The 115,343-nt window shown below is 34.0% G+C and carries 110 protein-coding genes and 2 tRNA genes (1 of these 112 running past the window's edge); 59 read left to right on the forward strand and 53 right to left on the reverse strand.

Going from position 1 to position 115,343, the window contains the following annotated elements; translation table 11 throughout:
- Positions 1-66: 66 nt before the first annotated feature.
- The 5 genes from AC23MC_RS06080 to AC23MC_RS06100 form a co-directional block, all read right to left on the reverse strand.
- Positions 67-366: a hypothetical protein gene (locus AC23MC_RS06080; protein ID WP_487567635.1), complete on the reverse strand. Its 300-nt coding sequence runs from the start codon at positions 364-366 to the stop codon at positions 67-69.
- A gap of 79 nt (positions 367-445) precedes the next feature.
- Positions 446-3,616, reverse strand: a complete 3,171-nt coding sequence (locus AC23MC_RS06085) for an efflux RND transporter permease subunit (RefSeq protein WP_487567634.1) — start codon at positions 3,614-3,616, stop codon at positions 446-448.
- A gap of 25 nt (positions 3,617-3,641) precedes the next feature.
- Positions 3,642-4,703, reverse strand: coding sequence for an efflux RND transporter periplasmic adaptor subunit (locus AC23MC_RS06090; protein ID WP_487567633.1), 1,062 nt, complete (start codon positions 4,701-4,703; stop codon positions 3,642-3,644).
- A 10-nt stretch (positions 4,704-4,713) separates the two neighbouring features.
- A complete protein-coding gene (locus tag AC23MC_RS06095) occupies positions 4,714-6,048 on the reverse strand; it encodes a TolC family protein (protein ID WP_487567632.1) in 1,335 nt (444 codons plus the stop codon).
- Between the two features lie 10 nt (positions 6,049-6,058).
- The gene (locus AC23MC_RS06100) at positions 6,059-6,655 is read right to left on the reverse strand and encodes a TetR/AcrR family transcriptional regulator (protein WP_487567631.1); all 597 of its coding nucleotides are present in this window, start codon (positions 6,653-6,655) and stop codon (positions 6,059-6,061) included.
- Positions 6,656-6,831: 176 nt separating this feature from the next.
- On the opposite strand from AC23MC_RS06100, the gene AC23MC_RS06105 reads away from it, so the two are divergent.
- Positions 6,832-7,806, forward strand: a complete 975-nt coding sequence (locus AC23MC_RS06105) for a polyprenyl synthetase family protein (protein WP_487567630.1) — start codon at positions 6,832-6,834, stop codon at positions 7,804-7,806.
- Positions 7,807-8,188: 382 nt separating this feature from the next.
- On the forward strand, positions 8,189-8,539 hold the full coding sequence (locus tag AC23MC_RS06110; protein WP_487567636.1) for a hypothetical protein: 351 nt from the start codon (positions 8,189-8,191) through the stop codon (positions 8,537-8,539).
- 2 nt (positions 8,540-8,541) lie between these two features.
- On the opposite strand, the gene AC23MC_RS06115 is transcribed toward AC23MC_RS06110, so the two are convergent.
- From AC23MC_RS06115 to AC23MC_RS06130, 4 genes are all read right to left on the reverse strand, one after another.
- Complete coding sequence (locus AC23MC_RS06115) at positions 8,542-11,166, reverse strand: hypothetical protein (protein WP_487567629.1); 2,625 nt, start codon at positions 11,164-11,166, stop codon at positions 8,542-8,544.
- Positions 11,167-11,892 (reverse strand): GLPGLI family protein, encoded by a 726-nt coding sequence (locus tag AC23MC_RS06120; protein ID WP_487567628.1) that lies wholly within the window; start codon positions 11,890-11,892, stop codon positions 11,167-11,169.
- 56 nt (positions 11,893-11,948) lie between these two features.
- Positions 11,949-12,212, reverse strand: a complete 264-nt coding sequence (locus tag AC23MC_RS06125) for a hypothetical protein (protein ID WP_487567627.1) — start codon at positions 12,210-12,212, stop codon at positions 11,949-11,951.
- A 272-nt stretch (positions 12,213-12,484) separates the two neighbouring features.
- Positions 12,485-13,030 carry a hypothetical protein gene (locus tag AC23MC_RS06130; RefSeq protein WP_487567626.1) on the reverse strand — a complete coding sequence of 182 codons (546 nt, stop codon included), beginning with the start codon at positions 13,028-13,030 and terminating at the stop codon, positions 12,485-12,487.
- Positions 13,031-13,148: 118 nt separating this feature from the next.
- Here AC23MC_RS06130 and AC23MC_RS06135 point away from each other — a divergent pair, with 118 nt between their 5' ends.
- Together AC23MC_RS06135 and odhB are read left to right on the forward strand one after the other, a co-directional pair.
- The gene (locus AC23MC_RS06135) at positions 13,149-15,920 is read left to right on the forward strand and encodes a 2-oxoglutarate dehydrogenase E1 component (RefSeq protein ID WP_487567625.1); all 2,772 of its coding nucleotides are present in this window, start codon (positions 13,149-13,151) and stop codon (positions 15,918-15,920) included.
- 200 nt (positions 15,921-16,120) lie between these two features.
- The gene (gene odhB / locus AC23MC_RS06140) at positions 16,121-17,344 is read left to right on the forward strand and encodes a 2-oxoglutarate dehydrogenase complex dihydrolipoyllysine-residue succinyltransferase (protein ID WP_487567624.1); all 1,224 of its coding nucleotides are present in this window, start codon (positions 16,121-16,123) and stop codon (positions 17,342-17,344) included.
- A gap of 77 nt (positions 17,345-17,421) precedes the next feature.
- On the opposite strand, the gene AC23MC_RS06145 is transcribed toward odhB, so the two are convergent.
- The 3 genes from AC23MC_RS06145 to AC23MC_RS06155 all read right to left on the reverse strand — a co-directional run bounded on the left by AC23MC_RS06145 (position 17,422) and on the right by AC23MC_RS06155 (position 19,521).
- Positions 17,422-17,883, reverse strand: a complete 462-nt coding sequence (locus tag AC23MC_RS06145; RefSeq protein WP_487567623.1) for a hypothetical protein — start codon at positions 17,881-17,883, stop codon at positions 17,422-17,424.
- 172 nt (positions 17,884-18,055) lie between these two features.
- Positions 18,056-19,003, reverse strand: a complete 948-nt coding sequence (locus tag AC23MC_RS06150) for a proline and serine-rich protein 1 family protein (RefSeq protein ID WP_487567622.1) — start codon at positions 19,001-19,003, stop codon at positions 18,056-18,058.
- A gap of 80 nt (positions 19,004-19,083) precedes the next feature.
- Positions 19,084-19,521, reverse strand: a complete 438-nt coding sequence (locus AC23MC_RS06155; protein ID WP_487567621.1) for a retropepsin-like aspartic protease — start codon at positions 19,519-19,521, stop codon at positions 19,084-19,086.
- A gap of 87 nt (positions 19,522-19,608) precedes the next feature.
- Between AC23MC_RS06155 and AC23MC_RS06160 the strand changes: the two genes are divergently transcribed.
- The 9 genes from AC23MC_RS06160 (at position 19,609) to AC23MC_RS06200 (ending at position 25,949) form a co-directional block, all read left to right on the forward strand.
- Positions 19,609-20,376, forward strand: a complete 768-nt coding sequence (locus AC23MC_RS06160; protein WP_487567620.1) for a TatD family hydrolase — start codon at positions 19,609-19,611, stop codon at positions 20,374-20,376.
- Positions 20,377-20,438: 62 nt separating this feature from the next.
- The gene (locus AC23MC_RS06165) at positions 20,439-21,575 is read left to right on the forward strand and encodes a 1-acyl-sn-glycerol-3-phosphate acyltransferase (protein WP_487567619.1); all 1,137 of its coding nucleotides are present in this window, start codon (positions 20,439-20,441) and stop codon (positions 21,573-21,575) included.
- Complete coding sequence (locus tag AC23MC_RS06170) at positions 21,565-22,593, forward strand: asparaginase (protein WP_487567618.1); 1,029 nt, start codon at positions 21,565-21,567, stop codon at positions 22,591-22,593. The genes AC23MC_RS06165 and AC23MC_RS06170 overlap by 11 nt, the downstream gene beginning before the upstream one ends.
- A 75-nt stretch (positions 22,594-22,668) precedes the next feature.
- Positions 22,669-22,759: transfer RNA gene (locus AC23MC_RS06175), tRNA-Ser, on the forward strand.
- A gap of 79 nt (positions 22,760-22,838) precedes the next feature.
- Positions 22,839-23,651: a MotA/TolQ/ExbB proton channel family protein gene (locus tag AC23MC_RS06180; protein WP_487567617.1), complete on the forward strand. Its 813-nt coding sequence runs from the start codon at positions 22,839-22,841 to the stop codon at positions 23,649-23,651.
- Between the two features lie 18 nt (positions 23,652-23,669).
- A complete protein-coding gene (locus AC23MC_RS06185) occupies positions 23,670-24,089 on the forward strand; it encodes a hypothetical protein (RefSeq protein ID WP_487567616.1) in 420 nt (139 codons plus the stop codon).
- Positions 24,090-24,092: 3 nt separating this feature from the next.
- Positions 24,093-24,701: an ExbD/TolR family protein gene (locus AC23MC_RS06190; protein WP_487567615.1), complete on the forward strand. Its 609-nt coding sequence runs from the start codon at positions 24,093-24,095 to the stop codon at positions 24,699-24,701.
- 11 nt (positions 24,702-24,712) lie between these two features.
- A complete protein-coding gene (locus AC23MC_RS06195; RefSeq protein WP_487567614.1) occupies positions 24,713-25,186 on the forward strand; it encodes an ExbD/TolR family protein in 474 nt (157 codons plus the stop codon).
- 76 nt (positions 25,187-25,262) lie between these two features.
- Positions 25,263-25,949, forward strand: a complete 687-nt coding sequence (locus AC23MC_RS06200; protein ID WP_487567613.1) for a porin family protein — start codon at positions 25,263-25,265, stop codon at positions 25,947-25,949.
- Here the strand turns inward: AC23MC_RS06200 and AC23MC_RS06205 are convergent.
- The 9 genes from AC23MC_RS06205 to AC23MC_RS06245 all read right to left on the reverse strand — a co-directional run bounded on the left by AC23MC_RS06205 (position 25,944) and on the right by AC23MC_RS06245 (position 37,377).
- Positions 25,944-26,549 carry a hypothetical protein gene (locus AC23MC_RS06205; protein ID WP_487567612.1) on the reverse strand — a complete coding sequence of 202 codons (606 nt, stop codon included), beginning with the start codon at positions 26,547-26,549 and terminating at the stop codon, positions 25,944-25,946. The two genes, AC23MC_RS06200 and AC23MC_RS06205, sit on opposite strands and share 6 nt — an antisense overlap.
- 4 nt (positions 26,550-26,553) lie before the next feature.
- Positions 26,554-28,017: an RNA polymerase factor sigma-54 gene (gene rpoN, locus AC23MC_RS06210; RefSeq protein ID WP_487567611.1), complete on the reverse strand. Its 1,464-nt coding sequence runs from the start codon at positions 28,015-28,017 to the stop codon at positions 26,554-26,556.
- Positions 28,018-28,122: 105 nt separating this feature from the next.
- The gene (locus AC23MC_RS06215; protein WP_487567610.1) at positions 28,123-28,545 is read right to left on the reverse strand and encodes a GxxExxY protein; all 423 of its coding nucleotides are present in this window, start codon (positions 28,543-28,545) and stop codon (positions 28,123-28,125) included.
- Positions 28,546-28,636: 91 nt separating this feature from the next.
- Positions 28,637-30,085 (reverse strand): asparagine--tRNA ligase, encoded by a 1,449-nt coding sequence (asnS, locus tag AC23MC_RS06220; protein ID WP_487567609.1) that lies wholly within the window; start codon positions 30,083-30,085, stop codon positions 28,637-28,639.
- Between the two features lie 48 nt (positions 30,086-30,133).
- Positions 30,134-32,545, reverse strand: coding sequence for an efflux RND transporter permease subunit (locus tag AC23MC_RS06225; RefSeq protein ID WP_487567608.1), 2,412 nt, complete (start codon positions 32,543-32,545; stop codon positions 30,134-30,136).
- Positions 32,546-32,644: 99 nt separating this feature from the next.
- Positions 32,645-35,125 carry a DUF5686 family protein gene (locus AC23MC_RS06230; protein ID WP_487567607.1) on the reverse strand — a complete coding sequence of 827 codons (2,481 nt, stop codon included), beginning with the start codon at positions 35,123-35,125 and terminating at the stop codon, positions 32,645-32,647.
- 72 nt (positions 35,126-35,197) lie between these two features.
- Positions 35,198-35,761: a ribosome recycling factor gene (frr, locus tag AC23MC_RS06235; RefSeq protein ID WP_291091731.1), complete on the reverse strand. Its 564-nt coding sequence runs from the start codon at positions 35,759-35,761 to the stop codon at positions 35,198-35,200.
- Between the two features lie 47 nt (positions 35,762-35,808).
- Positions 35,809-36,516, reverse strand: coding sequence for a UMP kinase (gene pyrH, locus AC23MC_RS06240; protein WP_291091733.1), 708 nt, complete (start codon positions 36,514-36,516; stop codon positions 35,809-35,811).
- A 66-nt stretch (positions 36,517-36,582) separates the two neighbouring features.
- Positions 36,583-37,377, reverse strand: a complete 795-nt coding sequence (locus AC23MC_RS06245; protein WP_487567606.1) for a patatin-like phospholipase family protein — start codon at positions 37,375-37,377, stop codon at positions 36,583-36,585.
- Between the two features lie 96 nt (positions 37,378-37,473).
- On the opposite strand from AC23MC_RS06245, the gene AC23MC_RS06250 reads away from it, so the two are divergent.
- Positions 37,474-38,088, forward strand: a complete 615-nt coding sequence (locus tag AC23MC_RS06250) for a thioredoxin family protein (protein WP_487567605.1) — start codon at positions 37,474-37,476, stop codon at positions 38,086-38,088.
- On the opposite strand, the gene AC23MC_RS06255 is transcribed toward AC23MC_RS06250, so the two are convergent.
- The 7 genes from AC23MC_RS06255 to AC23MC_RS06285 all read right to left on the reverse strand — a co-directional run bounded on the left by AC23MC_RS06255 (position 38,080) and on the right by AC23MC_RS06285 (position 41,934).
- The gene (locus tag AC23MC_RS06255; RefSeq protein WP_487567604.1) at positions 38,080-38,703 is read right to left on the reverse strand and encodes a YiiX/YebB-like N1pC/P60 family cysteine hydrolase; all 624 of its coding nucleotides are present in this window, start codon (positions 38,701-38,703) and stop codon (positions 38,080-38,082) included. The two genes, AC23MC_RS06250 and AC23MC_RS06255, sit on opposite strands and share 9 nt — an antisense overlap.
- The gene (locus AC23MC_RS06260) at positions 38,700-39,032 is read right to left on the reverse strand and encodes a type II toxin-antitoxin system RelE/ParE family toxin (RefSeq protein ID WP_487567603.1); all 333 of its coding nucleotides are present in this window, start codon (positions 39,030-39,032) and stop codon (positions 38,700-38,702) included. Before AC23MC_RS06260 ends, AC23MC_RS06255 begins: the two co-directional genes overlap by 4 nt.
- Positions 39,008-39,172, reverse strand: coding sequence for a hypothetical protein (locus AC23MC_RS06265; protein WP_248432489.1), 165 nt, complete (start codon positions 39,170-39,172; stop codon positions 39,008-39,010). The genes AC23MC_RS06260 and AC23MC_RS06265 overlap by 25 nt, the downstream gene beginning before the upstream one ends.
- 44 nt (positions 39,173-39,216) lie before the next feature.
- Positions 39,217-39,912, reverse strand: a complete 696-nt coding sequence (gene truB / locus AC23MC_RS06270; RefSeq protein WP_487567602.1) for a tRNA pseudouridine(55) synthase TruB — start codon at positions 39,910-39,912, stop codon at positions 39,217-39,219.
- 2 nt (positions 39,913-39,914) lie between these two features.
- Positions 39,915-40,700 (reverse strand): undecaprenyl-diphosphate phosphatase, encoded by a 786-nt coding sequence (locus AC23MC_RS06275; RefSeq protein ID WP_487567601.1) that lies wholly within the window; start codon positions 40,698-40,700, stop codon positions 39,915-39,917.
- Positions 40,701-40,796: 96 nt separating this feature from the next.
- On the reverse strand, positions 40,797-41,042 hold the full coding sequence (locus AC23MC_RS06280; protein WP_487567600.1) for a DUF3098 domain-containing protein: 246 nt from the start codon (positions 41,040-41,042) through the stop codon (positions 40,797-40,799).
- Positions 41,043-41,058: 16 nt separating this feature from the next.
- Positions 41,059-41,934 carry a cell division protein FtsX gene (locus AC23MC_RS06285; protein WP_487567599.1) on the reverse strand — a complete coding sequence of 292 codons (876 nt, stop codon included), beginning with the start codon at positions 41,932-41,934 and terminating at the stop codon, positions 41,059-41,061.
- Between the two features lie 157 nt (positions 41,935-42,091).
- Here AC23MC_RS06285 and AC23MC_RS06290 point away from each other — a divergent pair, with 157 nt between their 5' ends.
- From AC23MC_RS06290 to AC23MC_RS06305, 4 genes are all read left to right on the forward strand, one after another.
- Positions 42,092-45,061 carry a leucine--tRNA ligase gene (locus tag AC23MC_RS06290; RefSeq protein ID WP_487567598.1) on the forward strand — a complete coding sequence of 990 codons (2,970 nt, stop codon included), beginning with the start codon at positions 42,092-42,094 and terminating at the stop codon, positions 45,059-45,061.
- Between the two features lie 143 nt (positions 45,062-45,204).
- Entirely contained in the window at positions 45,205-45,846 is a 642-nt protein-coding gene (locus tag AC23MC_RS06295; RefSeq protein ID WP_487567597.1) for a hypothetical protein, read from the forward strand.
- Positions 45,847-45,956: 110 nt separating this feature from the next.
- Positions 45,957-46,640: a hypothetical protein gene (locus AC23MC_RS06300; RefSeq protein ID WP_487567596.1), complete on the forward strand. Its 684-nt coding sequence runs from the start codon at positions 45,957-45,959 to the stop codon at positions 46,638-46,640.
- A gap of 92 nt (positions 46,641-46,732) precedes the next feature.
- Complete coding sequence (locus AC23MC_RS06305) at positions 46,733-47,428, forward strand: zinc metallopeptidase (RefSeq protein WP_487567595.1); 696 nt, start codon at positions 46,733-46,735, stop codon at positions 47,426-47,428.
- Positions 47,429-47,826: 398 nt separating this feature from the next.
- Here AC23MC_RS06305 and AC23MC_RS06310 read toward each other — a convergent pair whose 3' ends face one another.
- On the reverse strand, positions 47,827-48,297 hold the full coding sequence (locus AC23MC_RS06310; RefSeq protein ID WP_248432505.1) for an Lrp/AsnC family transcriptional regulator: 471 nt from the start codon (positions 48,295-48,297) through the stop codon (positions 47,827-47,829).
- Between the two features lie 176 nt (positions 48,298-48,473).
- On the opposite strand from AC23MC_RS06310, the gene AC23MC_RS06315 reads away from it, so the two are divergent.
- Positions 48,474-49,079, forward strand: coding sequence for a tRNA (guanine-N1)-methyltransferase (locus AC23MC_RS06315; protein WP_487567594.1), 606 nt, complete (start codon positions 48,474-48,476; stop codon positions 49,077-49,079).
- Here the strand turns inward: AC23MC_RS06315 and AC23MC_RS06320 are convergent, their stop codons facing one another.
- Entirely contained in the window at positions 49,080-50,450 is a 1,371-nt protein-coding gene (locus AC23MC_RS06320) for a saccharopine dehydrogenase family protein (RefSeq protein WP_487567593.1), read from the reverse strand.
- Positions 50,451-50,570: 120 nt separating this feature from the next.
- On the opposite strand from AC23MC_RS06320, the gene AC23MC_RS06325 reads away from it, so the two are divergent.
- A complete protein-coding gene (locus AC23MC_RS06325) occupies positions 50,571-50,957 on the forward strand; it encodes a DUF423 domain-containing protein (protein WP_487567592.1) in 387 nt (128 codons plus the stop codon).
- 78 nt (positions 50,958-51,035) lie between these two features.
- Complete coding sequence (gene pckA / locus AC23MC_RS06330) at positions 51,036-52,661, forward strand: phosphoenolpyruvate carboxykinase (ATP) (protein ID WP_487567591.1); 1,626 nt, start codon at positions 51,036-51,038, stop codon at positions 52,659-52,661.
- 53 nt (positions 52,662-52,714) lie between these two features.
- Here the strand turns inward: pckA and AC23MC_RS06335 are convergent, their stop codons facing one another.
- On the reverse strand, positions 52,715-53,071 hold the full coding sequence (locus tag AC23MC_RS06335) for a hypothetical protein (protein WP_487567590.1): 357 nt from the start codon (positions 53,069-53,071) through the stop codon (positions 52,715-52,717).
- A 178-nt stretch (positions 53,072-53,249) separates the two neighbouring features.
- Between AC23MC_RS06335 and AC23MC_RS06340 the strand changes: the two genes are divergently transcribed.
- Positions 53,250-53,552 carry a helix-turn-helix domain-containing protein gene (locus AC23MC_RS06340; RefSeq protein WP_487567589.1) on the forward strand — a complete coding sequence of 101 codons (303 nt, stop codon included), beginning with the start codon at positions 53,250-53,252 and terminating at the stop codon, positions 53,550-53,552.
- A gap of 64 nt (positions 53,553-53,616) precedes the next feature.
- Here AC23MC_RS06340 and AC23MC_RS06345 read toward each other — a convergent pair whose 3' ends face one another.
- Positions 53,617-54,366 carry a uroporphyrinogen-III synthase gene (locus AC23MC_RS06345; RefSeq protein ID WP_487567588.1) on the reverse strand — a complete coding sequence of 250 codons (750 nt, stop codon included), beginning with the start codon at positions 54,364-54,366 and terminating at the stop codon, positions 53,617-53,619.
- Positions 54,367-54,385: 19 nt separating this feature from the next.
- Positions 54,386-55,048: a DUF4271 domain-containing protein gene (locus AC23MC_RS06350; RefSeq protein WP_487567587.1), complete on the reverse strand. Its 663-nt coding sequence runs from the start codon at positions 55,046-55,048 to the stop codon at positions 54,386-54,388.
- Between the two features lie 108 nt (positions 55,049-55,156).
- Between AC23MC_RS06350 and AC23MC_RS06355 the strand changes: the two genes are divergently transcribed.
- Genes AC23MC_RS06355 through AC23MC_RS06365 form a run of 3 tightly spaced genes read left to right on the forward strand, consistent with a single transcriptional unit; the run spans position 55,157 to position 57,694 of the window.
- Positions 55,157-55,882: a polyprenol monophosphomannose synthase gene (locus tag AC23MC_RS06355; protein WP_487567586.1), complete on the forward strand. Its 726-nt coding sequence runs from the start codon at positions 55,157-55,159 to the stop codon at positions 55,880-55,882.
- Positions 55,883-55,893: 11 nt separating this feature from the next.
- Positions 55,894-57,231: a dihydroorotase gene (locus AC23MC_RS06360; RefSeq protein ID WP_487567585.1), complete on the forward strand. Its 1,338-nt coding sequence runs from the start codon at positions 55,894-55,896 to the stop codon at positions 57,229-57,231.
- A gap of 4 nt (positions 57,232-57,235) precedes the next feature.
- Positions 57,236-57,694: a DUF4296 domain-containing protein gene (locus tag AC23MC_RS06365; protein WP_487567584.1), complete on the forward strand. Its 459-nt coding sequence runs from the start codon at positions 57,236-57,238 to the stop codon at positions 57,692-57,694.
- Here the strand turns inward: AC23MC_RS06365 and AC23MC_RS06370 are convergent.
- The gene (locus tag AC23MC_RS06370) at positions 57,672-58,670 is read right to left on the reverse strand and encodes an NAD-dependent epimerase/dehydratase family protein (protein ID WP_487567583.1); all 999 of its coding nucleotides are present in this window, start codon (positions 58,668-58,670) and stop codon (positions 57,672-57,674) included. The genes AC23MC_RS06365 and AC23MC_RS06370 overlap by 23 nt on opposite strands.
- 162 nt (positions 58,671-58,832) lie before the next feature.
- Here AC23MC_RS06370 and tyrS point away from each other — a divergent pair, with 162 nt between their 5' ends.
- Complete coding sequence (gene tyrS, locus AC23MC_RS06375; protein WP_487567582.1) at positions 58,833-60,140, forward strand: tyrosine--tRNA ligase; 1,308 nt, start codon at positions 58,833-58,835, stop codon at positions 60,138-60,140.
- A gap of 31 nt (positions 60,141-60,171) precedes the next feature.
- Here the strand turns inward: tyrS and AC23MC_RS06380 are convergent, their stop codons facing one another.
- From AC23MC_RS06380 to AC23MC_RS06400, 5 genes are all read right to left on the reverse strand, one after another.
- Positions 60,172-61,152: a LuxE/PaaK family acyltransferase gene (locus tag AC23MC_RS06380; RefSeq protein ID WP_487567581.1), complete on the reverse strand. Its 981-nt coding sequence runs from the start codon at positions 61,150-61,152 to the stop codon at positions 60,172-60,174.
- Positions 61,153-61,221: 69 nt separating this feature from the next.
- The gene (locus AC23MC_RS06385; protein ID WP_487567580.1) at positions 61,222-62,076 is read right to left on the reverse strand and encodes a T9SS type A sorting domain-containing protein; all 855 of its coding nucleotides are present in this window, start codon (positions 62,074-62,076) and stop codon (positions 61,222-61,224) included.
- Positions 62,077-62,186: 110 nt separating this feature from the next.
- Positions 62,187-62,528 carry a T9SS type A sorting domain-containing protein gene (locus AC23MC_RS06390; protein WP_487567579.1) on the reverse strand — a complete coding sequence of 114 codons (342 nt, stop codon included), beginning with the start codon at positions 62,526-62,528 and terminating at the stop codon, positions 62,187-62,189.
- A 107-nt stretch (positions 62,529-62,635) separates the two neighbouring features.
- On the reverse strand, positions 62,636-63,763 hold the full coding sequence (locus tag AC23MC_RS06395) for a hypothetical protein (protein ID WP_396149551.1): 1,128 nt from the start codon (positions 63,761-63,763) through the stop codon (positions 62,636-62,638).
- Between the two features lie 168 nt (positions 63,764-63,931).
- Positions 63,932-66,718, reverse strand: a complete 2,787-nt coding sequence (locus AC23MC_RS06400; protein WP_487567578.1) for a TonB-dependent receptor — start codon at positions 66,716-66,718, stop codon at positions 63,932-63,934.
- A 180-nt stretch (positions 66,719-66,898) separates the two neighbouring features.
- Here AC23MC_RS06400 and AC23MC_RS06405 point away from each other — a divergent pair, with 180 nt between their 5' ends.
- Positions 66,899-67,582, forward strand: a complete 684-nt coding sequence (locus tag AC23MC_RS06405; protein ID WP_487567577.1) for a response regulator transcription factor — start codon at positions 66,899-66,901, stop codon at positions 67,580-67,582.
- Positions 67,583-67,651: 69 nt separating this feature from the next.
- A complete protein-coding gene (locus AC23MC_RS06410; RefSeq protein WP_487567576.1) occupies positions 67,652-68,695 on the forward strand; it encodes a sensor histidine kinase in 1,044 nt (347 codons plus the stop codon).
- On the opposite strand, the gene AC23MC_RS06415 is transcribed toward AC23MC_RS06410, so the two are convergent.
- Complete coding sequence (locus AC23MC_RS06415) at positions 68,669-69,733, reverse strand: glycosyltransferase (protein ID WP_487567575.1); 1,065 nt, start codon at positions 69,731-69,733, stop codon at positions 68,669-68,671. The two genes, AC23MC_RS06410 and AC23MC_RS06415, sit on opposite strands and share 27 nt — an antisense overlap.
- An 86-nt stretch (positions 69,734-69,819) precedes the next feature.
- On the opposite strand from AC23MC_RS06415, the gene trmB reads away from it, so the two are divergent.
- The 3 genes from trmB to AC23MC_RS06430 are packed head-to-tail and all read left to right on the forward strand — an operon-like array spanning position 69,820 to position 71,503.
- Positions 69,820-70,494 carry a tRNA (guanosine(46)-N7)-methyltransferase TrmB gene (gene trmB, locus AC23MC_RS06420; protein ID WP_487567574.1) on the forward strand — a complete coding sequence of 225 codons (675 nt, stop codon included), beginning with the start codon at positions 69,820-69,822 and terminating at the stop codon, positions 70,492-70,494.
- A gap of 38 nt (positions 70,495-70,532) precedes the next feature.
- Positions 70,533-71,165, forward strand: coding sequence for a LysE family transporter (locus tag AC23MC_RS06425; protein ID WP_487567573.1), 633 nt, complete (start codon positions 70,533-70,535; stop codon positions 71,163-71,165).
- 11 nt (positions 71,166-71,176) lie between these two features.
- Complete coding sequence (locus AC23MC_RS06430) at positions 71,177-71,503, forward strand: MGMT family protein (RefSeq protein ID WP_487567572.1); 327 nt, start codon at positions 71,177-71,179, stop codon at positions 71,501-71,503.
- A gap of 3 nt (positions 71,504-71,506) precedes the next feature.
- Here the strand turns inward: AC23MC_RS06430 and AC23MC_RS06435 are convergent, their stop codons facing one another.
- The 4 genes from AC23MC_RS06435 to AC23MC_RS06450 all read right to left on the reverse strand — a co-directional run bounded on the left by AC23MC_RS06435 (position 71,507) and on the right by AC23MC_RS06450 (position 75,347).
- Positions 71,507-71,893: a helix-turn-helix domain-containing protein gene (locus AC23MC_RS06435; RefSeq protein WP_487567571.1), complete on the reverse strand. Its 387-nt coding sequence runs from the start codon at positions 71,891-71,893 to the stop codon at positions 71,507-71,509.
- Positions 71,894-72,183: 290 nt separating this feature from the next.
- The gene (locus AC23MC_RS06440; RefSeq protein ID WP_487567570.1) at positions 72,184-73,392 is read right to left on the reverse strand and encodes a sensor histidine kinase; all 1,209 of its coding nucleotides are present in this window, start codon (positions 73,390-73,392) and stop codon (positions 72,184-72,186) included.
- 132 nt (positions 73,393-73,524) lie between these two features.
- Positions 73,525-74,877: a sigma-54-dependent transcriptional regulator gene (locus tag AC23MC_RS06445; protein WP_487567569.1), complete on the reverse strand. Its 1,353-nt coding sequence runs from the start codon at positions 74,875-74,877 to the stop codon at positions 73,525-73,527.
- Positions 74,878-74,888: 11 nt separating this feature from the next.
- Positions 74,889-75,347 (reverse strand): GNAT family N-acetyltransferase, encoded by a 459-nt coding sequence (locus AC23MC_RS06450; protein ID WP_487567568.1) that lies wholly within the window; start codon positions 75,345-75,347, stop codon positions 74,889-74,891.
- Between the two features lie 141 nt (positions 75,348-75,488).
- On the opposite strand from AC23MC_RS06450, the gene AC23MC_RS06455 reads away from it, so the two are divergent.
- From AC23MC_RS06455 to AC23MC_RS06505, 11 genes are all read left to right on the forward strand, one after another.
- Positions 75,489-76,733, forward strand: coding sequence for an efflux RND transporter periplasmic adaptor subunit (locus AC23MC_RS06455; protein WP_487567567.1), 1,245 nt, complete (start codon positions 75,489-75,491; stop codon positions 76,731-76,733).
- Positions 76,734-76,755: 22 nt separating this feature from the next.
- Complete coding sequence (locus AC23MC_RS06460) at positions 76,756-77,460, forward strand: ABC transporter ATP-binding protein (protein WP_487567566.1); 705 nt, start codon at positions 76,756-76,758, stop codon at positions 77,458-77,460.
- Between the two features lie 11 nt (positions 77,461-77,471).
- Complete coding sequence (locus tag AC23MC_RS06465) at positions 77,472-79,901, forward strand: ABC transporter permease (protein ID WP_487567565.1); 2,430 nt, start codon at positions 77,472-77,474, stop codon at positions 79,899-79,901.
- Positions 79,902-79,956: 55 nt separating this feature from the next.
- Positions 79,957-81,195: a TolC family protein gene (locus tag AC23MC_RS06470; RefSeq protein ID WP_487567564.1), complete on the forward strand. Its 1,239-nt coding sequence runs from the start codon at positions 79,957-79,959 to the stop codon at positions 81,193-81,195.
- A 120-nt stretch (positions 81,196-81,315) separates the two neighbouring features.
- The gene (locus tag AC23MC_RS06475; protein ID WP_248432567.1) at positions 81,316-81,561 is read left to right on the forward strand and encodes a type II toxin-antitoxin system ParD family antitoxin; all 246 of its coding nucleotides are present in this window, start codon (positions 81,316-81,318) and stop codon (positions 81,559-81,561) included.
- A complete protein-coding gene (locus AC23MC_RS06480) occupies positions 81,561-81,860 on the forward strand; it encodes a type II toxin-antitoxin system RelE/ParE family toxin (RefSeq protein ID WP_487567563.1) in 300 nt (99 codons plus the stop codon). The genes AC23MC_RS06475 and AC23MC_RS06480 overlap by 1 nt, the downstream gene beginning before the upstream one ends.
- Positions 81,861-82,113: 253 nt before the next feature.
- Positions 82,114-83,259 carry an Mrp/NBP35 family ATP-binding protein gene (locus AC23MC_RS06485; protein WP_487567562.1) on the forward strand — a complete coding sequence of 382 codons (1,146 nt, stop codon included), beginning with the start codon at positions 82,114-82,116 and terminating at the stop codon, positions 83,257-83,259.
- Positions 83,259-83,498: a NifU family protein gene (locus AC23MC_RS06490; RefSeq protein WP_248432573.1), complete on the forward strand. Its 240-nt coding sequence runs from the start codon at positions 83,259-83,261 to the stop codon at positions 83,496-83,498. The genes AC23MC_RS06485 and AC23MC_RS06490 overlap by 1 nt, the downstream gene beginning before the upstream one ends.
- A gap of 228 nt (positions 83,499-83,726) precedes the next feature.
- Positions 83,727-84,785, forward strand: a complete 1,059-nt coding sequence (locus tag AC23MC_RS06495; RefSeq protein ID WP_487567561.1) for an NAD(P)/FAD-dependent oxidoreductase — start codon at positions 83,727-83,729, stop codon at positions 84,783-84,785.
- Positions 84,786-84,858: 73 nt separating this feature from the next.
- Positions 84,859-85,191 carry a 2Fe-2S iron-sulfur cluster-binding family protein gene (locus AC23MC_RS06500; protein ID WP_487567560.1) on the forward strand — a complete coding sequence of 111 codons (333 nt, stop codon included), beginning with the start codon at positions 84,859-84,861 and terminating at the stop codon, positions 85,189-85,191.
- Positions 85,192-85,263: 72 nt separating this feature from the next.
- A complete protein-coding gene (locus tag AC23MC_RS06505; RefSeq protein ID WP_487567559.1) occupies positions 85,264-85,719 on the forward strand; it encodes a VOC family protein in 456 nt (151 codons plus the stop codon).
- Positions 85,720-85,827: 108 nt separating this feature from the next.
- Here AC23MC_RS06505 and AC23MC_RS06510 read toward each other — a convergent pair whose 3' ends face one another.
- The 4 genes from AC23MC_RS06510 to AC23MC_RS06525 all read right to left on the reverse strand — a co-directional run bounded on the left by AC23MC_RS06510 (position 85,828) and on the right by AC23MC_RS06525 (position 89,559).
- Positions 85,828-86,541, reverse strand: coding sequence for an SGNH/GDSL hydrolase family protein (locus AC23MC_RS06510; RefSeq protein ID WP_487567558.1), 714 nt, complete (start codon positions 86,539-86,541; stop codon positions 85,828-85,830).
- A complete protein-coding gene (locus AC23MC_RS06515) occupies positions 86,538-87,446 on the reverse strand; it encodes a metallophosphoesterase (RefSeq protein ID WP_487567557.1) in 909 nt (302 codons plus the stop codon). The genes AC23MC_RS06510 and AC23MC_RS06515 overlap by 4 nt, the downstream gene beginning before the upstream one ends.
- Before the next feature lie 37 nt (positions 87,447-87,483).
- The gene (locus tag AC23MC_RS06520; protein ID WP_487567556.1) at positions 87,484-88,266 is read right to left on the reverse strand and encodes a DUF3050 domain-containing protein; all 783 of its coding nucleotides are present in this window, start codon (positions 88,264-88,266) and stop codon (positions 87,484-87,486) included.
- A 114-nt stretch (positions 88,267-88,380) separates the two neighbouring features.
- Positions 88,381-89,559, reverse strand: coding sequence for an acyl-CoA dehydrogenase family protein (locus AC23MC_RS06525; protein WP_248432593.1), 1,179 nt, complete (start codon positions 89,557-89,559; stop codon positions 88,381-88,383).
- A 311-nt stretch (positions 89,560-89,870) separates the two neighbouring features.
- Here AC23MC_RS06525 and AC23MC_RS06530 point away from each other — a divergent pair, with 311 nt between their 5' ends.
- The 4 genes from AC23MC_RS06530 (at position 89,871) to AC23MC_RS06545 (ending at position 99,315) form a co-directional block, all read left to right on the forward strand.
- Positions 89,871-95,816, forward strand: coding sequence for a hypothetical protein (locus AC23MC_RS06530; RefSeq protein WP_487570635.1), 5,946 nt, complete (start codon positions 89,871-89,873; stop codon positions 95,814-95,816).
- Between the two features lie 10 nt (positions 95,817-95,826).
- Positions 95,827-97,080: a hypothetical protein gene (locus AC23MC_RS06535; protein ID WP_487567554.1), complete on the forward strand. Its 1,254-nt coding sequence runs from the start codon at positions 95,827-95,829 to the stop codon at positions 97,078-97,080.
- 51 nt (positions 97,081-97,131) lie between these two features.
- Positions 97,132-98,382 (forward strand): T9SS type B sorting domain-containing protein, encoded by a 1,251-nt coding sequence (locus tag AC23MC_RS06540; RefSeq protein WP_487567553.1) that lies wholly within the window; start codon positions 97,132-97,134, stop codon positions 98,380-98,382.
- Between the two features lie 135 nt (positions 98,383-98,517).
- Complete coding sequence (locus AC23MC_RS06545) at positions 98,518-99,315, forward strand: tetratricopeptide repeat protein (RefSeq protein ID WP_487567552.1); 798 nt, start codon at positions 98,518-98,520, stop codon at positions 99,313-99,315.
- On the opposite strand, the gene AC23MC_RS06550 is transcribed toward AC23MC_RS06545, so the two are convergent.
- From AC23MC_RS06550 to AC23MC_RS06560, 3 genes are all read right to left on the reverse strand, one after another.
- Positions 99,316-99,978, reverse strand: coding sequence for a tRNA1(Val) (adenine(37)-N6)-methyltransferase (locus AC23MC_RS06550; RefSeq protein WP_487567551.1), 663 nt, complete (start codon positions 99,976-99,978; stop codon positions 99,316-99,318). It abuts the gene before it with no gap.
- Between the two features lie 117 nt (positions 99,979-100,095).
- The gene (gene rimM, locus AC23MC_RS06555; RefSeq protein ID WP_487567550.1) at positions 100,096-100,620 is read right to left on the reverse strand and encodes a ribosome maturation factor RimM; all 525 of its coding nucleotides are present in this window, start codon (positions 100,618-100,620) and stop codon (positions 100,096-100,098) included.
- A 12-nt stretch (positions 100,621-100,632) separates the two neighbouring features.
- A complete protein-coding gene (locus AC23MC_RS06560; RefSeq protein WP_487567549.1) occupies positions 100,633-101,199 on the reverse strand; it encodes a 30S ribosomal protein S16 in 567 nt (188 codons plus the stop codon).
- 205 nt (positions 101,200-101,404) lie between these two features.
- Between AC23MC_RS06560 and AC23MC_RS06565 the strand changes: the two genes are divergently transcribed.
- From AC23MC_RS06565 to AC23MC_RS06595, 7 genes are all read left to right on the forward strand, one after another.
- Positions 101,405-101,902: a DUF6252 domain-containing protein gene (locus AC23MC_RS06565; protein WP_487567548.1), complete on the forward strand. Its 498-nt coding sequence runs from the start codon at positions 101,405-101,407 to the stop codon at positions 101,900-101,902.
- A 148-nt stretch (positions 101,903-102,050) separates the two neighbouring features.
- Complete coding sequence (gene rbp, locus AC23MC_RS06570) at positions 102,051-102,425, forward strand: RNA-binding regulator (protein WP_487567547.1); 375 nt, start codon at positions 102,051-102,053, stop codon at positions 102,423-102,425.
- A 177-nt stretch (positions 102,426-102,602) separates the two neighbouring features.
- Positions 102,603-107,117, forward strand: coding sequence for a DNA polymerase III subunit alpha (gene dnaE / locus AC23MC_RS06575; protein WP_487567546.1), 4,515 nt, complete (start codon positions 102,603-102,605; stop codon positions 107,115-107,117).
- Positions 107,118-107,238: 121 nt separating this feature from the next.
- Positions 107,239-107,556 (forward strand): thioredoxin, encoded by a 318-nt coding sequence (trxA, locus tag AC23MC_RS06580; RefSeq protein WP_112085032.1) that lies wholly within the window; start codon positions 107,239-107,241, stop codon positions 107,554-107,556.
- A 108-nt stretch (positions 107,557-107,664) separates the two neighbouring features.
- Positions 107,665-108,591: a DUF58 domain-containing protein gene (locus tag AC23MC_RS06585; RefSeq protein WP_487567545.1), complete on the forward strand. Its 927-nt coding sequence runs from the start codon at positions 107,665-107,667 to the stop codon at positions 108,589-108,591.
- An 87-nt stretch (positions 108,592-108,678) separates the two neighbouring features.
- Positions 108,679-108,752, forward strand: a tRNA-Asp gene (locus AC23MC_RS06590).
- A 275-nt stretch (positions 108,753-109,027) separates the two neighbouring features.
- Positions 109,028-109,600 (forward strand): pseudouridine synthase, encoded by a 573-nt coding sequence (locus AC23MC_RS06595; RefSeq protein WP_487567544.1) that lies wholly within the window; start codon positions 109,028-109,030, stop codon positions 109,598-109,600.
- Between the two features lie 64 nt (positions 109,601-109,664).
- Here AC23MC_RS06595 and AC23MC_RS06600 read toward each other — a convergent pair whose 3' ends face one another.
- The gene (locus AC23MC_RS06600; protein WP_487567543.1) at positions 109,665-110,141 is read right to left on the reverse strand and encodes a TspO/MBR family protein; all 477 of its coding nucleotides are present in this window, start codon (positions 110,139-110,141) and stop codon (positions 109,665-109,667) included.
- 86 nt (positions 110,142-110,227) lie between these two features.
- Here AC23MC_RS06600 and AC23MC_RS06605 point away from each other — a divergent pair, with 86 nt between their 5' ends.
- The 6 genes from AC23MC_RS06605 (at position 110,228) to AC23MC_RS06630 (ending at position 114,953) form a co-directional block, all read left to right on the forward strand.
- Entirely contained in the window at positions 110,228-111,310 is a 1,083-nt protein-coding gene (locus AC23MC_RS06605) for a diphosphomevalonate decarboxylase (protein WP_487567542.1), read from the forward strand.
- Positions 111,311-111,340: 30 nt separating this feature from the next.
- Positions 111,341-111,463, forward strand: a complete 123-nt coding sequence (locus AC23MC_RS06610) for a hypothetical protein (RefSeq protein ID WP_487567541.1) — start codon at positions 111,341-111,343, stop codon at positions 111,461-111,463.
- Positions 111,464-111,679: 216 nt separating this feature from the next.
- Complete coding sequence (locus tag AC23MC_RS06615; protein WP_291091897.1) at positions 111,680-112,618, forward strand: mevalonate kinase family protein; 939 nt, start codon at positions 111,680-111,682, stop codon at positions 112,616-112,618.
- A gap of 80 nt (positions 112,619-112,698) precedes the next feature.
- Positions 112,699-113,619, forward strand: coding sequence for a geranylgeranylglycerol-phosphate geranylgeranyltransferase (locus tag AC23MC_RS06620; protein WP_487567540.1), 921 nt, complete (start codon positions 112,699-112,701; stop codon positions 113,617-113,619).
- A 66-nt stretch (positions 113,620-113,685) separates the two neighbouring features.
- Complete coding sequence (locus AC23MC_RS06625; protein WP_487567539.1) at positions 113,686-114,591, forward strand: pseudouridine synthase; 906 nt, start codon at positions 113,686-113,688, stop codon at positions 114,589-114,591.
- Positions 114,591-114,953: a nuclear transport factor 2 family protein gene (locus AC23MC_RS06630; RefSeq protein WP_487567538.1), complete on the forward strand. Its 363-nt coding sequence runs from the start codon at positions 114,591-114,593 to the stop codon at positions 114,951-114,953. Before AC23MC_RS06625 ends, AC23MC_RS06630 begins: the two co-directional genes overlap by 1 nt.
- A 73-nt stretch (positions 114,954-115,026) precedes the next feature.
- Here the strand turns inward: AC23MC_RS06630 and AC23MC_RS06635 are convergent, their stop codons facing one another.
- Positions 115,027-115,343 carry the final stretch of a M3 family metallopeptidase gene (locus AC23MC_RS06635; RefSeq protein ID WP_487567537.1) on the reverse strand. 1,810 nt of this gene lie beyond the right edge of the window, so the window shows 317 of its 2,127 coding nt (coding positions 1,811-2,127); the start codon falls outside the window, past its right edge; it ends in the stop codon at positions 115,027-115,029.

Below are 115,343 nucleotides of genomic sequence, written 5' to 3' on the forward strand. Positions count from 1 at the left end.
CATCTCTAAAAAACAACTTCGTGGACACTAAACAATTGATCCTTTTTCAGTAATTTTATATCGAACTCACGTTAAATTAGAATATCCGGTTAAATTGGGCTTGTAGCTTTCTGCTAAATACTCATCTTGAGTAACTAAATCATTGAAATCAGAAATGGGTTCATCAATCACAATTGTATAAAATTCACTAAATAGATTTTGATATTGCAACGAAGCATCTTCATGCAGATTATCTGCTTTGGAAAGTGTTTTGGGCAATTCTATTTTATATTGATCTTTAATTTTGATGGATTGGGTTTCTTCTTTGACACAACTTAGTACCAAAAAGGAGGTTAAAAAAAAGCAACTGATTCTGAATGTTTTCATGTAAAATATTTTGTGCAAGATAAAAAAAACCACGCTTTCACGTGGTGTAATCGGGTTAATTTGTTTGTGGAATTATGTTTTATATATGTTTTGAGGTAAAACCGTCTTCGCTCACTTCTGCGGGAATATATTCAGCGGTCATTTCTACCTCATAATTTACTTCTTCTTTATTTTTATTGAAACGAACAATAATACTGTCAAAAATGCTGTAAACAACCGGAACAATAACAAGCGTAAGGAACAAAGACGAAATTAATCCTCCGATGATTACCCAGGCCAGTCCGTTATTCATTTCAGCCGCTGCACCTGAAGCAAGAGCAATGGGTACCATACCGAATACCATGGCAATGGTAGTCATCAAAATAGGACGCAGACGGGCGTGGTTTGCCTGAACCAGTGCATCGTGTGTACTTTCGCCTGCCTCTTTCCGGTGATTTGCAAAATCGACTAATAAAATCGCATTTTTACACACCAAACCAATAAGCATAATGATTCCCAAAATGGTAAATACGTTTAATGAATTATTGGTTAAGGCCAGAGCCACCAAGGCTCCGATAAAGGAAAGCGGAATGGAAAACAGTACTACAAAAGGCGTTACAAAACTGTTATAAAGAGCTACCATTACCAGGTAAACCAATATAATCGCAGCCAATAACGCATAACCTAATGTTCCGAAACCTTCCGTTTGATTTTCCATATCACCGCCCCAGATGTAATTCACACCCGCCGGGCGATCCATTTTAGAAAAAACTGCTTCCCATTCTGCTGCAACCGTACCGGACGGACGTCCGACAGTTTGTGCTTCAACGTTAACAGAAGGTGTTTTATCCCTGCGTTCTAACAAACTGGGACCCGAACTTTGCGTAACGGTTGCAAATTGCGACAATTTGATTTGCTGACCCGCATTATTTACAAAAATCAGTTCGCTTACGTCGTTAAAGTCAGAACGGTCAAACTCATTATACCGGATGTTAATATCATATTCGTATTCTCCCGCTCTGAATTTACCATCCGTATTTCCGCTGAATGCCGTTTGCATGGTCATCCCGACAGTGCTTAAATCCAAACCTAAAGCAGCCATTTTATCACGGTCTACCTGAACATTAATTTCAGGGTTTCCATCTTCCGAAGTTAATTTTACTTCCGTTGCTCCACTGATTTTCCGGAGTTCCGCTGCCGCTTTTTCAGCAAAATCCATCGCGTCTTTTTGCGAAGAACCTGTTACCGTTAACATTAACGGTGCCTGATCCGCTCCGAATAAACCAACAGGAACCGTTTTTACTTTTGCATCCACCAGCTCTTTTTCAAGCTCACGTTTGATTTTGGCAGCATATACAAAAGTGTTGTCCTCACGTTCCGATTTGTCGTTCAGCGTTACTTTAATTTCCGATTTATAAACCGTGGTTTGCGAACCTCCAAAACCGTCACTGGTTTGTCCAACGGTAGTAATCAAACCGATAACCTCTTTTTTACTGCTCAAAAAGTTTTCTGCTTTTTGGGCCATAAAGTTAGATTGTTCGATAGAGGCATCTTTTGGCAATTCTATCTGAACCATAAATTCGCCTTTATCAATTTTGGCAAAAAATTCACCCCCGATATATCCGCCTCCAACTAAACCGAAAGAAGCAAAAAACAAAACCAATACAATTAACAGTGTCGTTTTCTTAAATTTCAACGACCACTCTAAAATTCCGGTTACCCAGTGTGTAAATTTATCCAAACCGGCTTCAAAAGAAAGAATAACCCTTCCGAAAAAAGTTCTTTTAGTAATGTGTTCCAGTTTTCCGTAGCGTGAAAACAACCATGGGACAATCGTAAAAGAAGCTAACAGCGATAACAGCGTTGCGATAACAACCGTCATACAAAACTGGGTAATAATATTGGAAACCAATCCCGTACTCATCGCAATCGGTAAAAATACCACGATGATTACCAGTGTAATGGCCGTTACCGTAAACCCGATTTCAGAAGCTCCGTCATAAGCCGCCCGCACTTTGTTTTTGCCCATCTCCATGTGCCTGTGGATGTTTTCCAGAACAACAATCGCATCATCCACCAGAATACCTACAACAAGGGACAGTCCTAACAAACTCATCAGATTAAGCGTATAGCCCAACAGGCTTATTCCGATAAAAGTGGCAATCAGCGACACCGGAATCGAAACCATCACAATCAGGGCGTTTCTGAAACTGTGCAGAAAGAACAGCATCACAAAGGCTACCAGCAAAATCGCAATAAATAAATCCTTCATTACCGCATTGGCCGCAACAAGGGTAAATTCCGTGGTGTCATCTGCAATATTCAGCTTTACACCATCGGCTTTATAATCCGCTTCAATCTGAACAACGGCTTTTTGAATTGCTTCACTTACTGCTACCGCATTCGCATCCGATTGTTTAATAACTTGTAACAGGATAGCACTTTTTTGATTGATTCGGGCAATTTTTTCCACTTCTTTTTGCGAATCCTGAACATCCGCAACATCTCCTAAACGGATTTGAATGCCATTTTTTGATGAAATAACTAAATTTCGCAGTTCTTCTACATTTTTATACTTTCCTGAGAGACGAATCAAAGTACTGTTTTCTCTCGTTTTTACGTTCCCGGTAGGGAAATCTAAATTCGAAGCCAGGATCATTTGCTGAACCTGTGGAACTGAAATCTGGTAACCCTGCAGTTTTTTGGCATCCAGGCTTACCTGGATTTCACGTTCTTCACCACCTACTAAATTTACCTGGGCAACTCCGTTTACACGGGATAATATAGGCTGGATTTTTTTGTCCAGCAAATCATAGAAAAGAATTTCGTCCATATCAGACGTTGCTCCGATAGTAATAATGGGTAAATCACTTATCGAGAATTTGCTGAGCGAAGGAGGATCAACATCGTCCGGCAAATCCTTTAAAACCGCATTGATTTTTCGTTGGGCATCATTCAGCGAATAATCGGCATTAGCATCAGCGGTCAGCGTAATCATTACCAACGACAAGCTTTCGAATGATTTTGATTCCACTTTTTTCACGTTTTCCAAAGAGGCAATCGCATCTTCTATTTTTTTGGTAACCGTATTTTCAACTTCCGAAGGAGAGGCACCGGGATAAATTGTAGAAACCGTTACTACGTTGATTTCAAATTTTGGAACCAGCTCATAACCCAGTTGCGTATAACTGAAGATACCTCCCAACGTAAGGATGATAAACAATACAGCTATGATGGTGGGTCTTTTTATGGATATTTCTGCTATTTTCATGTTTCAGAATTACGTTAACTGTTATTTATTTTATGATCGATACATTAGCACCGTCTGTCAGGTTTATCTGGCCGCCTGTAACCACCGTATCGCCTTCGTTCAATCCGTCTAAAACTTCTACCTTATCGCCGAAAATTCTTGCCGAAACAATTTTTGTGAGTTTCGCAACATTGTTTTTAACAACAAACACTTCATTGTTGCTGACACTCCCTACAAAAGCCGTTCTCGGAACAACTTTTAAAGGTATTTTTTGTTTTTCGTCAGCTTCAAAATGAGCCGTCCCGTACATTCCTGCTTTCAAATCGTTGTCCCCACTATTCGTGATTTCAATCTCCACCGGAAAGTTCAACGAAGCGTCTGCCACCGGAGCAATGAAAGTAATTTTTCCCGAAAATTCCTTATCCGGATAAACACTTGCTTTTACTTTTACGGCAGAGCCTGTTTTTAATGAAGCAATTTGATTTTCACTGACTGTAACTTTCAGTTTTAATTTAGAAACATTAACTAAATCAAACAACTGGGTTCCCGAAGAAACCACAGAACCCGGTTCGATATATTTTTTGTTTACAATTCCGTTTATGGTCGCTCTGATTGTCGCATCGCCAAAACTGATGTTGGCCTGGTCTAATCTTGCTTTCGCATTTGCTAAATTCAACTTGGCCTGATCTAATTGCTGCTGCGTTACCCCTCCCGTTTTAAAAGCATTTTCAAAACGCTGACTATCAGTTAATGCCGTTTGATACGCTGCTTTGGCACTTTGCACATCAACCGAAAGTTTATCTCCTTTAATGATAGCTAATGTTTGCCCGATTTTCACAACACTGCCTTCTCTTACCAAAACCTGTGTAACCCTTCCTGAATTTTCAGCCGAAAAGTTAAGTTCCTGATAAGGGGAAAAATTTCCGTTTGCAACAAAATCAGTCGAAACAATTTCGCTTTTTACGGTTGCTGTCTTTACTGCAACAGAAGTATTTTTCTGCCCTACAATTGCAGTTTCCGCTTCATTCTTTTCCTTGTTGTTGTTGAGTATAAAGCCAAATAATGCCAGAACTGCAACGACTATTCCTATGTATAATACTTTTTTCATTTTATGTTGATTAATTAATTAGTGTTTTTAATTCTCCTTTTGATTTGATTAACTGAATTTCTGCTAATTTATATTCTAACAATGCATTATTGTAATTGTTTTGGGACTCTACCAAAGAATTTTCAGCATCCAAAAGGTCTGTGAGTGTTGCTAGCCCGTTAACATAATTATTTTGTGTATTGTCCAGCACTTCCTGGGCTAACGTTACGTTTTGTCTTTGATTTTCGATTGTAATCAGACTGTTTTCAATTTGTGTTTTCGCATTTTTATAGGCCAGATCCAAAGACAATTTTGTGTCTGCCAAATCTGCTTCTGCCTCACGTACATCAATATCCGCCTGACGTACTTTGGCACGAGTTCCAAAACCTGTAAAAATCGGGATGTTCAAATTTAAACCAATAGAAGAGAAATCGGACCAATATACTTTATCAGATGGTCTTGCTCCCCATGGCATCTGTGGTCCCTGACCGATATAGTTATAGCCTGCTGTAAGCGACAGCGTTGGATAATAAAGTGATTTCATGGCTTGCTTGTTCAGCTCCAGCAAACTTTTTTGAGACTCTAACAGCTTGTATTCAGAGCGTAGAGCAGTATTCGCAGATTCTTCCAACTGAAGTGGGGTTACTTCCACTTCCGAATCAGGTATCGTAATTTTTTCATCCATGGGCATACCCATATAGAATTTTAAAGCATTTTCCTGAACCTCAACAGCGTTCAACAACTGTTGACGCGTAGTGGTAATGTTATTCAGTGTAACGGTAATCCTGTCCAAATCAATCTTTTTGGCCAAACCGTTATCAAACAGATTTTTAATAATCTCTTTAACTTTAGTGGTGTTTTTCAGATTGTTTTCTATAACCGTTAGTTTTTGACGTTGCAGATACACCTGATAATAAGCATTTGCCACTCGTTCTATCACTTGCTCGTCTGTTAAATCCTTGTTGATTTTGTAAAACTCCCGGGTGGTTTTGGCAGCCTTTAACCCTGTGAATACCTGTTGATTAAAGATGTTTTGCGTTAGCGAAACACCTGCAACAGAAGTCCATTTTTGACCAAATTCAGCCTGAATAGTCGTTCCGGGTTGTCCAAACGAAGCTCCATCTATAACCGTTTGCTGTATAATAGGATTATAGGTTAGATTCCCGTTAGCCGAAATTTGCGGCAATGCCTGTGAACGGACTTCCTGAATCTGATACTCGGAATTTTCAACCGCCAGATTTGCCTTAATTGCTTCCGACTTGTTTTGTAACGCATAGTTGATCGCGTCTTTTAACGAAAGTATTTTTACTTCCTGTGCATTTACTGATAAAGTAAAGGCTATTAACATAAAAATTGTTTTTTTCATTGATTGATGATTATATATTGGGATTAGATAATTGTTTTTCAAGTTCTTCAACGCCTTTGGAAGTTGATAAAGCTCTCGTATGATATTCTAATGCTTTTAGTTCCAAAGCGGAGGCCTCCTTTTCAAGAATGGTGGATTCATTGATTTGAAAAATCAGCAGATAATAAAATTTTGAATACAGTTCAATATCCACTTCCGGACGATACAAACCCTGTACAATCCCTTTTTCAATGTTTGTTCTGAACCAGATCTTGCATTCGTCAACCTGACTCGAATATACCTTATCGTAAATCTCCGGGTAATGTTTCTTCAGTTGATACACCGGCGAAGTTTCCGAGGATTTAAACAGTTCCTTAAACGTTCGTCTTATTTCAAAATTTTCTTCAATTGCATTGTGATTTTGTTGAAATATTTCCGACATTGTGTGATGAATATCATTGTGAACCTTTTCAACCGTTTCTTCAATCAAAACCTCTTTGTTGCAAAAAAACTTGTAAATGGTCTTCTTCGAAATCGCCATTTCATTGGCAATATCATCCATGGTAATGCTTTTAAATCCTAACTTTAAAAACAATTCTGTTGCTTTTTCTATAATCTTCGTTTTCATTTATTCAAGTTCTGTTTTCGTTGGCAAATGTAAATAGGAAACTTTTAACACCAAAATAGTTTCCAAAGTATTTACAATTATTTAACATTTGTTTTGGATGTAATTATTCGTCAGGTTTCTGCATTCGGTTTTTTTTGGTTTTCTTTGTATTCCATTAAACTAAAAATTTTTCATCAATGCATTCTATTGCGGTTTATCAAGAACATTTTCTTGCTCATTTAGAAAATCAAAAAATTTTAAAAGAACCTAAAAATCTTTATGAACCAATAGATTATATTTTACGTTTGGGAGGAAAAAGAATGCGTCCGGTTTTGACCTTACTTTCAACCGAAATTTTTGATGTTGATTTTAAAAAAGCACTTTCTGCGGCAACGGCTGTGGAGGTTTTTCATAATTTTTCGTTAGTTCACGATGATATTATGGACGATGCTCCATTACGAAGAGGAAAAGAAACCGTCCACGAAAAATGGAATCTGAATACCGGAATTTTATCAGGAGATGCAATGTTGATTTTAGCTTATCAATATTTTGAAAGTTATGAACCAACAATTTTTAGAGCTTTGGCGAAATTATTCAGCAAAACAGCTTTGGAAGTATGCGAAGGTCAGCAATACGATGTTGATTTTGAAACCAGAGACGATGTTTCCATTTCCGAATATTTAAAAATGATTGAATTTAAAACCGCTGTTTTGGTTGGGGCTGCGATGAAAATGGGAGCAATTATTGCCGAAACATCAGAAGAAAATGCCAATTTAATTTATGATTTCGGATTAAATTTAGGCATCGCCTTTCAATTGCAGGATGATTATTTAGATTGTTTTGGAAATCCGGAGACTTTTGGAAAACAAGTGGGTGGTGATATTATCGAAAATAAAAAAACGTATCTTTACTTAAAAGCGATGGAATTTGCTAAAGCTGAAGAGCGAGAGCAATTGTTGCATTTATATTCCATTCAACCCAATGATAATTCCGAAAAAATTGAATCAGTAAAAGAATTTTTTAACCATACCGGAGCAGCAAAAGCAACTCAAAAAGCGATAGAAGAGTTTACTATGAAAGCCTTTGAAACCTTAACCAAAATGCAAATTGGCGAAGATAAAAAAATGGTTTTGAGAGCGTTTGGCGAGAAGCTGATGAAGAGGGATGTTTAAGTTGCGGGTTTGAAAGTTGCGGGTTTCGGGTTATAAGTTTCAGGTTCTTTGTCATTCCGCAAGATGACGAAGTCGAAATAGGAATCTCCTGCGAAGCAGGCAGTTTTTTAGTTTGGAGTTAATAGTAAGGAGTTGTAGTAAAAGAAAAAAATAAACAGAAAAAATCCATTCAAATCCATTTTCGCTTGCGAACAAAAAAATCAGCGAACATCCATTCAATCCAACGAATCCGTGTTCCATTAAAATTAAGTAAGGAGTTGTCATAAAATAAAAAGTAAACAGAATAAAATCCATCCAAATCCATTTTCGCTTGCGAACAAAACAATCAGCGTAAATCCATTTAATCCAACCAATCGGTGTTCCATTAAAATAAAAAATGAAAATGTATCCCATCCCAACATCAACCGACCATCTTCTAACCGAAGCAGAAAAAGAAAATCTTTACCTCAAACTTATTGAGCAACTCAACAAAGATTTCAATTTTGCCAACGAACCGGTTGATTTTCCGTTGAGCACTTCGCCAAACGAATTAAAAATTCAATTGCACGAAAAAGTATATCGACTTATTCAATACAAATTTGCCGAATATTTGAATTTGCTTTATATCATTGATGTTTCCGAAGAAGAAGTCAAAAAACTTAATGGAGATGACATTGCCGAACTCGCTGAACAAATAGCTTTTTTAATTTTAAAAAGAGAATGGCAGAAGGTTTGGTTTAGAAATAAACTTTAAAATTAGAATGAAAAATATAGTTTTAACATAACATATCTTTCTATCAAATTGTGAGAACTAGTTGAACTTGAAAAATCTGAAATGCTCCTCGTTTCGAATGTTTTGTTATTGGTTAAATTTTTTGCAATCAAACTTAATCCATATTTTTTGTTCAAAGGAGAATAATTGATTTCAGACTCCAAAAACAAATAATTACTATTTTGATTTAAGTCTGGTGAGATGATATTAGCAATGCTATTTATCTTTATTTCTTTTGTGGGTTTATAAATTATTTTTGTTTGATTAGTTAGGCTTTGAAATATTGTTTTATTGTTTTCAACTTCAAAAGAGTTGTTCAAATAAAAAATGTTGTTTTCAAATGATATTTTAGATTTATATCCAACCCGGGCAGTTAAGTTTAAAAATAATGTGTTTCCTTTAATATCCCTAATTTCTGAATTATTTACTACATTTTTATTAAATGATAATGAATAATTTCCGTTAAGTCTAAATGTAGTTCTTAAGGGGTGATAATACATTTCACCAGAAATATTTAAATTATAATCTTTTGTACTTAATGCAGATAAAAAGGAATTATTAATTGTAATATTTTGATTTATTATAGTATTAGAGAAATAATTATTAGGTCTAAAATCATAATTTAAGTTGATTGATAATTGTTTAAAATTATAAAAATCATTATAATTATATCCTAAATTATAAGAATGAGTTTTTAGAAATTCCAAGGATAACTCGTTGTTAGAAAAACTTCTGTAATTGGTTTGAACGATACCTGAAAACAATTGATCTTCTTCTGGCAAAACAGCATTATATGAGTAAGATGATAGAAATGAACTTTTTCTGTTTAACTTATAATTAAACATTAGTAAAGGTGCCAAAACTAATTCATTCTCGCTGTTTGATTTCAAATTTACATAATCTTCTAATGTTGTAGATGTGTAAAAGGTGTTTACACCAAATTTTAAAGCATATTTTTTTCTGTTATAGACCAAAACAGGCTTAATAGAAAATAAGTTTACAGAAAAAGCATTGTCATTTTTGTAAAAATCACCTAAACTATTTCCTTCTTCATTTTTTAATAAAGAAAACAGTTTAGAGTTGGTTGATAAATATTCTGCATTAATTACGAGTTTAAGACTGTCTTTTTTTGAATAAAGAGAAGACTTAAGTCTCAATAATTGATCATCAAATCGACTCTCTTGATTTGCTGAAATTAATGAATTTTCGGAGTCTATCAAAGTACCTGGGTTTATATTTAGATGCTGTGGAGCATTACTTTTAGAAAAATCAACGCTATTTAGAATTACTGTTTTGTCGCTAATTTTATAGGTAGAATTAATATTTTGTTTGATAAAAAGTGCTTGACTATCAACTTGGTTACTTTGAATTAAACCATTATTATTACTATTGTCATTGAATGTTGTTTTGGAATAATTAATTTTTCCTAAATAATCCCAATGGAAAGATTCTTTTTCTTTATTTGAAAAATTTGCTGTTGCATCATATAAAACAGGTTTTTTTATTAATGAGTTACTTTCATTAATAGTGAAATTTTCGTTGCCAATAACGTAATTTGAAGTGTTCTGATTTTGTCTGGAAATTCTATCATCATAAAACCCCGCATTCAATTTAAGAGAAGACTTTTCTTTCACCTTAAACAATGAATTACCACTCACGTAAAAATTATTGTTGAGACTATGAAATTTTGAATCTAAAACGGAGTTAAAATAGCCCTGATTTATAAGTGTTTTAGAATGTTTTTCTTCATTTCTGTCAAAAGATTGAAAATCAGAGTTTGCGTTGTATGGAGTGTTATTTTGTCCAATGTTGTTATAAGATGCTACACCAAAACCTTTAATTTTGCTATTTACCAAAACAGCTGATATGTTATTGTCAAAGTTAGATTCATATCCATAACCCAGATTTACATTTCCGGTTAAATCTGTTTTTCCTTTTTTTAAAATAAGATTTAGGGCAACATCATCAGAGTCTCTGATTCCTTTAAGCAAACTGTTTTCATCATAATGTTCAATTCCTTGAACTTTATCAATCATATCAACATTTATGTTTTTAGATCCAATTTTATACTGGCTATCAAATAAATCATCACCGTCTAATAATAATTTTTTAATATTTTTTCCCTTGTATTTAATTATCCCATTTTCCTCTACAATAATGCCCGGGAGTTTTTTCAGCAAATCCTCAACAACTCTTTCGGACCCATCTCTAAATGAATCAGGATTATACGTAACCGTGTCTTTTTTTTCCTGGATTGCTTTTTTCCCTTCTAAAATAACTTCGTTCAGTTTTGTAATTCTATTTTCAAGAAAAACATTAATTTCAATTTCATTTTCATAATTAAAAAGGTTTTTTAAATCTACCTTCTTTGGTTCGTGTAGTAGGGAAGTGAATTCTAAAAATAGAAGTTCTGAATTTTCTTTTAAATCTATTTTATAAAAACCATTTCTATCAGATGTTGTATATTGAAAAATTATAGCGGGATTGTCATTTTTTTTTATTAGAATATTTGAAAATGCCACTACTCCGGTGGAATCTGAAACAGTGCCTTTTATTGTTTGGGAATAAATGCTGATTGAGCAAAGAAAAAAGAATAAAAATTTGTGCATTTAATTGTTTATCAAAACCTCCATAAAACCTCTGCTCATTGGTCTGGTTTCACCTTGTTCATTTATAATCCTTGTTAAAGATTCTCTATATTTTTCTTCATATTTTTGTAAATATTCAGAATAAGTTATAGTTTTTTTGTCTTCATAGACATTTTTGACTTCAATTTTGTCCTTTGGAAATTTTATGGACTCAGCTAAATAGTGAAATGAGGCAACAGAATCATCCGAAATAACCTCTAAAATTAAGCCGGGCAAGCCTGAAAACTTAAGAGGGCCATCAGAAGTGCTAATGCTTTGAGAAAAATAAACTATAAAGTTTCTACCTCTGAAACTTAAAGTTGCTTTTTGACAACTGTAACCTAAAATTTCTTTTGTTGAGGCTTCAATTTTCCAATCTAAATTACCGATGCTATCATTGATATTAAAAAAATTAAATCGTATGTGATCGTTGTAAGTAATAACTTTGTTTTTTAAATCCTTAAAATAAGTTGGATTATTTTCAGTAGGTAAATTTATAATGTCAGTACTACTATTATTTTCTTGATATGAATTTCTAAAATCTTCTACATATATAGATTTTTCTCCATTACCACTTAAATAGGTTTTAATATTTGTTGTTAAATCAATATTTTTTGCAACTTGCTTCATGTTGTAAGTAACTTCATAATTCTGCGAATTAACTGCGAGACTAACAAAAAAAACGAGTAAAAATAAAGTATTTTTCATATTCTTTAAATTTACAGTTATATAAAAGGATTGCTTTTTTATACCTTATTAATTAATTATCCAAGTGCTTGAGATGCAGCTGGGTTTCTTTTTAAAACATCTCTTCTAGCTACCGCACAATTTTGTTCTGTAGTCAATTCTGTACTACAACTTTCAGCATGGTCAACATACTGTCCATTATAAGTCAAAGTAGCTGTACAACATCCAACAACTGCAACTTCAGCTGTCTTGTTTTCAATAGTTGCTTCTTCTTTTAACTCGTTTGCAAAAATACTGCTTGTCATTAAAGACAAACCTAAAACAAAAAATAATTTTTTCATAATTAAATAATTATATGGTTTATAATAGTACAATATTATATGAAAAAGGTTTTAAAATCAAAAATTTTTATGACTAAAGTATGCATTAGATGCATAATGTTTTATAAATTAAATTTGGCGTATTTATTTTATTCAATTCTAGAAAGTTCAAATAAAACTTGATTTAACTAAGCAACTAAACTTTTTTTAAAAATTTTGGGGAAAAAACTTTAGAGCCAAGAAAAGCAAATGCTTCTTGACTTTTTAGTACGTTTCTTAAATCAGAAATTGTCTTAGAAATAAACTCTAACAAACGGCATCCAAGCCTCAGAATACACATTTCGATTGTCGTTGTGCAACACATTATAACGAAGACCAATAGTTACATTATTCGTTTGATAACCAACACCTAAAAACAGACCGGTGTTCCAAAAATTATCTTTCAAAGAACCAAAATTGTCTTTATAAGTCGTGTTCACTCGAAGTTGTTCCAATTCAGCAGATAACTGAATTTCCGGAATCGGATTTCCCAAAACAATCATACTCGCACCATAAATATACGATTCAAAAAAGTTCTTTTGCTTTACATAACTTCCTTGAACTCCAAAACCAAGACTAATGTATTGATTAAAATCATAAATTGCTCCGGGAGCTAGTGTAATATCAGTATAGTTGTTTCCAATAGCCAAACCTATTCCACCTCCAAAACGAACTTTTGACCAAAATTCACTTTTTTGGTTTTGAGAAAGACTATTATTTTCTTGACAAAAAGCATTTTCCGAATAAAAAAATGCAGACAAAAAGAAACTAAAAATTGTAAGTTTTACAGCATATTTCATCTCTATATCATTTTAGCAATTAAAAACATAAAAGTATGTAAAAATAGATAAAAGATTATTGCAAATATTGTACTTTTGCAAAACTATTTTTAACAAATAAGGTTTATTACTACTAATTATGGATAGGTTTTCCTTTTTAAACGCAGCACACACACAATTTTTTGCAGATCTTTACGAACAATATACCGTTAATCCGGATGCTGTTGAACCAAGTTGGAGAGCCTTTTTTCAAGGTTTCGATTTTGGTCTGGAATCTGCAAGCGACAATGAAGCCGTTACCCAATTGGCCGATTTTTCAGCCGGAAATCAAGACTGTAGTCTCGTTTCTGATAAATTACAAAAAGAATTTAATGTTCTAAAATTAATTGATGCCTACAGAACGCGTGGTCATTTATTCACTAAAACCAATCCGGTTCGTGAGCGAAGAGTATATGCTCCAACCTTAGCTTTGGAAAATTTCGGATTAGCATCTTCCGATTTAGAAACTGTTTTTGATGCCGCAAAAGTATTGGGTCACGAACCAAAACCATTGCGTGAAATTGTCAAACATTTAGAAAATGTATACTGCCAATCCATCGGAATTGAATACATGTACATCCGTAAACCGGAAGTAATCGAGTGGATTCAAAGACGTTTAAACATCAATGATAATTTACCAAATTTCTCCGGAGATCAGAAAAAACACATTCTAAATAAATTAAACGAAGCCGTTTCTTTCGAAAACTTCTTGCATACAAAATATGTAGGACAAAAACGTTTTTCATTAGAAGGAGGAGAGAGCATCATCCCAGCTTTAGATGCCCTAATTGAATCTGCTGCCGAAAAAGGCGTAGAGCAATTTGTGATGGGAATGGCTCACCGTGGTCGTTTGAATATCTTAGCCAACATTTTTGGTAAACCAACCCAAGACATTTTCTCCGAATTTGACGGAAAAGATTACGACAAAGAATATTTTGACGGCGATGTAAAATACCACTTAGGTTTAACTGCCGACAGAAAAACAAAATCAGGTAAAAATATCAACATCAATTTAGCTCCAAACCCTTCGCATTTAGAAACGGTTGGTGCGGTGATTGAAGGTATTACCAGAGCAAAGCAAGACAAATATTTCCCGAACGATTTCTCAAAAGTATTGCCAATAACTGTGCATGGAGATGCGGCTGTAGCCGGACAGGGAATCGTATATGAAATTGTTCAAATGTCACAATTGGACGGTTACAAAACCGGAGGAACTATCCATTTGGTGATTAACAATCAAGTCGGATTTACAACCAATTACCTCGATGCTCGTTCGTCTATTTATTGTACAGATGTAGCGAAAGTGACATTATCTCCAGTGCTTCACGTCAATGCAGACGACACCGAAGCCGTAGTTCACGCGATGCTCTTTGCGTTAGATTTCAGAATGACTTTTGGTCGCGATGTATTTATCGATTTATTAGGGTATAGAAAATACGGTCACAACGAAGGTGATGAACCACGTTTTACCCAACCGGTTTTATACAAAATCATCGCAAAACATAGAAACCCAAGAGATATTTATGCTGAAAAGTTGATTGTTGATGGAATTGTTGACCAAGCCTACATCAACAAAATCGAAACCGATTACAAAGCAAAATTAGATCAAAATTTAGAAGCTTCTCGCAAAAAAGAATTGACCATCATCACACCGTTTATGCAAAATGAATGGGACGGATTTGTACAAGTTTCTGACGATGAAATGTTGAAAAGCGTCAAAACAACATTCGATAAAAAGAAGTTAGATGTCATTGCCGAATCCATTTCAACTTTACCATCTGATAAAAAATTCATCAATAAAATCAGCAAAATTGTTACCGACAGAAAAACAATGTACGATAACGATACCATCGATTGGGGAACTGCTGAAACATTGGCCTACGGAACATTATTAACCGAAGGTTACGATGTTCGAATTTCCGGTCAAGATGTAGAAAGAGGAACTTTCTCGCACCGTCACGCCGTTGTAAAAGTGGAAGACAGCGAAGAAGAAGTAATTTTATTAAACGGATTAAAAGATAAAAAAGGAAAGTTCAGCGTGTTCAACTCGTTCCTTTCAGAATATGGCGTTTTAGGTTTTGACTACGGTTATGCCTTAGCCAATCCAAACGCCTTAACCATTTGGGAAGCACAATTTGGCGATTTCTCCAACGGAGCCCAAATTATGATTGACCAATATATTTCGTGTGGCGAAGACAAATGGAACAATCAAAACGGAATCGTGATGCTATTGCCACACGGTTACGAAGGTCAAGGTGCCGAGCACTCTTCCGCCAGAATGGAACGCTACCTGCAACTTTGTGCCCGTCACAATATGTATGTAGCCGATTGTACAACACCTGCGAACTTTTTCCACTTGTTAAGAAGACAAATGAAAACCAAGTTCCGCAAACCGCTAGTCGTGTTTTCACCAAAAAGTTTACTGCGTCACCCATTGTGTGTTTCAACCAAAGAAGAACTATACAACGGAAGTTTCCAAGAAACCATCGACGACAATTCCGTTGACAAAAAGAAAGTAAAAACACTCGTATTCTGCACCGGAAAATTCTACTACGATATTTTAGCCGAAAGAGAAAACTTAGGCAGAAATGACGTAGCTTTGGTTCGAATCGAGCAATTGTTCCCGTTACCAATCGAGCAATTAAAAGAAATAATAGCCAAATATCCCAACGCAGACGATTACGTTTGGGCACAAGAAGAACCCAAAAATATGGGAGCATACAGTTTTATGTTAATGAATTTTGACTTGGTAAAATGGCGATTAGCGTCGTTAAAAGCCTATGCAGCACCAGCCGCCGGAAGTCACACCAGAGACAGAAGACGCCATGCCGATGCAATCAGAATGGTATTTGACAAAAATTTGTTTAGATAAGAAGCTAATCCTGCTATCCGCTTCAATCTTTTACCATTTTTTGTTGTTTTTGTAAGTCAAAAAAAGAGCTCCCAAGGTCGCTTTTTTTTGCCAACAAAAACTAACAAAAAATACCAAAAGGATTTCCGCTGCTATCAGGGCTAAAACGAGATAACAACACACAATAAAAAATTAAAATTCATAATTAAAAACATAAAAAGATGATTTTAGAAATGAAAGTTCCCTCTCCGGGAGAATCTATAAAAGAAGTAGAAATCGCAACCTGGTTAGTAAAAGATGGCGATTACGTAGAAAAAGACCAAGCGATTGCTGAGGTCGATTCAGACAAAGCCACTTTAGAATTACCGGCAGAAGCCAGCGGAATCATCACGCTAAAAGCTGAAGAAGGTGACGCTGTAGCTGTTGGAGCCGTTGTGTGTTTAATCGACACTTCAGCTGCAAAACCAAGCGGTGATGCTCCAAAAGCTGAAGCCAAAACCGAAGCACCAAAAGCAGAAGAGAAAAAAGTTGAGACTCCAAAAGCAGCTCCAACTCCTGAAAAAACGTATGCAACACAAGCACCTTCACCGGCAGCTCGAAAAATTTTAGACGAAAAAAACATTCAACCTTCCGATATCGTTGGAACCGGAAAAGGCGGAAGAATCACAAAAGATGATGCAGTAAATGCTGTTCCTTCAATGGGAACGCCAACCGGCGGAAATCGTGGTTCAGAACGTTCAAAATTATCAATGTTGCGTCGTAAGGTAGCCGAGAGATTAGTTTCGGCTAAAAATGAAACAGCAATGTTAACTACGTTCAACGAGGTTGATATGACTGCAATTTATGATTTAAGAGCAGATTACAAAGACGCTTTCAAAGAAAAACACGGTTTAGGATTAGGCTTTATGTCTTTCTTTACCAAAGCCGTAACGAGAGCTTTACAATTATATCCTGATGTCAATTCAATGATTGATGGTCAGGAGAAAATCACGTATGATTTCTGTGATATTTCAGTAGCTGTTTCAGGTCCAAAAGGATTAATGGTTCCGGTTATGCGAAATGCAGAAACACTTTCTTTTAGAGGTGTCGAAGCTGAAATCAAACGTTTGGCAATTCGTGCTCGTGATGGTCAAATCACTGTTGATGAAATGACTGGCGGAACATTCACCATTTCAAATGGTGGTGTTTTTGGTAGTATGTTATCCACACCAATCATCAACCCACCACAATCCGGTATTCTTGGAATGCACAATGTGGTAGAAAGAGCAGTAGTTAAAAATGGTCAAATCGTAATTGCTCCTGTAATGTTTGTAGCTTTATCTTATGATCACAGAATCATCGACGGAAGAGAATCAGTAGGTTTCTTAGTAGCAGTAAAAGAAGCATTAGAAAACCCGGTAGAACATTTGATGGGTGGCAATGTTAAAAAAGCATTGGAACTGTAGGTTTCAAATTTCTATAAAAATAAAGAATCCCGATTAGAATTTCTAATCGGGATTCTTATTTCAAGTAAGCATATCAGTTAATATTGAATGTTAAAAGATCCACTTGCGATAGTCGCAATTGTACCTCCAGCGGGTCCTTGAATATCTCCTGACATTGTACCAACAAGTTTTTTCGAGTTATTATTTGTTGTTACATTAGATGTAAATGTTGTTTGAGTTCCGTCGGAATAGTAGTCATAGGATCCATTCACATAAGAAAGATAACTTATAGCATCAATTCCGGTATCTCCCTTGTCTATGTAGAACGTTACAAATTCTGTTGGGTTTGAGCTTATAACTCCTGTTACTGTTAATTCAGTATATTCTTCTGAAGATCCTCCAAAATGAACTTCTTCAACGACTTCAATTACATCAAAAACTTTTGTTTGACTGTTCATAGTTAATGTAATGCGGTTTGTCTCGCTTCCTCCATCGTCATCACTTGAACAAGAAGATAATACTAAAGCACTTGCGGCTAAGAATAAAAATAATTTTTTCATGTTTGTTATATGTTTTAAGATTTAATGCAATGATAAATTAAATTGTTATGAACTACAAATTTTTTCTTAAAAATACCTACATATAGGGATGTTTTTATATTGATTTCCTGATGATATTCAAAAAAAATCCCAATTAGAAGCCTAATTGGGATATTATATAAAAATAAGTTTTTTATCTCCTCGAAATAAAATCATTCAATTCATCTGCACTTGAGCTAAACGAAAACACATTGTTTACTTTAAAATAGTTTTGCGGTTCCACGCAAGCATCAAAAGCAAATTTTGCAAAATCTAAACGCGTTTCTTCAAAACCAAAAATTTTACAGATTTCCACAATTTGATTGGTGTTTAAACAATTATTATGTGCAATTTGTTTCGCCGTTTTTAATCTCGATTCATCAAAACCTTGATTTTTAATAGTTTCTAAAGCACTACTAAAATTTCCATTATTCATTGGTCTTGCACCATAGCAACCTTCTTGAATAGGTTCTTGATAACCTACATGTGAATTTCCGGTTGTCACAGTAGTTGTCTCTGTTACTGTCGTGCTTCCGCTAAAAACCGGATCGTTAATTGAAATGTTCACACCAACTCCGCCAACACTAACACCGGCATTCACTCCTCCAACAGATGTAGTAGTGGTGGTGGTTTGTTGCACAACACCAACCGGAGCAGTTTGTTGCACAATCACTTGTTGAGGTGGAGCAGGTTGACCCCATCGTCTCACGTACATATTTGAAGGTGCCACATAACGTTCCGCAATTGGAGTCATCGAAAAGAAATTTAGCTTCATTTTAGAAGGTTTGTTCTTGTCTCTTTTAATTTTGTAGGTAACATCCATAAACACTTCATCAACATCCGTAATTTGAAGAAAGTTTTTAGAAATTTCCTGTCTCATTTTATCCTCAAAAATAATTTTGGCATTGTAGTAGGGTTGTACTAATTCTTCTACACGAATGTTTGTTTGAGGCTCGTCATTAATGCGTTCGCCATTCAAAATCAAGTAAAATTTGTCGCCGTCCTCAGAAAAAATGGTTAAATGCCCATACGGCTGAATCTGCCCAAATGAAAGGGCCGAAGCGAAAAGTAATAAACAAGTAATAGTAGTTTTTAGTTTCATATAAATTTGTTTTAAAGTTCTAAAATTAAGTATTATGAAACGAGATTTCCAAAAATAATGCCAAATTTTTTAGGAATTAATTATGATAAATATAAACAATGATTATAGTAATCAATAATTGCTTTTCCTTCCAGTAAAACATCGGCACCAATGATTCCGTGAACAGGTTTAGCTTTGTACTGCGTTAAGGCTAAATTTACATGCGTTAAATCAAAAATAACCAAATGTAGATTTTTGGTTTTCCAACGACCTATTTTTAAAGCAACATTTTTGCCAATCTGCGTCTCCATTCCGGTTGCTCCGGCTCCTGCAGCTTTGGTTTTAGAGGCTTTGGCATTTACATTAAAATGCTCAACTTGATCAAATCCAATGCAACTGTTGGATGCTCCGGTATCTAAAATAAAATTTCCTTTCACACCATTTATAGAGGCTTTTATCAGCAAATGTTGGGTTTTAGAAACCTTAAAAGCAATTTTTTTGTATCCTGAATCTTTTAAAAGATCTTGTAAATTCTTCATTTTGAGATTTTGAAGTTCAAAAGTAATTCAAATTAAAGTCAAAACAAAGCAGTAGAAATTATCTTGAAATTTACTTATTTTTGCCGCATGATTTTAACCGACACCCATACGCATTTATATTCAGAAGAATTTGAGTTGGATAGAAACGAAATGATGCAAAGAGCCATTTCAAAAGGAGTAACTCGTTTTTTTGTTCCAGCCATCGATTCAACTTGTACTGAATCAATGTATGAATTGGAAAGAAACTATCCGGAAAATGTTTTTTTAATGATGGGATTACATCCGTGCTATGTCAAAGAGAATTATTTGGATGAATTAAATCACATCGAAACCGAATTAGCCAAACGTAAATTCATAGCCATTGGCGAAATTGGTATCGATTTGTTTTGGGATAAATCAACGCTCGAAATTCAGAAAATCGCATTTAAACATCAAATTCAATTAGCAAAAAAATATAAATTACCTATTGTGATTCATTGTCGCGAATCATTTGATGAAATTTTTGAAGTGTTAGAGTCGGAAAGAAGTGAAGATTTATTTGGAATTTTTCATTGTTTCACTGGAAATTTTGAACAAGCTCAGCAAGCTATTTCGCTTAATATGAAATTGGGAATTGGTGGTGTTGTAACTTTCAAAAACGGAAAAATAGATCAATTTCTTCCTCAAATCGATATTAAACACATTGTTTTAGAAACCGATTCTCCTTATTTAGCTCCGGTTCCTTTTCGCGGAAAGCGGAATGAAAGTAGTTACGTTTATTTGGTTGCCGAAAAATTAGCCTCTATTTATGGTGTTTCAATCGATGAAGTTGTTCAAATTACAACCGAAAATTCAAAAGCCGTTTTTGGTATTTAACGAAATATTACTTCAAAAGTCACATTTTTTTTGTTCATTTGTGCATTCAAAAAATCTGATTAATGTCAAAATTTGATACGATTCGACCTTATTACGACAGTGAAGTAAACGAAGGAATTCGTTCGGTGATTCATCATCCAATGATGAAAGCGTTGATGAATTTTACTTTTCCTGATGTTGATGAAAATGTTTGGATAGACCAACTTCAAAAAACACATTCAATTAGGGATTTTCAGGTAAACTTTGTTTATCATTCGGTGCAAAAAGTGCTTCAACGCAGTTCGGAAGGATTAACCACTTCCGGTTTTGAAAAGTTGGAAAAAAATACTTCTTACCTTTTTATATCTAATCATCGTGACATTATATTAGATACTTCTTTGCTAAATGTTGCACTATATGAACATGGTCTGGTAATGACAGCTTCGGCAATTGGCGATAATTTGGTTAAAAAAGATTTCCTATACAAATTATCAAAACTCAACCGAAATTTTTTAGTTCAACGCGGATTGTCGCCAAGAGAATTGTTGCAAAGTTCTAAATTAATGTCGGAATACATTGGTCAATTATTAATGAGAGAAAATCGTTCAGTTTGGATTGCTCAACGCGAAGGAAGAACCAAAGACGGAAATGATGCTACGCATCAAGGTGTTTTAAAAATGTTAGGGATGGGTTCCGATGAAGAAAATGTAATGGATTATTTTAAGAAATTAAAAATTGTTCCTGTTTCCATTTCGTATGAATATGATCCTACTGATGCTTTAAAAATGCCACAATTGATGGCTGAAGCAAATAATGAAGTATATATTAAGGAGAAAAATGAGGATTTTATTACTTTGTTAAGCGGAATAATGGGTCAAAAAAAACGTATCCATATGCATATTGGTGATGTTTTAAAAACTGAAATGGATAAAATTAAAGCAAACGAAGACAATTCAAACCGTCAAATTCAAGCAGTAGCACAAGTGATTGATGATTCTATTTTGAGTTCATATAAATTGTGGCCAACTAATTTCATTGCACATGATTTAATGCACAATTCCAACCAATACAGTCATTTGTATACAGAAGAAGAAAAATCATTGTTTGAAAGGAGATTAGAAATAAAAATTGATGCAAATAATCCAAAAATGGTTGAAAGTTTTTTGGCTATGTATGCTAATCCGGTGACCAATAAGATGAAATATCATAATGCATTCTAAAGCTAACATCCTTTTAATTTACACCGGTGGAACCATCGGAATGATGAAAGATTTTGAAACCGGTGCGTTAAAAGCATTTAATTTTAAAAAATTACTCCAACGAATTCCGGAATTAAAACAATTGGAGTGTGATATTGAAACCATTTCTTTTGAAAAACCAATTGATTCTTCTAACATGAATCCGCAAAAATGGGTTGAAATGGCTCAAATTATTGAAGATAATTATGTAAATTTTGATGGATTTGTAGTGCTTCATGGTTCTGATACCATGTCTTATTCTGCATCGGCATTGAGTTTTATGTTTGAAAATCTATCCAAACCAATTGTTTTTACAGGTTCTCAATTGCCAATAGGAGATTTGCGGACTGATGCAAAAGAGAATTTAATTACAGCCATTCAAATCGCTTCGTTAAAGCAAAAAGGAAAGCCTGTTTTTAAAGAAGTTTGCCTTTATTTTGAATACAAATTATACAGAGGAAACCGAACGAGTAAAATAAATGCAGAACATTTTATGGCTTTTGCATCACCCAATTTTCCTGCTTTGGCAGAATCTGGTGTACATATCAAGATAAATAACGAAGCACTTTTTCAGGCAATCACAACAAAAAAATTGGTTGTTCACAAAGAATTAGATTCGAATGTGGCAATCATAAAAATGTTTCCGGGACTAAATCAGAATGTTTTGGCCTCTTTATTTGATATACCTAATTTAAAAGGAATTGTTTTAGAAACATATGGAGCCGGAAATGCTCCTACCGAAGAATGGTTTATTTCTGTCTTGAAAAAGGCAATAAAAAAGGGAATTTACGTTATAAATGTGACACAATGTTCCGGCGGAAGTGTCAATATGGGGCAATATGAAACGAGTACGTATTTAAAAAAGATAGGAGTAATCTCAGGAAAAGACATCACCACAGAGGCAGCAATTACAAAATTGATGTATCTTTTAGGACAAAATGTTTCTGCTAAAGTGTTCAAAACCATTTTTGAAACTTCTTTACGAGGAGAATTGTCATAAAAATAACAAAATTAATTTTCTCAAGTGAGTTTTTTTTTGTTATTTGGCACTCTTAAAATACGTTGTAAGCAATGAGGAGAGGTGTCCGAGTGGTCGAAGGAGCACGCCTGGAAAGTGTGTATACTCCAAAAGGGTATCAAGGGTTCGAATCCCTTTCTCTCCGCCATTTTTTTATAATGTGTGATTAATTAAAAATAAATTTATACCTTTAACCTGATTAACTAATTAAATTAAGAACAAAAGCAATGAAAAGACTATTTTCTATTTTGGCAATCACAGGTCTATTGATGTTTGGAACGGTTCAAGCACAAGACTCTACAACTACACAAACTACTGAGCCAGCTGTAGAAGCTGCGGCAGCACCTGCCGAATCAACTGAACCAGAAGCTGCGGTTTCTGTTGATGATTCTGAAGCAACAGCAGAAAAATCATTTACTCAAGAATTGAAACAACGTTTCATCGAGGGAGGTCCTGAGTATATGGGTGCAGTACTTTTATGTTTAATTCTTGGTCTTGCTATAGCAATCGAGAGAATTATTTATTTAAATCTTTCTACAACAAATTCTAAAAAATTAATTAAAGACGTTGAAGATGCACTTCAATCAGGTGGAGTAAATGCTGCAAAGGAAGTTTGTAGAAATACTCCAGGTCCAGTTGCATCAATTTTTTATCAAGGTTTAGATCGTTCTTCGCATGGAATTGAATCTGCTGAAAAATCTGTTGTTGCTTATGGTGGTGTTCAAATGGGATTATTAGAGAAAAACGTTTCTTGGATTTCATTATTTATTGCACTTGCTCCGATGTTAGGTTTCTTGGGAACTGTAATCGGTATGATTCTTGCGTTCGACAAAATCGAAGCTGCAGGTAATATGGATGCTTCACTTGTAGCTGGAGGTATTAAAGTAGCGTTATTAACAACTGTATTCGGTTTGATTGTAGCAATGATTCTTCAAGTGTTTTATAATTATATCACTGCAAAAATTGACTCAATTGTGAACGACATGGAAGATGCTTCTATTAGTTTAATAGACATTCTTTCTGATCACTTAAAAAAATAATTTATAAATAAATTAAATATGAATATTTATAAACTAACAAAAATTTTTGCTGCAATTATTGGAATAATAAGTGTAGTACTATTTTTTGTAACACTTAGTCAGACACAAACAATTGAAAGTACCGTTACAGATGTTTTTATTCTTCTGTCATATATTACTTTGTTTGTTGCGATAATTGCAGTGTTATATTTTGTGTTTAAAAATTTATTTACTCACAAAGACAAATTAAAACAGACATTATTGACCATTGGCTTGTTTTTAGGTATTGTTGTTGTAGCATTTATTTTTGCTGATGGTACCGAATATAATTTGAAAGACATTACAGTTGGATCAGGTTATTCTAAAGCTATCAGTACAGCTTTAAACACATTTTATATTTTGGCAATAGCATCTGTTGGAACATTGGTATTTTCAAGTTTCAAAAAATTTAAATCATAAGTTATGGGCAGAAAAAGAAGTGCACCACCAGAGGTGAATGCAGGTTCTATGGCGGATATTGCTTTCTTGCTTTTGATCTTTTTCTTGGTTACCACAACCATACAAACAGATCAGGGGATTAACCGAAAGTTGCCACCAATTGAAGATGTTGTAGATCCGCCAGAGATAAAAGAGAAGAATATTTTTACCGTTTTGATTAATAAAAATGATCAACTTTTGGTAGATGATAAACCAATGGATTTAGCTGATTTGAGACAAGCTGCAATTGATTTTCTTGACAATGGAGGCGATGGTTCATGTAACTATTGTAAAGGATCAAAAGACATCACTTCTTCAGACAATCCTGACAAGGCTGTTATTTCACTGCAAAACGATGCAGAAACTTCTTATGAAGCATATATATCGGTTCAAAATGAGCTAGTAGCCGCTTACTATTTTTTGAGAGATAGAGAAGCCATGGTTAGATACGGAAAAACTTTCCGAGAACTTGAAGCAATGTTTGATGATCCTAAAACAAAAGAAGCTCAACGTTTAAGAATTGAGCCTTTAGTCAAAGATATTCAAGCTTTATATCCTCAAAAATTATCTGAGGCAGAACCTAAACGAAATTAAATTTTAGAAATATGTCTAGATTTAAAAAGAAAAAACAAGATGGAGTTCCCGCAATCTCCACAGCATCATTACCAGATATTGTGTTTATGTTGTTGTTCTTTTTCATGGTATCAACTGTGATGAAAGATAGTGACTTAATGATTCAAAATGCTTTGCCTAAAGCCGATCAAGTTACAAAATTGGAAAAGAAAGATCGTGTAATGTTTATCTTTGCCGGAAAACCGCATGAAAAATATCGCAGACAATATGGTGAAGGTGCTCGTATTCAATTAAATGATCGTCTTTCTGATGTAACAGATATTAAAAATTTTGTTTTTGCCGAAAGAGCTGCAAGAGATCCTGCATTAGAAAAAGTTTTAACCACTTCACTTAAAGTGGATAAAGAAGTTAAAATGGGTCTTGTTGGCGAAATCAAACAAGAATTAAGAAAAGTTGAAGCATTAAAAATTAATTATACTACCAATCAAGGTAAGGTAACAAATTAATTTATAAAATTTTAAATACAGAAGCCACGCAAATGCGTGGCTTTTTTTGTAATTTTATATTCACAAATAAGCTTTTATGAAATTAAGTCTTTTTATGTTTTTCTTTTCGTGTGGCATGTTGGCACAAGACACTTTATATTATGAAAAGAAGATAGATTCATTGTACAGAGAAGACCAATTCTATTTTGGGTTTGCTTATAATGTATTACAAAACAAACCAAGAGGCGTTTCACAAGATGGATTCTCCACTGGTTTGCACTTGGGTTTTCTTCGTGATATGCCAATAAATAAAAATAGAACGTTTGCTGTGGCTGCCGGGTTAGGGTTAGCTTATCAAGCATATAATCAAAATTTGCTTATTTCTAACACCGATGAAGGTTTCAGTTACACGGTGATAGAGTCGGATGTTTCATTTAGAAAAAATCAATTTTCGTTTGTCAATGTAGATCTTCCTATTGAAGTGCGTTGGCGAACATCTACACCGGATAGCCATAAGTTTTTCAGACTCTATTCAGGGTTTAAGTTGAGTTATATGATTTTTAATAATTCCCGCTTTATTTCAGACTCTGGTGATATTAAAATTAATAACAATAAACAATTCAACGCTTTTCAGTATGGCGTTTATTTAGCTACAGGTTATAATACGTGGAATTTTTATGCCTATTACGGTTTTAATACCATCTTTAAATCTGAAGCAAAATTTGATGGAAGACCAATGGAGTTAAGTACGTTGAATTTAGGTTTACAATTTTATATTCTATAACCAAAAGTACCACAAACAAAACTGCGGAATTGCTCCACAAAAGAATCCTACAAATAATTCAAACATTGTGTGAGCTTTCATTTGCAGCCTTGAGGAAGCCACAAATCCATTGAGTGTGATAAAAGTAGCGACAGTATAAAGTAAGGGTAGCTCTACTCTTGAACTTAATGCAATTATAAAAAACGTTAAAGCGGCAATTCCAAGCATGTGCAAACTTGCTTTTACTTTTAGAATCAAAAATATAATTGCTAAAATTGTACTCCAAAATGCACCAAAAAAGAAAAAGTAAAGTTCCGGGATTCTGTCAATTGTGATGCTTTTTTGCGTTAGAATCAATAACAAAATACAATTTATTGTCAAAGGAATTTTTCTTTGCGATAATTGTGCAATCATTATCGAATCAACTTTTCCCAGCGATAATAGCAGATAAAATAATGAAATTGGAATCAACACTGTAATAATTACAATCTGAATCATATAAAGATAGATTTCCTGCAGTACAAAAAAATCCCAAAACAAAATAAAAAAGAAAGCTGCCGCATAAACCGATATAAAAAGCGGATGAAAAAGATAGGAAAATATGGGGAGAATGTTTTTCAAATAATTACATTTTTTTCCGCATACGAGCAACAGGAATATCCAATTGTTCACGGTATTTGGCAACAGTTCTTCGGGCGATTGGGTAACCTTTTTCTTTTAAAATTTCCGCCAATTGATCGTCCGGAAGAGGTTTCTGTTTATCTTCTTCTTCAATTACATTTTGAAGAATTTTTTTAATTTCCAACGTTGAAACATCTTCACCTTGATCATTTTTCATCGATTCTGAAAAGAATTCTTTGATGAGTTTGGTTCCATAAGGAGTTTCCACATATTTACTATTGGCAACTCTGGAAACGGTGGAAATATCCAATCCAATCATATCCGCAATGTCTTTTAAAATCATCGGACGGAGTTTGGTTTCATCACCTTCTAAAAAGTATTCCTGCTGATAGTGCATAATGGCATTCATCGTGACAAACAAAGTCTCCTGACGTTGTCTAATAGCATCGATAAACCATTTTGCCGAATCTAATTTTTGTTTGATAAACTGTACTGCATCTTTTTGTGCATTCGATTTGTCGCGAGAATCTTTATACGTTCGCAACATATCTTGATAATCCTTCGACACATGAAGCTCCGGTGCATTTCTTCCGTTTAACAAAAGTTCAAGTTCGCCTTCCACAATTCGAATGGTAAAATCGGGAACAACATGTTCAATCATTTTATTGTTTCCTGTAAAAGCTCCACCCGGTTTTGGGTTTAGCTTTTCAATTTCTTCGATTGCTTTTTTAAGCTGATCTTGCGAAACACCATATTTATGAAGAAGTTTATCGTAATGTTTTTTTGTAAATTGTTCAAACTGATTTTCGATGATATCAATTGCCAAATCAACTGATTCTGATGGCGTTTTGTGTTTGAGTTGCAACAACAAACATTCTTGCAAATCGCGAGCACCAACTCCGGATGGTTCTAATTCGTGAACGATATGTAGAATACGTTCTACAGCTTGTTCATCGGTGTAAATACCTTGCGTAAATGCTAAATCATCAACAATATCGGCTACTGATCGACGGATATAGCCCATGTCGTCAATGCTTCCCACTAAAAATTCTGCAATTTCTCTATCTTCTTCGGAGAGAATAAAGGTGTTTAATTGATTTATCAAATCCTGATGAAAAGTGACCGGTGCAGCAAAAGGCGTTTCACGATCTTCGTCATCATCACTGTAATTATTGGCTTGGAGTTTATATTCGGGAGTTTCGTCGTCACTCAGGTACTCATCTATGTTAATGTCTTCTGCATCAATTCGATCGTATTCATCTTCTTCGTAATCGTCGAATTCTTCTTTTTCAAATTCATCTTCATATTCATCTTCCTCTTTTCCGCCTTCCAATGCCGGATTTTCATTCATTTCCTCTTTCAATCGTTGTTCAAAAGCCTGCGTTGGCAATTGAATTAACTTCATCAACTGAATTTGTTGAGGAGATAATTTTTGAGATAATTTGAATTGTAGATTTTGTTTTAACATTTTTATATTCTTTTACTACTTAACTCTGAAATTTTTGCCACAAAGTCACAAAGTATTTTTCTTTGATTTTTTTGAAGGCACAAAGCTCATTGTAACTATAATAATTTAGTGATTCTTTGTGTAAATATATCTTTTAATACCGTCTTTTATCAAAGGAACATTAAAATTAATTAAAAAGCCTAATTGATTTTGTGTTAATTTTAAATGACTTATCAATTGAGCTTTCCAAATAGGATTAACAATATCAACTGCTTTTATTTCAATGATGATGGACTCTTCAACATATAAATCAAGGCGTAAACCTTCATCAAAATATAATTCATCATAAATAATTGGCAAATCAATTTGTCTTTTGACTTTCAATCCTGCTTTTTCTAATTCATAAGCTAAACAAGCTTCATAAATTTTTTCTAATAAACCCGGACCAAGTTTTTTATGAACTTGATAGGCTGAATTAACAATAATTTTTGCAATTCTTTCTTCTTCGTCAGTAATCATAATCTTCGTGACTTCTTTTCTTCGTGGCAAATAATAAAAATCTTTTTGTTTAAAAGTTTAAGGTTTCAAGTTTCAAGTTGCTGAAGGTACAACAACTTGAAACTTTAAACTTGAAACAAATTTAGAACTCAGCATTCTGCGGTGTTCTCGGGAACGGAATTACATCACGAATATTAGTCATTCCGGTTACAAAAAGAACTAATCGTTCAAATCCTAAACCGAAACCGGAGTGAACAGCCGTTCCAAAACGACGCGTATCCAAATACCACCATAATTCTTCTTCATCAATTCCTAATGCTTTCATTTTTTCAACCAAAACATCATGACGTTCTTCTCTTTGCGAACCACCAACAATTTCACCAATTCCAGGGAACAAGATATCCATTGCTCGAACGGTTTCTTTTCCTGGCTCCGTATTGTCATTCAAACGCATATAAAATGCTTTAATTTTTGCCGGATAATCATATAAAATTACCGGACATTTAAAGTGTTTTTCAACTAAGAAACGTTCGTGCTCACTTTGCAAATCGGCACCCCATTCTTCAATTAAATATTGAAATTTTTTATTCTTATTTGGTTTTGAATTTCTTAAAATATCAATCGCTTCTGTGTAAGTAACACGTTTGAAATTATTTTCTAAAACAAAATTTAATTTTTCTAACAAACTCATTTCGCTTCGTTCAGCTTGTGGTTTGTTTTTTTCTTCGTCTAACAAACGTTGTTCCAAAAACTTCAAATCATCTTCATGTTTATCAACGGTATATTTGATAACATATTTAATAAAATCTTCGGCTAAGTCCATGTTATCCGCCAATTCATTAAACGCCACTTCGGGCTCAATCATCCAAAATTCGGCTAAATGGCGAGATGTATTTGAATTTTCCGCTCTAAATGTTGGTCCAAATGTATAAACTTGGCCCAAAGCCATTGCATAGGTTTCGGCTTCCAATTGTCCCGAAACAGTTAGATTGGTTTCTTTACCAAAAAAATCTTCTTTATAATTTATTTTTCCTTCTTCTGTTCTTGGGGTGTTGTCGAATGGAAGTGCAGTTACTTTAAACATTTCACCAGCACCTTCAGCATCTGAACCGGTTATAATAGGTGTGTTGACATAGAAAAAACCTTTTTCTTGAAAATACTGATGAACAGCAAACGAAAGCGTTGATCGCACTCGCATAATCGCTCCAAAGGCATTGGTTCGCACACGCAAATGAGCATTTTTTCTTAAAACTTCTAACGAATGTTTTTTTGGTTGCATCGGATATTTTTCTGCATCCGAATCACCTAAAATTTCAATTTTTGAAACTTGAACTTCTACTTTTTGACCAGCACCTTTGCTTTCTGCTAATGTTCCGGTTAACGAAACAGCAGCCCCGGTGGTAATTCTTTTTAAGGTTTCTTCCGGTGTGTTTTCAAAATCAACAACACATTGGATATTATTAATGGTAGAACCATCATTTAAGGCAATAAATTGATTGTTTCTAAAGGTTCTAACCCAGCCTTTTACGGTTACTTCGGTTAAAATAGGTGTGGCTGTTAGTAATTCGTTAACTTTCGTGTGCTTCTTCATTTTGTTTTAAGTTTACTATGCAAATATACTAGATTATAATTTTTTTGACTAGGATTTAGGTTCAGTTTCTTTTTCGTCTTCTTCCACCAAAATATCAATGGTTGGTTGAAGAAATTCTTCTTGATTGGCAATGGTTTTTTCTAAAGATAATAATAATGCCGGTAAAAGCAATAAATTTGATAACATGGCAAAAAGCAAAGTGGCCGAAACTAATCCGCCCAAAGCAACGGTTCCGCCAAAGCTGGATATCATAAATACTGAAAACCCGAAGAATAAAACGATGGAAGTGTAAAACATACTGACACCGGTTTCTCGCAATGCATTGAACACTGATTTTCTGATTTTCCAGTTGTTTGCTTGTAATTCCTGACGGTATTTGGCTAAGAAGTGAATCGTGTCATCAACCGAAATTCCGAAAGCAATGCTAAACACTAATATGGTTGATGGTTTTATGGGAACTCCCAAATACCCCATCAATCCAGCAGTAATGAGCAAAGGTAATAAGTTTGGAATTAAGGAAATAAGCACCATTTTGAACGAACGAAACAAATAGGCCATAAAAAGCGAAATGAGAAAAATGGCAAACAAAAGCGACATTACTAAATTGTCTACCAAATAATTTGTTCCTTTTTGAAATACCAATGCTTTTCCGGTCATAGTAACCGTATATCGATCTGATGGAAAAACTTTATTGATTTTATCCCACAATTTTTCTTCAATTTTTTCCATTTTATCAGTGCCGATGTCTTTCATAAAAGTTGTGATTCTGGCATATTGACCTGTGGAATCAACATAACTTTTCATGAAATTTTCTTTACTGTTTTGGGTTGCATTTTTGGCATAACTTAAAATAAAACCTTGTTCTTGTGCGGTTGGTAATTCATAATAATCGGGATTTCCGTTGTAGTAGGCTTGTTTCGAATATTTAACCACATTAACAATCGACATCGGTTGAGAAAGTTCCGGTATCTCACTGATGATTTCTTGCACTTCTTCCATTTTTCGCAAAGTGGAAAGTTTCATTACACCTTTTTTTCGTTTGGTGTCAATCATAATTTCCAAAGGCATGACACCATCAAATTCTTTTTCAAAGAATAAAATATCTTTGAAAAACCCTGTTTTTTTAGGCATGTCTTCGATCAAACTTCCTGAAATTTTCATTTGATAAATTCCAATGATACTTACAACAAGAAGAATAAGGGAGGTGATATAAATGGAAATACTTTTGTTTTTTACAGTTCTTTCAACCCAATTTACAAATGTTTTGGTATACGTTTTGTCAAGGTGTTCCAAATGTTTGTCCTTTGGCAAAGGCATAAAACTGTAGATAATTGGAATGACTAACAAACACAAAATAAACAACAAAACAATATTGATGGAAGCAATAATTCCAAATTCTGTTAATAACTCACTATCAGTTACAATGAAAGTGGCAAAACCGGCAGCGGTGGTCAAATTGGTCATCAAAGTAGCATTTCCAACTTTTGAAATTACTCGTTGTAATGATTTGGCCTGATTTCCGTGTTTTTTGACTTCCTGTTGATACTTATTGATTAAGAAAATACAGTTAGGAATTCCGATTACGATGATTAATGGCGGAATAATTGCGGTTAAAACAGTGATTTCAAATCCAAGTAAGCCTAACGTTCCAAAAGCCCACATTACACCAATAATAACTACACACATTGAGATGAATGTTGCTCTGAAACTTCGGAAAAAGAAGAAAAATATTAATGACGTTACCAAAAGTGCGGCTCCGATAAAAATGCCAATTTCATCCACAATGTTTTGCGAATTGAGTGTCCGGATATAAGGCATTCCGGAGACTTTTAAATCGATTTTTGTTTGTTCTTCAAAAGCTTCTATTTGTGGAATTAAATTTTCAACAACAAAATCTTTTCGAACACTTGTGTTTACAATTTTCTTATCCAAATAAATCGCAGCTCTTATTGTTCCGGTTTTTTTGCTGAACAATAAATGCTCATAAAAAGGTAAACGTTCAAAAAGTTCTTCGCGTTTTTCAAGAAGATATTTTGCGTTTTTTATTTTAGTTGAATCAATAAAATCAACCAATTCAAACGTTTCTAATGATTCGTTTTTATTTAATTTCTTTAAATCATCAACCGAAATTATCAAATCAACTTCATTTGACTTTTTTAAGTTCGTCATCAAATTTTTCCAAGCGGTAAACTGTTTTGGAGTAAAAAAAGTTGAGTCTTGAACACCAATGATAATTAAGTTTCCTTCTTCGCCAAACTTATCTAAAAATTGATTGTATTGTTCGTTTACTTCATGATGATCGGGTAGAAGATTCGCTTCTGTATACGTGAAACGCATGTGTTTCCATTGAAATGCCAAAAACACGGTCAATAGAAAAACGATGGAAAGAATTGTGATTCTGTTTCTGAGGATAATTCGGGCAATTGATTCCCAAAAACCTACGCTAAACCATTTAGCCATACGATAATTTTAACGGATGCAAAGGTAGTGAAATCAATACTAAATAGATTGTATTAACTGTAATTTAATCTTTGAAAAAATCAATAAAACGAATTATTATTATAAACCTAAATCGAGTACAAAAGTTAACTTAATTGCGATATTATCTTCAAATCGACTCAATTGATTTGGCCCATAGCGATAAAATCCAGCCAATCCAAATCCGCTGAAAATTTGGTTTAACTCGATTCCGGATTCAAAGTAACCTTCGTTAATGGTTTTATAATTAAGTCCTACATGCTGTTCGGGTTTCTCCATATTTCCCCAAGCCATTCGAGTCACTAAAACTAAGGAAGGTTTTACTTTTTTAAATAATTCTACTCTTTTAAATCCATGTTTAAAATGAAGCATTACATATTGACTTGAAAAAAACTCGTTAAAACGCATGGTTTCAAAACTATTTTTTCCGGCCACGGTTAAACGCTGCAGTAAAGCTTCGCGATCTAAATTATTTGGGGAATTGTTATATAAGTGCGTTAGCGGTACATCGCCAAAAGCATATCCTGCTTGAATTAAAACTGCGGATTTTTGTCCGTTTATGAATTGTTTTTCATATTCTGCTCGGGCATCAATTTTTCCAAACTGAAAATCATTACCAAAAAAATCAGGTAATGATTCTGTAAATTGAAAGGTGAATTTAGGAAATCTTTTCTCAATTTCAATTTTCCCCGTTGGAGTATGCATGTAATCGCTAAACGGATTCCATTGAATTGAAACTGAAGCGGTGGTCATCGTGTATCGATTGTATAAATTTTCACCATCAAAAAACGCATAATTAAACAAAGGTTCAATTTTTGAATGATTCAACTGCCAAATACTTTCCGTTTTGGGCAAAAAATTGGTTTCCACATAACCTTTCCAAGTTTTGTGATGGTAGAAAGTGCTTAGGTTAATTGGTCTTGGATCATAAATTTTGAAAACCCTTTTATCTATATTAAACTTTGTACTACCAATTTCCTGAATGTCATCTGTATAAGAAATTCCGGCCCACGTGTTTGAAAAATTTCCAACTCGAGTAGATCCACCCAAATGATACTTTATTTTTTCATCTTTAAGACCGTAGGCAACATATCCGTCTATTTTAAAATCTTTAGAAAATCGCTCATTAGTTGTTCCGCCAACACCAAAACGGAAGCCTTCGTAGTTATTGTAGCTTACTAAGTAGCGTAAATCAAAATCAAAAAAACCTACCGGAACATAGCCGTTTATAATTTTTCTGCCAAAAAAAAGCTTGGCATTTATTCCTTTAAAAAAGGCTAAACTATCTTTCACAGCAAATGTGTTTCGGTCTCTTTTACTAAAACGATCTTTTCTGTTTTTTAACCAAAATGTCGTGTCTTTTTTAGCAACATCGTCGTCTATTTCTATCGCAACAGAGTTTCGGGCTATGCTTAGAGGAATATTTATTTCACGATCATAAAAAAATGTTTTGGAATGCATAAAGGAAAAATCAGAAGCCGCTTTTTCACGTTTTTTTCCTAATTCGTCATATTCTCCTTCAAATTCTATTGTTCCTCCCAGAATTTTTATAGGATCATCATTTTTTCCTTTGATGATTTTTAATTCATAGGTGTTTGGAAACCAAATTTTTTCATTTAATAAAAATTCATATTCATGAATTGCTGTTAAATCGATAATTCCTCGCACACGCATAATGGCTTTGGCCACAGCGAAATTTTCTTGATCAATAAAAAGTAGTCCTTCCATTCCTTTTTTATTGATTCTTTTTTTGTTTTTAAAATAGACCAAAACGGTTTTTCGGTTAGAAAGCGAAATCGTATCTAATAATTCAAAATCATAATCGCGAAGACCTTGTTTTGAAATCGGATTTATATACTTTGTTTCTAATAATTCATAGCGAGGTTCATAAACAGAATAGGATTGAAGGTTAAAACCAATCACTTCATAAATCGGATTTTTGAATCCCGACATTTGTGAAGCTAAAACAGTTTCCTTGAATTTAGAATCGCTATATTGAAACAACGAAACCTTTTCGGTAACAAATAAATGTTGTTTTGTAACTAGTTTTTTAAACTTAAAATCGGTTGAGTCAATTTTAATTTTATTCGATTTTTTGATTGTATCAATTTTTCCTTTGATTGAATCAGGATGAGCAGTTACAACAATTTTATTGTAGCCTTTGTATTGAAAGGTTGAAAGTGCTTGTTTGGGATTATTTTGCTCAATTGAAGCATAAACAGCATTTAGAAATATTTTTGATTGCTCTTGTTTTTGACTTAATTCTGATTCAGAAAATTTTGGTTTAGATTCTAAAAAGACTGAAAAATGGCTGGTTTTTTCAATAACAAACTCTTTGCTGATATAATTTAGGTAAGAAATAACCATTTTTTCACCTGCTGATGAACTGATAAATTCAAATTTTCCTGTCACATCTGCAATCGTTGTTCTGCCGGATGAAGATTGAATCGTGGCAAAAGGCAAAGGAGTTTTAGTGGTCTCTTCTTTAATAATTCCCGTCACTCTAAATTGTGCCTGAACACAAAATGAGCAAAAAAGAAATAGAAAAGCGAGGTATTTCATGTGTTATAAAAATGCGAATCACAAATGTAATTTATTAAAACAAAAAATCCACTCTTTCAAGTGGATTTCAATTTATACTTTCATGATTTCGGCTTCTTTGACTGCTAGAATATCATCAATTTTTTTAATGTATGCATCGGTTAGTTTTTGAATGCTTTCTTCGGCAGATTTACAAATATCTTCCGAAGTTCCGTTTTTTTCCTCTTTTTTGATGTCGGTATTGGCATCTTTACGAGCATTTCTAATTCCGATTTTGGCATCTTCTGCTTCGGATTTGGCTTGTTTAACCAAATCTCTTCTGCGTTCTTCCGTTAATGGTGGTACAGAAATGATGATATTATCGCCATTATTCATTGGGTTAAAACCTAAATTGGCAATCATAATAGCTTTTTCAATCGGATGCAACATTCCTTTTTCCCACGGTGTAACCGTGATCGTTCTTGCATCGGGAACGTTGATATTTGCCACTTGCGAAAGCGGTGTTTGCGAACCATAATAATCAACAAAAACTCCACCTAGCATTTGTGGTGTTGCTTTTCCGGCTCTAATATTTAAAAATTCTTTTTCCAAATGAGCAATCGAACCATCCATGTGTTCTTTTGCGGTATCAATGATAAAATCTATTTCTTCTGTCATGATAGTATGTTTTTAATCGTATTCTATTATTCAAAAATAAAGCCAAATTAAATGGTAACGGTAGTTCCGATGGTTTCGCCATTGCAAACTTTCAATAAATTCCCCGGTTTGTTCATATCAAATACGATAATTGGTAATTTATTTTCTTGACTTAACGTAAATGCGGTGGTATCCATCACATTTAACCCTTTGCTCAACACATCCTCAAATGAAATATAATCAAATTTTACGGCATCTTTGTGTTTTTCCGGATCGGCATTATATACACCATCTACGCGAGTTCCTTTTAAAATTACATCGGCACCCACTTCAACACCTCTTAAAACAGCTGCTGTATCCGTTGTAAAATACGGATTTCCTGTTCCTGCACCAAAAATTACAATTCTACCTTTTTCTAAATGGCGAACAGCTCTTCTTTTGATATAAGGCTCTGCAATCGCTTCGATTTTTAAAGCGGTTTGCAAACGAGTTAACATTCCGGCTTCTTCTAAGGCTCCTTGCAATGCCATTCCGTTGATTACCGTGGCAAGCATGCCCATATAATCGCCTTGCACTCTATCCATTCCATTGCTGGCTCCGGCAACACCTCTAAAAATATTTCCACCACCAATAACGATGGCAATTTCTACTCCTTGATTGTGAATTTGTTTAATTTCTTGAGCATATTCTGCCAGTCTTTTTGGGTCAATTCCATACTGACGGTCGCCCATTAACGCTTCTCCACTTAGTTTTAGAAGTATTCTTTTGTATTTCATAAGATGTTTTTTGTGGTGCAAATATAAAGAATTATTGATTTTATCAATATAAAAAATCGGAGTAGTTTACCTATTGTCAATATGGGATTGAAAATCAGGAAATGATTTTTTGGCTGCTTCGTAACCATGATTAAAAATTATTTCCATTTTAATTTTGTTGGTTTCGAATGTTCCGTATTTTGATAATTCTTCGGGTTCAATAACCCAATCACATAAAGTAAATTTTTGCATGGTTGTGTTTGCCGTTAATAAATCAAAAGCTCGCGATGTTACTGCTTTAATAGAATTTAAATCTTTCGCTTCAATTTTTTGAATCGGACTAACGTAAACACCAATAATAATATCGCATCTGCCTTGTAAAATATCGGTTGGAAAGTGGTTCAGAATTCCACCATCGCTATACCAATTATCATCAATTACATAAGGCGAAATAATTCCGGGAAAAGCACTGGAAGCCAAAATAGCATCCACAATGGAAGTATCTCTGTCAAAAATTTTAATTTTCCCTTTCACCATGTCGGTTGCTGTAACATGAATAGGAATTTTTAATTCGCCAATGGTTGCATCACCAAAAACATCCGTAAAATATTTTTTAAAAGATAAACTATCAATAATTCCAGCTTTGGAAAAGGTAAAATGTTTCCAATGAAAAAAGTAAATGGATTGAAAAAAGGATAAAATTTCTTTCGGAGATTTTCCAAATGCATACAAAGCGGCTACGATTGAACCCGCACTACTTCCTGCTATCTGTGTAGGTTTAATGTTTTGTTCTTCCAAAAATTGAAGAACTCCGGCATGTGCTAATCCTTTTGAACCGCCACCCGAAAGTACTAAACCTATATTTTTTGACTTGAATTCCATATCGCAACCAAAAATACATTTTTATTGTGAACTGTTACAAGCGTTACAAAGTAAAAGCAAAATAATCTTTACTTTTGTGCCATAAATTATCAATTTATGCAAGATATTATTAAAAGCAGTTTAGCAAGAAGTGTAACTTATTTAGATTACCGTAAACAAGTTACCAATTTATTGAAAGAAGGAAAATCAACCGGAAATGAACAATCGGAAGATTTGACAAAGTATAGTGAATTGAACGAAGTTCGAATGAATCGCTTAGATAAAACTATTCAGATTTCTGATGAAGTTAAATTAGGTTTAAGTAATTTACGAGCCAATTATTTATGGATAGTCATTTCAGAAGGTTGGTGTGGCGATGCGGCTCAATTGTTGCCCATCATCAACAAAATGGCTGAACTTTCAGAAAAAATTGATTTACGAATTGTTTTTCGTGACGAAAATGAAGCGTTAATGAATCAGTTTTTGACGAATGGTGGAAAAGCCATTCCAAAATTATTGATTTTGGATGCAGAAACTTTAACCGTTTTAAGCGATTGGGGTCCAAGACCGGAAGGTGCAAGAAACCTAATTTTAGACTATAAAGCTCAATTTGGAATTGTGGATGAAACTGCGAAAACGGAACTTCAAAAATGGTATTTGCACGATAAAGGTCTGAGCACTCAAACTGAAATTATGGCTTTAGTTGAAAAATATGAAAAGCAATTAGTTTAACTTTCCAACAATTTTAATTTTATCAGAAGTAGAAATTCCACCCGGATTACAACCCAGTTCTCCTTCCGGGATTTCTATTTTTAGGTTTTGATAATAATCAACCCAAGCAGGAAAAAATTCATTCGTTTTAGGTTGTTTGAATGTCATCGGTTGTAATTCGAAAAAAGGTTCGCCGTAAGCATTTAAAAAAGCATCATAAATTAATTCAGAACAATAATATTTTCCGTTATCATATAAATAATCATCGTCATACGGAATTCCGATTTGTTGTTTAGAAAACGAAATAACTTGCGGAATTAATTTTTTATATTTCGATTTTACTCTTCCAATAAACATAGTGGTTTGTGTGTTTTTTGAAAACTGTTCCAACGTCACTTTTCGAACGGCATTTCCGGCTGCTTCGATAATAAAAACAGAATCATTTTCAATTAAAACCAATCCCAAATGACTAAAATCATTGCCGTCATATCCTTCGGTTACAGCGTGAATGGCTTCGCATAAATCGCCACAATTCATCTTTTGAAAAAGTAAATCGCCGGTTTTTAATTTGGAAGATTGTCCAAAAATTATAAAAGAAACAAGAAGAAAAATAGAGGAGAATAAATTGCGAATCATGTTTTGATTTTTCTAACTTGTTTGATGATTTTTGGCGAACGACTTCCATGAAAAGCTCTTAACACTTCAATTTTATTGGCTCTAATTCGGTAGATAATTAAATAAGAACCTAAAATGATATTTCTGTAAATTTTGGTTTTGGTTTCAAGATGACGACATTCGGGATGAAGAAGGTATTGGGTTCCGAGGTTTCGAACCATTTGCTTCAAATCGTCATAAAAGTATAGAGCCGCTTTTTCTCCAAAAATGGCTTCTCCATATTCAAAAACATCTTGAATATCATTTAAGTAAAAAGTTGACCTAATTACTTTTTTCTTTTCAATCTCCATTCTTCGAATTTTTTATCAAATTCTTTTTCTGTCAAAAAAATTCCTTCCTCCGCTTCTTTAATAAGCGAAACAAATTCATCCTGCGACATAGGTTTGCCTGGAGTTGCTAAGTTTTTAGATTTATCTTTTGATGTTTTCATGGCTATGAATTGAATAGTAAAGATAAGAAAAAAATAAATGCCTTTTATTTTTTCAATAAATTTGATTCAAAATCATCCGGAGAAACAGCATTTTCAACAGAATAATCACCAATTTTTGTTCGTCGTAAAACCGTCAAATGAGCACCGGATTCAAGAGCTTTTCCAAAATCATTTGCTAATGAACGAATGTAGGTTCCTTTGCTGCAAACCACTCTAAAGTCAACTTCGGGTAAATCAATTCGTGTAATTTCAAATTCGTGAATGGTGGTTTTTCTGCTTTCCATTTCCATTTCTACACCGGCACGAGCGTGTTCATACATTCGAATTCCGTCTTTTTTAATGGCTGAAAAAACAGGTGGTTTTTGATCAATTTCACCTAAAAATTGAGGTAAGATTTGATTAATTAATGTTTCGTTAATATGATTTATTGAAAAATTTTCATCAATTTCAGTTTCCAAATCATAGGATGGAGTAGTAGCACCAAGTTTAAAAGTTCCGGTATATTCTTTAGGTTGACCTTGAATTTCTGTGATTCGTTTGGTGAATTTTCCTGTGCAAATAATCAATAATCCGGTGGCTAAAGGATCTAGCGTTCCGGCGTGACCAATTTTGAATTTTTTGGGAAGACCTAATTCGCGTTTCAAAGCATATTTCAACTTATTAACCGCTTGAAAAGAGGACCACGTTAAAGGTTTATCAACTAAAATGACTTGTCCTTCTAAAATTTCTTCCGCTGTCATTTTTAGATTACGGTTAGTTTTTGAACAAAGAAATGAATCAGTAAAATAGCAACTCCGGCTATAATTCTATAATATCCAAAAATTTTAAATCCGTGTTTGGTTAAAAATCCTATAAACGATTTGATGGCAATTAATGCAACAATAAAACCAACCACATTTCCAATAATCAATAAATTGAATTGATCTTGAGAAAGTTCAAAACCTGCTTTGTAATAATCGTATGATTTTTTTAGCGTTGCACCTAACATGGTTGGAATGGCTAAGAAGAATGAAAATTCTGCTGCAGTAGTTCTTGATAATTTTTGAGTCATACCGCCTACGATGCTGGCTCCACTTCTGGAAACTCCCGGAATCATGGCTAAACATTGAAATAGTCCAATTTTGAAAGCGGTGGAATAGGAAATTTCTGTTCCTTCGGAATTACCAAACCAATCATCTACTTTCAATAATAAAAATCCACCGATGATTAAAGAAACAGCAACTGTAATTGGGTTTTCAAGTAATCCGTCAATGAAATCGCTTAATAGTAATCCAAAAAAAACAGCCGGTATAAAAGCAACCAATAATTTAAAATAAAAATCAATGGATTGGAAAAATCGTTTGAAATAGAGAACAATCACCGAAAGTATCGTTCCTAACTGAATAACTATAGTAAATAATTTGGTAAAATCGTCCTGAGCAATTCCAAAAAAGGAAGACGCAATAATCATGTGTCCAGTGGAAGATACAGGAAGAAATTCGGTAATACCTTCAATAATAGCAAGGATAATGGCTTGGAGTGTACTCATGTTGGAAAATTAGATTATTGGATTGCTGGATTGTTAGAATGTAAGATTTTCAGATTTTAATTATTATTTCGAATAATCTAAAAATCGAATATTCTTTTATCCTTTCTTAGGATTTTTCATAATAGCATAAATCACCACACCAAATCCGGCCAACACAACAGTTGGAGCTAAACGAATTCTTCTAAAATCAAAAATAGCTTCGCTAAAGATTTTTGGGTCATCACTACCGCCGCCACTCATTAAAATAAATCCTAAGACGATTATTCCAATTCCGATTAAAAGGATTTTATAATTGACTTTCTCAAAGATAAATTCTTGTTTTTGTTCGTTTTTACTGCTCATTTTTTCAAATAAAAAATTAATATAAATCGTCTGTTCTTAGGTTTAAGAATTTTTGCGTAGCAAAGAAAGTACTGAACCAAGAAATTAAAACTCCTAAAACCAAAACGCCAAGTAATACAGCACCTATCATCGCTTTATCTTCTAAAATACCAAGTTTTGGAAAATTAGAATCGATGTAAAAAAGCACACCAACAATGGCAACAATCGCCAATAATGCACCAATTATTCCCAAAGTGATACTTCGTATGATGAAAGGTTTTCTAATAAATGATTTGGTTGCACCCACCATTTGCATCGTTTTGATAATAAATCGATTGGAATAAATGGATAATCGCATTGAACTGTTAATCAATAAAACAGCAATAAATGCTAAAAATCCGGTTACGACTAACATCCAAAACGTGATTTTTTTAATGTTATCATTCACTAAATCAACTAGATGTTTGTCGTAAACAATATCAGAAATCATTTTATTTTCCTTGAATTCTTGTTCGATATTTTTGATGCTATCGGCTACAACATAATCTGCTTTTAGATGAATATCAAAGGAATTCTGCAACGGATTAAATCCTAAAAACTGCATAAAATCCTCACCAATAATATCTTTATGCTTTGAAGCCGCCGTTTCTTTTGATACAAATGTGTCTGTTTTTACATAAGCCGAGGCTTTTAATTTTGCTTCAAAATTTTTAAGCACACTATCGTTGGCAGCATCTTTGAAATAGACAGACATTGGAATTTCTTCTTTAAAATCATCCGATAATTTTTTGGAATTTATCACAAAAAACCCAAGAATTCCCAATAAAAAAAGCACTAAAAATACACTTAATACTACAGAAAAATAGGAAGAAATAAGTCGTCTTTTTTGATACCTTTCGTAAGATGATGCCATAGAAATTAATTTAAGCCGTAAAATTAAAAAAGAAATTGGTTAAACCACAGTTTATAACGTTGAAAGTTTTGAGTTTAGTACAATAAACGTAAATTTGCCGTTTAAAATTAAAAAAACTCAGCAACTTAGCGTCTCAGAAACTCAGCATCTCAAAAAAATGAAATACTTCCACGAAAAAATCGAAGCCAAATGGCAAGAATATTGGGCTAAAAACCAAACCTTTGCCGCAGAAAATAATTCCGAAAAACCAAAATATTATGTGTTGGATATGTTTCCGTATCCATCCGGAGCAGGTTTACACGTAGGTCATCCGCTGGGATATATTGCTTCAGACATCGTGGCTCGTTATAAAAGACACAAAGGTTTTAATGTCTTGCATCCGCAAGGATATGATTCATTCGGACTTCCGGCGGAACAATATGCCATTCAAACCGGACAACATCCCGAAAAAACAACCAAAGAAAATATCGCTCGTTATCGTGAGCAATTGGATAAAATCGGTTTTTCGTTCGATTGGAGTAGAGAAGTACGCACATCAAATTCGGATTATTACAAATGGACGCAATGGATTTTTATTCAATTGTTTGATTCGTATTATTGTAAACATTCCGATCAAGCATTTCCAATTTCAGAATTGGTAAAAGTGTTTAAAGCAGAAGGAAATGCCAATGTGGATATCGTTTGTGATGACAACATAGAAATTTTTTCAGCAGCTGAATGGAATGCATTTTCATCTGAAAAGCAACAAGAAATTTTATTAAAATATCGCTTAACCTATTTAGCCGAAACCGAAGTAAATTGGTGTCCCGCTTTAGGAACCGTTTTAGCCAATGACGAAATTGTCAATGGCGTTTCCGAACGTGGAGGTCATCCCGTAATTCGCAAAAAAATGACGCAATGGAGTATGCGAATTTCTGCGTATGCTGAACGTTTATTGCAAGGTTTAGAAACCATCGATTGGAGCGAAAGCATTAAGGAAAGTCAACGTAATTGGATTGGGAAGAGTGTTGGGGCAACTGTGAAGTTTCAGGTTTCAGGTTTAGCTTCGCTCTGTTCGACTTCGTCTCGAGTCAAGTTTCAAGTTGATGTGTTTACGACAAGACCCGACACCATCTTCGGAGTAACCTTTATGACCCTCGCACCCGAGCACGATTTAGTTTCGCAAATCACAACTTCTGAACAAAAAGCATCAGTGCAAGCTTACGTAGAAGCAACATCAAAACGCTCCGAAAGAGAGCGTATGGCTGATGTAAAAACCATTTCAGGTGTTTTCACAGGAGCGTATGCCGAGCATCCGTTTACCAAAGAACCCATTCCGGTTTGGATTGGCGATTATGTGTTGGCCGGTTATGGAACAGGAGCTGTAATGGCCGTTCCGTGTGGCGATGAACGTGATTATGCATTCGCTAATTTCTTCAAAGGAAAAGAAGGAATGCCCGAAATTAAAAACATTTTCAACCAAGATATTTCCGAAGCCGCTTTTGCAGAAAAAAGTGGTTTTGAGTTAGTCAATTCTGATTTTTTAAATGGTCTAGGCTATAAAGAAGCTACCAAAAAAGCCATCGAAGCCTTAGAACAAATTGGTCAAGGAAAAGGGAAAACCAATTACCGTTTGCGTGATGCGGTTTTCTCAAGACAACGTTATTGGGGCGAACCGTTTCCCGTTTACTACGTCAATGGTTTACCACAAATGATTGATGCGAAACATCTTCCTATTATTTTACCGGAAGTAGAAAAATATTTACCAACCGAAGACGGTCAACCACCGTTAGGAAATGCTACGCATTGGGCTTGGGACAGTGTTCAGTGTTCAGTGGTTAGTAATCAGTTGATTGATAATGTGAAAGTGTTTCCTTTAGAATTGAACACCATGCCGGGTTGGGCAGGTTCTTCGTGGTATTGGATGCGTTATATGGATGCACATAACGAAAACGAATTTGCCAGCCAAGATGCCTTGAACTATTGGGAAAATGTAGACTTATATATTGGTGGTAGCGAACACGCCACCGGCCATTTATTGTATTCTCGTTTTTGGAATAAATTTCTAAAAGACCGCGGATTCATCACACCCGAAGAACCATTCAAAAAGTTGATTAATCAGGGGATGATTTTGGGGATGAGTGCGTTTGTTCGTCGCTATAATATAAATTTAGATGGAGAAACATATCTTTTTGTATCTTCTAATTATGAGCCAACTTTGAAAACCTTTGCGGAAGGAGGATGCTATTTAGAGTTTGAAGATGGTAGAATAATTGATGAAGTTAATGGGAAAAAAATAGATGAAATAATGACTCAAGTTATTCATGTTGATTTGTTAGTGATTAATGATTTGACTAATGAATTAGATATTGATGCATTCATTAAACATCCATTATATTCGGAATATAAAACTGGAATATTTATAAAGGACAATAACGATAAATTTCTTGTTCGTCGCGAAGTCGAAAAAATGTCCAAATCCAAATACAACGTCGTTAACCCAGACGATATTTGTAACCAATACGGAGCCGACACCTTACGTTTATACGAAATGTTTCTCGGTCCGTTAGAACAAGCAAAACCTTGGAATACAGCCGGAATTACAGGAGTTTCAGGTTTCCTGAAAAAATTATGGCGATTGTATTTTGATGATAACGGTTTGATTGTCACTAACGATGAACCAACGGCTGAAATGTACAAGTCCTTACATAAAACCATCAAAAAAGTAACAGAGGATATCGAGAATTTCTCGTTCAACACTTCTGTTTCTCAATTTATGATTTGTGTGAATGAATTGGCTCAACTAAAATGCAATCACAGAAAAATTTTAGAACCATTAGCTATTTTAGTTTCGCCGTATGCTCCGCATATTGCCGAGGAATTATGGAGTCAATTGGGTCACGAAGGTTCAGTTTCAACCGTGGTATTTCCTGTTTTTGAAGAGAAATATTTAGTAGAATCCGAAAAAGAATATCCGGTTTCCTTCAATGGAAAAATGCGTTTTACAATCAAATTACCATTGGATTTAACCGCTGCTCAAATTGAAGAAATTGTAATGGCAGACGAACGAACCCAAGCTCAATTGCAAGGAAGAACACCAAATAAAGTGATTATTGTTCCAGGAAAAATCATCAACTTAGTAGGATAATTTTATAAAAATAAAAGCCACGGATTCGCAAATTCAATTGTGAATCCGTGGCTTTTTTCATCAACAAGTGTTAAACAATACCTAAATCAATTTTTTTGGCAGATTTTTTGATTTCATAAATTTAATTCAAATTCCTTCTGCTTATGAAATCACGACTACTATTCTTTGCTTTGTTTTGCAGTTCCTTTTTGTTTGCTCAAGAAGAAGAAATGGTTGAAACGCAAGTCTTGCCAAACGAAATTGCTTTTGATTTTTCTGGTTTCTACAGCCCAATTTTATCAACCAATTTCATCGGTTTTTCAATGGATATTCGATATTATGTTCGTGAAAATTGGTCCACCGGTATCAACATAAGCTATGCTTCCCGAAAAATGAAAACCGATTTTCAATACGATGTATTTAATCCCGCTGTTCAATACAGCGAAATAAGTTGGCTCAATCAATTTGATTTAATCAAAAAAGAAAAATTCAGAATTGGTCTGCAATTGAACAACGGTTTAGCAATGGCTACGTTGGTTGATCGTGATGTTACAGAAGAGTTTTGGGATGAATATGGTGTGAGCGAATCAGCCAAACGCATTGAAACCAATTATTTCTACATTCTTCAACCCGGCGTAGAAGCTGCTGTTAAAGTTTATGACAATGATCGTTTTCCGGATGTTTATCTCACTGCCAAAGCAAAATACCGTCAAGCCATGGGAGCACCAAAGTTTGCCACCACAAGTGATTTTACAAATTATTATGTTGGAATAGGAGTTTCACTTATCGGATTTTTAACTTATTAGTGGAAAAACATACTATTTATCCAAAAATTAAGTTATTGTATTAAAATCATAAAATTCAATTTCTAACTAATTTCTCACTTTTATTAACTACAATTTTAAATTTAAAAAACATGAAAAAAATCTTTTTTATTGCAGTAGTATTGTTGGCTCAGTTCACTTTTGCACAAGAGCAGGAAACGATTTCAACCGACGAAAAAAAATGTGTATTGCCCAAGATGGATTTGTACATCGGTGTAGGTGGTGTTTTTTACAACGATTTTTCTTTGAACCAAAAAATTAGAGCATCAGGAATGCCAGAAATTAGAGAAGCTATGCCGGAGTTAACAATTGGAATTAATTCGTTATGGGAGAAATACTCTTTTGATATGGATCTATCTTCGAGCTATTCTACCAAGAAAAACAACACAACTGAAAATAAATTGGCAAGTGGAACTTTACGACTTCGAGGACATTATAATTTTGTAAATAAATCCAGAATTTTATTGTCCGGTGGATTAAATGTGGCGTACACTCACAACGACTTGAATCTATATTCTCGTGATAATGATATCAATTTAAACGATTTGAACCCTGAAAATAATTCCGGTCACGTCAGTTTGAAAAATGATATTTTTTATGCCGGACCATCAGTAGCATTTAATTTAAAACGTAAAGAGAAATTGAGCATTCGTTTAAATGTGGGTTACGAATTTGCTTTCACCAACGGAAAATGGAAATCCGATTATGCTAGCGTGTCTAATACGGTAAAAGAAAACGGCCAAAACCGATTGATGGTTGGTGTTGTGTTCTTTTAAAAACCTGACAAAATTACAGCAAAAAGAATTCACATAAATTTGGCTTGCAATTTGCTATATATTTGTAACTTTATATTTTAAAAAGAACAAAAATGATAGGATATTATATTTTAATCGGTGCAATCGCTTTAGTAAGTTGGTTAGTAAGTAATCAACTGAAGAAAAAATTTGAATTTTATTCCAAAGTTCAATTGCGAAACGGAATGAGTGGAGCCGAAATTGCTCAACGAATGCTTGAAGACCACGGAATTCATGACGTAAAAGTCATCTCAACTCCCGGTCGTTTAACCGATCACTACAATCCAACTGACAAAACAGTAAACCTGAGTGAAGCCGTTTACAACCAACGTAATGCCGCTGCAGCAGCCGTTGCCGCTCACGAAGTTGGTCACGCAGTGCAACACGCAACTGCCTACGAATGGTTAACATTACGCTCCAAATTAGTACCTGTTGTCAACGTTTCTTCAGGAATGTCGCAATGGTTAGTAATTGGTGGTTTAATTTTAGGAGCCGCCTCCGGAAGTGCAATCGGATTTTACGTAGCCATCGCTGGTTTAGTGATGATGGCGTTAGCTACCACGTTCAGCTTCATTACTTTACCTGTAGAATACGATGCAAGTAACAGAGCTTTAGCTTGGTTAAAGAAAGCAAATATGGTTGGTCAACAAGAATACGAAGGAGCCGCAGATGCCTTAAAATGGGCTGCCAGAACTTATTTAGTAGCCGCAATCGGTGCATTAGCGTCCTTACTATATTGGGCTCTCCAAGTATTTGGTTCCAGAGACTAATTCAAAAATAAAAACAATAAAATCCGTTACCATCGTAGCGGATTTTTTTTTGGAAGCGAATGGCTCGGGCTTTTTCAGGAAACCATATTCCCGCTTTACGTTGCAATTTTTTGTTCACGAGCAAAGCTCGAAACAAAAAGATTTCCACTTCAATCGGGGCTAGAAAGGAATGGTAATCAGTATCCAGTTTTCAGTCACAGTTTTCACCCAATTTTGTCATTGCGAAGCAATTTCTTTTCTGTGTTTTCCGTGTCTTCTGTGAGAAAAAAATTTTCACCTTCAGTTTTCAAATAATTTTCATTCTACATTGTCTTCATCGCAAACAAAAACTTCGTGCCTTCCTTTCATCGCAGCATAAACCAGCAACCCGCAACCCGCAACCATCAAACCCGCAACGCCTACAACTGTATCTGCCGCTCAATCTGCTGTTCTAACGAAATAAACGTCTCCGTTCTCGAAACCCCATCAATCGGCTGAATTTTTTTATTAAGCAATTGCATCAAATGTTCGTTATCTCTACAAATTATCTTAACCAAAATGCTCCAATTTCCGGTTGTATAATGACATTCCAACACTTCCGGTATTTTTTTCAATTCTCGCACAGCATCCGAATTACTTGAAGCTTTATCCAAATAAATCCCAACAAAAGCCATTGTTTTATAACCCAACACTTTATTATTAATCACAAATTTAGAACCCGAAATCACACCGGCTTCTTCCAGTTTTCGCAACCGCTGATGAATAGCCGCACCGGAAATTCCTATTTTATTGGCAATCTGTAAAATGGGTTTTCGAGCATCTTCCATCAAATCACGAAGAATTTCTTTGTCAATACCGTCAATTTCTATTTCAAGCGAATTGATTTTCATAGTTATAAATTTTAATTAAAAATATAAAATTACTTTCATAAATACTAAAAAATCAATTTTAAAGTTACAATAGTATAAATTTAGATTTCTTAAAGAATTACAGACTAAAAAAATCTATTAGGATTCTTAAACTAAAAAAATTAAATTTGTTAATCAACCAGACCAAACTTCATCTCATGAAAAAATATATTTATTTATTCCTTTTTTTATTTGTTATAACATTTTCATTTGCACAAGATTCTATTCAGAATGGCGGACAAGCTTCGATGAACGGAACATTAGATAAACAATTTGATTATGTGGTTCAAAAATCAAATAATTTTCAGGAATACAAAGTCGTAAAAAGAGATTTTCTAACGATTTTAAAACGAAATAGTCTTGATTCTGTTAACCGATTTAAAAACGAATTAGAAGAATTAAAAAGCGAATTTTCAAATCACGCAACCACTGTTCAACAACTAAAGGATACTTTAAAAACTACCCAAGCAGAACTTGATCAACTAAAAACAGCTCAGGATAATGTTTCATTTTTTGGAGCTTCAATCAGTAAAACGAACTATAATTTGATTATGTGGGGAATTGTTTCGGTTTTATTACTTATTTTAATAGTGTTTTTGTTTCAACTCAAAGGAGCCAAATCAACATCCAGCGAAGCAAAAAATAATCTTGAAAAACTGGAAGAAGATTACGAAGATTACAAACGAAAAGCACTCGAAAAAGAGCAAAAGTTAGGTCGTCAATTGCAAGATGAAATTAATAAACACAACAAATCTTCCAAATAATTAGCTTCCTACATTATTAGGGTTATAACCCATATACGGCACTTCTTTATCATTAAAAACGACTCCAAACGACTCCAATTCTTTCAAAATTGGTTCATATACCTCTTTTTTAGTTGGCAGTTGAACTCCAGGCGTTGTGATGTTTCCGTTTAAAATTTGTAGCGTAGCAATGGCAACAGGTAGGCCAACTGTTTTAGCCATAGCCGTATACGTTTGATCATCGCCTAAACAAACCATACAACTGTCAATTTGCTTTTTCTGACCGTTGAGTTCATAACCAAATTTGTGATACATCACAATCATATCTTTATCTTCGGGCTGAAGAGCCCATTTTTCGGCTAAAATATGCTCTAAATATTGAGCCGGTGTTGCATTTTTGATTCCTGCTTTTTTGGTAGAATCAAATAAATCTAATTCCTCAAATTTATCCCAAATCACATCGTCTTGATCAATTTTAAGATAATGACGTAACTTCAATTCCACCGAATCCGAAGGATGATAAGGCAAAAATGAATTCGTAAAATCACGGTAAGACATGTTCTCAGAATTTTCCATAGAATAGGTGTCATCTGTCATTCCTAGTTGAACTAACATATCCCACGCTTTTGAATAACCTACTCTTCGTAAAGTGCCGCGATACATGGTTAAAATGTTATCTAAACCATAAATGCTTCTGTATTTTAATGAATCACGGTTGGCATAACCTTCAAATCGTCCGTAACCTTCTACTTCCAAAAATTCAGTTCTACGAAATAATTTGTTGTAAGGAATGTATTTGTATTTTCCTTCCTGAATAAATTTTGAAACACCGCCTTGCCCGGCTAAAACTACATTTCTGGGATTCCACGAAAATTTGTAATTCCATAAATTGGTATCGCTTTCGGGAGCTACTAATCCGCCACAAAACGATTCAAATTGAATCATTTTTCCGCCTTTTTCTCTAATTTCATCAATGATTTTCATGGCACTCATGTGATCAATTCCGGGATCCAGACCAATTTCATTCATAAAAATTAATCCTTTTTCTTTTGCCTGACTGTCTAATTCTTGCATTTTCGGACTGATATAGGAAGCCGTCACCATGTGTTTGTTGAAAGCAAGACAATCTTCGGCAATTTCCGTATGCAAGTGTGCAGGTAGCATTGAGATAACGATGTCTGCTTTTTGTACTTCTTTTTGGCGTTGCTCAACATTAGCAATGTCTAATTGGATAGGCAATGCGTTGGGATGATTATTGGTTTTTTTCTGAGCCAGTTCCAAAGATAAATCAGCAATAGTAAGCCTTAAATTTTCTGATTCAGATTTATTTAAAAGGTATTTTATTAACGAAGAGGCAGAACGGCCGGCACCAATAATCAATATATTTCTCATGTCATTTTGTATAAAAATCACACAAATGTAGTTAGATGTTATATTCCTAACAAATTTTACAATGTTAATTCCATTTGAGGTTGAAAAATAATTCCGTAATTTTGATTATTATATTATGAAATGAATAGAAAAATTATACTAGTTGCTGCCGTCTTGGGAGTAATTGCAATCATTTTAGGAGCATTTGGAGCTCATGCGTTAAAAGAAGTTTTAAACGAAAATCAATTAGTCAGTTTTGAAACCGGTGTTCGCTACCAATTTTATCACACACTTTTTTTATTGTTTTTAGGAACAACCGTTTTACTGTCTGATAAAACAAAAAAAATTATTTTGATATTGGTTTTAGTTGGCGTTTTGTTTTTTTCGGGTTCTATCTATTTATTGGCAACAAACGACTTAACTTCTATTGATTTTAAGTTTTTAGGGCCAATAACGCCAATTGGGGGATTGCTATTAATAAGTGCTTGGTCAGCTCTGTTTTTGAACATTCTTAAACAAAAAGGATAAATTTTCAACAAATTATCAATTGTAAAGATTTAATTTTTACTTTTGCCAAATATTTAAACACAACTAAACGGTAAATTTATGGAAACATACGCTCAATTTACGAAATCGATTTCGTTAGAAAAGTACGGAATCAAAAACACACAAGAAATTGTTTATAATCCATCGTTTGAATTCTTATATGAAGAAGAACTAAGTTCAAAGTTAGAAGGATACGAAAAAGGACAATTATCAGAATTAGGAGCGGTAAATGTAATGACGGGAGAATTTACCGGAAGATCGCCAAAAGATAAATATATTGTAGAAGACGACGTGACGAGAGATACCATTTGGTGGAACTCTCCAAAAGCACCAAACGATAACAAACCTATTTCAAAAGTGACTTGGGATGCTTTAAAGGAAACGACAGTTAATCAACTTTCCGGAAAAAGATTATTTGTAGTGGATGCTTTTTGTGGTGCAAACGAAAACACTCGTTTAAAAGTTAGATTCATTATGGAAGTGGCTTGGCAAGCACATTTTGTCAAAAATATGTTCATCCGTCCAACGGAACAAGAATTGGAAAATTTTGGTGAGCCTGATTTTATTGTCATGAATGGTTCTAAAACATCTTTCAAAAACTATGAAGAACACGGATTAAATTCGGAAGTATATGTGGCGTTCAATTTAACTGAAAAAGTTCAAATCATCGGTGGAACCTGGTATGGTGGAGAAATGAAAAAAGGACTTTTCTCGATGATGAATTACTATTTGCCTTTACAAGGAATTGCTTCGATGCATTGTTCTGCTAACAAAGGAAAAGATGGCGATGTGGCCGTTTTCTTCGGATTGTCGGGAACAGGAAAAACAACGTTGTCAACCGATCCAAAACGTGAATTAATTGGTGACGATGAGCACGGTTGGGATGACGAAGGTGTTTTTAACTTTGAAGGTGGTTGTTATGCAAAAACCATCGATTTAAGTAAAGAAAATGAACCGGATATTTATGGAGCAATTAAAAAAGATGCTTTATTGGAAAACGTAACGTTGGATGCAAACGGGAAAATCGATTTTAAAGATGGTTCTGTAACGCAAAATACGCGAGTTTCTTATCCTATTAATCACATTCAAAATATTGTAAAACCGGTTTCAAAAGCGGGTCACGCAACTAAGGTTATTTTCTTGACAGCAGATGCTTTTGGTGTTATGCCTCCGGTTTCTAAATTAACACCAGAACAAACAAAATATTATTTCCTTTCAGGATTTACGGCAAAATTAGCCGGAACAGAAAGAGGTGTGACTGAACCACAACCTACTTTTTCAGCTTGTTTCGGAAAAGCATTTTTATCACTTCATCCAACCAAATACGGACAAGAATTGGTTAAGAAAATGGAACAACACGAAGCGACTGCTTATATGGTTAACACAGGTTGGAATGGTACAGGGAAACGAATTTCTATAAAAGATACCAGAGCAATCATTGATGCCATTTTGGATGGTTCAATTGAAAAAGCGGAAACAAAAATAATCCCGATTTTTAATTTTGAAGTACCAACTGCTTTAAATAATGTCGATAGTGCTATTTTAGATCCTCGAGACACATATAATAACTCAGATGATTGGACGGCAAAAGCATCCAATTTAGCTGATTTGTTTATTAAAAACTTCGTACAATATACAGACAATGAAGAAGGACGAAACTTAGTGAAGTCCGGACCTCAATTATAATTTTACACTAACTAACCAAACGAAAAGAGTTCTGCAAATTTGTGGAACTCTTTTTAATTGTAGAAATCACTATAAAAATTTTTTGTTTCAAGCAACGCATCATGGGTTCCTTTCAAACTAATTGTTTTATTTTCGAGAATATAAATTTCATCTGCATACGTTTTCAAGGTGTTTAAACGATGCGAAATAAACAAAATGGCACAAGTAGGTTTTATCTTTTGAAGTAATTGCATTGTAAAGTTTTCAGTATTTCGATCCATAGCAGATGTAGCTTCGTCTAGAATTAAAAATTGCGGTTTTTTGTATAAAACTCTAGCCAACGCAATAATTTGTTTTGATGCAATCCTAATTTTTCCTTCTCGTTTGTCATTTCGACCAAAGGGAGAAATCGCATTATCATTACTATTCATTTGTCCAATTTGAATCGAAAGCTCATATTTTCATTCAAATAGATAATTCAAATTTTGGATTAAATAGTCATTATGAGCATATTATTTTTCTTAATAAAATTTTTTTTTGTGCGATTTTTATTTATTTTTGAAAGCTCCCTATTCAACTAAATTTAACAATAAAATTATTTTTAAATCTATGGGGCAAGACATTCTTGAAATTATCAGGCAACAACGAAAAATAAAAGATTATTCACAAGACTATGTTGCTGGTCAATTGAAACTTTCGCAAAGTCATTATGCTAGAATTGAAAACGGTAAGTCTGAATTGATGTTTTCTGTTTTTGTAAAGCTTATTGAGATTTTGGAACTTGAGCCAAATCAAGTTTTGCCTGTAATCTATAAAAAACCGATTCTTAAATTGAATAAAGCAGAAGTGAATTTGTTGGCATTCAAAAAAGAAATTGTAGAAGAATTTGAAAAAAAAAATAAAAAAGTTTAATAAAAAAAGAGTTGTAAAAATTAAATTTCACAACTCTTTTCTGTCTATTTTCAAGTTATTTTTATTATTTATCCTTATTCGTCTTAGCAATATATTTTTCTAATGCCATTGTCATTGATGGAGCTTCCGGAGACGGAGCCATAATATCTACTCTTAAACCATGATCTATCGCTTCTTTTTGTGTAGTGCTTCCAAAAACCGCAATTCTTGTTTCATTTTGTTGAAAATCAGGGAAGTTTTTAAACAATGATTTTATTCCGGTTGGGCTAAAAAAGGCCAACACATCATAGTAAACATCAGCTAAATCCGTTAAATCACTCATAACAGTTCTGTAAAAAATACCTTGAGTCCAATTTACTTTCAAACCGTCTAACGTTTGAGGAACATCAAAATTTAATTGATCGGACGCTGGCAATAAAAACTTTTCTTCTTTGTATTTTTTAATCAGTGGAGATAAATCTACAAAATCTTTTTGGCCGACATATATTTTTCGTTTTCTGTAGATAACGTATTTCTGTAAATAAAAAGCAACGGCTTCTGATTGACAAAAATATTTCAAATCTTCAGGAACTTTATAACGCATTTCTTCGGCTACCCTAAAAAAATGATCTACAGAATTTCTACTGGTTAAGATGATGGCCGTGAAATTGTGCAAGTCAATTTTTTGACTTCTAATATCTTTTACCGGAACACCTTCGACATGAATAAAGGGTCTGAAATCGATTTTTACTTTATGCTTTTGAATAAGCTCAAAGTAGGGAGAATTTTCTACTTTTGGCTCTGGTTGTGACACCAAAATTGTTTTCACTTTCATATCGAAATTTGTTGTTCAACTAACGTCTTGTAAACCAATAATACATAAAATAGTAGGGGGCTATTTCAAGGGCACAAAGATACAAAATAAAATAAAACATCTTACTTATTAGTAAACTTTGATAAGATTTTAATGAAATAAGGTATGTTAAGGCGTTTACTGTCAATATAATCAATAGAATCCCGTAAATAATTAGGTTTGAAGAAACATCATTGTAATACAAAATTATATTCACAGGAAGGATTAATAAGCCAATAAACGTTCGGTAACTCACTTTTTGAAGATTAAATTGTTCCATAAAATCTTCAATTTTAAAGGAAGTTGCAATAATTTTTTCAACCAAATATTTAGAAAGTACAAAAACACCTAACAAAGTGATAATCTGAATATATTTTATTCCATCGGTTTTAGAAGCTAATCCGAAATAATTCAGCAAAATAAGAATAAAAAAAGCAAACGAAATCAATTGCACAAAAAATAAACTAATCGTAAACCAGCTCATCATGTGCGAAGGATCTTTGTAGATTTTGAGGTATTTATCAGTAACAAACAATTTTAGAAATTCATTAAAACGGGCTTCAAAAAAAGTTTTGGTCACCGCAATCAATGCAAAGCTCAAGACAAACAAAACTGTTGCCCAATCTTTACTATCCAATATTCGTTGTTCTAAAATGTAGTCCATAATTCGTTTGTAAAATTACTATTTTTTTAATTCAATCACTTTATTATAATTTTATTATGAATCAACGTTTATAAAAAGTTTACTTTTGCTTTGAAATTTTGTCTTTTTATGAGTAACGGATTAGTAGTCATTCCAACCTACAACGAAATTGAAAATGTTGAAAGTATTATTCGGGCAGTTTTTGCTCTCGAAAAGACTTTTCACATACTGATTGTGGATGACAATTCACCGGATAAAACCTATGAAGTTGTTGAATCCTTACAAAAAGAATTTCCATCGCAACTTTTTTTGAAAGTTAGAAAAAAGAAATCCGGACTGGGAACGGCGTATGTGCACGGATTCAAATGGGCGTTGCAAAACAATTATGATTTTATTTTTGAGATGGATGCCGATTTTTCTCATAATCCGCAAGATTTGAATAAATTGTATGAAGCTTGTCAAGGCGGAGAAGCCGATATGGCAATTGGTTCTCGATATGTTCGAGGAGTAAATGTGGTCAATTGGCCATTAAGCAGGGTTTTACTTTCTTATTTTGCTTCGGTTTATGTAAAAATAATTACCGGAATGAAAATTCACGATGCCACAGCAGGATTCATTTGTTACCGCAGAGAAGTACTTGAAAAAATAAATCTCGACAAAATTAAATTCGTAGGATATGCGTTTCAAATCGAAATGAAATACAGAACTTACTGCAAAGGTTTTAAAATTAAAGAAGTTCCTATTATCTTTACAGATAGAACAAAAGGGCAATCCAAAATGAGCAATTCTATCATTAAAGAAGCTGTTTTTGGAGTGATTTCATTACGCATAAAAAAACTATTTAATCGATTATAATCGAAATGAAAATGAAAAGGATCTTAATAAAAAACGCCAAGATTGTTAACGAAGGAAAGATATTTGAAGGTGATTTACTCATTGAAAATCAGCTAATTGTAGAGATTGAAGATAGCATTAGTGCCAAACCTGAATATAAAGTTATTGATGCCGAAGGAAATTTTTTAATTCCGGGAGCCATTGATGATCAAGTGCATTTTCGTGAACCAGGATTAACCCACAAAGCAGATATTGCTTCTGAATCAAGAGCCGCTGTAGCGGGCGGAATTACATCGTTTATAGAACAACCCAACACAGTTCCTAACGCAGTGACGCAGGAATTATTGGAACAAAAATACCAAATTGCAGCCGAAACTTCGCATGCCAATTATTCGTTTATGATGGGCGGAACCAATGATAATTTGGAAGAAGTTTTAAAAACAAATCCAAGAAATGTTGCCGGGATAAAATTGTTTTTGGGTTCATCAACCGGAAATATGTTGGTGGATAATGAAGAGGTTTTAGAAAAAATATTTTCATCAACCAAAATGCTTATAGCGGTTCATTGCGAAGACGAAGCCACCATTCAAAGCAATTTAGCTTTATACAAAGAAAAATACGGTGATGATGTTCCTGTGAAGTTTCATCATTTAATCAGAAGTGAAGAAGCGTGCTATCTTTCTTCTTCCAAAGCCATTGCATTAGCCAAAAAAACCGGTGCACGATTGCATGTTTTTCATCTTTCGACAGCGAAGGAAATGGAATTGTTTACCAATAAAATTCCTGTTGAAGACAAACAAATCACAGCAGAAGTATGCATTCATCATTTGTGGTTCACGAATGCCGATTACGACACGAAAGGAAATTTGATCAAATGGAATCCGGCTGTAAAAACTGAAGCCGATCGAGCAGCACTTTGGCAAGCATTGTTAGACGACCGAATTGATGTAATTGCCACGGATCATGCTCCACATACATTAGAAGAGAAGAAGCAACCTTATTTGCAAGCTCCTTCCGGTGGACCACTAGTACAACATGCAGTTGTAGCGATGTTTGAAGCCTATCATCAAGGGAAAATTTCTGTTGAGAAAATTGTAGAAAAAATGGCTCATAATCCCGCCAAAATTTTTAAAATTGAAAATAGAGGATTCATCAAAAAAGGGTTTTATGCCGATTTAGTTTTGATAAATCCTGCTATGCCATGGAACGTAAAAAAAGAAAATATTCTCTACAAATGTGGATGGTCGCCATTGGAAGGAACTAATTTTAAATCGAGAATTACGCACACGTTTGTGAATGGTGAATTGGTTTATCAGAATTCAAAAGTAAATGATTCAAAAGCAGGTATGCGATTACTTTTTAACCGATAAAAAAATGAAAGCAAAATCACTTTTATTGTTTTTTTTAGTAGTATTTATTTCTTGTAATACCAATGGAGTAAAAAAACCGTCTAAACTTATTGAAGAAGAAAAAATGATTGATATTCTTTATGATATGAGCATTTTAGACGCTTTGAATTCTAGTAATCCGGTTATTTTAGCAGACAATAATATCGTGTCTCGCACTTATATCTACAAAAAATATGCTATCGACAGTTTGCAGTTTATAGAAAACACTACTTATTATGCTGCGGATTTAAAGAAATATAAAAAAATGTATGAAACGGTAGAAAATCGAATTATTGAAAACAAAAAAGTGGCAGATAGTCTCTTGAAAATAGAACAAGAAAAAGAAGCTAAAAATGCCGAAAGGAAAAAGCCATTAAGCAAAGATTCACTTAGAACTAAAAAAGCTATCGAAGAAATTAAAGCTACTTTAAAAAAGCAAAACTAACTTTTTTGACTACTTCTTTTATTGGCTGAAATTCAAAATTCAATTGCAACTTAATTTTCTCATTAGAATACAAAACAGTTGTATGTAACGATTTGGCGGTTGCTCTTGAAAATCTTCTTTTTTGAAAAAACAGTATCGAAAAAAACCAATCTAAACGCCACGCAATGGATGTCATCCAAGGTTTAGCATACATAGAAGGTTTTTTAATTTTTATTCCATCAGCAATCCAAAAAATCAAGTCTTTAAAAATTATATTTTCGCTAATTAAAGTAAATCGTTCGCCTGAAATATCACTTTTCATAAGTTGATACATTACCGTAACAACATCTTCCACTGCAACAAATCCTGTTGAACCTTTGGTGAAAAAAGGAATTCCTTTTTTTACTTTCATAAAAATTTCACCGCTTCCTGAGTCCCAAAAACCTGAGCCTAAAATAACTCCCGGATTCACAATTACACAATTCAAACCTTCTTGTTCAGCTCGCCAAATTTCCATTTCGGCTCCAAATTTTGAAAGTGCATAATCGCTGTGTGGTTTTTCAGGATTCCATTCGGTTTCTTCAGTAATCACGGTTTCACTTTCCTTTAAATCGCCCAAAGCAGCAATAGAACTCACGTAGCAGAATTTTTTAACACCAAAAGCCAATGCACAATTCACTACGTTGGCCGTTCCTTCAATATTAATTTTTCGGAGATTTTCTTCTTCAACACCATCAAACGAAATTAGAGCTGCACAATGATAAACATATTCCACATTTTCAAATGCTTTTTCAAGCGAAGGAACATCGTTTACATTGCCTGAAACCCATTCAATTTTATTAAATAAATCACTGTTATTTAATTGATTAAATAGATTTTTTGTTTTTTGAATACTGTTTTCTGTACGAAATAAAGCCCGAACTTTTTCGCCATTCTGAAGTAAATGAAGTAATAAATGTGCACCAACTAAGCCGGTTCCGCCTGTAACTAAATTCATAAAAACAAAGATAAATGTTTCTGTTCTACATTTTCAAATTATCGAATTAAAACTATCTTTGCCAAAATTAATTTGCATGAAATCGCCACTAAAAGATGTTTGTATAAACACCGATAAAAATAAGCGATTCCATGTTACCTTTAAAATAAATAGAATCCATACATGAAAAATTTAGTAGAAGAATTACGTTGGAGAGGATTGTTTCACGATATGATGCCTGGAACAGAAGAGCAATTGCTAAAAGAATCTACGACTGCCTATATCGGATTTGACCCTACAGCCGACTCATTACACATTGGAAGCATGGTGCAAATCATCTTGTTAGTTCACCTTAAAAATTTTGGTCATCAACCCATCGCTTTAGTGGGTGGAGCTACCGGAATGATTGGCGATCCATCCGGAAAATCGGATGAAAGAAATTTGTTAGATGAAGCAACTTTAGATAAAAATGTTGAAGGAATTAAAGGTGTTTTGTCTCGTTTTTTAGATTTCAATTCAACTGATTCCAATGCTCCAATTATGGTGAATAATTATGATTGGATGAAAGATTTTTCGTTTATCGATTTTGCTCGTGACGTGGGTAAACGAATTACTGTGAATTATATGATGTCGAAAGATTCGGTAAAAAAACGTTTTTCAGGTGATGGAGAAGGAATGTCGTTCACAGAATTCACCTATCAATTAATTCAAGGTTACGATTTTTATCATTTACATAAACATTACAACTGTTTGCTTCAAATGGGTGGTTCCGATCAGTGGGGAAATATCACCACCGGAACGGAATTAGTTAGACGATTAAACGTCAACACCGAAGACGAAGGAGCAAAAGCATTTGCGTTAACAACTCCATTAATCACTAAAGCCGATGGTTCAAAATTTGGAAAATCGGAAGGTGGAAATGTTTGGTTAACAGCAGATAAAACTTCACCGTATAAATTCTACCAATTTTGGTTTAATTCTACCGATGCTGATGCGGAAAAATACATCAAAATCTTTACGTTTTTAGACAAAGAAACAATAGAAGATTTGATTGAAAAACATCAGCAAGAACCGCATTTACGTTTGTTACAAAAGAAATTAGCCGAAGAAATCACGGTTTTTGTGCATTCAAGAGAAGAATATGAAAAAGCAGTAAAAGCATCAACTATTTTGTTTGGGAATTCGACTTCGGGAGATTTAAAGCAATTGGATTCGCAAACATTTTTAGATGTTTTTGATGGAATTACACAAGCAGAAATATCTAAAGCAGATTTAGAAAACGGAATCGGTATAATTGATGCATTATCAGCAAAATCCGGATTTTTACCTTCCAATAGCGAAGCCAGAAGAGCGTTAAAAGAAAATTCAATTTCTGTAAACCGCGAAAAAGTAACCGAGGAATTTACGCTTTCAACAAATGATTTAATCAACAATGAATTTGTCTTATTACAACGCGGAAAGAAAACATATTTTATTTTGCGAGCAGTTTAACTCGTAACCCGCAACTTTCAAACTCGTAACATCAAATTACCATCAAGTTACAACCACGAATATCACTCGAATCAAAACGTCCCAACACTTCAAACGAATGGTTGGGATTTTTTTTGCCCAAATCTTGTGTAGCAATAAAAGAACAAGAATTAATATTGGCTAAATCGATGACATTGATTCCGCCGGTTTTTCCATATTCAACATACGTTAACGCATCTTCGGTGTCACGAATGAGAATAGACATCCAAGGAGGACATTCAAAAATGCCATTTCCTAATGAATAGGCTTGCGATAATAATTCGGTCATGCCATATTCTGAATGAATGGTTGGAACACCAAAACCATTGCATAAAATAGCATGCAATTCTTCTCGGATGATTTCTTTTCGTTTGCCTTTCATTCCTCCGGTTTCCATCACAATAGTATTTTTTAATTGAAAGGATTGTTTTTCAACCAAATCTAAAAGAGCATATGTTACACCAATTAAAAGCACATTCTGACCGGAAGAGTCTAGTTCGATAAGTTTATGAATTAATTCATCATAATTATTCAAATAAAAACCGCTTTCAGGGTGATTTGAACCTTCAATCAAATCATTGACCATATAAATTAACGATGAACCATCTCTTTCTAGGTAGGATGGAAGTAGAGCTAAAACCACATAATCTTCTATGTTTCCGTAAAATTGTGAAAATGCCTTTCGGAAACTTTGTTCGTATAAAGTTACATCAGTTACCAGATGTTTACTTGTTATAGTTCCGGTTGTTCCGCTACTAGTAAATGTTTCTTGAATTTGATCTTGTGAGCTAACAATTTCATGACTTTTGAAAAACTGAATTGGCAGAAACGGAATTTCTTCTATCGATTTTACATTCGATTTATCTTTTTTCAGCAACGAACAAAAATCCTGATAAACCAAATTGTTATTATATTGATGCCTAAAAACTTTGAGTGTTATTTTCTCAAATTCTTTTTGACTACTGATAGAAAATATGTCTGGATAGGGATTCATCGGTGCAAAAATAGGAATAAAAAAAGCACCAACTTTCGTTGATGCTTTTAAAATTTATGTAAAGAAAAATTAGTTAATCACTAACTTTCTAGATGAAGTTTTTCCTTCTTCAGTAATTTTAAGGATATAAACACCTGCGTTTAAGTTAGAAACATTGATAGCTTCGTTAGAAGTAACTTTGTTTACAACTTGTTTTCCTAAGATGTCATAAATCTGAATAGATCTTTCAGCATTTGCTTGCGTAGAAATATAAAGAGTTCCGTTAACAACTGGGTTTGGATATACTTTTAAACCAGCGATTGCGTTTTGGTTTAAACCTAAAGTGAAAGAACCTAAATTCACAATTGTTTGTACTTGTGGTCCCGGTTCAGCTAAACATGTTCCAGCAGTATCTAAAGTATTTATTGGAGCAATGGTCCAATTTGATTCTACGAATCCACCGTCTGGACCTGTTCCATTATTTCTTTTAGCATAAGTATCCAACCATTCCCAAGTAGAATCTGTTCCGTCAACATCACTTACACCAAATTGATCAATTACATCAGTTGAAGTTGTGTTAATAATACGGAATCTATCGTCACCATTAAGGTTGATAAGGTTGCTTTCTAAGCTATTTCCTGCAACAATTGAAGGGAATTCAGTAGTTGCAACTGCAATATTGTTATTTGTATAAATGATGTAGATAAACTCATTTGTTCTTGTTCCAAAAGAAGACAAATCTACAGGAGTTCCCCATGTTGTATTTGCATTGGTTTGGTTTTGAATTGAAAATTGAGTAAAATCTACAGTTCCGTTAGCATATATTTCACATACTTTAGGCAAACCGCCTGGGCAAGGTCCATCAACAAACGCAGTTAAAACTGGAGTTTGAGCAAATCCGATTGCGGATAATAAAATTAAAGATAAAGTGTAAAGTTTTTTCATTTTATAAATGTTTAAATAAAAATTATAGTGCAAAGATAAGTACATTTTTTCTGAGTAGGAAAAAAAGTATGTAAAAGAATCATTAAATTATAAAAAAAGTGAAAATGTAACTACTTGATAATCAATTTTCGGGTTGCGGTAGCTTCCCCTTCTTTGATTTTTATCATATAAATTCCCGGAGAAAGTGAAGAAACATTCAATTCTTTAGTAGTAATGGTGCTTTGAAGCACAACTTTTCCAAGAATATCAAAAATGGTTACTTCTTTGGCTAATGAAGATTTTGAAGTGATATACACTTTTCCGTTACTCACCGGATTTGGATAAAAGCTAAGCCCCTCAATGGTAGTTTCCTGAGTTTTGTTGGGTTGCTGTGGCTTATTTTCCTGAGCAGAAACTGTCAGAGAAACAAGAAAAACCGCTAAAAGAATAGTATAAAAGTAATTTTTTTTCATCTTTCCGATTTGGTTTGGTAAATGTATAAAAAATATTTCAAATACTATACCAAAAAAATCCCTCTTTGTTTAAAAAGAGGGATTTAGTATTTTATTTTTTAGAATTCTTACAGTTCTCTTAACCAAGTTCCAGCGTTAAAAGGTGCAGTGTTTGCTCCAGTTGCTCCGGCATTAACAGTTACAATGCTATCAATGTTTGTTGTATCACCTGTGATACCATTTTTAGTTAAAGCAGTTGTATAAGTTATGTTGGCATTATTAACTTTTAAAGAACCATCTTGAAATTGTCCTAATTGATTTCTTAAATCTACACCGTATCCAATATTTGAAGCTACTACATTTGTTACAATTCCTGCTGTTCCTTCTTTAAAGTTAAATACAGCTTTTGCAGCATTTCCACTTCCTACAACAGTTACATTAGAAACTGTTGGATTAGCTCTTGGGGTGTTATTAAATTCAACAGGTAAGTTTGAACATTCAAAAGCAAAATCACCATTAGAAGGTTGAATAATCCAAATATTTGTAAGTGTACCTCTATATCCTCTGTCCCAGTCTATATTATCGTCTTCACAACCAAAAGCAGCTAAATTTGTTGCATTTACTGAACCTCCGAAGAATTCAAAAGCATCATCAGCACCTTTGTAAGCTTGTAAGTTTTCTAAAACAGTTCCAGAACCTACACCAAAGAAAGAAAATGCATTATATTCTGCAGTTCCACCGGTTATTGCAGCTCCGGCATATTCTATTCTAACATATTTTAATGATCCTGAATTGTCTGAATCGTCTGAACCGCCATAAAGTAAACCTCCTGCTTCTGCAATTTCAGTTCCACCTGTTACGTTAATTCTTGCTTTACCATTGATGATGATTCCACCCCATGCTCCAATTTGATTTGATTGAGCTGTAAAAACAATAGGTTCTGTAGAAGTTCCGTTAGCAATTATCTTTGCTCCTTGTTCAATTTGTAAGTAATTAGTTCCCGAACCTTGGTCTACAGTAGAAACTGTAAATGTTGTTCCTGGTTGAATGGTTAAAGTTGCACCAGATTTTACAACCACTACTCCTTTAAGGTTATAATTACCTGCAGGCACATTTAAATCTTCGGTTATATTTCCTTGTAAAACTGAACCTTCTAAGTTTGGAACTGTTGGACCGCTTGCGTCGTCATCTGAAGAACATCCTACAGCAAAAATTACTGTTGCTAATGCTAAAGCTTTTAAAAAATTTGTTTTCATTTTATTGTGTTATTTAAGTTTTAGCAAAAATAGTTGTAGCCCATCTAAATGAGGTTATGTAAAAGTTATATAACAGTTACAGTTAAATCAATTATTTGTAAATAAATTGTTATCATAAATAAAAAAAAGAGACCAAAAGGCCTCTTTAAGTATTTGAAATATAAGATTTTAAAAGGTATATGAAAATTCTAAGCCAACATTAATTCCTTGATTTAATTCTTGACTAATGTCACTAAATCTGTCAGGAAATGCAATTGGTCTTGTTGGGTCTTGTGTAGCTGTAATATTTTGATCTAAAAGATTTCTGATTGATAAGTTTAACTGGTATCTTTCATTAAAAGTATTTCTCCAAGTAAAATCTAACTGATGAATTGGTTTTTGGGTTATGTCAGCTGCTCCATCTGTTCCAACAGCGTAAATTCTATCAGAAAAAGTATTGAATATAAACGATAGTTTTGATTCAACTTTTTCATTTTTTGCCAATTCATATGCAATATCTGCATTAATAATAAAGTCAGATGCTCCTTGTAAAGATCTTGATGTAGAAGTTAATTGAGGAAATCTCTCTTTACTAGCTTCTTCATTTGACTTCATCAAAATTGTGTTTATACCAATTGTTGTTTTGTCAGCTAAAGATGATTCTTTAAAAAATGTATTTAATCCAATTGCAGCTTCTAATTCTAATCCAAAAATATAAGCTGAGTCAAAATTATCGTATTTTGTTAAGAATCCTGTAGATGTACCTTGCAGAAGTCTAGAAATTGGGTCTTCAATATATTTACCAAACACAGTTGCAGAAACAAGTGAGGATTGATTTGGGAAAGTTTCATATTTTAAATCCACATTGTAATTTACGGTGTTTTTTAAATCTGCATTACCAATTGTGAAATTTCCATCTCCATCTTGATATCTAAATGGAAGAATTTCTCTTAATCTAGGTTTTGAAGAAGTTCTTGAGGCAGTAAAACGTAAATTCGTTTTTTCGTTTAGTCCATATTTAAGATTTAAAACCGGATTTACATCCAATGGTGTATAATCTTTCTTTAAAAAAGGATCATTTACACTATTTGTTTCATTTCTATATTTTGTTTCTCGGAACATATACTCAACTCTTACACCTACGTCTAAAGTCAATTTCTCCCAATTTCTCGTGTAATTTACAAATCCGGCATTTATAAATTGAACAATTTCCACATTTGATGTTGGATCAGCAATACTTCTATAAAATAAATTTCCATTATCAAAATTAGTATCAAAAAATGGTTGAGGGTTTTCAGTATCAATAGTCGTATCGGTTAATGATGAAGCCCCATTTACTCGCACAGTTCTGTTAAAGAAATCAAATAAAGTCATATCTCCATTATAACCAACTTTAAAAACATTTTTATATTTATTTTCTATTTGTTCACCAAAATTAAATTGGTATTCAACTTTTCCATTCACATTTGTATTGTCTAACACAGAAAAAAAGCGAAAAGGGTCAACACCATTAAAAGTAACATAATCAGCATTTTGTCCAACACCTTCTGTAATTAAAATTTTTCTGTCAGGCATATTGTTTTTACCTTTTGTTGCAGCAATACCATAATCAAGAACTTGTTTTTTGTCTTTAAAATACAATGTTCCGTAATGTTGTAAACCAAAAGAACTATTTTCTGTATATTTTGTATCTCTCAAGAAGAATGGCCTATCAATTGTAATAAAATCGGTATTTTCACCTTGTAATTCATCAATTGTATTTTCAGAATTTTGTAGGTAAATAGCATTGAAGAACAAATTGTATTTGTCCGTTTTCTTATAATTTATTCCTGCTAGTGCTGATTTTTGAGTAGTATATTTAAAAATATTTTCTTGAAAATCTTTAAAGGCAGTTCCTTCTGAATTCAAATTTCTTCGAACACCTGATTGTGCCAAGTAATTATTGCTAAAATTCATGTTGAAAATATATCCAATTCTCCTATCGTTTTCCAACACAAACGAATCTGAATTGGTAATACTTGTTCCAACACTAAGCGGAGCATTGTTGTTCTCAGGCGACCAACTTGAATTAAACATGTCTTTAGATTCTGAAGGAGAAGCAGCATAAGATGTAGTTTGATTTTCACCAAAAACAGTAGGAAGATTTCGGTTGTTTCCCGTATACCCAAAAAAGTCTGAAGCACCTTCATTAGAAGTTTTAAAACTTTTAAAAGTTGTATTTGAGTTATATCCAGCTGTAATACTTATTTTGGTGTATGATTTTGAACTAATGTCTTTTGTCCAAACACCCAAAGAAGCACCAGCAAAATCTTGGTATAATGAAGAATTAAAAGTTTTGTAAACATTGATATTTCTAACAATATCAGACGGTATAAAACTTAAAGGAATTGTTTTTAAGTTGGGATCAGAAGGAATGAAGTTTAAACCATTTATTTGCAAGTAGTTGTATCTGTCATCAAGTCCTCTTACAAAGATACCTCTGTCAGCAACTTTCGAAACACCTGAAATTTTCTGAACACCTTGTTCAACATTCGAAACTCCTTTTCTTGACATTTCAGAAGCCCCAATACTCTGCTTTATTTCAATAGCTCCTTTTTGTTCTAACAACAAAGCACTTTCTTTTTCGCGGCTCACCGTTGTTTGCACCACAACATCTTGAAGCATCATTCCGCCTCCTGCCGTTAAAGCTCTATTTACAGTTACTGTTTGATTTTCTTTAATGGTTACAGGAACTTCAATCGTTTCATAACCCAAAAAACTAAGTTGTACCACATGATTTCCAGGTTCAACATTCAAAGTATATTTACCATTTTCATCTGTTGTTGTTCCAATGGTTGTTCCCTTAATCTGAACATTCGCAAACGGTAGTGGCTCATTGTTCATGTCTTTATCCGTTAAAGTGCCGGACACGGTGCCTTTTTGTGCCAAAAGTGACGAACTAATTAAAAGGAATAATAATAAAAATTTAAGTTTCATTATGTGTTGTTTAATTTTGGTGCAAAGAAACGGCTACCTTGTAAAGTTGATGTTACCCACTTGTTACGATTTTGTTTCAAAGAGGTTACGATAATGTTAACAGATTAAATTACCGTTAACAACGTATTTCATTTTGTATTATCTTTACCTTTACATCGCAAAACGCACACTATTTTGGATATGAAAAAAAAGGAAATTAAAATCTTATTGGTTGATGATGAGCAAGATATACTCGAAATTGTAGGGTATAATCTAGCTCAAGAAGGCTATCAGATTGTTACTGCTGTAAACGGAAAAGAAGCCGTTCAAAAAGCAAAAAAGGAATTGCCTCACCTAATTATTATGGATGTGATGATGCCCGAAATGGATGGCATGGAAGCCTGTGAACACATCCGCAAGATTCCTGAATTGAGTAATGTTATTGTAGCATTTTTAACAGCAAGAAGCGAAGATTACTCACAAGTAGCCGGTTTTGAAGCCGGTGCCGATGATTATATCGCAAAGCCAATCAAACCCAAAGTATTGGTAAGTAAAGTGAAAGCACTTTTACGTCGTTTGAAAGAAGATGAAGCCAAAAGCGATGTCTTAACCGTTGGAAATATCGAAGTAAACAGAGAAGAATACAAAATTATTCAAGGTGGTAAAGAAATTGTATTGCCAAGAAAAGAATTTGAATTGTTCTATTTATTAGCTTCTAAACCTGGAAAAGTATTCAAAAGAGAAGAAATTTTAGACAAAGTTTGGGGTAACGAAGTAGTTGTTGGCGGAAGAACCATCGACGTACACATTAGAAAATTAAGAGAAAAAATTGGTGACGATCTTTTTAAAACCATCAAAGGTGTTGGTTACAAATTGGAAGTATAATTCAATTTCTTCTTTTGTTGAAAATAGTTTACTTTTGAGAGCATATTAACCAAATGAAAACTATTTTTAATGTCCATTAGTTTTAAAAAAACATACAAATTTGCTATAAAATCGGCACTTTATGTTTCCCTGTTTTCCATTGGGTTTTTAATCTTGACGACTTATTTTTTTTATGAAATAAATTGGCTGTTCATTGCTGTTTTCGGACTTTCCATCTACCTTTTTTCGTTTTTTGTGATTCAGTATCGGGTGGAACGTTTTATTTATCGTAGGGTAAAAAAAATCTACGATGACGTATCTTTATTAGATTCTACAACGTTTAGAAGTCAGCCAATCACCACAGACATGGCTACTTTAACCAAAGAAGTGAAAAAATTCGCCACCGATAAAAAACTCGAAATTGAAACCCTGAAAGTCCGCGAGGAATACCGAAGAGAATTTTTAGGAAATGTTTCCCATGAATTAAAAACACCTTTATTTACCGTTCAAGGATATATTTCAACGTTGTTGGATGGAGCCATGAGCGACAAAACTCTTCGCAAAAAATACCTTGAGCGTGCCGAAAAAGGAGTGGAGCGATTAATCTATATCGTAAAAGATTTAGACATGATTACCAAGCTGGAAACGGGTGATTTAAATCTTGAATATTCTATTTTTGATGTCGTAGAATTGGTGAAAAATGTTTTCGAATTACTCGAAATGCGAGCTTCCAAAAAACATATCACATTAACTTTTGATACAAAGTATTCTAACCCAATTTATGTGCGTGCCGACCAGGAAAAAATCCAACAAGTAGTTACCAATTTGGTGATGAATTCCATCAAATACGGAAGAGAAGGCGGAACAACCGAAGTGAGCATTGAAAATTTAGTAAAAAACAGAATCATCGTTCGAATTACTGATAATGGCGAAGGAATTCAAAAACAACACATTCCACGACTGTTTGAACGTTTTTATAGAGTCGATAAAAGTGGAGCTCGTTCCGAAGGTGGCTCCGGTTTAGGATTAGCCATCGTGAAACACATTATCGAAGGTCACAACGAAAAAATCTACGTAGAAAGTCAGTTTGGAGTGGGTTCAGAATTTTCATTTACGCTCGAAAAGCAGAAATAAATTCTTCCAATTCAAATCGTTTTTAAAACTTTGTAATCCTTTATACAAATCCACTTCATATAAATTTTCAATGACAAATTTTTCTTGTTTAGCATACGGAACAACACCGTCTTTTTTATATTTTTTAGCCAAATATTCTTGTTCAAATTGTCCTGGAGTTGGTATGAAAAAAGCTTTTTTACCCAATTTTGCCAAATCCATAACGGTTGTATAACCCGAACGACAAAGCACTAATTCACTTTCATTGAATGTTTGTTCAAGTTGTCCGGAAGTCATGAAATTATAGAAAGTCACATGGTCAATTTGTTCCGATTTTTGTTCTGGTTCAATTACACCACGCACAAAAACAACATCGCCAACATAGCGTTTGATTTCTTCTTTCAAATGCATTTCCAACATCGATCGTTGCGGTTCAGGACCGGAAAGAATCACCATTAAATCATATTTTTTTGGCAATTCTTTTTTGTTCAAACGACTTAACGGACCAATGTAATTTATCTTAAAATGAGGATTTTTTAAATGACCTAATTTTCCTGTCAGGTTCGGAATTTCTGCCACATCCGGAACCCAACATTCTTCATATTTTTTAATGATATATTGATGGAGTTTACTGGTAATCCAACTCGTATTTCCGGTTAAAACATTCAATTGATGGGTGATAAAAACGGATGGTACTTTTTTAGAATAAATCCCTAATCGATTATCGGAAATGATGCCTGAAAGATCGTATTCTTTCACCCACTTTTTCACCAATTTTCTTTCCATATAAATAGCTTCCATCATTTTTGGGCTATTTTTTATAAGTTTCCATTTAAAAAAAGCTCCATTTTTGGCATATTCAATTTGATAGGAAGGCAATTCCAAAAAAATTAATTCCGGAAATTCTTTCTGCAAAATGTGCAGAGCGACACCATCGGAAGCGATAACGGGTTCAAAATCGTTTTCCAACAAAGCTTCGATAATAGGAATGCATCGTGTGGCGTGTCCCAAGCCCCAATTTAATGGAGCAACGAGAATTTTTGGTTTGGCAGTTTCCAAGTCTTAATAACTCATTTAATAACTGTAAAAGTAGTACTAATTTTGATTGGTTATATTTCCCTAATTTTACCAAAAAATTAAATTAAGTGGGAAGTAAGAATAAATTAAAGCGTTTTAAAGAAAATGAAACGTTTCAAAATGTAATAGAGCCAACTCGTGAGGAAGTAGTTTCGGGCGATTTTGAATGGAAAGGAAATTGGAATAAGAATTTTTTTAAAAATGATAATCCAATTGTTTTAGAATTAGGATGTGGTAAAGGTGAATATTCTGTGGGTTTAGCCGAACGTTATCCTAACAAAAATTTTATCGGAATCGATATTAAAGGTGCTCGATTTTGGCGTGGTGCAAAAACAGCAGTGGAAACCGGATTGAATAACGTTGGTTTTCTTCGTACACAAATTGAATTAATCGAATATTGCTTTGCAGAAAATGAAGTAGATGAAATTTGGATTACATTTCCCGATCCACAAATCAAATACAAACGAACAAAACACAGAATGACGAATACTGAATTTTTACAACGCTATAAAAAAGTGCTCAAAAAAGATGGAATTGTTCACCTGAAAACCGATAGCGAATTCATGCACGGCTACACACTCGGTTTATTGCACGGTGAAGGTCATGAAGTGATTTATGCCAACCATAATGTGTACCGAAATGAAGGTTCACCCGAAGTGGTGACAGCTATTCAAACATTTTATGAAAAACAGTATTTAAAAATTAATAAAGCAATAACGTATATACAATTTAAGATAAAGTAAACCTTTTACCCATTATCTTTAACCAATAACCACAATAAATGAACATCAGCCTTCCCATCATTCTCGGACTTTCGGCCGCAGCCATCGGAACAACTCCACCCGGATTGCTCAACATGACCGCCGCAAAAGTGAGTATGCGTGACGGAAGAAATCGTGCGTTATGGTTTGCTTTTGGAGCTTCGATTATTGTTTTTTTTCAAACGTTACTAGCGGTTTTATTTTCTCGGTTTATTGATAGAAGAGCCGATATCAGTGCAGTTTTACAAGAAATTGGTTTAGTCATTTTTACGGTCTTAACGGTTTATTTCTTATGGATTGCAAAAAAACCTAAAACCAAAAAAAAGAAAGAAGAAATTAAAATGCGAAGCAAATCCAGTCGTTTCTTTTTAGGAATGTTGTTGTCTTCGCTCAATTTATTTCCAATTCCGTATTATGTTTTTGTAAGCATTACATTAGGTTCGTATGGTTATTTTAATTTTGATACGTTCTTCATTTATTCTTTTTCGGCAGCTTCTGCCATTGCTGCTTTTTTAGTGTTTTTTGGGTATATTTCTTTTTTTAAAGGGAAAGAAAAAAAGGATTCCTTCTTATCCAGAAACATCAATTATGTCATAGGTTCCATAACCGGACTAGTGGCATTGTTCACCCTTTTCAAAATTATTTATCGGTAATACTTTGAAAGATGGAAGAAAATTTCTTTGAAAGAGTGTATGCCATCGCCAGACAAATTCCACACGGAAGAGTCACTTCATACGGAGCTATTGCCAAAGCTTTAGGAACAGCTCGTTCAGCCCGAATGGTAGGTTGGGCAATGAATGCTTCGCACAATAGGGAAGACGTTCCCGCACATCGAGTTGTGAATCGAAAAGGAATGCTATCAGGAAAACATCATTTTCAAGGCACAAATTTAATGCAGCAATTACTGGAAAATGAAGGAATAAAAGTGATTGATAATCAAATCGTTGATTTTGAAAAGGTTTTTTGGGAACCAAAAATAAATGACTTTTAAAAGTTATTTACCTTTAAGCAACTGTTCCAAATAACTAATTTTCTCTTTTTCTGCAGCTAAAAGACGTTCATACAATTCCAAAACTTTATCAAGTGGGTTAATAGAGCATAAATAATTATTGTTATTGGAACTATTATCGGTGAAGGTATTATTGATAATATTAAATACAGTTTCCTCACTAAATTGTTTAATTCCCTCAGGAGAGACATTCAAAACGGCGGATAATTTCTGTAACATAGTTTCATCAACATGCTCACTTCCTTCGATATTGGAAATAGTTTGTTGGCTAACTCCAATAGCAATGGCTAGGGCTTCTTGTTTCATCCCACGTAGTTCTCTAATCCGGCTGATGTTACGGCCTATATGTTTCGGTTTTGTGGTTGTACTCATTATGCAAAAATATAAAAATTAGTAGTCAAATTAACGGAGTAAATTACAAATCTATCTTGTATTGCACAAAAATGCAAGCTCATTCTAATATAAGTTTTCTGGTAGAAATAAAATTACAAAAAAAAGTATACTTCGCCAAATAATTGTTTGAGTAAACTACCGATTAATTTCTAGTATTTCAGGACGGGTCACATTGTTTTTTCCTCTATAGCATAGCCGTATCATAAGTAGGGATAGTGTATGAGTAATGTATGAAAAACATTATGTAAAATTAACTCAATTTAAATGCCTCACTCCACCAAACAAATAATAAATCGCGTTTTATTATCATCCATTTGATAATTCAAATAACCGCCGTGAGCTTCAATAATATTTTTTGATAAGGTCAATCCAATGCCGGCTCCTTCTTTTCGAGTGGTGAAAAAAGGCAGAAAAATTTTATCTTCAATTTCTGCATCAATACCAATTCCGGAATCGGAAATAGAAATAAACAATCGTTTGTTCTTTTGTTCAGCCGAAATTTCAATGATTTTTTCGTCGTTTCCTTCTAAAGCATACAAACTATTGGTTAATAAATTAATCAAAACTTGCTCCATTTGAAGTGAATCAACCATAATCCATCTATTGAAAGAAATGTTATTTTTTACGATAATATTTTCTTTTTTAAATAACGGATTCATCAATTGAAGTGCGTTGTTCATCAACTGATTCAACTCTATTTTTTCCTTTTTAGGCGATGGAAGCATAGCAATTTTACGATAACTTTCCACGAAATTTTGCAAATGATTGCTGCGGTGAATCATCGTAGAAACACTTTCTTTAATGTCTTCTAAATCGTCTTTTGAAAGTGAATCTTGTTGCATCAACTCATTCAAATTCTGAGTAAGCGAACGAATAGGCGTAATTGAATTCATCAATTCGTGCGAGATGACTTTCATTAAATTAATCCAAGCTTCTTTTTCTTTTTTCTCAACCACTTTTTGAATGGAATCCAACAAAACAATGTAATATTCCTGAGCGTAAGCTTTTGTTTTTGAAGCTTGAAGCATAAACGTTTGTGCGTCTTCTTTGTTCACTCGAATTTGCAAAGACGTTTTCAACTCTTCAAAATTTCGTTCTTCAATAATTCCGCAAAGCGAAGGCAATTGATTTTTTAAATACATCCATTTTGACACTTTCGGAACCATAAAATGACTCGAAAAATAGTCGTTCATTAAAAAAATGCCCCAATCTTCATCTGATTTTTGAAGAATTAAAACGCCGGTTTCAATGTTGTTTAAAATGGATCGATAAACCAAATCTTTCGAAACTTGTTCGTTTTGATTTTGTTTCAATGAATCATACAAACGAAACAGATTTTTGTAATTATCATACGATTTATGTTTAGAAAAATCCGCCGAAAAATCATTGTTTAAAATCGCTGCAATAGTTTTATCATAAAATAAAAACGTATTTCGAAGAAAAGAAAAAAACTCAATTCCCATTAATAAAAAAAGCAAAAAACCAAAAATTGATGAATAAACTAAGGAGTTATACAACAACAAAAAACTGCCGATAAATACCAAAAGCAATAGTAGTAATCGGATAAAAAGTTGATGATATAGTTTTAAATTTTTCAAACCTATTTTTGATTAATCGGTTGAACCTAAATTGTATTTTTCCATTCTTCGGTACAAAGCCGCTCTTGAAAGTCCGAGTTCTTCCGCCGATTTACTAATGTTGAAATTGTTTTTATGCAACACTTTTTCAATGGAAATTTTTTCAATGTCGGACAAAGGCATTTCTTCCATTTCAATGGTTGAAAAACTGATCACATCCAAATCTAAATCGGAACTTTTGATGGTATTGTTTTCACACAAAATCACAGCACGTTCAATGCGGTTTTCCATCTCGCGAATGTTTCCTTTCCAAGCGTGTTTCTGAATTTGTTCCAATGCTTTTTCATCAAAAACTATTTCCTCTCGCTCATATTTTTCAGTAATTTTTTCTAATAAAAAAGTAGCCAACGGAATAATATCTTCTTTTCGTTCGTGAAGCGAAGGAAGTTTAATTTCCATTGTATTGATGCGATAATACAAATCTTCTCTGAAATTTTTTTCGGTAACTTCCTTTCTCAAATCAAGATTTGTCGCCGTAACAATTCTTATATTCAACGGCCTAGCCTTGGATTCACCCACTCGTGTAACCGATTTATTTTGAATTACTTGCAGTAGTTTAGTTTGCAAATGCAACGGAACGTTACCAATTTCATCCAAAAAAATCGTACCGTTTTGAGCCGATTCAAATCGTCCGGGTGTATCGTTTTTAGCATCGGTAAAAGCTCCTTTGGCATAACCAAACAATTCACTTTCAAAAATACTTTCACTCAACGAACCCAAATCAACGTGCACAAATGGTTCTTTTTTTCGGTTGGATTGTTGATGAATATAATGTGCTAAAACGAATTTTCCCGTTCCGTTTTCGCCTAAAATCAACACATTTGCATCGGTTTTAGCTACTTTAACCGCTAAAGAATATGCTTTTTGAATAGCGGTCGATTTTCCGATGAAAAAAGAATCTAACTTTTCTGAGTTTATAATTTTCTTTCTAACTTTCCGACTTTCTTCAACAGCAAATTTCACAACCGAAACCAATTTTTCATTGTCCCAAGGTTTTAAAATATAATCAAAAGCTCCTAATTTCAATCCTTCAACGGCAGTTTCAACTTTTCCAAAAGCAGTCATCAAAATCACAGTCGTTTTTGGTGAAAGCGTTTTGATTTCCTTCAACAAATAAATTCCTTCTCTTCCGTCTTCAAAACCAATACGGTAATTCATATCGAGCAAAACGACGTCAATCTCATTATCAGCCAAAAGTTCAACTACTTTTTTTGGATTATTGATTGTAAAAATAGTTTCAAAATGTTTCTTCAAAACCATTTTACAAGCAAAAAGAATGTCTTCTTGATCGTCTATGATTAATATTTGGGCATTAGTTTTTTTCATGTTTTGGCAAACTATAAATTTAATTCCATGATAGGTAAAAATCTTTTATTGTCTTTGGTTGGTTTGCTTCCAATAACTTGAAACCCCATTTTTTTATAAAATCTTTCAGCATTTGGATCCGCAAACAAAACTATTTTATGATAACCAATTTTTGTGATTTCATCAAATAAATGTTGAAGCAAAAAAGTGCCCAATCCTTTCCCGATTTTTTCTGGTTTAATAAACAAATTGTCTAATTCTACATAATTTTCAAAAATGATATAGGAATAATAACCTAAAATTTCTTCCTGAACTAGCTTATTAACGGTGTTTTCCTTGAGATAACTTTCCGAAATCATGAGCATTTCTTTCCATTCTTCCATTTGTTCGTCTGAATAGCCCCAAAATTGCTTTGATGTAAAAGTAATTTGATTCAAAATAATCAAATCTTCTTTATTAGCTTTCAAAATTTGCATGTTTTCTGTTTTCATCTGTGTTCACTTTCGCACAAACAGTGTTCATTTTCGAACACTCGATTTTTTGTTGATTTTGAGATGAGTTAAAAATCAATGCGTTACAAAACTTTAATTTTTGGCACAAAATTGATATAAACCATTACAAATAAATGTAGTATGGACACCATCGTTCCTCGTAAAAATAGAAAAAATAAATACATACTGATCGCTTCCGTAGTTTTTTTGCTATTGACTGTTTTGGTTGTAATGAGTATGACCAAAAAAAGAAGTTTGGATGTTTCTTCTTCGGAAGTTTCCATTAAATCGGTAATGGTTGAAAATTTTGAAGATTATATTGTTTTTCAGGCGAAAGTGGAACCTTTAAATTCGATGTTGATTAATGTCATTGAAGGTGGTTCCATTCAGGAAATTTTTGTTGAAAATGGCGATTTTGTCGAAAAAGGTCAGCCTTTAGCTCGATTGTATAATCCAAATACCGAATTAAGTTTTATGAATCAGGAAACGGCGATGATTGAACAAATCAATAATTTGAATAAAGCCAAACTTGATTTACGAACACAAGAATTAAATTTAGCAAAAGATTTAATTTCCATTGAACACGATTATTTTGATGCTAAAAATTTATATGATTTGAATAAGAAATTATTCGAGCAAGAAATTTTATCAAAAAATGAATGGGAAACTACGCAGGAAAATTTCAGGTATCAAACCGAACGAAAAAACATCATTCAACAAAGTGTTCAAAAGGAGAAAAAAGACAATCAAATTTTAATTGCACAAATCAATCAATCGCAAGGAATTATGCAAAAAAGTTTGCAAATTTTACGTGAAAACAAAAAGAATTTTTTGGTGGTGGCAACCTTAGCAGGAAGGCTTTCTTCGTTTGAACCAGTCTTAGGAAAAAATTATTCAGCCGGAGAAACCATCGGTAAAATTGATGTGATGAAAGGTTATAAATTGATGGCTGATGTGGATGAATTTTATTTGGAAAAAGTCTCTGAAGGTCAAAAAGCAAACATCGAATACAAAGATAAAATGATTTCAGTTGTTGTTTCCAAAGTAATTCCGGAAGTAAAAAATGGTCGTTTTCAAGTAGAATTACAATTTGAAAACAACAAAGAACTCGATTTGCGTCAGGGATTAAGCTTTGGAGTACGACTTTTATTATCCGAAAAAACAAAATCAACCGTCATTCCAAAAGGAAGTTTTTATCAGGAAACCGCAGGAAAATGGATTTTTGTTGTCAATGGTAATAAAGCAGAACGTAGAGAAATTAAGTTAGGTAGAGAAAATCCGCTCTATTACGAAGTGCTTTTCGGTTTGAAACTAGGCGAAAAAGTAATAACTTCCGGCTATAAAGATTATGTGGAAATGGAAGTTTTACATTTAAATAAAAAATAATCATCAATCAAAAACGAATACTATGATCACAATCAAAAAATTATCAAAAATTTTCCGAACAGAAGAAGTAGAAACCAAAGCCTTAAACGAAATTGATTTGGTTGTCAATCAAGGCGAATTCATCACCATAATGGGAGCTTCCGGTTGCGGAAAATCTACGTTGCTCAACATTGTGGGCTTGTTAGACAGTGCTTCGGGAGGAAGTTATCAATTGTTGAATCAGGAAATGAACGGTTTAACCGAATCAGAAAAATCGAAAATCAGAAAACAAAACATCGGATTTATTTTTCAAAATTTCAACTTGATTGATGAACTTTCGGTGTTTGACAATATCGAATTACCACTTATTTATAACAATGTTCCAACGTCAGAAAGAAAGAAAAAAGTGGAAGCAATTGCCGAACGTTTGGCAATTTCACATCGTTTAAAACATTTTCCGCAACAACTTTCAGGAGGTCAACAACAAAGAGTTGCCGTTGCAAGAGCTTTAATTAATGATCCCAAAATCATTTTGGCCGATGAGCCAACTGGAAATTTAGACAGTAAAAACGGTAATGAAGTGATGGAATTGTTAACCGATTTACACGCAAACGGAGCCACAATTTTGATGGTAACGCATTCTGATTATGACGCTTCTTTTTCGCAAAAAACCATTTATATGAAAGACGGAATGGTGATTTCGGAAAAACAAAACAGTAGAAATGTTGATGTATTGGTAACCAATTAAATAGTGAAATTATGATTAATAATTGGATCAAGATATTTTTATATCAACTCAAAAAAAATAAACTTTTCACTATTCTCAACACATTAGGTTTGAGTTTAGGAATTGCAGGATTGATTTTTGCCATTTTGTATTGGAATGATGAGCAAAGTTATAATGCTTGGAATCCCGAAAAGGGAAAAGTGATGCACGTGGTGAGTTATGTTTCTGTTGATACGTATTGGTCAACTTCAGTAGCGACTTTAGAACCATATCTTCAAAAATCATTTCCCGAATTGGATTCTTATTGTTACTTAAATCAATGGTATTATAACGAAATAATTCAGTATAAAAACAAAAAAGAGATTGTTCCGATTATCGATGCTCAAAAAACTTTTTTTAAATTTTTTCCTTTTGAATTTATTAAAGGAAATTCTCAAAACCCTCTTCCGGACAAAAATAGCATTGCAATATCCGATCAAACAGCTGAAAAACTATTTGGTAATGAGGAGCCAATTGGGAAAGAAGTGACTTATTCCGGTCGAAAATTAGTGGTTCGTGGTGTTTATAAAATTTCAGGAAAATCATCCTTAGAGCCAGAAGCAGTAACCAATTTGATAGATAGTAAATTAGAAGAAGACAAAGATCAATGGGGAAATTTTACGTATGGATTACTACTTAAATTAAAAAATCCTTCTGATTCAGAAAAGGTTGCATTCAAATTAAAAAAATTAATGAGTGAAAACCGAGAGTTAAAGTGGGCAAAAGAACAAGGAATTACCTTAGATGAATGGAAAAAGCAAGGCGGATTTCAAACACAAATTCTTTTAGAACCATTAGAAAATGCTCGTCTTCACAGCAAAGTAGATGGTTATGCCGAAGGACAAGGAAATTATCAGTTTTTGATGATTATGGTAGGTTTGTCGGTTTTAATTTTAATTCTTTCGATTGTTAATTATATCAATTTGGCTACTGCCAACGCCATTCAAAGAGCCAAAGAAGTGGGTGTTAGAAAGATTTTAGGAGCATCCAAAAGCAATATTGTAAAACAATTTATTTTTGAAACAGTATTAATTACAACTTTCTCCATTTTACTAGCATTAGTCATTGTAGAAATATCATTGCCGTATTACAATGAGTTTTTAGGGAAAACGTTACTCATTCACGGAAGCCAATTTTACATTCAATTGATAGTGATCTTTCTAATCGTAATCATCGTAGCCGGAATTTTTCCATCCGTTTATGTTTCTAATTTTGAAACCTTAAAAGTACTCAAAGGCAATTTTGGCAGAAGTAAAAGTGGCGTTTGGTTACGAAATGCGATGCTCATTCTTCAATTCGGAATCGCGACCTTTTTCATCATTGGTTCATACATTGTTTACCAACAAGTAAATTATTTGCAAAACAAAGAATTAGGTTTCAAAGGTGAACAAATTATTCAAATTGATTACCGAAATCCGTATGATCATACACAAGAAGGTGTGCGAGAAAAATTATTGTCAAGATATCTAACTATCAAACAAGAGTTGTCTAAAATAAATGGAGTTAAACAAGTAGCAACCGGATCATTTTCTTTCGGAAGCGGAGCAAGTTCATCGTCAAGTTTTTCCTATAACGATGTTACAATTCAAGGGCAAAATATGGGTATGGATTTCGGTATGCTCGATATGATGAATATTAAAATAAAAAAAGGAAGAGGTCTTTCAGAGAAGTTTGCATCCGATTCTGTTTCATCCATTTTAATTAATGAAACAGCCGAAAAAATGATGAATGAAAAAGATGTTTTGGGTAAAGAAATAAATTGGAATGGAAAAAAACTTAAAGTAGTTGGTGTGGTGGCAGACTTTCATCTTAACGGACCACATAACGAAATTCCACCAATGGCTTTCTTTCACTTTAAAACAATCGATTGGATGATTTTTAACGTCAATAAAATTTATGTAAAAGTGAATCCCGAAGAACTAGAAACAGTAAAAGCCGATATCGAAAAGTTTTGGATCAAAAAGGTTGATGGCGATTATCCGTTTACGTATGATTTTGTAGATAAACATTTTGCAAGAACGTATGAAACGTATGTTAAACAAAAAAACCTTTTCTCTTTGCTTAATGTCATCGTGATTTTGATTGCTTTGTTCGGGTTATTCTCCCTAGCATCCTATTCCATCCAGCGAAGAATGAAAGAAATTGCCATCCGCAAAACATTAGGAGCAGAAACGAAAACATTACTTAAAGATTTGTCAAAACAGTACATCGTTTTTTGCCTTATCGGATTTTTATTGGCTCTCTTTCCGGTTTATTTTTTACTCGGAAAATGGTTAGAAAATTTCGTTTACCGTATTGATATTACGTTAATGCCGTTTATCATCGGTTTTGTTATTCTATTGATTTTAACGCTAATCGTAGTGCTTTCCAAAGCTTATCAAGCTACTAAAGTGGATGTTTTAAATTACTTAAAATATGAATAAGAGGTTACTAATTGTGTTCTTATTTACTTCGAGCATTTTTGTGCGTGGCCAAGAAATGTCTTGGTCACTCCAAAAGTGTTTTGATGTGGCTTTGAATAACAATATCGACATAAAAATTCAGCAATTGGAGATTTTGCGTTCCAAGAAAAATTATACGCATCCTTTGTTGGAATTGGTTCCTTCGGTAGGATTAAGTGCTAATCATAGCTATAATTTTGGTTCAACCATCGACCCTAATACCAATTCAAGAGTGAGTTCAGATATTCAGTGGGATAACGTGAATTTGAATGCCAGTATCAATGTGCTCGATTTCTCTAACCTATCCACAGCTCGAAAAAATAAATTGGAAGTCGAATTGAGTAAAGCCGACAAAGAAGTCATTGAATACGAATATAAATTGCAATTGCTCGAAAAATATTTTGAAGTTTTATACAGTCAGGAACAACTTAAAATTCAAAAAGAACAATTTAAAAATGCAGTTTATAATTTGGAAAGAATTCAAAAAGAAGTCGAAATCGGAAGCAAACCCAAAAGCGATTTATATGATATGCAATTCAATTTCTCACAGGAAGAAAATCAAATTTTAGTTTCAGAACAATTGTATGAATACCAAAAAAAAGAACTTTTTCAGTTGATGAATGATAATGAAACAACTTCTAAAAATGTAATTTTAGAACCTTATTTTGCTACAAATTCAAATGAAAATAATGTTGAAATAACCAACAATCCAAAACTAGATTTTGCCGAAATGAATTATAAAAGTTCCAAAAAAGAGGTAGGTATTTTAAGAGGAGACAACCTTCCGACCTTATCTGCTTTTTATGGGTTTTCAACGTTTTATTCTGCTCCGATAAATCAACCAAATGTTGTGGTAGATGATTTTCGAACTCAATTTGACAACAACAAATACCATCAGGCGGGCTTGCAATTGCAAATACCAATTTTCACCGGATTCAAACACAACCGTAGAATTGCTGCGGCAAAAATTCAAACCGAAAAAACCAAATGGGAAGTCGAACAAGAAAAAATTAAAATCAATCAACAAATCGAATTAGAAAAAACGCAAAAGAATAACTATTTGCAACGCAATCAAAAACTCAAAAATTCATTTGACTTGGCAGAAAAAATGTTTACCACTTCGCAAGCAAAATTCTTAACCGGAAAAACAGATGCAGTTGTGTTTTCAACCATTAAAAACCAACGATTAAATGCCGAATACGAAGTTTTAAAAAATGATTTATTGTTTCAATATGCATCTGTGAGAATCAATTTACTTACTAAAAATCAGTTGTAATTTTTTATCAAATAGTTAGACATAGCCCACGGTTTCAACCGTGAGATGATTATTTAATCCAATAATAATAAAAAATAATTTTATAAAATACCAACAATTGGTATATTTGTAAAAAAAATTATGGCAAAAAACACTTCCATTTTGCTAGGAGAGCATTTTGAAAACTTCATCAACGAACAAATTGCGTCAGGAAAATATAGTTCCGTGAGCGAAGTTGTTCGTACAGCTTTGCGTTTTTTTGAACAAGAAGAAAACAAAACTAAATCGCTTATCAATGAATTAAAAGTTGGTGAAAAAAGTAAAAAAATTAAAGATTTTGACAGAAACAAAAATCTTGAACAATTAAATGCTTCGTTTCAAAAATAATGCCCAATTATACAATTAGCGAAAAGGCATTAGAAGACATAAATGCTATTTGGGTTTATACTGCCCAAAATTGGTCAGTTGAGCAAGCTAACCGGTACTATAATTTAATCTTCGACGAAATTGAATTCATTTCCAATAATTTCGAAATGGCACAAGATTTCGGAAAGCTTAGAAAATCATACCGATATTCAAAAATTAAATCGCACTTGATTTTCTTCAAAAAAAATAAATTCAACGAAATTGAAGTCATTCGAGTTTTGCACGAAAGAATGGATATCGAAAATAGATTGAACGATTAAATCAAGAAATTTTTATTATTCTTCGACCTTTGCACGTTCCCACTTTAAACTACAACTGCGACTGCGACTGAAAACTGCGACTATACACTGCTACTGAACACTGCGACTGCTCATCTATCCCTCCATAAACATTTTCAATTCTTTAACTACTGTTTCTGCACTTTTCGTATTATCTTTGCAATCTAAATTCAGTATAAATAAAACTGATTTTTTATTAACTCAAAATTGCCCAAAATTTGGGGTGAGGTAAATTATGAAACTCGACAGAAAAGAAATACTCAAAGCCTTAGAAACCATTTCTGTGGCTGGCGAAGGAAAGAATATGGTTGAAGGCGGAGCCGTGCAAAACGTACTCACTTTTGGCGATGAAGTAGTGGTGGAATTAGTATTATCAACTCCCGCTTTACATATTAAGAAAAGAGCAGAAGTAGATATCATCAAAACGATTCATGATTTGGTGTATGAAAAGGCCAAAGTAAAAGTCAACATCAAAGTAGAAGCTCCCGAAAAACCTGAAAACCCAAACCTAATCAAAGGAAAACCAATTCCGGGAATCAGCAACATCGTTGCCATTGCATCCGGAAAAGGCGGCGTTGGAAAATCTACCGTAACAGCCAATTTAGCCGTAACGTTAGCCAAAATGGGATTCAATGTAGGTGTTTTAGATGCCGATATTTACGGACCATCAATGCCAATTATGTTCGACGTTGAGCACTCAAAACCAATCTCAGTTGAGGTCGACGGAAAATCAAAAATGAAACCCGTAGAAAGTTACGAAGTAAAAATTCTTTCTATCGGATTTTTCACCAAACCCGACCAAGCTGTCATTTGGCGTGGACCAATGGCTGCCAAAGCCTTAAACCAAATGATTTTTGATGCCGATTGGGGTCAACTTGACTTCCTTCTCATCGATTTACCACCCGGAACAGGCGACATTCACCTTTCCATTATGCAATCGCTGCCCATCACAGGAGCCGTTGTTGTGAGCACGCCGCAAGCCGTCGCGTTAGCCGATGCTAAAAAAGGCGTTTCAATGTTTTTATCAGATGCAATTAGCGTTCCCGTGTTAGGTATCATTGAAAATATGGCTTATTTCACGCCGGAAGAACTTCCAAACAACAAATATTATATCTTTGGAAAAGAAGGAGCCAAAAATTTAGCCGAAGATTTGCAAGTGCCAATGTTGGGCGAAATTCCGCTAATTCAAAGCATTCGCGAAGCGGGGGATTACGGTCGTCCTGCAGCACTTCAAACCGCAACGCCGCTAGAAGCCGCTTTCGAAGAAATTGCCCGAAATGTTGTGCAAGAAGTAGTAAACAGAAACGAAAGTTTACCACCAACCGAAGCAATCAAAATAACCACAATGGCCGGATGTTCGGCTGTAAAAGGAAAGAAATAATGACAAACGAAGAAATCAGAGTAGAAATCGAAAAAGCATTAGATGAAATCCGTCCGTTCCTCAAATCAGATGGCGGCGATATTTCACTCATCGATGTGCTCGACGACAAACACGTAAAAGTGCGACTCGAAGGAGCCTGCGTAGGCTGTAGCGTAAACCAAATGACGTTGAAAGCCGGTGTAGAAACGACCATCAAAAAATATGTGCCACAAATCGAAACAGTCGAAAACGTAGCTTAAATTTTTTGGGCGTGCCCCTCCGCAAGCTACGGGTCGGGCTATCCGCTGCAAGTCCTCGCCTCAACTCCGCAAGCTCCGTTGTGGCTGTGGGCTTTCCGCTACTATCCCTCACGCAAACCTTGCTAACTGACAAATATCATATCCAAAAGAAAAAAGAAGAACTATTTTCGCAAAGTAAAACCTAAAAACTCAGCAACTCAGATTCTCAGCAACTCAGCAACTTTAAAAATGATACAAACCGACATACTTATTATTGGAGCCGGCCCCACCGGACTTTTCGCCGTTTTCGAAGCAGGATTATTAAAATTAAAATGTCACCTTATTGATGCACTTCCGCAACCCGGAGGGCAATTAGCCGAATTATATCCCAAAAAACCAATATACGATATTCCGGGTTATCCCGAAGTATTGGCAGGCGATTTGGTCAACAATTTGATGGAACAAATCAAGCAATTCCAACCCGGATTTACCTTGGGAGAAACAGCCGAAACCATTGAAAAACTGGAAGACGGAAGTTTTATTGTGACTACCAATAAAGGTACGCAACATCAAGCGAAAGCTATTGCGATTGCCGGCGGTTTAGGAACATTCGAACCCAGAAAACCATTATTAAAAGACATCGAATTCTACGAACAAAACGATCGCGGAGTAGATTACTTCGTAAAAGATCCTGAAAAGTATCGTGGAAAAAAAATTGTCATTTCCGGTGGTGGTGATTCAGCCTTAGATTGGAGTATTTTCCTTTCTGATGTGGCTTCAGAAGTAACCTTAGTTCACCGAAGAAACGAATTTCGTGGAGCATTAGATTCCGTAGAAAAAGTACAAGAATTAAAAAATTCCGGTAAAATAAAATTAATCACACCCGCCGAAGTCATTGGCTTCAAAGGATCCGAACGCATCGAATCGGTTGACATCGAAATTAACGGAGCAAGAATGAATGTTGAGACTGATTATTTTATTCCCCTTTTCGGCTTAACACCAAAACTAGGAGCAATCGCAAACTGGGGATTGGAAATCGAAAAAAATGCGATTAAAGTAAATAATGCATTAGATTATCAAACTAACATCGAAGGAATTTATGCCATTGGCGACGTAAACATCTATCCCGGAAAATTAAAACTTATTTTATGCGGATTCCACGAAGCCACCTTAATGTGTCAAAGTGTTTACAATAGATTAAATCCCGGCAAAAAATATGTGCTGAAATATACCACAGTTTCTGGCGTTGATGGTTTTGACGGAACACGAAAAGAAGCAGAAAAAGCAGTTGTAAAATCGATTGAATAAATTATTTTTGTTTCAAGTTTCAGGTTTCAAGTTCTTTGGAAACCTGAAACTTGAAACCTGAAACAAAGAAATTATGTCCCAAGACATCACCATCAAAATAACCGACCGAAACGGAGCCCAACACGAAGTCCAAGCTCCAACCGACATGAACATGAACATCATGGAACTCATTCGTGCCTACGAATTAGCCGAAGAAGGAACTATCGGTGTTTGTGGCGGAATGGCCATGTGTGCTTCTTGTCAATGTTATGTGTTGAATGACATAGTTTCACTAGAACGAAATCCAGATGAAGAAGCTATGTTGTGGGAAGCCTATCACGTAAAAGATAATTCTCGTTTAGGCTGTCAAATTCCAATTACCCCAGAAATTGATGGATTGGAGATTGAGATTGCTCCTGAACAATAGTCGTAAGTGATTTTACTAAAGCTAAATTAGGAGCTTACAGATATTAAGTAAAATTTACAGCATTTACTATTTATGATAAAAGGGCTTTACGAAACACATTTATTTGTTGAAAATTTAGAAGTTTCAATCGATTTTTATAAAAACATTCTCGGACTTGAACAATGTTATTATGAGAAAGAACGAAGAGCCGCATTTTTTTGGATAGGAAAACCAAAAGAAGCAATGTTAGGACTTTGGGAAAAACCAAAAAATGAAATTGATAAACGACATTTTGCTTTTAGGTGTGAGAAAGAATTTATTTTGAATAAGGCAACTGAATTTTTAAATCAAAATGGTTTAAAACCCTACAATTTTTTAAATGATGGAACAGAAAGGCCTATGGTTTTTGCTTGGATGCCTGCAATAGCAATTTATTTTAACGATCCAGACGGTCACTATTTAGAGTTTATCTCTATTTTAGAAGAAAAAGCGAAACCCGAATTAGGCGTTGTTTCTTATGAAGAGTGGACAGCCAACATTAATCAATAGTAAAAATTCAGTTAAATAGCTGATATTCATGTTTTTTAAAAACAAAAAATGCTTCAATTTCTGTTTTATGAAATAAAAAATGTAAGTATTAATCTGATTGTTTGTTTTTTAGATCCCTAAAATAGTTTTTGCAATTGGCAGTAATCTTTCTACAAATTTCGAATAAGCCAATTCAGACGGATGCAAATTATCTGAGGCAACCAAATTTGGGTTGTTTAATCCTTCTCGAGTAATATCTGTAATATTTACAAATTCAATACCGAGAGATTCTGCATGGTTTTTTGCAAAAGCATTGTAATTATCCAGTTGACTTGAAATAGTTGAAGGATTTGAACTCGATTGCCCAAATGGAGTATAAGCATAATCCGGAATTGAAACGACAATCACACGATTTTTGTCTCCTTTTGCTAATGCAATTGCTGTTTGTAACAACTCTGGAAATTCAGTTTCGTATAATGAAAAAGGTCTGTTTTGGTATTGATTATTTACACCAATTAACAACGTAACCAAATCATATTCTGCTATTAAATTTTCATTCGCAATAGCATTTTTCAAGTTGGTTGTTGTCCAACCGGTTTGAGCCACGACTTTTACAGAAATGTTATCAGAAGAGGTTAAAGAGTTTTGCAAACTGTCTTTCAATTGTGTAGGAAATCGACATGTTTCACAAACACTTTGACCAATCGTATAGCTATCACCTAAAGCTAAATATTTTATATTTCTGACTGTTGGATTTGGAATGTTTTGCACTGTTTCATCATCATTGGAACATCCGAAGAATGATAAAAAAAGAATTGTAAATAAATAAATTTGCTTTTTCATATTTCTTTTCTTTGGTAAGCGGTTAATTCAACCGGTCCTTCTAAAATTTCTTTTACAATTTGCAAGGTTCCATCTGATTTAGTATCGATAAACCATTTAATTAAAGCAATTGTTCCTTCCACAATTTCAATACCGGTAATACTTCTGGGATGAACACAACTTCCGTCGTTAAAATAATTAATCGAATTGTCATTTGTATTCGGAAATCGGGGACGATGCGTGTGTCCGGTAATTGTGATGAGATTGTTGTTGTCAGCTATCCATTTTTTTATTCGACGTTCGATTTTAATTAATTCAACATAGTTTTTTGCCGGACTGGTTGGGTCTTTAATTCCCCAAACTTGAAGAGGCTTCCATAAAATTTGAACCAAAAATCGATTGATTTTCCAACCAATATAATTCATAAAATCGGCCTGATGACCGTGGGTTAAAAATAGTTTCTGACCTGTTTCAGAATTTTCAAGTACGATGGCTTCATGGTATTCAATTCCCGTAAATAACGGTTCGTCTTTACCAGTTTTTGGATCAAAAAAAGTACTTAATTTTTTCTTTACCACATTTTTATCACGGTAAACCATGTCATGATTACCATAAATCATGTGAAGTCTACTGGAATCGTGAAATTTTTTCAAAAGCAAATACACATTTTTATGAGCTTCAAAAATTTCTTTAAAGAAAAGGTTTTCCCACAATTCATCTCCGTCTCCCAATTCACAATAGCTAAAACCTTCAGTAAAATAATGGTTCATTGCATGAAAGTAGATGTTTCGGTTGCTGGCAAAATCATCGGCAAAACTTGCATCACCACGATGACAATCGCTAAAAAGAATAAATTTTGACTTGTTGTCAAACGGAATTCTTTTGGCGTTTTCAAAAGCTCTTGAAAGTCGGGTTTGTGATGACATTTTTTTGAAATTAAATACTAAAGATAGTAGAAATCAATTAGTAGCAAACTTCTTTTAGTGAAATTTTTTCTTCAATTGCATCCCAAAGTGCAATTCTTTTTTCTAATGCCAGAATCGAGACTTCTTCCACTTCTTTCCATTTTGTTTCGTTTTCACCGCATAATTCGTTTATCATAATCATGGCCATTGGTCCATGTTCATCACCGTCCAATTCGATGTGTCTTTCAAAATAGTAAATCAATTTAGATAAATCAGTTTCAGGAAAATTGGTTTGAAAGTTTTTCAAAATAGCGGTAAACATTTCCGGAATTAAATCTTCTCTTCCAAAAGTGAAAGCGGCGGCAATTTCATGTGGTTTGCCTTGTTCAATCACTCGGAATGTAAAATCGAGAAAATCTTTAATATTTGGATGTAAATCACTTTGTTTGATGGAAACAAATATGTTTTTAGTTTTTATAACATTATCTAAAAATGATTCAATTGGTCTGATGTCTGCACCACATGATTGCATGGCGTCAATATACATTTCGTAGTGACTTTGTCTTTTTCCGTCAAGGGAAATATCGGTTTCTTCTGCAAGTACTATTTCGTTGATAAGATAACGTGTTTCCGGATTTCCCACTGGTAACCATGGTGTAGAAGTACACGTCAAAGCGGATTGTAATGCTTTCAAGAGCGACATAAAATCCCAAACAGCATAAATATGAGATTCTTGAAATTGTCTTAAATCATCAATAGTTTTTATTTTTTTGTATAAAGAATGATTTAGTAGTTGCTCTTTTTGAGGTAGTATTTTTTCGTTGATGGTTTTGATATTCATGGCAATTTTTATTTATAAGTACGAAATAGGAAGGATGATAGTTTTATTTATACAAAGCTAAAAAAGCTTCCTCGAATGAAGAAGCTTTTTGTATTGATTTTAATTATTGTTTACTTATTTGAATGCTTGCATGCCGGTAATATCTGCTCCGGTAATAAGTAAATGAATGTCGTGCGTGCCTTCATACGTAATCACAGATTCCAAATTCATACTGTGTCGCATGATTGAATATTCACCTGTAATTCCCATTCCGCCAAGTATCTGACGAGCTTCTCTAGCAATATTTATAGCCATGTCCACATTATTTCTTTTAGCCATAGAAATTTGAGCAGTTGTTGCTTTTCCTTCATTACGCAAAACACCTAAACGCCAAGTTAGCAATTGAGCTTTGGTGATTTCGGTAATCATTTCTGCTAATTTTTTCTGTTGTAATTGTGTTGCAGCAATGGGTTTATCAAACTGAATTCGTTCTTTTGCATAGCGTAAAGCCGTATCATAACAATCCATAGCAGCACCGATTGCACCCCAAGCAATTCCGTAACGAGCAGAATCTAAGCAACCAAGCGGAGCACCTAAACCTGATTTATTTGGCAATAAATTTTCTTTAGGAACTTTTACGTTATCAAAAATTAATTCGCCTGTTGCAGATGCACGAAGTGACCATTTATTGTGTGTTTCAGGCGTTGTAAAACCTTCCATTCCACGTTCAACTATTAAACCGTGAATTCTTCCTTCTTCATTTTTTGCCCAAACAACAGCGATGTCTGCAAATGGAGCATTAGATATCCACATTTTGGCTCCGTTTAACAAATAATGATCGCCTTTGTCTTTAAAATTAGTTGTCATTCCACCTGGATTTGAGCCGTGGTCAGGTTCGGTTAAACCAAAGCAACCCATCATTTCACCTGTGGCTAATTTTGGTAAATATTTCATGCGTTGTTCTTCGTTTCCATATTTCCAAATTGGATACATAACTAAAGAAGACTGAACGGAAGATGTAGAACGAACTCCAGAATCACCTCTTTCGATTTCCTGCATGATTAATCCGTAAGAGATTTGGTCTAAGCCTGCACCACCATATTCTTCTGGTATATAAGGTCCAAAACCACCAATTTCTCCCAAACCTTTTATAATTTGTTTCGGAAATTCTGCTCGTTGAGCGTAGTCTTCAATTATTGGAGAAACTTCTCTTTTAACCCAAGCACGTGCAGAATCACGCACTAATTTATGCTCATCCGTAAGTAAATCATCTAATAAATAATAATCAGGAGCTTGAAATAAATCTGGTTTCATTTGTTTCGTTTTAATTGATGCAAAAGTAGGTAAAGAAATGTAACAAATCAATTAACAATTGTTATATTTTTATAGTTTTTTAGATGTGATTTACTAAAAATGGGGAAAGAAAATGGAGCATATTTTTGTATACAACTTTATTTACTGTTAAAAATGCTTAACTTTATAGAAATAATACTACGTTCAAATCGTTTTTGTTCTACAAACAATGAATAATATTCTTATTACATTTGTTGATTGTGTATGTGGTTAATAATCAGTTAACAAAGTCAATAAGTAAAGTAACTATTATTATGTTGAAAATAAGGTGTGTGACATCCATAGTGTTTTTCTTTTTGACAAATTATATTTGTCAATCAAATCCGCTTGTGATATTTGAGTCAAACTCTTTAGTTCCGCTGGCTGGCACTTATACTATACCTGGTGATTACAGTACAATTGGAGATGCGGCTATTGCATTAAATACTTTTGGAATAAGTGGCCCCGTGGTTTTTAATGTTTTGGCGGGTCATTTGGAAACTGCCCCATTAGGAATTAGTGCAACAATACCTGGAGGAATCGTTTTTGCTTCTGTTGCTGGCACAAGTAGCACAAACACCATTGTTTTTCAAAAAAGTGGAGTTGGGGTAAATCCTTTGGTAATAGCTGGAGAAAATCATTTTGCAGGAGGGATTATGGATGCAGTTATAAAATTCATAGGATCTGATTTTATAACTTTTGATGGAATTGATGTGTCTGAAAACCCATTAAACACAAATGCTACTATAGCTTCTAACAACATGACGGAGTTTGGATATGCATTTTTTAAAGCAACAAACACTGATGGAGCTAAAAACAATATAATTAGAAATTGTACAGTTAGTCTAAATACAGGTTCTACCAATTATCCAAATACGATTGGGATTTTTTCTACAACAATTACAACCGCAGTAAATGGAATAGCTTCAGTTAGTAACACAAGTATTTTAGGTTCTAATTCGGATAATTCAATTTTATTGAACAACATAAGTGGGGCAAATTTAGGTATTGTTGTGATTGGTTCAAATACGGCAGCTGCAATGGATTCGGGTTGGATAATTAATGAAAACACAATTACAAACTTTGGTATTGGAAATGGAGAAGCTTCGTCACTTTATCACAAGTTAGGCACAACCACCCAGGGAATTTTGGTTAATCAATCGTATAATTTTACTATTTCAGATAATATTATTACAAGTATAGATGGAAGTTTAACTACACCAATTTCGATGGTTGGGGTTTTGATTGGCTGGTCGGGCACTGTTATACAACCAACAGCTACAGGTTATACTAATGTATGTGAAAATAATTTCATAACAATTAAAAATAATCTAAATGAAAGCATGTATGGTGTTTGGTCTAGAATGGGAAATGATTTATCAAAAGTAAAAATCACAAATAACGAAATTTCTTTAATTAATTCGTCTGTAAGCCTGCCTGTTTCAAAATTTACTAAAGGAATTTTTATAGATAGACAAATGGGCGATATGATTATTTCTGAAAACCAAATGCAAATTAGTTATCTAAATACGGATCATTCAGATGTAATTCATTTTATTCAAGCAGATGTTGCAACAGCTATTATAAGAGAAATAAATAGTAATAATTTATCAACTCCCGTGGGTCAATCGTTACGAACAAATGGTGCAGTAATTGGAATTTCTCATAATGGGATTTCTTCAAATCAGATAAATGTTAATCTAAATACAATTTCAATAGATAAAGGAAGCAACAATACAGCTTCAATTTTTTATGGTATTTATAGCTCTTCAACAAGTACAGCTGTAGATTATTTAGTTCAAGATAATAGCATTACATTATCAAACAGTTTTGTTTCAACCGGAACCACTACCATTTGTGGAATTTATAGTAATGATGGGACACCTCTGACAAATAGAACAATTTCTAACAACAGTATTTCCATACAAACTAATAATCTTTTAGGAACAACGCATGGAATTCTTTCAGGAAAAGCAAACGTGATTACGATTATAGAAAATGAAATCTCTATTAATAATTATTGCGGTACAATAAACGGTATATTTTTAACAGCCGGATCTATTAGCAACCAATTGGTATCTAACATAATTTCAATTTCTCCGATTAATATGCCGGCAAATACAACCAATATTAGAGGAATTAACAATGCTATTGGTCTTTTAACAACATCATTAAATGAAATTACAATTGCACCAACTTTTCAAGCAGCACCAACCATTTCAGTTAATTTATATGGAATAGATAATACAGTCGCAAATTCTTCACTTTCTGGTAATACTAACGTTACTTTGGCTCCTGTTTTTAATGTTGTTTCAGTAAGTGGAAATATCGCAATAATAAGAAACTCTGCATCCAATATTGAAATTGCTAATAATGCTTTATTAGAATTAAACGCGATTAATTATTCTGGAAACCTAAATGTTAAAGGCATTTTAAATAGTGGAGCTAATTCAATTATTCTAAATAATCAACTAATTTCAGTTAACGCTACTGCCCAAGAAGCGGTTGCTGTTAATGGAATTGAAAGTTCTGCTGCGGGTGCAGGAACGCAAATTTTAAACAATCAAAATTTAAATGTTAATGCTTCGTCAACAAATTTGAATGCCACTGCAAGAGGAATATTTTTTGTAAGTGGATTTGTAAAAAACAACAGTAATATCTCTCTAAACGCCACAGCAGGAACAACTATAATAATGAATGGAATTTATGGTAATGGTGAAATAGAAAATAATAAAATTTTTACATCAGCCAATGCTCAAACAGGAATTTCAGGCACATCAGGAATCTTTTGTGGAGCATCTAGTTTGGTTAAAGACAATGAAATAACCACCAATTTTGTTACTGCATTAGGAGATGCCTTGGCTATAGGAATAAATAGTTCAAATGCTAATTCAATGATAATTAATAACACAATTGATCATACTGTAATTTCTAACGTAAACAACCCTAGTGCAAATTGGCGGGGTGAAGTATATGGAATTAGAAGCTATGGCGAAAATACAGTTATTGAAAAAAATAAAATTCTAAAAGTATTTGGATCCATGGGAAGAGGAACCACATATTTTGAAACAGCCGGAGTATACATTGACAATGCAGATAATCCGGTAGTTCTAGGAAACACAATTAGTAACGTTTCCTGCAACGGAACTGCTCGCGACAGAATATATCTTAGTGGAATTTATGTTACCGGAAATTCTTATAACGGACTTATTAAAAACAATAAAATAGTTAATATTTCATTCAACAATTCAGTGACTGGAACAATTTTTGTTCCCCCGTTTTTTTTCGTTGATATACCGGCTAATACTAACGGAGTTTGGATTAGGATTGCCGATAATACAGTAACTTCCGATTATACAATTGTAAATAATCACATCTCAAAATTATACCATAATAATGCATCTAAAATAGGAGGTATTTTTGGGCTAACTTTATCTACAAAAGAACTTAATTATAAAGTGTATAACAACACAATTTTAATTGGCGATAATACTACGATGGTTACAAGTAGTACCACTAGTCATTTTGGTGGAACAGCAGTTGGCTATGTAAACAGAGTTGGTAATGGAAGTTTAGATTTAAGAAACAATATCTTATATGTAAATTTGTTACCAAGATCGTTAGGTTTTGCTTCTGCTCTAGCTGCAATAAAGAGTCATAATACATCAGACGGGACTACTAATCCGGGAGTAACTGGATTACGCCCGCAAAACTATCACTTGGCCTCCAACAACAATTTGTTTTATGCTCCATCAGTTCATGGAAGAAGATCTTATTTTTATTGTGAAGGAGATGGTTTTGGAACAGAATTTAACCGTTTTAATATCGATCATAATCTCACAGCGGTTCATGACCCAAATATTAATGTAGATCCCGCATTCGCTGGATGTTCCAGTAAATATAAAGCTCTAATGGGAGGTTCAGATTCTGAAAGTTTTTATCAAAATGTAACTCTTGTTGAAGGAACCGGAGACCAAGAAGGCGTTTGGACACCCGTTGGTGAAACTTTTGCAGAATTAGGTGCTCAACTTATTGACCCAATTTATGATTTAGATTTTAATAGTGTTAGCCGAGGAAGTGAAATAGACATGGGTGCCGTTCAATTTAATGGCGAATCAGTTCAAGCACCGGAAATTATCTATTCACCACTAACTTTAGGAGGATGTGGTTTGGTGCCAACCTCTTTAGTGCTCGCCAATGTTCAAATAACAGATGATTTTGGAACATATGTTTCTGGAACTTTAATTCCAAGACTATACTATCGCATTAATACCGGACCTTGGTCAAGTGTTCCCGGAACATTAGTTTCAGGTGATGCAAATAATGGTTTTTGGAATTTCACGCTTACCGGATTATCAGCCGGAACATTGAGTTATTACGTGATTGCTCAAGATAGATTATCAAAAATTGGAGCCGTTCCCGGAAGTGGATTAGTGGCATGTAACGTTAATTCTGTAACTACTCATCCAACCTCACCAAACACATTAACTTTAGGAGGAGCAATTGCAACCTACACTTCAGGAAGTTGGAGTTCCACCCCAGATATTGGAAAAGCAGTTGTTATTGATGACGATTTAGTTATTTCTTCCAACATCGATGCTTGTTCGGTTTTGGTAAAATCAGGTAGAACTGTAACAGTCACTTCGGATATTTATCTAACCGTTTTAAATGAAGTTGTTGTGGAAGCCGGAGCAAACCTAATTTTTGAAGATAAAGCAAGTTTGGTTCAAATTAACAATGTTGCAAATACCGGAGATATTGAATACAATCGAATTGCAAGTGTGAAAAAATTAGACTACGTCTATTGGTCGTCTCCTGTTGTTGGTAATGGAGGAGTGAGCGGATTCAACATCAATAGTCTTTCGGCCAACCCGACAGAAATTATCGGACCAAAATATAAATGGAATACATTACAAAATAATAATAACGGAACTGGCGGAAACATCAGTCAAGGAATTTGGACAAATGCAAACGCAAACCTAATGGAATCTGGCAAAGGATACATCGTTCGGGCACCCAATTCATTTAGCGAAACACTAAATCAACCGTATAAAGCAACTTTTAGTGGTGTTCCTTTTAACGGAGATTTGAGTTACCCAATTTATCGAGGCGATTATACCGGACTGGATTATATAGGATTGAATGGACAAACCATAACCAATTTAGATGATAATTTCAATTTGATAGGTAATCCATATCCATCAGCCATAAGTGCTGCTCGATTTATTTTTAGAAATACTCCTGTAAACGGAGGAAATATAATTGGAGGAGTTAGGGTTTGGACCCACGGAAATAGCCCATCAACATCTTATCAAAATCCTTTTTATGGATCGTTTGCCTATAACTACACTTCAAATGATTATATAATTTATACTTTGTTGGGCTCAACTTGTTGTCCTGCCTTAGAAGATGATTTTATGATTGCAGCCGGGCAAGGTTTTTTTGTGCAAATGCAAGACGGAACAGCAGCTAGTGATTTTGCCTATTTTAATAATACGATGCGAAGTAAAAATTATACAAATGCAAATTTCTACAGAACATCCAATCTTACAGAAATTGTTGATTTTAATTTTGAAAAACACCGAATTTGGTTAGATGTTTTAGATGAAAATTTATCATCAAACAGAACACTTTTAGGATATGCAGAAGGAGCAACTTTTGGCGTAGACGATTTGTATGATTCAACAACCAAGGAAAATCTAAATTCGCTACAGATCTATTCTTTTGCAGAAGAATCTAAAACAACCACACAAGCCAGACCATTGCCGTTTGATATAAACGATGAGGTTTCAATTGGTATAAATGTTCCTATTCAAGGGCAATATACAATTGCATTAGCAGCCATTGACGGATTGTTTCATGATAATGCTATTTACTTAAAAGACAATTTTTTAAATTTAGTTCATGATTTAAAAGAAAGTCCTTATCGTTTCCAAGAACAAAAAGGAGCAATAAATAATCGTTTTCAAATACTCTATCAAGACAATAATTTAAGTCAGCCCGATTTCAATGTTGGTTCAGTTACTGCATTTGTCAAAAACAATGAAATTCACATAAAATCTTCGTTAAATGAAATAAATGAAATCACTTTATTTGACCTTACGGGAAGAAAAATTTATCAAGAGAAAATTAATGCCAATGAAACAATTATAGAACATCTAAACATAGCCAATCAAACAATTTTAATTCAACTGAAAATGTCAGATAATCAGTTAATAACAAAGAAAATTATATTTTAAAAAAATAATTATGAAAGTAAAAATTATACTTGCCGCCCTACTTTTTTCCGCAACAACTTTTTCACAAGTTAGTATCGGAGCTGCTCTTCCAAATCCATCTGCAAACTTAGATGTAACAGCAATTGATGTTGATGGAAATACGAGAGGATTATTAATTCCTCGTCTAAACCTTTTAAACACAACAGACGCAAGTACCATTAATAATGGAAACGTAAACAGTTTGCTTGTTTTTAACGAAGCAACACAAGCCGATGTTACTCCCGGATTTTATTATTGGTATGTTAATAAATGGGAAAGAATTTCAACCGGTGCAGGTTCCGTGACTGAAACAAATACAGATTTATTCTTTGATCCTGTAACCGGTGAATTGTATTATACAAATGAGTTAGATAATAACGCACCAATTGACTTGAATTCATTAAAAATTGAACCATGGCAAGTTGAAGGAACAACCGATAAAGCGTCATTAAACACACAAAATATCTATCAAATTGGAAATGTAGGAATTGGAACAAATGACATGTTAGACGGTGTCGCTCTTGATGTTCGAGGGGCAGTTAGAGCAGGAACTGGAAACACAGGGATAATCGGATTGAACTCTGCGACTTTTGGAACAAACAACACAGTTTCCGGACCAAATTCATCCGCAACCGGAATAAATAATATTGTGCTTGGAAATGTTTCCGGAGCAATCGGACAAAATAATATTATCAATACCGATAATGCTATGGCGATTGGAATTGGGAATTTTGTAAATGCAAGTAAAAGTTTTACTGTAGGAGAAGGTAATTCTGTTACAGGAAACCTTGCTTCCGCAATGGGTAGAGAGAATATTGCCAATGGTGAAATTGCCGTTGCCTATGGATTAAATAATCAATCAGTTGCTGATTACAGCTATACATTAGGTGTTGGAAATATTGCCGGAGCGATGGGAAGTATGGTTTTTGGAAGATATAATGCCCTAATTGATGGTGACCCAACTAATTTTGCAGTTCCAACAGATCCTTACTTTCAATTGGGTAATGGAGATGGACCAACAAACAGAAGTAATATGATTACTATTCTTAAAAATGGAAAAATTGGGTTTGGTAATATCTATGCTCCTCAAGCAACTATTCACGTTGTAAAAACGGGTGCCGATTTAACTCCTGCAATCATAGAAGGTTGTGAAGTCTATCCGGATAACGCTGCGGCTACAGCAGCCGGTGTTCCGTTGGGCGGACTTTATAGAACGGCAACAGGCGTACTAATGGTTCGTTTCTAGTTATTCATTAAATTGAAATAGTATTTCAGTTTAAAAATTAAATCAATTAAGATGATAAAAATAATAGTAAAGTTATTAATTGTTTTTGTTTCAGCCACCGCAGGGTTAATGGCTCAAACGAAGTTAAATAATCAAGGGATTCTTTCGATTCAAGGAATCGCAGGAACATTATCAGCAATAGACAATAACGCTACAGGAGAATTAATTAATGATGGAGATTTTTATGTTTACAATCATTACAACAATGATGGTATAGTAACTTTTTCATCGGGAATAAGTGCCGGAATAACCAGAGTGAATGGCATATATGGTTTTCAAAATATTTCCGGCACCGTTCCCATGGATTTGTTTGATGTTGAATTCAACAATAATTTACTTCAACCTGCTTTTCATTTGTCAAACCAAATCAATGTGTTTAACGTATCAAATTTCTTGCAAGGAATTGTAGACAATGATAACCATGGTGGTTTATTTGTTTTTGAAAATAATGCATTTCACATCAACACAGCAGATCAAAGTCATGTAGATGGTTATGTTCGCAAAAACGGAAATCAATTTTTTCAATTTCCAATTGGAGATGGAGGTCAGTTTCGATATGCTTCCATTTCTGCTCCGCAATTTTCTACCGATGCTTTTACAGGAAAATATTTCTGGCAAAATTCAAATCCAATTTATCCGCACGAAAACAGAACAAGTATCATCACATTGATTGATAATGCAGAATATTGGACAGTTGGTAAAACTGCAGGAAACAGCAATATTTTTCTAACTCTTTCTTGGGATGAAGATACTACGCCAAGTGAAATTTATTCTGCTCCTTTTGAAGATATTCACATCGTTCGTTGGGATGTTGCCCAAAACAGATGGGTTGACGAAGGCGGTGTAGCCGATGCAAATACAAAAGAAGTAACAACCATAATCGATCCGCTTACGCAGTATGGTGTTTTTACATTGGCTCGTGTTCGCTCAGAAGACATTTTGCCTTGCGGCGGAAGAGGCGTAGTCATCTACAATGCTATTTCTGCAAATGACGACGGTAGGAATGATTACTTTATTATTGACGGAATTGAAGAATGTCCGCAAAACACTGTTGAAATTTATAATCGATGGGGTGTGAAAGTTTATGAAACAACATCTTATAACACAAATGGTAATGTTTTTAATGGTTATTCCGATGGTCGCGTTACGATTGCAAAAAATGAAAAATTACCTGACGGGACGTATTTTTATCACATCAATTTCTTTGATGAAAATGGTGGTATTCGAACCAAAAAAGCAGGTTATTTATACTTGAGCTTATAAATTTTTAGGTTGGTTTTTTAAAACACTCAGCGTTAGAATTCTAACAATGAGTGTTTTTTTTGTCATTAACATGTTGTTAACCCTAAAGATTAAAGAAAACAACTATTTTTCCAATTGTTTTTAAAGCCATAAAATATGAAAGTGTTTTTTATAATTTTTGCTTCATTATTTTCGTTTACATTACTAGCACAAAATAGTCAAGCAAGTGCTAACATAAAAGAAGTTCAGCAAAAAATAGTAGATGAATACGTGCACAATTGTGCCAAAAATTATTCATTTTACCAGATGGCAGAACTGCAGGATTGTTTAGACGAAGGTCTCAAAAAAGACCCAACAATTGCTTATTTATGGCAGCAAAAAGCAATGCCTTTATTTAAAATGAAAAAGTACGAAGCCGGAATGGTTTTTTGTGACAAAGCAGTAGAACATGATCCGCAACGATGGTTGTCATACAGAGCTTACATCAAATGTATTTTTGCAAAAACATACAGAGAAGCCATAATCGATTTTGAAAAATGCAAAGAAATGCACGGCAATAGTTATGAAATGGATCATACCTATAATTTCTACATTGCCTTATCACATTTACAATTGAATGAATTTGCAAAAGCCGAAGAAATTTTTAAAGCTGATATTTTAGAACAAATTGAACAAAAAGGAGAAGCTCATCACCTCGATTTATTTTACTACGGAATAACCTTGTATGAACAAAAAAAATGGGAGCAAGCCATCGAAGAATTTGATAAAGCCATCTCTCAATATGAAAACTTTTCAGATGCAAAAGTCTATAAAGCTTTTTGTTTAGGACGAATTGGTCAAGAAAAAAGAGCCAATGATTTGCTGTTGGAAGCCAAAACAGATGCAAAAAATGGTTACACTATTAATGAAGATAATATGATTTTCGAAGTATATCCGTATAAAGTGAAATGGTAATTACATCTTTAAATAAAAATCTTTAGTAAGATTGATATAATCATCTGTATATTCGTGACGATTGATTTCTATCACCAATTCATCAGCCGTTAAGGTGCTTAATTCATAGCGTTTAAAAGCCAACAAACTTCGTTTAATTTCTGTATTATGAGTGCCTTTTACGCGAGTTACTTTTATAGGATAAAGTTCTACTTCTGAACACAAATCTATAAATTTTTCTTCTTCTTTGTATGGGATAATGACGGCAAAGATTCCGTTTTCGGAAAGTAATAAATCAGCCGCTTCAATTAAATCTTCAAAAGGCATCGCCTCTTGAAATCGTGCCAAATCACGTTTTGAATTTTCGGTTTTATAATCTTCAGCATAAAAAGGCGGATTGGAAATGATTAAATCATACTCATCTTCAGGTTCATCCACAAACTCATCTAAACCGGCGTGAAAACAAAATAGACGATCGCCCCAAGGTGAATTTTCAAAATTTTCTACGCATTGTTCGTAGGCATCTTCGTCAATTTCTAATGCATCAATTTGTTCGGCATTGCTTCGTTGAGCTATCATCAACGACAAAATACCCGTCCCAGCTCCAATATCCAAAACAGAAAAAGGATTGTTTTCAATCGGACACCAAGCTCCCAACAACACACTATCAGTGCCTACTTTCATAGCACATCGGTCTTGTTGAATAGAAAATTGTTTGAATTGAAACACGATAGTTAACGATTTTTGAATAAAGATTTTTGATTTCAAAACCTGAAACTTGAAACCTGAAACCTGAAACTTTTAAAAATACATCTCCACTAAACCTTCCGGTAAATTCATAGTCACCTTCTTATTATCCCTATCAATTTTTATCAAAAACTGATCAATCATCGGAATAAGCATTTCAACATTACCATTCAATACTTCAAAAAGTGGTTGAGCAGTTGTATCATTAATCGAAACAATTTTTCCTACCACACCAAGCCGTTGGTCTTCTACTTCAAAACCAATTACTTCGTGATAATAAAATTGATTTCCTTCTAATTTTGGTAAAAACGAAAGCGGAAGATAAAGTTCACAACCCATAATGGCGTCGGCATCCTCTTCTGTTTCAACATCTTCAAATTTGACTCTCAGAAAGTCATTTTTATGTAGTGAACTATTTTCAATAAAAAATGGAACCAAATTTTTGTTTAATTCAACAAAAACTGATTCCATATTTTCATATAATTCAGGCTCATCTGTGTCTAAATAGACCAAAACTTCACCTTTAAAACTAAATTTTTTAGCGATTTTGCCAAGATAGAAACATTCTTCTTTTCGCATTATCGCAAAATATTAAGCTTCTTTTTCTTCGTTTGATTCTTCAGCAGCAGGAGTTTCCTCAACAGCTACTTCAGTTGCAACTTCGCTAACTTCTTCGGCAACCTCTTCAGTTACTTCAGCAGCTTTCAAAGCATCAGCAGCAGCATTTGCACGTTTTTCATTTGCAACTTTTTCAGCTTTCAATGCTTCAGCTCTTGCTTTCTCTTGTGCTTTAGTTAAACCTTCTTTTTTAGAAGAAACTTTATTTGCTTTTTCATCAATCCAAGCTGCTAACTTAGCATCTGCTTGTTCTTGTGTAAGAGCACCTTTTCTAACTCCACCATCCAAGTGATGTTTCAATAACGCACCTTTATATGAAAGGATAGCTCTTGCAGTATCAGTTGGTTGAGCACCATTGTGTAACCATTGAACAGCACTGTCCAAGTTTAAATCAATTGTTGCTGGGTTAGTGTTTGGGTTGTAAGTTCCGATTTTGTCTAAGAATTTACCATCTCTTTTGGCTCTTGCATCAGCAGCCACAATCCAGAAAAAAGGTTTTCCTTTTTTACCGTGTCTTTGTAATCTAATTTTTACTGGCATAATCGTATGATTAAATTTTGAGGTTCTCGACCTCTGTTAATTAAGGGTGCAAAGATATAAAAGTTTTTTGGAATAGAAATCAATGATTCAAAATTTATTTAAATTAGTTGATTCTTAATGTTTTGAGCGTTTTTAACAAAAAAGTATATCGTTTATTAAGTAGAAAAGCTATTTTTGTATTCTAGAAATAAACACAATTGATACAATGAAAAAATATTTTTCTCTTTTAGCTCTTGCTTTTTTATTCATTTCCTGCGAAGAAGATGTGGTTTTAAATTCACCTTCTGTTCAAGGAAGATTAGAAAATACATTTTGGAGAGCAATTGATTCCGAAGCCGTTTTGCAACCAAACGGTGGTTTAGTAATTACCGCAAAAGCTCGTTTACAAACCATGACACTTCGAATTCCTTCTAGAAATCCGGGAACTTATGTTTTGGGTCAAAACCAATCACGAGTTGCAACTTTTGTTTTTGACTATGATGGTAGTGAATTGTTTTACAGCACAGGTATAACCACAGAAGAAGACTTTCAAGGTGATGGAGAAATAAAAATTACAGAATTTGATGCTGCAAACGGAACTGTTTCCGGCTCATTTCGATTTAATGCAGTTAACATGGCAAACAATCCATTAGGAGGAGAGATATTAAACTTCAATCAAGGTGTTTTTTATAAAGTACCAGTTGTTGGAATAGAAGAAGACTAATAAGAAAAAAAGTCCCAAAAAAGCCATTTCGAATCAAAAACGAAATGGCTTTTTTATTTATTTTCAACATTTTATGAAATAAAGTTTGCTTTTTAAGATGGTTTGCCATTTTAATAGTTTACCTTTGTTTCAAATAATATTATTTTTTATGAACATTTTTATAGGAAGCCTTCCTTGGAGTATTGAGGAAGCAGATTTAAGAGAGTCTTTCGAGGCTTATGGAGCAGTAGACTCTGTAAAAGTAATTACTGATAAATTTACCGGAAAAAGTAAAGGTTTTGGTTTTGTTGAAATGCCTAATGACGAAGAAGGTCAAAAAGCTATCGACGAACTAAACGGAGCAACCGTTCAAGGTCGTGCTATTGTGGTAAACAAATCAGAACCAAAACCGGAAGGCGAAAAAAGAAGCTTTAACAACAACCGTTCAGGCGGTGGTGGTTACGGTGGTGGTGGAAACAGTCGTGGTGGCGGTGGCTACAGCGGTGGTGGAAACAGTCGCGGTGGCGGAGGAGGAAGATACTAGTATTTTTTCTTTATACACATCAACAAAACCATTCTGAGCAATCAGGATGGTTTTTTGTTGATAACTAAAATTGATATTCTCTGCGGTAAAATGTATTTTTGAAAATGTAATTATTGATGGTTTTTTAACTCATCACTAAGGACTCACCACTAAGGACTATTCTTTAATAACTCTCGCATGTTTTTAATCTTCGATACCGAAACCACCGGCTTGCCCAAACGATGGGATGCACCACTAACCGATACCGACAACTGGCCCCGTTGCATTCAAATTGCTTGGCAATTGCACGACGAAATGGGAAATTTGGTTGAGCATCAAGATTATCTTGTACAACCGGACGGATTTAATATTCCGTACGATGCCGAACGAATTCACGGTATTTCAACCGAATTGGCTCAACAAGAAGGAATTCCTTTAAATGAAGTACTCGAAAAATTCAATATCGCTTTAAACAAAGCCAAATTCATCGTTGGTCAAAATGTTGGTTTTGATGTGAATATTATGGGATGCGAATTTCATCGAATGAATGTGAATTCTCCAATGAGTGCTATGCCGGTTCTAGACACTTGTACCGAAGTTACTGCAAACCTGTTGAAACTTCCCGGCGGAAGAGGTGGAAAGTTCAAGTTGCCTACGTTAACCGAATTGCATCAATATCTTTTTGGCGTTCCTTTTTCAGAAGCTCATAATGCAACTGCCGATGTGGAAGCAACGACAAGATGCTTTTTGGAATTGATAAGAAGAGAAATTTTTACCAAAGAAGAACTCGATGTTCCGACCGATTATTTCAAAAATTTTAACGAACAAAATCCGAAAGAAATTCAACTTATCGGATTAAAACATATTAATTTAAATGAAGCTTCTGAAGCCATTCGGAAACAATTTCAAAAAGAACAGCCAAAAGAAATTCCTAAAAAGGAGTTAGTTGAAAACCAAAAAACATTAGTTGATGTTGATTTTGTGCATTTGCATAATCATTCGCAATTTTCCGTTTTGCAATCCACTATTTCGGTTGCCGATTTGGTAAAAGCAGCCGTAAAAAACAAAATGCCTGCGGTTGCCATGACCGACATAGGCAATATGATGGGAGCTTTTCATTTTGTTCGCGATGTTTTATACCATAATAAATCAGCCGAAGCTAAAAATAAAGCAGCAATTGAAGCCGGAGAAAATCCCACAGAAACAATTATCAAACCCATTGTAGGTTGCGAATTTTTTGTTTGTGATAATCATAAAGATAAAACTCGAAAAGACAATGGCTATCAAGTGGTTTTTCTGGCTAAGAATAAAAAGGGTTACCATAATTTAGCCAAAATGTCATCCATTGGTTATACGGACGGTTTTTATTATGTTCCCCGAATTGACAAAGAAGTTATTCAAAAATATAAAGAAGATTTGATTGTTTTGTCGGGAAGTTTGTCCGGTGAAATTCCGAATAAACTTTTAAATATTGGCGAAAATCAAGCAGAAGAAGCCTTGCTCTGGTGGAAAACTGAATTTGGTGATGATTTTTACATCGAATTGATGCGACACAATCAAGAAGACGAAAATCGAGTAAATACTTCGTTGATTTCGTTAGCCAGAAAGCATGATGTAAAAATGGTGGCTACGAACAATGTATTTTATGTAGATAAAGAAAATGCCAATGCTCATGATATTTTGCTTTGTGTTCGCGATGGTGAAAAACAAGCGACACCCATAGGTCGAGGTCGAGGTTATCGTTACGGTTTACCCAATCAAGAATATTATTTTAAGTCGGGCGACGAGATGAAAAAACTCTTTGCCGATTTACCGGAAGCAATTTTAAACATTAGCGAAGTAGTCGATAAAATTGAAATTTTCGATTTAGCTCGAGGAGTTTTACTTCCAAAGTTTGATATTCCTGAAGAATTTTTAGTTCCAGAAGATGAAGAAGATGGTGGGAAAAGAGGTGAGAATTTATATTTGAGACATCTCACGTATGAAGGAGCTAAAAAGCGATATGGAACTATTACTCCCGAAATTGAAGAACGATTGGATTTCGAATTAAAAACCATCGAAAATACGGGTTACCCGGGATACTTTTTGATTGTTCAAGATTTTATCAGAGCCGCTCGTGAAATGGATGTTTCCGTAGGTCCCGGTCGTGGTTCGGCTGCCGGTTCGGTGGTGGCATATTGTTTATGGATTACGAACATTGACCCCTTAGAATACGATTTACTTTTTGAGCGTTTCTTGAATCCGGACAGGGTTTCAATGCCCGATATTGATATCGATTTTGATGATGAAGGTCGTGGTCGCGTGATGCAATATGTGATTGATAAATACGGTTCAAATCAGGTGGCACAGATTATCACGTATGGTAAAATGGCAACCAAATCATCCTTGAGAGATACCGCTCGTGTGCTGGATTTACCCCTTTTTGAAGCCGATAAATTAGCCAAATTAATTCCGGGTATGATGCCTGGAAAATGGAGTTTAGCCCGATTTTTATCCGATTCAATCGAAGAAGTTAAAAAAGCCGTTCGTTCGGATGAATTTGATAATATTAAAGAATTAATTGCGATTGCTAATCAAGGTGAATTAGCCGGAGAAACTATCCAACAAGCAAAAGTGTTAGAAGGTTCGCTGCGAAATACCGGAATTCATGCATGCGGAGTTATCATTACGCCAAGCGATATTACCAATTTTGTTCCTGTAGCAACAGCAAAAGATTCGGATTTATATGTTACCCAATTTGACAACTCGGTGGTTGAAAGTGCCGGTTTGTTGAAGATGGACTTTTTGGGATTAAAAACCCTTACGTTAATAAAAGATACGGTTAAATTAATTAAATATCGAACCGGAAAAGAACTCGATCCGGATGCTTTTCCAATTGATGATGTCAAAACGTATGAGCTTTTTCAACGTGGTGAAACAGTCGGAATTTTTCAATATGAATCGGTTGGAATGCAAAAATACCTTCGTGATTTAAAGCCTACTGTTTTTGGCGATTTAATTGCTATGAATGCGTTGTATCGACCGGGACCATTAGAATATATTCCGTCTTTTGTTCTTAGAAAAAATGGACAAGAAGAAATAAAATATGACTTAGATGCTTGTGCAGAATATTTGAGCGAGACCTATGGAATTACAGTATATCAAGAGCAAGTAATGCTTTTGTCTCAATCTTTAGCCGATTTTTCAAAAGGTGATGCCGACGTTTTGCGTAAAGCGATGGGTAAAAAAGATAGAGCAACGTTGGATAAAATGAAACCAAAATTCATAGAACAAGCAGCATCTAAAGGTCACGATGCAACTGTTTTAGAAAAAATTTGGAAAGATTGGGAAGCTTTTGCGAGTTATGCCTTCAACAAATCGCATTCCACTTGCTATGCTTGGATTGGTTATCAAACGGCTTATCTTAAAGCTCATTATCCTGCGGAATATATGGCGGCGGTGCTTTCTAATAATATGAACGACATAAAACAGGTTTCGTTTTTTATGGAAGAATGCAAACGAATGGGTATGAAAGTATTGAGTCCCGATGTGAATGAATCGTTTTATAAATTTACAGTAAATGATGATGGGGCGATTCGTTTTGGAATGGGAGCCATCAAAGGAGTAGGAGCAGGAGCAGTAGAAACCATCGTGCAAAACCGATTAAAAGATGGAAAATATAAATCTATTTTTGATTTAGCAAAGCGTATCGATTTGCGTGCCGCGAATAAAAAGGCCTTTGAAAATTTAGCTTTAGCAGGTGGATTTGATGGTTTTTCGACAACGCATCGTGCACAATATTTTCATCACGATGGTGATAATATTACGTTTTTGGAAAAAGCGATTCGTTACGGAGCAAAATTTCAGGAAAATGAAAATTCAGCTCAAGTGAGTTTGTTTGGTGAAGCAAGCGATGTGCAAATTGCAGAACCACAAGTTCCGCCTTGCGATGAATGGAGCACGATGGAAAAACTAGCCAAAGAAAAAGAAGTGGTTGGAATTTACATTTCCGGACATCCGTTAGATGATTTTCGATTTGAGATGAAATATTTCTGTAATTCAAAATTAGAATACCTTAAAAATTTAGAACAGCACGTCAATAAAACATTATGTTTTGGCGGAATTATAACTAACGTTCAACATCGTGTGGCTCAAAACGGAAAAGGCTGGGCGTCGTTTATGTTGGAAGGATATGACGAAAGCCACGAATTTAGAATTTATGGTGAAGAATATTTAAAATTCCGACATTTTATCATCCAAAATAATTTTACGTTTATGAAAGTGATGGTGCGTGAAGGTTGGGCAAACAAAGAAACCGGTAAAAAAGGCGATCCACGAATTACATTTCAATTAATTCAGTATTTGCAAGATGTTTTGCCACAGTTTGCAAAAAAATTGACAATTCAAATGGACATCATGGCATTGCAACAAAATTTGATAGCCGATTTAAGTGCTATTTTTAAAACTTTTCAAGGAGATAACACAGTTACTTTTGAAGTGATGGAATTAGAAAAAGTCAAAAAAGAAGTAGAAATAAAACCAATTGTAATTGCTTCGGATGATGATTTAGATATTGAAAATTTAGAAGATATTGAAATGGAAATTGACGCTCCAAATGAGGAAATCAGAATGGTAACGAAGTTAAGTATGCCAAGTCGCAAGCTGAAAGTTCAAATTTCAAATGAATTATTAAGTGAGTTGGAGAAAAAGCAGGTTGATTTTAGGTTGAATTAACCATCAATTCCACAAATACATACATAATCAAAACTAATTTTCAATTAACACTTCATTAAGTTTTAAATTTTTAAATTTGCAGTGTTAAGAAAACAAATAATAATCAATAAAAAAATATAAAATGGCATTAGCAATTACAGATGCTACTTTTGATGAAGTAGTTTTAAAATCAGATAAACCGGTAGTAGTAGATTTTTGGGCAGCATGGTGCGGACCTTGTAGAATGGTTGGACCGGTTATTGATGAAATCGCAACAGAATATGAAGGAAAGGCTGTTGTTGGAAAAGTTGACGTAGATGCAAACCAAGAATTTGCAGCAAAATATGGCGTTAGAAACATTCCAACTGTTTTAGTATTTCAAAATGGAGAAGTAGTGGGAAGACAAGTGGGTGTTGCTCCAAAGAAAAATTACACGGATGCAATTGATGCATTGTTGTAATTTTCAATAAAAATAAATTTCAAGGTCTGATGAAAATCAGGCCTTTTTTTATGCTGAACTTTTCTTTATCTTTGAATCGAACCAATTTGGTAAATAGACGAAGAAAAGATGAACATCGAATCTCAAAAAGAAATAATATCCGGTTTTAAGCACCTTGAATTACTAGCCAATCAAGTAGTAGAAGGCTTTATTTCCGGAATGCATAAATCACCTTTTCACGGTTTTTCAGCCGAATTTGCCGAACATAAAGTCTATAATAAAGGAGAAAGTACCAAGCATATCGATTGGAAGTTATTTGCAAAAACCGACCGCTTATACACCAAAAAGTATGAAGAAGAAACCAATCTTCGTTGTCATTTAATTATTGATAACTCTTCTTCTATGCATTTTCCAAAGTTAAAAAATGACGAACCTTTTTATGAAAGTAAAATTGGATTTTCAGTTTTAGCTTCTGCTGTTTTGATGAATTTATTAAAGAAACAACGCGATGCCGTGGGTTTAAGCGTTTATTCTGATACGTATGAATATTATGCTCCTGAAAAAGGAAGTGACCGTCATCATCGAATGGTTTTAAACAAATTGGAAGATTTATTGGAGAATCCGAAAATCTCCAAACCAACCGAAACAGGTACATTTTTACATCAAATTGCCGAAAAAGTACACCGTCGTTCGATGATTATTTTGTTTACCGATATGTTTCAATCCGGTGAAGAAGAAGCACTTTTTAATGCTCTTCAACATTTGAAACACAACAAACACAAAGTCGTTTTATTTCACGTTGTGGATGAAAAAAGAGAACTCAACTTCGATTTTGATAATGCTCCAAGAAAATTTATTGATGTTGAAACCGGCGAAACAGTTAATTTGTTTGCCGAAAACATCAAAGAGGCTTATGAAAAAAGCGTAGATTCCTATTTCAAAAAAATAGCGATGACGTGTGCTCAAAACAAAATAAAATATGTTCCTGTGAATGTGGGAGCCAATTTTGAAAAAATATTAACCACATACTTGGTTGAAAAACAAATGTTTGGATAATGGATGAAAAAATATTCTAAAAAAAAGTAGTCAAAACACTTGCAGATGTTGAAATGTGTTGTATATTTGCAACCGCAATTAAGCGAAGGTTTGGTAGTTCAGTTGGTTAGAATACATGCCTGTCACGCATGGGGTCGCGGGTTCGAGTCCCGTCCAGACCGCTAAATTGGAAAAAGCGATTCAGTAATGAATCGCTTTTTTGCCCAAAAAAGTATTTAAAATAGTTGTGTTGTTTTGGACGACCGAAAGGAAGTCCTGGTTTAGTAGTTAGACCAATGAAAAGCTTTCCACTTTTGTGGATAGCTTTTTTGATTTATAGCAGTTTCCCACAAAGTTTGTCATTCCGACGATAGGAGGAATCTCTGAAATAATGAATCAATTTCAAAATCGCTGGATTAACAAGATTGGATAAGCTGCGACTGAAAGCTAATAAAAAATGATGAACCACCGCCATTTCTTAATCCACAAACCCTACGGCTACCTTAGTCAATTTATCTATGAACTAAAGCGAACTAAAAAGTTGTTGGGCGAATTACACGATTTTCCTCCCGGAACAATGGCAATTGGTCGTTTAGACGAAGATTCAGAAGGTTTGCTTATTCTCACAACCGATGGAATGATGAGCGAAGTCGTACGAAGCAAAAAAGTAGAAAAAGAATATTATGCTCAAGTGGACGGAATCATCACACAAGAAGCCGTAGAGCAACTTCAAAACGGGGTTTTAATTGGTTTTAAAGGAACCAAATACAAAACCAAAAAATGTCAAGCAAAATTGATTGAGGATCCAAATTTCCCGCTTCGTTCGCAAAAAATTCGTGATGAACGACACGGACCAACCTCTTGGGTTTCTATCACACTCACGGAAGGAAAGTTTAGACAAGTACGAAAAATGACTTCTGCGGTAGGTTTCCCAACTTTACGTTTAGTTCGTGTACGAATTGGAAATTTTCATTTAGCTAATTTGCAATCGGGAGAAGTTATGGAGATTGAAAGTGTTTTGGGGGTTTAATAAAACAGATATATTTTCAACATCTCGGCTCTCCTCTCCTTTGGAGAGGGGCTGGGGGTGAGGTTTACCTATTCAACCACCAAATACTTCCATTCAAAATCATCGCAAAACTCACCCAAAGTAAATACGGAATCATTAATTTACTTGCTAATGCATCAATCGGTTTGAACAATTTGATGGTTTCAAAAATCATTAACCAAAGCAAAAGAATTTCAACTAAAGCTAAAAACGGATTCTGTAATCCAAAAAATAAAAAACTCCACAACGCATTCAAAATCAATTGAATTACAAAAACCCAAAGTGCTTTTTTTACTAAAACTGGAACAGATTCTATTTTGCTCCAAACTAATCCGGCACTTACACCCATCATCACATACAAAATCGTCCAAACCGGAGCAAATACCTCGTTGGGCGGATTAAAAGATGGTTTATTTATGGTTGGATACCAAGTAGTAATCGAAGATTGTGTCACTAAACTCGAACCATATCCAACGGCCAAACAAATGGCAACGGCAATCGCAATTTTTACTATTTTTGACATACTATTTTTTATTCAAATGTAACAATTCTGCTGCCAAAAAATAGCGAATCACTCAAAAAATGTATCTTTGCTCAAAAATAAATTGCATGCAATCTCCTTCAGATTTTATTCCGAAAAATTATTCTAAAACAGTAGAAAATGGAAGTTTTCAATGGTCGGCTCCCAGTAATATCGCCTTAGTGAAATATTGGGGGAAAAAGGAAAATCAAATTCCTGCCAATCCATCCATTAGTTTTACGTTGAAAAATTGTAAAACCATCACAAATCTGTCTTTTTCTAAAATTGAAAAAACAGATAATTTTTCATTCGATTTGTTGTTTGAAGGAAAGCCGAAAGAATCATTCCGACCAAAAATTCAAAAATTTCTGGAACGAGTTGAGGTTTTTTTGCCATTTTTAAAAGAGTATCATTTTACGATTGATACACAAAATACTTTTCCGCATAGTTCAGGAATTGCCTCTTCGGCTTCGGGAATGGCTGCGTTGGCGGTGAATTTTATGAGTTTAGAAAAGGAATTAAATCCCGAAATAACAGCGGAATATTTTAACCAAAAAGCTTCTTTTTTGGCTCGATTAGGTTCAGGAAGTGCTTGCAGAAGTATAAAAGGCGAAGTCGTTATTTGGGGAAATCATCAGCAAACTGAAAACAGTTCTGATTTATTTGGGATTGAATTTTCTGAACTTCATCCCAATTTTAAAAATTACCAAGACACGATTTTATTAGTAGATAAGGGCGAAAAACAAGTTTCCAGCACATTAGGTCACGATTTGATGAATGGTCATCCGTATGCCGAGAAACGATTTGAACAGGCTCATCAAAATTTGTCGCAAATCAAAACCATTTTAGCGAATGGTGATGTGAATGAATTTGTCAAATTAGTGGAAAGTGAAGCTTTAACCCTTCATTCGATGATGATGACATCAATGCCCTATTTTATTCTGATGAAACCTAACACTTTGGAAATCATCAACAAAATTTGGAAATTTAGGCAAGAAACAGCCATTCAAGTTTGTTTCACTTTAGATGCCGGAGCAAATGTACACGTGCTATATCCCGCAAACGTTCGCGAAGAAGTTTTGCAATTTATTAAGAATGAATTAGTTGTGCATTGTCAAAACGAACAGTATATTTGCGATGAAATTGGAAACGGAGCTATGTTTTTGGAATAAAAAAAGTACTATCTTTATAAAAAATTTGTGATGGACATTCAATTAGAAAAGCAAAAATTAATTAAAATGCTGACAGAAACCAACGATGTTTCTATCATCAATGCGATTAAGAATGTTTTTAAAACCCAAAAAAAGACTTTTGGGAAGAATTGACACAAGAGCAACGTGATGAAATTGAAGAGGGAGAACGAGAAATTGAACGAGGTGAATATGTAGATTTTTACGAAATAATGGAAGAAATTAAAGTAAAATATCAAATAAAATAATAATTTAGTCTGTGTCATTTCGACGAAGGAGAAATCACATCACGTGAGTTTGAAAATGCGATTTCTCCTTCGTCGAAATGACACAAAAGCCCAAATAGAAACTATGAAAGGACCACTTTTTTACTCAAAAATTCTTCTTTTTGGAGAATACGGAATCATCAAAGATTCAAAAGGACTTTCTATACCTTATAATTTTTATAACGGAGCATTGAAAGTGAGTGAAAATCCGTCGCCGGAAGCAATTAAATCAAACGAAAGTTTACGAAGATTTACTGCTCACTTAGAGCAATTGCAAGCCGAGCAACCGGAGTTGGTGACTTTCAATTTAGAATTACTTCAGCAAGATATTGATAGAGGAATGTACTTTGATTCATCTATCCCGCAAGGCTATGGTGTGGGAAGTAGCGGTGCATTAGTGGCTGCTATTTATGATAAATATGCCAACAATAAAATCACGGTTTTAGAGAATTTAACACGAGAAAAATTATTGCAATTAAAAGCTGTTTTTTCGCAAATGGAATCTTTTTTCCACGGAAAAAGCTCTGGTTTAGATCCGTTGAATAGCTATTTAAGTTTACCGATTTTAATTAATTCGAAAGATAACATTGAACCAACCGGAATTCCGTCACAAGTTACGAATGGAAAAGGTGCTGTGTTTTTGTTGGATTCCGGAATTATTGGTGAAACTGCTCCAATGGTCAACATTTTTATGGAAAACTTGAAAGACCAAGGGTTTAGAAAAATGCTTAAAACACAATTTGTTAAACATACTGACGCCTGCGTAGAAAACTTTTTACAAGGCGATATGAAATCTCTTTTTAGCAACACCAAAAAATTATCTAAAGTGGTGTTAAATAATTTTAAACCAATGATTCCAGAACAATTTCACAATGTTTGGCAAAACGGAATCGATACAAATGACTATTATTTAAAACTTTGTGGTTCCGGCGGTGGCGGTTACATTCTTGGTTTTACACAAGATTTGGAAAAAGCAAAAGCTTCTCTAAAAGACTACAAACTAGAAGTTGTTTATCAATTTTAAAAAACCTAATAAAAATCAAGAATTCCAATTGATTTTTTCTTTATAGTATGGCATTATCCAGAAAAAATAAATTGATTTTAATGAAAATAATCAGTTTGTTTTCGGTGGTAAGAGGCTATAATATTCCGATTATCATTTTAGCTCAATACCTGTCGGCGATTTTTATTTTGTCTCCTAAGACGAGGGCTTTGGATGTAATTTTAGATTTAAATCTGTTTATTATCGTATTGGCTTCTACGTTAACAATCGCATCAGGTTATATCATTAATAGTTTTTACGACAGTCAGAAAGATTTAATCAATAAACCCAATAAAACAATGTTGGATCGATTGGTTTCGCAAAAAACGAAGTTGCAAGTTTATTTCGGACTTAATTTTTTTGTATTTCTGATTGCTACATTGGTTTCCTGGCGAGCTGTTTTCTTTTTTTCTGCTTATATTTTTCTGATTTGGTTTTATTCGCATAAGATAAAAAAATTCCCAATTATCGGAAATATTACGGCTGCCTTGTTGGCAATTTTACCTTTTTTTGCCATTCTGTTGTATTACCAAAAAATTGATTCCATTATTTTTAACTTAAATAATGAAAAATATTACGTCATTTTTGCTCACGCTTCTTTCTTGTTTTTATTGATTTTGATTCGTGAAATGATTAAAGATTTAGAGAATATTATTGGTGATTTGGCACAAAATTACAGAACTATTCCGGTTATTTTAGGCGAATCTTTTTCTAAAAAAATCATTACTTTCCTGGTTTTATGCACAGTCATTCCGGTTTATATTCTCATTGAAATTTATGATGTTGGTTATATGGATATCTATTTTTATGCAAGTTTTGTCATTTTAATTTTCTTTCTAATCAAATTATGGAAATCGGATTCTAAAGAAAATTACTTGCTTTTGCACAACATTATTAAGTTTATAATTGTTGCCGGTGTTTTTAGTATAGTCTTAATCAAACCATCCGTTTTGGTGCACGGAAGAGATGTTTTGGATATATAAACCTGAAAAGTAAAACAACTTCCGATTCCAATTTCCAATTGCGTATCTTTGCAAAAATTTTCAAGGATGGACAAGAAAGACGGAAGCAACAGAAAATCAACTTCCAACAGAACTACAAAGGGTAAATCAACGGGTTTTAGTAAGCCAAAACCAGCAATGGATAAGCGTTCGCAAAAGCCTAAAAAAGCAACAGCAACAGCGGCTAAATCGACTGGGTCAAAAACTACAGCAGCAACTCCGGCAGCTAAACCAAAAGTAAAATCAGACGATATTCGTTTAAATAAATACATAGCCAATTCCGGTGCTTGTTCGCGTCGTGATGCCGATATTTACATTCAATCAGGAAACGTAAAAGTAAATGGTGTAGTTATCACTGAAATGGGATATCAAGTAAAACCAGGTGATGTCGTTAATTTTGACGGATCAACGATTATTCCTGAAAAGAAAGAATATATTTTATTGAATAAACCGAAAAACTTTACCACTTCCGTGGAAGATGATCGCGATATGCGAAATGTTTTTGAATTAATCAAAAATTCTACGCAAGCCAAAGTGCAAGCGATTGGTAGAATGGATAAAAATACAACCGGACTTTTGTTGTTTACGAATGATACTGATATCATTCGTAAATTCAGTTTACCGAATCAAAAATCGACAAAAATTTACCAAGTTACATTAGATAAAAATCTAAAATTTGAAGATTTAGAAAAAATTGCCGGTGGTGTTTCATTTGATGAACATAAGTTATATGTAGATGAAATTAGTTATATCGAAGATCAACCGAAAACAGAGATTGGAATAAAACTTAGAACTCCAAATGTAAAAGTAGTTCGTGCTATTTTTGAAAAATTTAAATATGATGTTTTAAAAGTAGATCGCGTTTCGTTTGCCGGATTAACCAAAAAGAATTTACCAAGAGGAAATTGGCGATTTTTAACGGAGCAGGAAATCATTAATTTGAAAAATTATTAATGAATTCACAAGAAACAATGTCAATAGCCTACAAATGGTTTGATGCATTTAATCAACATAATTTAGAACAATTATTATCGCTTTATGATGATAATGCCCAACATTTCAGCCCGAAATTGAAACTTAGAAAACCCGAAACAAACGGGTTGGTAATTGGAAAAGAAGCCATGAGAGATTGGTGGAAAGATTCATTTGAACGTTTGCCAACATTAAAATATAAGGTAACGTCGCTCACAGCCAATACAGATAGAGTTTTTATGGAATATGTTCGATCTGTGAACGATGAAGAAGATTTGTTGGTGGCAGAAGTACTTGAAATCAGAGATGGTAAAATAGTTTTCTCAAGAGTTTACCACGGATAAAATAAATTAAAAAATCCCGAAATGATAATCATCTCGGGATTTTTTTTGAATTAAATTAACCTAACCTATATAATTATTTTGATTTTTTGTCTAAGCCACGTTTTTTCAACAATGGTTCAATGCTTGGTTCTGCTCCTCTGAATTTTTTATATAATTCCATTGGTTCTTCTGTTCCACCTCTTTCCAAGATGTTTTTTCTGAACGAATTTGCTTTTGCAGAATTGAACAATGATGTTTTTTTGAATTGATCAAAGGCATCAGTATCTAAAACTCCAGACCAAATATAGCTGTAGTAGCCGGCAGAATATCCACCTGCAAAAACATGACTGAAATAAGTAGCTCTGTGTCTAGGAATAATGGATTTTATTAATCCTTTGCTTTTCATTGAAT

Source organism: Flavobacterium sp. T50_26, from assembly GCF_057652995.1.

Excerpts from the sequence above, each read along its gene's own strand:
- AC23MC_RS06195 (WP_487567614.1), top strand. The coding sequence starts at position 24,713 with ATGTCTAGATTTAAAAAGAAAAAACAAGATGGAGTTCCCGCAATCTCC.
- AC23MC_RS06395 (WP_396149551.1), bottom strand. The coding sequence starts at position 63,763 with ATGAAAACAAATTTTTTAAAAGCTTTAGCATTAGCAACAGTAATTTTT.
- AC23MC_RS06595 (WP_487567544.1), top strand. The coding sequence starts at position 109,028 with ATGATGAACCACCGCCATTTCTTAATCCACAAACCCTACGGCTACCTT.
- AC23MC_RS06090 (WP_487567633.1), bottom strand. The coding sequence starts at position 4,703 with ATGAAAAAAGTATTATACATAGGAATAGTCGTTGCAGTTCTGGCATTA.
- AC23MC_RS06255 (WP_487567604.1), bottom strand. The coding sequence starts at position 38,703 with ATGATTCGCAATTTATTCTCCTCTATTTTTCTTCTTGTTTCTTTTATA.
- AC23MC_RS06455 (WP_487567567.1), top strand. The coding sequence starts at position 75,489 with ATGGACACCATCGTTCCTCGTAAAAATAGAAAAAATAAATACATACTG.
- AC23MC_RS06360 (WP_487567585.1), top strand. The coding sequence starts at position 55,894 with ATGAAAAGGATCTTAATAAAAAACGCCAAGATTGTTAACGAAGGAAAG.
- AC23MC_RS06365 (WP_487567584.1), top strand. The coding sequence starts at position 57,236 with ATGAAAGCAAAATCACTTTTATTGTTTTTTTTAGTAGTATTTATTTCT.
- AC23MC_RS06560 (WP_487567549.1), bottom strand. The coding sequence starts at position 101,199 with ATGCCAGTAAAAATTAGATTACAAAGACACGGTAAAAAAGGAAAACCT.
- AC23MC_RS06370 (WP_487567583.1), bottom strand. The coding sequence starts at position 58,670 with ATGAATTTAGTTACAGGCGGAACCGGCTTAGTTGGTGCACATTTATTA.
- AC23MC_RS06430 (WP_487567572.1), top strand. The coding sequence starts at position 71,177 with ATGGAAGAAAATTTCTTTGAAAGAGTGTATGCCATCGCCAGACAAATT.
- trxA (WP_112085032.1), top strand. The coding sequence starts at position 107,239 with ATGGCATTAGCAATTACAGATGCTACTTTTGATGAAGTAGTTTTAAAA.
- AC23MC_RS06355 (WP_487567586.1), top strand. The coding sequence starts at position 55,157 with ATGAGTAACGGATTAGTAGTCATTCCAACCTACAACGAAATTGAAAAT.
- AC23MC_RS06425 (WP_487567573.1), top strand. The coding sequence starts at position 70,533 with ATGAACATCAGCCTTCCCATCATTCTCGGACTTTCGGCCGCAGCCATC.
- AC23MC_RS06480 (WP_487567563.1), top strand. The coding sequence starts at position 81,561 with ATGCCCAATTATACAATTAGCGAAAAGGCATTAGAAGACATAAATGCT.
- AC23MC_RS06605 (WP_487567542.1), top strand. The coding sequence starts at position 110,228 with ATGCAATCTCCTTCAGATTTTATTCCGAAAAATTATTCTAAAACAGTA.
- AC23MC_RS06520 (WP_487567556.1), bottom strand. The coding sequence starts at position 88,266 with ATGAATATCAAAACCATCAACGAAAAAATACTACCTCAAAAAGAGCAA.
- AC23MC_RS06465 (WP_487567565.1), top strand. The coding sequence starts at position 77,472 with ATGATTAATAATTGGATCAAGATATTTTTATATCAACTCAAAAAAAAT.
- AC23MC_RS06515 (WP_487567557.1), bottom strand. The coding sequence starts at position 87,446 with ATGTCATCACAAACCCGACTTTCAAGAGCTTTTGAAAACGCCAAAAGA.
- AC23MC_RS06540 (WP_487567553.1), top strand. The coding sequence starts at position 97,132 with ATGATAAAAATAATAGTAAAGTTATTAATTGTTTTTGTTTCAGCCACC.
- AC23MC_RS06230 (WP_487567607.1), bottom strand. The coding sequence starts at position 35,125 with ATGAAATACCTCGCTTTTCTATTTCTTTTTTGCTCATTTTGTGTTCAG.
- AC23MC_RS06510 (WP_487567558.1), bottom strand. The coding sequence starts at position 86,541 with ATGAAAAAGCAAATTTATTTATTTACAATTCTTTTTTTATCATTCTTC.
- AC23MC_RS06390 (WP_487567579.1), bottom strand. The coding sequence starts at position 62,528 with ATGAAAAAAAATTACTTTTATACTATTCTTTTAGCGGTTTTTCTTGTT.
- AC23MC_RS06180 (WP_487567617.1), top strand. The coding sequence starts at position 22,839 with ATGAAAAGACTATTTTCTATTTTGGCAATCACAGGTCTATTGATGTTT.
- AC23MC_RS06545 (WP_487567552.1), top strand. The coding sequence starts at position 98,518 with ATGAAAGTGTTTTTTATAATTTTTGCTTCATTATTTTCGTTTACATTA.
- pckA (WP_487567591.1), top strand. The coding sequence starts at position 51,036 with ATGGAAACATACGCTCAATTTACGAAATCGATTTCGTTAGAAAAGTAC.
- tyrS (WP_487567582.1), top strand. The coding sequence starts at position 58,833 with ATGAAAAATTTAGTAGAAGAATTACGTTGGAGAGGATTGTTTCACGAT.
- AC23MC_RS06315 (WP_487567594.1), top strand. The coding sequence starts at position 48,474 with ATGAAAAAATATATTTATTTATTCCTTTTTTTATTTGTTATAACATTT.
- AC23MC_RS06265 (WP_248432489.1), bottom strand. The coding sequence starts at position 39,172 with ATGAAAACATCAAAAGATAAATCTAAAAACTTAGCAACTCCAGGCAAA.
- odhB (WP_487567624.1), top strand. The coding sequence starts at position 16,121 with ATGATTTTAGAAATGAAAGTTCCCTCTCCGGGAGAATCTATAAAAGAA.
- AC23MC_RS06300 (WP_487567596.1), top strand. The coding sequence starts at position 45,957 with ATGAAAAAAATCTTTTTTATTGCAGTAGTATTGTTGGCTCAGTTCACT.
- AC23MC_RS06200 (WP_487567613.1), top strand. The coding sequence starts at position 25,263 with ATGAAATTAAGTCTTTTTATGTTTTTCTTTTCGTGTGGCATGTTGGCA.
- AC23MC_RS06085 (WP_487567634.1), bottom strand. The coding sequence starts at position 3,616 with ATGAAAATAGCAGAAATATCCATAAAAAGACCCACCATCATAGCTGTA.
- AC23MC_RS06245 (WP_487567606.1), bottom strand. The coding sequence starts at position 37,377 with ATGGAATTCAAGTCAAAAAATATAGGTTTAGTACTTTCGGGTGGCGGT.
- AC23MC_RS06160 (WP_487567620.1), top strand. The coding sequence starts at position 19,609 with ATGATTTTAACCGACACCCATACGCATTTATATTCAGAAGAATTTGAG.
- AC23MC_RS06100 (WP_487567631.1), bottom strand. The coding sequence starts at position 6,655 with ATGAAAACGAAGATTATAGAAAAAGCAACAGAATTGTTTTTAAAGTTA.
- AC23MC_RS06615 (WP_291091897.1), top strand. The coding sequence starts at position 111,680 with ATGAAAGGACCACTTTTTTACTCAAAAATTCTTCTTTTTGGAGAATAC.
- AC23MC_RS06150 (WP_487567622.1), bottom strand. The coding sequence starts at position 19,003 with ATGAAACTAAAAACTACTATTACTTGTTTATTACTTTTCGCTTCGGCC.
- AC23MC_RS06325 (WP_487567592.1), top strand. The coding sequence starts at position 50,571 with ATGAATAGAAAAATTATACTAGTTGCTGCCGTCTTGGGAGTAATTGCA.
- AC23MC_RS06475 (WP_248432567.1), top strand. The coding sequence starts at position 81,316 with ATGGCAAAAAACACTTCCATTTTGCTAGGAGAGCATTTTGAAAACTTC.
- AC23MC_RS06600 (WP_487567543.1), bottom strand. The coding sequence starts at position 110,141 with ATGTCAAAAATAGTAAAAATTGCGATTGCCGTTGCCATTTGTTTGGCC.
- rimM (WP_487567550.1), bottom strand. The coding sequence starts at position 100,620 with ATGCGAAAAGAAGAATGTTTCTATCTTGGCAAAATCGCTAAAAAATTT.
- AC23MC_RS06470 (WP_487567564.1), top strand. The coding sequence starts at position 79,957 with ATGTCTTGGTCACTCCAAAAGTGTTTTGATGTGGCTTTGAATAACAAT.
- AC23MC_RS06435 (WP_487567571.1), bottom strand. The coding sequence starts at position 71,893 with ATGAGTACAACCACAAAACCGAAACATATAGGCCGTAACATCAGCCGG.
- AC23MC_RS06405 (WP_487567577.1), top strand. The coding sequence starts at position 66,899 with ATGAAAAAAAAGGAAATTAAAATCTTATTGGTTGATGATGAGCAAGAT.
- AC23MC_RS06225 (WP_487567608.1), bottom strand. The coding sequence starts at position 32,545 with ATGGCTAAATGGTTTAGCGTAGGTTTTTGGGAATCAATTGCCCGAATT.
- AC23MC_RS06285 (WP_487567599.1), bottom strand. The coding sequence starts at position 41,934 with ATGGCATCATCTTACGAAAGGTATCAAAAAAGACGACTTATTTCTTCC.
- truB (WP_487567602.1), bottom strand. The coding sequence starts at position 39,912 with ATGACAGCGGAAGAAATTTTAGAAGGACAAGTCATTTTAGTTGATAAA.
- AC23MC_RS06460 (WP_487567566.1), top strand. The coding sequence starts at position 76,756 with ATGATCACAATCAAAAAATTATCAAAAATTTTCCGAACAGAAGAAGTA.
- AC23MC_RS06610 (WP_487567541.1), top strand. The coding sequence starts at position 111,341 with ATGGACATTCAATTAGAAAAGCAAAAATTAATTAAAATGCTGACAGAA.
- AC23MC_RS06620 (WP_487567540.1), top strand. The coding sequence starts at position 112,699 with ATGAAAATAATCAGTTTGTTTTCGGTGGTAAGAGGCTATAATATTCCG.
- AC23MC_RS06120 (WP_487567628.1), bottom strand. The coding sequence starts at position 11,892 with ATGAAAAATACTTTATTTTTACTCGTTTTTTTTGTTAGTCTCGCAGTT.
- AC23MC_RS06250 (WP_487567605.1), top strand. The coding sequence starts at position 37,474 with ATGCAAGATATTATTAAAAGCAGTTTAGCAAGAAGTGTAACTTATTTA.
- AC23MC_RS06130 (WP_487567626.1), bottom strand. The coding sequence starts at position 13,030 with ATGAAATATGCTGTAAAACTTACAATTTTTAGTTTCTTTTTGTCTGCA.
- AC23MC_RS06410 (WP_487567576.1), top strand. The coding sequence starts at position 67,652 with ATGTCCATTAGTTTTAAAAAAACATACAAATTTGCTATAAAATCGGCA.
- AC23MC_RS06450 (WP_487567568.1), bottom strand. The coding sequence starts at position 75,347 with ATGAAAACAGAAAACATGCAAATTTTGAAAGCTAATAAAGAAGATTTG.
- AC23MC_RS06625 (WP_487567539.1), top strand. The coding sequence starts at position 113,686 with ATGGACAAGAAAGACGGAAGCAACAGAAAATCAACTTCCAACAGAACT.
- AC23MC_RS06135 (WP_487567625.1), top strand. The coding sequence starts at position 13,149 with ATGGATAGGTTTTCCTTTTTAAACGCAGCACACACACAATTTTTTGCA.
- AC23MC_RS06585 (WP_487567545.1), top strand. The coding sequence starts at position 107,665 with ATGAACATCGAATCTCAAAAAGAAATAATATCCGGTTTTAAGCACCTT.
- AC23MC_RS06550 (WP_487567551.1), bottom strand. The coding sequence starts at position 99,978 with ATGAAAGTAGGCACTGATAGTGTGTTGTTGGGAGCTTGGTGTCCGATT.
- AC23MC_RS06170 (WP_487567618.1), top strand. The coding sequence starts at position 21,565 with ATGCATTCTAAAGCTAACATCCTTTTAATTTACACCGGTGGAACCATC.
- AC23MC_RS06310 (WP_248432505.1), bottom strand. The coding sequence starts at position 48,297 with ATGAAAATCAATTCGCTTGAAATAGAAATTGACGGTATTGACAAAGAA.
- AC23MC_RS06280 (WP_487567600.1), bottom strand. The coding sequence starts at position 41,042 with ATGAGCAGTAAAAACGAACAAAAACAAGAATTTATCTTTGAGAAAGTC.
- AC23MC_RS06490 (WP_248432573.1), top strand. The coding sequence starts at position 83,259 with ATGACAAACGAAGAAATCAGAGTAGAAATCGAAAAAGCATTAGATGAA.
- AC23MC_RS06485 (WP_487567562.1), top strand. The coding sequence starts at position 82,114 with ATGAAACTCGACAGAAAAGAAATACTCAAAGCCTTAGAAACCATTTCT.
- AC23MC_RS06565 (WP_487567548.1), top strand. The coding sequence starts at position 101,405 with ATGAAAAAATATTTTTCTCTTTTAGCTCTTGCTTTTTTATTCATTTCC.
- AC23MC_RS06400 (WP_487567578.1), bottom strand. The coding sequence starts at position 66,718 with ATGAAACTTAAATTTTTATTATTATTCCTTTTAATTAGTTCGTCACTT.
- AC23MC_RS06505 (WP_487567559.1), top strand. The coding sequence starts at position 85,264 with ATGATAAAAGGGCTTTACGAAACACATTTATTTGTTGAAAATTTAGAA.
- asnS (WP_487567609.1), bottom strand. The coding sequence starts at position 30,085 with ATGAAGAAGCACACGAAAGTTAACGAATTACTAACAGCCACACCTATT.
- AC23MC_RS06290 (WP_487567598.1), top strand. The coding sequence starts at position 42,092 with ATGAAATACTTCCACGAAAAAATCGAAGCCAAATGGCAAGAATATTGG.
- AC23MC_RS06095 (WP_487567632.1), bottom strand. The coding sequence starts at position 6,048 with ATGAAAAAAACAATTTTTATGTTAATAGCCTTTACTTTATCAGTAAAT.
- AC23MC_RS06320 (WP_487567593.1), bottom strand. The coding sequence starts at position 50,450 with ATGAGAAATATATTGATTATTGGTGCCGGCCGTTCTGCCTCTTCGTTA.
- AC23MC_RS06345 (WP_487567588.1), bottom strand. The coding sequence starts at position 54,366 with ATGAAAGTGAAAACAATTTTGGTGTCACAACCAGAGCCAAAAGTAGAA.
- AC23MC_RS06495 (WP_487567561.1), top strand. The coding sequence starts at position 83,727 with ATGATACAAACCGACATACTTATTATTGGAGCCGGCCCCACCGGACTT.
- AC23MC_RS06115 (WP_487567629.1), bottom strand. The coding sequence starts at position 11,166 with ATGCACAAATTTTTATTCTTTTTTCTTTGCTCAATCAGCATTTATTCC.
- AC23MC_RS06295 (WP_487567597.1), top strand. The coding sequence starts at position 45,205 with ATGAAATCACGACTACTATTCTTTGCTTTGTTTTGCAGTTCCTTTTTG.
- AC23MC_RS06630 (WP_487567538.1), top strand. The coding sequence starts at position 114,591 with ATGAATTCACAAGAAACAATGTCAATAGCCTACAAATGGTTTGATGCA.
- AC23MC_RS06340 (WP_487567589.1), top strand. The coding sequence starts at position 53,250 with ATGGGGCAAGACATTCTTGAAATTATCAGGCAACAACGAAAAATAAAA.
- rbp (WP_487567547.1), top strand. The coding sequence starts at position 102,051 with ATGAACATTTTTATAGGAAGCCTTCCTTGGAGTATTGAGGAAGCAGAT.
- AC23MC_RS06155 (WP_487567621.1), bottom strand. The coding sequence starts at position 19,521 with ATGAAGAATTTACAAGATCTTTTAAAAGATTCAGGATACAAAAAAATT.
- AC23MC_RS06380 (WP_487567581.1), bottom strand. The coding sequence starts at position 61,152 with ATGAATCCCTATCCAGACATATTTTCTATCAGTAGTCAAAAAGAATTT.
- AC23MC_RS06110 (WP_487567636.1), top strand. The coding sequence starts at position 8,189 with ATGTATCCCATCCCAACATCAACCGACCATCTTCTAACCGAAGCAGAA.
- AC23MC_RS06275 (WP_487567601.1), bottom strand. The coding sequence starts at position 40,700 with ATGAGTACACTCCAAGCCATTATCCTTGCTATTATTGAAGGTATTACC.
- AC23MC_RS06105 (WP_487567630.1), top strand. The coding sequence starts at position 6,832 with ATGCATTCTATTGCGGTTTATCAAGAACATTTTCTTGCTCATTTAGAA.
- dnaE (WP_487567546.1), top strand. The coding sequence starts at position 102,603 with ATGTTTTTAATCTTCGATACCGAAACCACCGGCTTGCCCAAACGATGG.
- AC23MC_RS06350 (WP_487567587.1), bottom strand. The coding sequence starts at position 55,048 with ATGGACTACATTTTAGAACAACGAATATTGGATAGTAAAGATTGGGCA.
- AC23MC_RS06305 (WP_487567595.1), top strand. The coding sequence starts at position 46,733 with ATGATAGGATATTATATTTTAATCGGTGCAATCGCTTTAGTAAGTTGG.
- frr (WP_291091731.1), bottom strand. The coding sequence starts at position 35,761 with ATGACAGAAGAAATAGATTTTATCATTGATACCGCAAAAGAACACATG.
- AC23MC_RS06385 (WP_487567580.1), bottom strand. The coding sequence starts at position 62,076 with ATGAAAAAACTTTACACTTTATCTTTAATTTTATTATCCGCAATCGGA.
- AC23MC_RS06500 (WP_487567560.1), top strand. The coding sequence starts at position 84,859 with ATGTCCCAAGACATCACCATCAAAATAACCGACCGAAACGGAGCCCAA.
- pyrH (WP_291091733.1), bottom strand. The coding sequence starts at position 36,516 with ATGAAATACAAAAGAATACTTCTAAAACTAAGTGGAGAAGCGTTAATG.
- AC23MC_RS06165 (WP_487567619.1), top strand. The coding sequence starts at position 20,439 with ATGTCAAAATTTGATACGATTCGACCTTATTACGACAGTGAAGTAAAC.
- AC23MC_RS06125 (WP_487567627.1), bottom strand. The coding sequence starts at position 12,212 with ATGAAAAAATTATTTTTTGTTTTAGGTTTGTCTTTAATGACAAGCAGT.
- AC23MC_RS06535 (WP_487567554.1), top strand. The coding sequence starts at position 95,827 with ATGAAAGTAAAAATTATACTTGCCGCCCTACTTTTTTCCGCAACAACT.
- AC23MC_RS06260 (WP_487567603.1), bottom strand. The coding sequence starts at position 39,032 with ATGGAGATTGAAAAGAAAAAAGTAATTAGGTCAACTTTTTACTTAAAT.
- AC23MC_RS06190 (WP_487567615.1), top strand. The coding sequence starts at position 24,093 with ATGGGCAGAAAAAGAAGTGCACCACCAGAGGTGAATGCAGGTTCTATG.
- AC23MC_RS06080 (WP_487567635.1), bottom strand. The coding sequence starts at position 366 with ATGAAAACATTCAGAATCAGTTGCTTTTTTTTAACCTCCTTTTTGGTA.
- AC23MC_RS06185 (WP_487567616.1), top strand. The coding sequence starts at position 23,670 with ATGAATATTTATAAACTAACAAAAATTTTTGCTGCAATTATTGGAATA.
- AC23MC_RS06145 (WP_487567623.1), bottom strand. The coding sequence starts at position 17,883 with ATGAAAAAATTATTTTTATTCTTAGCCGCAAGTGCTTTAGTATTATCT.
- rpoN (WP_487567611.1), bottom strand. The coding sequence starts at position 28,017 with ATGTTAAAACAAAATCTACAATTCAAATTATCTCAAAAATTATCTCCT.
- AC23MC_RS06525 (WP_248432593.1), bottom strand. The coding sequence starts at position 89,559 with ATGAAACCAGATTTATTTCAAGCTCCTGATTATTATTTATTAGATGAT.
- AC23MC_RS06335 (WP_487567590.1), bottom strand. The coding sequence starts at position 53,071 with ATGAATAGTAATGATAATGCGATTTCTCCCTTTGGTCGAAATGACAAA.
- AC23MC_RS06445 (WP_487567569.1), bottom strand. The coding sequence starts at position 74,877 with ATGAAAAAAACTAATGCCCAAATATTAATCATAGACGATCAAGAAGAC.